This window comes from Sporomusa intestinalis, from assembly GCF_055383785.1.
The window spans coordinates 5,136,005-5,251,347 of sequence record NZ_AP042390.1; the positions used below are offsets into that span (position 1 = coordinate 5,136,005).

At 51.1% G+C, this 115,343-nt stretch carries 98 protein-coding genes (1 of these 98 cut by a window edge); 26 read left to right on the forward strand and 72 right to left on the reverse strand.

Translation table 11 applies throughout. The features are described from left to right. The 4 genes from ACZ481_RS23870 to ACZ481_RS23885 all read right to left on the reverse strand — a co-directional run. Positions 1-812, reverse strand: the 5' portion of a protein-coding gene (locus ACZ481_RS23870) for a DUF3798 domain-containing protein (RefSeq protein ID WP_464767838.1). Its footprint begins 349 nt before the window's first position; 812 of the gene's 1,161 nt are visible here — the first part of the coding sequence; the start codon lies at positions 810-812; its stop codon lies off the left edge, out of view. A gap of 414 nt (positions 813-1,226) precedes the next feature. Continuing rightward, positions 1,227-1,973 (reverse strand): type I methionyl aminopeptidase, encoded by a 747-nt coding sequence (map, locus tag ACZ481_RS23875; protein ID WP_464767839.1) that lies wholly within the window; start codon positions 1,971-1,973, stop codon positions 1,227-1,229. Positions 1,974-2,046: 73 nt separating this feature from the next. After that, positions 2,047-2,376 (reverse strand): GNAT family N-acetyltransferase, encoded by a 330-nt coding sequence (locus tag ACZ481_RS23880; protein WP_464767840.1) that lies wholly within the window; start codon positions 2,374-2,376, stop codon positions 2,047-2,049. Between the two features lie 333 nt (positions 2,377-2,709). After that, positions 2,710-3,768 carry an epoxyqueuosine reductase gene (locus ACZ481_RS23885; protein ID WP_464767841.1) on the reverse strand — a complete coding sequence of 353 codons (1,059 nt, stop codon included), beginning with the start codon at positions 3,766-3,768 and terminating at the stop codon, positions 2,710-2,712. 399 nt (positions 3,769-4,167) lie between these two features. Here ACZ481_RS23885 and ACZ481_RS23890 point away from each other — a divergent pair, with 399 nt between their 5' ends. Then, a complete protein-coding gene (locus ACZ481_RS23890) occupies positions 4,168-4,515 on the forward strand; it encodes a DUF4870 domain-containing protein (protein ID WP_464767842.1) in 348 nt (115 codons plus the stop codon). A 107-nt stretch (positions 4,516-4,622) separates the two neighbouring features. On the opposite strand, the gene ACZ481_RS23895 is transcribed toward ACZ481_RS23890, so the two are convergent. The 3 genes from ACZ481_RS23895 to ACZ481_RS23905 form a co-directional block, all read right to left on the reverse strand. Continuing rightward, entirely contained in the window at positions 4,623-4,745 is a 123-nt protein-coding gene (locus ACZ481_RS23895) for a hypothetical protein (protein ID WP_464767843.1), read from the reverse strand. A 95-nt stretch (positions 4,746-4,840) separates the two neighbouring features. Continuing rightward, positions 4,841-6,127, reverse strand: coding sequence for a sensor histidine kinase (locus tag ACZ481_RS23900; RefSeq protein ID WP_464767844.1), 1,287 nt, complete (start codon positions 6,125-6,127; stop codon positions 4,841-4,843). Between the two features lies 1 nt (position 6,128). Then, complete coding sequence (locus tag ACZ481_RS23905) at positions 6,129-6,803, reverse strand: response regulator transcription factor (protein ID WP_464767845.1); 675 nt, start codon at positions 6,801-6,803, stop codon at positions 6,129-6,131. 58 nt (positions 6,804-6,861) lie between these two features. Here ACZ481_RS23905 and ACZ481_RS23910 point away from each other — a divergent pair, with 58 nt between their 5' ends. Next, entirely contained in the window at positions 6,862-6,990 is a 129-nt protein-coding gene (locus ACZ481_RS23910; RefSeq protein WP_464767846.1) for a hypothetical protein, read from the forward strand. Here ACZ481_RS23910 and ACZ481_RS23915 read toward each other — a convergent pair. The 5 genes from ACZ481_RS23915 to ACZ481_RS23935 all read right to left on the reverse strand — a co-directional run bounded on the left by ACZ481_RS23915 (position 6,987) and on the right by ACZ481_RS23935 (position 10,131). Next, positions 6,987-7,265 carry a hypothetical protein gene (locus ACZ481_RS23915; protein WP_464767847.1) on the reverse strand — a complete coding sequence of 93 codons (279 nt, stop codon included), beginning with the start codon at positions 7,263-7,265 and terminating at the stop codon, positions 6,987-6,989. The genes ACZ481_RS23910 and ACZ481_RS23915 overlap by 4 nt on opposite strands. Positions 7,266-7,397: 132 nt before the next feature. Next, a complete protein-coding gene (locus ACZ481_RS23920) occupies positions 7,398-7,760 on the reverse strand; it encodes a cupin domain-containing protein (RefSeq protein WP_464767848.1) in 363 nt (120 codons plus the stop codon). Between the two features lie 36 nt (positions 7,761-7,796). Beyond that, complete coding sequence (zupT, locus tag ACZ481_RS23925) at positions 7,797-8,597, reverse strand: zinc transporter ZupT (RefSeq protein WP_464767849.1); 801 nt, start codon at positions 8,595-8,597, stop codon at positions 7,797-7,799. Between the two features lie 404 nt (positions 8,598-9,001). Next, the gene (locus tag ACZ481_RS23930) at positions 9,002-9,676 is read right to left on the reverse strand and encodes an IS630 family transposase (RefSeq protein ID WP_464770648.1); all 675 of its coding nucleotides are present in this window, start codon (positions 9,674-9,676) and stop codon (positions 9,002-9,004) included. Next, a complete protein-coding gene (locus ACZ481_RS23935) occupies positions 9,673-10,131 on the reverse strand; it encodes a helix-turn-helix domain-containing protein (RefSeq protein ID WP_464765965.1) in 459 nt (152 codons plus the stop codon). Before ACZ481_RS23935 ends, ACZ481_RS23930 begins: the two co-directional genes overlap by 4 nt. A 248-nt stretch (positions 10,132-10,379) precedes the next feature. Between ACZ481_RS23935 and ACZ481_RS23940 the strand changes: the two genes are divergently transcribed. Then, positions 10,380-12,008 carry an AsmA family protein gene (locus ACZ481_RS23940; RefSeq protein ID WP_464767850.1) on the forward strand — a complete coding sequence of 543 codons (1,629 nt, stop codon included), beginning with the start codon at positions 10,380-10,382 and terminating at the stop codon, positions 12,006-12,008. Positions 12,009-12,147: 139 nt separating this feature from the next. Here ACZ481_RS23940 and ACZ481_RS23945 read toward each other — a convergent pair whose 3' ends face one another. The 7 genes from ACZ481_RS23945 to ACZ481_RS23975 all read right to left on the reverse strand — a co-directional run bounded on the left by ACZ481_RS23945 (position 12,148) and on the right by ACZ481_RS23975 (position 18,615). Further along, the gene (locus tag ACZ481_RS23945) at positions 12,148-13,590 is read right to left on the reverse strand and encodes a four-carbon acid sugar kinase family protein (protein ID WP_464767851.1); all 1,443 of its coding nucleotides are present in this window, start codon (positions 13,588-13,590) and stop codon (positions 12,148-12,150) included. A 16-nt stretch (positions 13,591-13,606) separates the two neighbouring features. Beyond that, positions 13,607-14,410 (reverse strand): beta-keto acid cleavage family enzyme, encoded by an 804-nt coding sequence (locus ACZ481_RS23950; protein WP_464767852.1) that lies wholly within the window; start codon positions 14,408-14,410, stop codon positions 13,607-13,609. Between the two features lie 33 nt (positions 14,411-14,443). Beyond that, complete coding sequence (locus tag ACZ481_RS23955; RefSeq protein WP_464767853.1) at positions 14,444-15,292, reverse strand: class II fructose-bisphosphate aldolase; 849 nt, start codon at positions 15,290-15,292, stop codon at positions 14,444-14,446. A 347-nt stretch (positions 15,293-15,639) separates the two neighbouring features. Continuing rightward, positions 15,640-16,356, reverse strand: coding sequence for a FadR/GntR family transcriptional regulator (locus tag ACZ481_RS23960; RefSeq protein ID WP_464767854.1), 717 nt, complete (start codon positions 16,354-16,356; stop codon positions 15,640-15,642). A 97-nt stretch (positions 16,357-16,453) separates the two neighbouring features. Continuing rightward, positions 16,454-16,861 carry a GlcG/HbpS family heme-binding protein gene (locus tag ACZ481_RS23965; protein ID WP_464767855.1) on the reverse strand — a complete coding sequence of 136 codons (408 nt, stop codon included), beginning with the start codon at positions 16,859-16,861 and terminating at the stop codon, positions 16,454-16,456. Positions 16,862-16,925: 64 nt separating this feature from the next. Further along, on the reverse strand, positions 16,926-17,900 hold the full coding sequence (locus ACZ481_RS23970; RefSeq protein WP_464767856.1) for a bile acid:sodium symporter family protein: 975 nt from the start codon (positions 17,898-17,900) through the stop codon (positions 16,926-16,928). 43 nt (positions 17,901-17,943) lie between these two features. Beyond that, positions 17,944-18,615, reverse strand: coding sequence for an aspartate/glutamate racemase family protein (locus ACZ481_RS23975; RefSeq protein ID WP_464767857.1), 672 nt, complete (start codon positions 18,613-18,615; stop codon positions 17,944-17,946). A gap of 240 nt (positions 18,616-18,855) precedes the next feature. On the opposite strand from ACZ481_RS23975, the gene ACZ481_RS23980 reads away from it, so the two are divergent. Continuing rightward, positions 18,856-19,437 carry a nitroreductase family protein gene (locus tag ACZ481_RS23980; protein WP_464767858.1) on the forward strand — a complete coding sequence of 194 codons (582 nt, stop codon included), beginning with the start codon at positions 18,856-18,858 and terminating at the stop codon, positions 19,435-19,437. Positions 19,438-19,488: 51 nt separating this feature from the next. Here the strand turns inward: ACZ481_RS23980 and ACZ481_RS23985 are convergent, their stop codons facing one another. Both ACZ481_RS23985 and ACZ481_RS23990 read right to left on the reverse strand, forming a co-directional pair. After that, complete coding sequence (locus tag ACZ481_RS23985; RefSeq protein ID WP_464767859.1) at positions 19,489-20,196, reverse strand: L,D-transpeptidase family protein; 708 nt, start codon at positions 20,194-20,196, stop codon at positions 19,489-19,491. Between the two features lie 327 nt (positions 20,197-20,523). Further along, a complete protein-coding gene (locus ACZ481_RS23990; protein WP_464767860.1) occupies positions 20,524-20,826 on the reverse strand; it encodes a helix-turn-helix domain-containing protein in 303 nt (100 codons plus the stop codon). A gap of 140 nt (positions 20,827-20,966) precedes the next feature. Between ACZ481_RS23990 and ACZ481_RS23995 the strand changes: the two genes are divergently transcribed. Beyond that, entirely contained in the window at positions 20,967-21,239 is a 273-nt protein-coding gene (locus tag ACZ481_RS23995) for a helix-turn-helix domain-containing protein (protein ID WP_464767861.1), read from the forward strand. Positions 21,240-21,415: 176 nt separating this feature from the next. Beyond that, positions 21,416-23,101: a methyl-accepting chemotaxis protein gene (locus tag ACZ481_RS24000; RefSeq protein WP_464767862.1), complete on the forward strand. Its 1,686-nt coding sequence runs from the start codon at positions 21,416-21,418 to the stop codon at positions 23,099-23,101. 186 nt (positions 23,102-23,287) lie between these two features. Here ACZ481_RS24000 and ACZ481_RS24005 read toward each other — a convergent pair whose 3' ends face one another. The 6 genes from ACZ481_RS24005 to ACZ481_RS24030 all read right to left on the reverse strand — a co-directional run bounded on the left by ACZ481_RS24005 (position 23,288) and on the right by ACZ481_RS24030 (position 30,433). Further along, positions 23,288-23,935, reverse strand: coding sequence for a DUF1638 domain-containing protein (locus ACZ481_RS24005; protein ID WP_464767863.1), 648 nt, complete (start codon positions 23,933-23,935; stop codon positions 23,288-23,290). A gap of 204 nt (positions 23,936-24,139) precedes the next feature. Then, on the reverse strand, positions 24,140-25,474 hold the full coding sequence (locus tag ACZ481_RS24010; protein ID WP_464767864.1) for an MFS transporter: 1,335 nt from the start codon (positions 25,472-25,474) through the stop codon (positions 24,140-24,142). A gap of 236 nt (positions 25,475-25,710) precedes the next feature. Next, a complete protein-coding gene (gene caiT, locus ACZ481_RS24015; RefSeq protein ID WP_464767865.1) occupies positions 25,711-27,309 on the reverse strand; it encodes an L-carnitine/gamma-butyrobetaine antiporter in 1,599 nt (532 codons plus the stop codon). A 203-nt stretch (positions 27,310-27,512) separates the two neighbouring features. Further along, positions 27,513-28,934, reverse strand: coding sequence for a trimethylamine methyltransferase family protein (locus ACZ481_RS24020; protein ID WP_464767866.1), 1,422 nt, complete (start codon positions 28,932-28,934; stop codon positions 27,513-27,515). Positions 28,935-28,976: 42 nt separating this feature from the next. Then, complete coding sequence (locus ACZ481_RS24025; protein WP_464767867.1) at positions 28,977-29,777, reverse strand: methyltetrahydrofolate cobalamin methyltransferase; 801 nt, start codon at positions 29,775-29,777, stop codon at positions 28,977-28,979. A gap of 17 nt (positions 29,778-29,794) precedes the next feature. Further along, positions 29,795-30,433 carry a corrinoid protein gene (locus ACZ481_RS24030; RefSeq protein WP_464767868.1) on the reverse strand — a complete coding sequence of 213 codons (639 nt, stop codon included), beginning with the start codon at positions 30,431-30,433 and terminating at the stop codon, positions 29,795-29,797. A 507-nt stretch (positions 30,434-30,940) separates the two neighbouring features. Here ACZ481_RS24030 and ACZ481_RS24035 point away from each other — a divergent pair. Then, positions 30,941-32,410 carry a sigma-54 interaction domain-containing protein gene (locus ACZ481_RS24035; protein ID WP_464767869.1) on the forward strand — a complete coding sequence of 490 codons (1,470 nt, stop codon included), beginning with the start codon at positions 30,941-30,943 and terminating at the stop codon, positions 32,408-32,410. Between the two features lie 181 nt (positions 32,411-32,591). On the opposite strand, the gene abc-f is transcribed toward ACZ481_RS24035, so the two are convergent. The 14 genes from abc-f to ACZ481_RS24105 all read right to left on the reverse strand — a co-directional run bounded on the left by abc-f (position 32,592) and on the right by ACZ481_RS24105 (position 47,699). After that, positions 32,592-34,070: a ribosomal protection-like ABC-F family protein gene (abc-f, locus tag ACZ481_RS24040; RefSeq protein WP_464767870.1), complete on the reverse strand. Its 1,479-nt coding sequence runs from the start codon at positions 34,068-34,070 to the stop codon at positions 32,592-32,594. A gap of 313 nt (positions 34,071-34,383) precedes the next feature. Continuing rightward, positions 34,384-35,148: a serine hydrolase gene (locus ACZ481_RS24045; RefSeq protein WP_464767871.1), complete on the reverse strand. Its 765-nt coding sequence runs from the start codon at positions 35,146-35,148 to the stop codon at positions 34,384-34,386. 228 nt (positions 35,149-35,376) lie between these two features. Next, complete coding sequence (locus ACZ481_RS24050) at positions 35,377-36,531, reverse strand: M20 family metallopeptidase (protein ID WP_464767872.1); 1,155 nt, start codon at positions 36,529-36,531, stop codon at positions 35,377-35,379. Next, a complete protein-coding gene (locus tag ACZ481_RS24055; protein WP_464767873.1) occupies positions 36,525-37,253 on the reverse strand; it encodes an ABC transporter ATP-binding protein in 729 nt (242 codons plus the stop codon). The genes ACZ481_RS24050 and ACZ481_RS24055 overlap by 7 nt, the downstream gene beginning before the upstream one ends. Continuing rightward, positions 37,247-38,023: an ABC transporter ATP-binding protein gene (locus tag ACZ481_RS24060; RefSeq protein ID WP_464767874.1), complete on the reverse strand. Its 777-nt coding sequence runs from the start codon at positions 38,021-38,023 to the stop codon at positions 37,247-37,249. The genes ACZ481_RS24055 and ACZ481_RS24060 overlap by 7 nt, the downstream gene beginning before the upstream one ends. Continuing rightward, a complete protein-coding gene (locus tag ACZ481_RS24065; RefSeq protein ID WP_464767875.1) occupies positions 37,962-39,179 on the reverse strand; it encodes a branched-chain amino acid ABC transporter permease in 1,218 nt (405 codons plus the stop codon). The genes ACZ481_RS24060 and ACZ481_RS24065 overlap by 62 nt, the downstream gene beginning before the upstream one ends. 12 nt (positions 39,180-39,191) lie before the next feature. Next, positions 39,192-40,115, reverse strand: coding sequence for a branched-chain amino acid ABC transporter permease (locus tag ACZ481_RS24070; protein WP_464767876.1), 924 nt, complete (start codon positions 40,113-40,115; stop codon positions 39,192-39,194). Positions 40,116-40,143: 28 nt separating this feature from the next. Next, positions 40,144-41,313: a branched-chain amino acid ABC transporter substrate-binding protein gene (locus ACZ481_RS24075; RefSeq protein ID WP_464767877.1), complete on the reverse strand. Its 1,170-nt coding sequence runs from the start codon at positions 41,311-41,313 to the stop codon at positions 40,144-40,146. 233 nt (positions 41,314-41,546) lie between these two features. Further along, the gene (locus tag ACZ481_RS24080) at positions 41,547-43,151 is read right to left on the reverse strand and encodes a PucR family transcriptional regulator (protein WP_464767878.1); all 1,605 of its coding nucleotides are present in this window, start codon (positions 43,149-43,151) and stop codon (positions 41,547-41,549) included. Between the two features lie 133 nt (positions 43,152-43,284). Then, positions 43,285-43,716 (reverse strand): EamA family transporter, encoded by a 432-nt coding sequence (locus tag ACZ481_RS24085; protein WP_464767879.1) that lies wholly within the window; start codon positions 43,714-43,716, stop codon positions 43,285-43,287. A 267-nt stretch (positions 43,717-43,983) separates the two neighbouring features. Beyond that, positions 43,984-44,931 carry a siderophore ABC transporter substrate-binding protein gene (locus ACZ481_RS24090; protein WP_464767880.1) on the reverse strand — a complete coding sequence of 316 codons (948 nt, stop codon included), beginning with the start codon at positions 44,929-44,931 and terminating at the stop codon, positions 43,984-43,986. A gap of 56 nt (positions 44,932-44,987) precedes the next feature. After that, positions 44,988-45,746, reverse strand: a complete 759-nt coding sequence (locus ACZ481_RS24095; RefSeq protein ID WP_464767881.1) for an iron ABC transporter ATP-binding protein — start codon at positions 45,744-45,746, stop codon at positions 44,988-44,990. Beyond that, positions 45,743-46,747, reverse strand: coding sequence for an iron chelate uptake ABC transporter family permease subunit (locus tag ACZ481_RS24100; protein ID WP_464767882.1), 1,005 nt, complete (start codon positions 46,745-46,747; stop codon positions 45,743-45,745). The genes ACZ481_RS24095 and ACZ481_RS24100 overlap by 4 nt, the downstream gene beginning before the upstream one ends. Next, complete coding sequence (locus ACZ481_RS24105; protein ID WP_464767883.1) at positions 46,737-47,699, reverse strand: ABC transporter permease; 963 nt, start codon at positions 47,697-47,699, stop codon at positions 46,737-46,739. Before ACZ481_RS24105 ends, ACZ481_RS24100 begins: the two co-directional genes overlap by 11 nt. A 273-nt stretch (positions 47,700-47,972) precedes the next feature. On the opposite strand from ACZ481_RS24105, the gene ACZ481_RS24110 reads away from it, so the two are divergent. Further along, positions 47,973-48,866 carry a LysR family transcriptional regulator gene (locus ACZ481_RS24110; RefSeq protein WP_464767884.1) on the forward strand — a complete coding sequence of 298 codons (894 nt, stop codon included), beginning with the start codon at positions 47,973-47,975 and terminating at the stop codon, positions 48,864-48,866. A 180-nt stretch (positions 48,867-49,046) separates the two neighbouring features. Here the strand turns inward: ACZ481_RS24110 and ACZ481_RS24115 are convergent, their stop codons facing one another. Continuing rightward, entirely contained in the window at positions 49,047-49,868 is an 822-nt protein-coding gene (locus tag ACZ481_RS24115; RefSeq protein ID WP_464767885.1) for a helix-turn-helix domain-containing protein, read from the reverse strand. Between the two features lie 464 nt (positions 49,869-50,332). Here ACZ481_RS24115 and ACZ481_RS24120 point away from each other — a divergent pair, with 464 nt between their 5' ends. From ACZ481_RS24120 to ACZ481_RS24155, 8 genes are all read left to right on the forward strand, one after another. Further along, on the forward strand, positions 50,333-52,588 hold the full coding sequence (locus ACZ481_RS24120; protein WP_464767886.1) for a TonB-dependent receptor: 2,256 nt from the start codon (positions 50,333-50,335) through the stop codon (positions 52,586-52,588). A gap of 18 nt (positions 52,589-52,606) precedes the next feature. Beyond that, a complete protein-coding gene (locus tag ACZ481_RS24125) occupies positions 52,607-53,578 on the forward strand; it encodes an ABC transporter substrate-binding protein (protein ID WP_464767887.1) in 972 nt (323 codons plus the stop codon). A 217-nt stretch (positions 53,579-53,795) separates the two neighbouring features. Next, the gene (locus tag ACZ481_RS24130) at positions 53,796-54,839 is read left to right on the forward strand and encodes a FecCD family ABC transporter permease (RefSeq protein WP_464767888.1); all 1,044 of its coding nucleotides are present in this window, start codon (positions 53,796-53,798) and stop codon (positions 54,837-54,839) included. Further along, a complete protein-coding gene (locus ACZ481_RS24135; protein WP_464767889.1) occupies positions 54,836-55,876 on the forward strand; it encodes a FecCD family ABC transporter permease in 1,041 nt (346 codons plus the stop codon). Before ACZ481_RS24130 ends, ACZ481_RS24135 begins: the two co-directional genes overlap by 4 nt. A 71-nt stretch (positions 55,877-55,947) precedes the next feature. Next, a complete protein-coding gene (locus ACZ481_RS24140) occupies positions 55,948-56,706 on the forward strand; it encodes an ABC transporter ATP-binding protein (RefSeq protein ID WP_464767890.1) in 759 nt (252 codons plus the stop codon). Next, entirely contained in the window at positions 56,703-57,458 is a 756-nt protein-coding gene (locus tag ACZ481_RS24145; RefSeq protein ID WP_464767891.1) for a nucleotide-binding protein, read from the forward strand. The genes ACZ481_RS24140 and ACZ481_RS24145 overlap by 4 nt, the downstream gene beginning before the upstream one ends. 32 nt (positions 57,459-57,490) lie before the next feature. Continuing rightward, entirely contained in the window at positions 57,491-58,753 is a 1,263-nt protein-coding gene (locus ACZ481_RS24150) for a nitrogenase component 1 (protein WP_464767892.1), read from the forward strand. Then, positions 58,734-59,963: a nitrogenase component 1 gene (locus ACZ481_RS24155; protein WP_464767893.1), complete on the forward strand. Its 1,230-nt coding sequence runs from the start codon at positions 58,734-58,736 to the stop codon at positions 59,961-59,963. Before ACZ481_RS24150 ends, ACZ481_RS24155 begins: the two co-directional genes overlap by 20 nt. A 256-nt stretch (positions 59,964-60,219) precedes the next feature. Here ACZ481_RS24155 and ACZ481_RS24160 read toward each other — a convergent pair whose 3' ends face one another. Further along, positions 60,220-61,260, reverse strand: a complete 1,041-nt coding sequence (locus tag ACZ481_RS24160) for an amidohydrolase family protein (RefSeq protein ID WP_464767894.1) — start codon at positions 61,258-61,260, stop codon at positions 60,220-60,222. A gap of 205 nt (positions 61,261-61,465) precedes the next feature. Between ACZ481_RS24160 and ACZ481_RS24165 the strand changes: the two genes are divergently transcribed. Further along, positions 61,466-61,915: a MarR family winged helix-turn-helix transcriptional regulator gene (locus ACZ481_RS24165; RefSeq protein ID WP_464767895.1), complete on the forward strand. Its 450-nt coding sequence runs from the start codon at positions 61,466-61,468 to the stop codon at positions 61,913-61,915. A gap of 153 nt (positions 61,916-62,068) precedes the next feature. On the opposite strand, the gene ACZ481_RS24170 is transcribed toward ACZ481_RS24165, so the two are convergent. From ACZ481_RS24170 to ACZ481_RS24235, 14 genes are all read right to left on the reverse strand, one after another. After that, positions 62,069-63,358, reverse strand: a complete 1,290-nt coding sequence (locus tag ACZ481_RS24170; RefSeq protein ID WP_464767896.1) for a PHB depolymerase family esterase — start codon at positions 63,356-63,358, stop codon at positions 62,069-62,071. A 239-nt stretch (positions 63,359-63,597) separates the two neighbouring features. Then, the gene (locus tag ACZ481_RS24175; RefSeq protein ID WP_464767897.1) at positions 63,598-64,455 is read right to left on the reverse strand and encodes a thiamine pyrophosphate-dependent enzyme; all 858 of its coding nucleotides are present in this window, start codon (positions 64,453-64,455) and stop codon (positions 63,598-63,600) included. Next, positions 64,452-66,197: a 2-oxoacid:acceptor oxidoreductase subunit alpha gene (locus ACZ481_RS24180; protein WP_464767898.1), complete on the reverse strand. Its 1,746-nt coding sequence runs from the start codon at positions 66,195-66,197 to the stop codon at positions 64,452-64,454. Before ACZ481_RS24180 ends, ACZ481_RS24175 begins: the two co-directional genes overlap by 4 nt. Positions 66,198-66,444: 247 nt before the next feature. After that, positions 66,445-66,786, reverse strand: a complete 342-nt coding sequence (locus ACZ481_RS24185) for an SdpI family protein (protein WP_464767899.1) — start codon at positions 66,784-66,786, stop codon at positions 66,445-66,447. A gap of 179 nt (positions 66,787-66,965) precedes the next feature. Next, positions 66,966-68,474, reverse strand: a complete 1,509-nt coding sequence (hutW, locus tag ACZ481_RS24190) for a heme anaerobic degradation radical SAM methyltransferase ChuW/HutW (RefSeq protein WP_464767900.1) — start codon at positions 68,472-68,474, stop codon at positions 66,966-66,968. Continuing rightward, positions 68,471-68,995 carry a flavodoxin family protein gene (locus tag ACZ481_RS24195; protein ID WP_464767901.1) on the reverse strand — a complete coding sequence of 175 codons (525 nt, stop codon included), beginning with the start codon at positions 68,993-68,995 and terminating at the stop codon, positions 68,471-68,473. The genes hutW and ACZ481_RS24195 overlap by 4 nt, the downstream gene beginning before the upstream one ends. A 40-nt stretch (positions 68,996-69,035) precedes the next feature. After that, complete coding sequence (locus ACZ481_RS24200; protein ID WP_464767902.1) at positions 69,036-70,112, reverse strand: ABC transporter substrate-binding protein; 1,077 nt, start codon at positions 70,110-70,112, stop codon at positions 69,036-69,038. Positions 70,113-70,352: 240 nt separating this feature from the next. Next, positions 70,353-75,086, reverse strand: a complete 4,734-nt coding sequence (locus tag ACZ481_RS24205; protein WP_464770687.1) for a TonB-dependent receptor plug domain-containing protein — start codon at positions 75,084-75,086, stop codon at positions 70,353-70,355. Positions 75,087-75,225: 139 nt separating this feature from the next. Further along, positions 75,226-75,939 (reverse strand): energy transducer TonB, encoded by a 714-nt coding sequence (locus ACZ481_RS24210; protein ID WP_464767903.1) that lies wholly within the window; start codon positions 75,937-75,939, stop codon positions 75,226-75,228. A 4-nt stretch (positions 75,940-75,943) separates the two neighbouring features. After that, positions 75,944-76,354: an ExbD/TolR family protein gene (locus ACZ481_RS24215; RefSeq protein ID WP_464767904.1), complete on the reverse strand. Its 411-nt coding sequence runs from the start codon at positions 76,352-76,354 to the stop codon at positions 75,944-75,946. Next, complete coding sequence (locus ACZ481_RS24220) at positions 76,351-76,989, reverse strand: MotA/TolQ/ExbB proton channel family protein (RefSeq protein WP_464767905.1); 639 nt, start codon at positions 76,987-76,989, stop codon at positions 76,351-76,353. The genes ACZ481_RS24215 and ACZ481_RS24220 overlap by 4 nt, the downstream gene beginning before the upstream one ends. A gap of 263 nt (positions 76,990-77,252) precedes the next feature. Continuing rightward, a complete protein-coding gene (locus ACZ481_RS24225; RefSeq protein ID WP_464767906.1) occupies positions 77,253-82,028 on the reverse strand; it encodes a TonB-dependent receptor plug domain-containing protein in 4,776 nt (1,591 codons plus the stop codon). 91 nt (positions 82,029-82,119) lie between these two features. Beyond that, positions 82,120-82,560 carry an OmpH/Skp family outer membrane protein gene (locus ACZ481_RS24230; RefSeq protein ID WP_464767907.1) on the reverse strand — a complete coding sequence of 147 codons (441 nt, stop codon included), beginning with the start codon at positions 82,558-82,560 and terminating at the stop codon, positions 82,120-82,122. Positions 82,561-82,782: 222 nt separating this feature from the next. Next, on the reverse strand, positions 82,783-87,552 hold the full coding sequence (locus tag ACZ481_RS24235; RefSeq protein WP_464767908.1) for a TonB-dependent receptor plug domain-containing protein: 4,770 nt from the start codon (positions 87,550-87,552) through the stop codon (positions 82,783-82,785). 401 nt (positions 87,553-87,953) lie between these two features. On the opposite strand from ACZ481_RS24235, the gene ACZ481_RS24240 reads away from it, so the two are divergent. Beyond that, positions 87,954-88,313, forward strand: a complete 360-nt coding sequence (locus ACZ481_RS24240) for a YbaN family protein (protein WP_464767909.1) — start codon at positions 87,954-87,956, stop codon at positions 88,311-88,313. Here ACZ481_RS24240 and ACZ481_RS24245 read toward each other — a convergent pair whose 3' ends face one another. Beyond that, positions 88,314-88,700 (reverse strand): winged helix-turn-helix transcriptional regulator, encoded by a 387-nt coding sequence (locus ACZ481_RS24245; RefSeq protein ID WP_464767910.1) that lies wholly within the window; start codon positions 88,698-88,700, stop codon positions 88,314-88,316. 226 nt (positions 88,701-88,926) lie between these two features. Between ACZ481_RS24245 and ACZ481_RS24250 the strand changes: the two genes are divergently transcribed. The 8 genes from ACZ481_RS24250 to ACZ481_RS24285 all read left to right on the forward strand — a co-directional run bounded on the left by ACZ481_RS24250 (position 88,927) and on the right by ACZ481_RS24285 (position 98,261). Beyond that, the gene (locus tag ACZ481_RS24250; RefSeq protein ID WP_464767911.1) at positions 88,927-89,133 is read left to right on the forward strand and encodes a heavy-metal-associated domain-containing protein; all 207 of its coding nucleotides are present in this window, start codon (positions 88,927-88,929) and stop codon (positions 89,131-89,133) included. Positions 89,134-89,285: 152 nt separating this feature from the next. Beyond that, on the forward strand, positions 89,286-91,484 hold the full coding sequence (locus tag ACZ481_RS24255; RefSeq protein WP_464767912.1) for a TonB-dependent siderophore receptor: 2,199 nt from the start codon (positions 89,286-89,288) through the stop codon (positions 91,482-91,484). Between the two features lie 104 nt (positions 91,485-91,588). Further along, positions 91,589-92,272 carry an energy transducer TonB gene (locus ACZ481_RS24260; RefSeq protein ID WP_464767913.1) on the forward strand — a complete coding sequence of 228 codons (684 nt, stop codon included), beginning with the start codon at positions 91,589-91,591 and terminating at the stop codon, positions 92,270-92,272. Positions 92,273-92,305: 33 nt separating this feature from the next. Next, a complete protein-coding gene (locus tag ACZ481_RS24265) occupies positions 92,306-92,932 on the forward strand; it encodes a MotA/TolQ/ExbB proton channel family protein (protein ID WP_464767914.1) in 627 nt (208 codons plus the stop codon). Next, complete coding sequence (locus ACZ481_RS24270) at positions 92,907-93,311, forward strand: ExbD/TolR family protein (RefSeq protein WP_464767915.1); 405 nt, start codon at positions 92,907-92,909, stop codon at positions 93,309-93,311. The genes ACZ481_RS24265 and ACZ481_RS24270 overlap by 26 nt, the downstream gene beginning before the upstream one ends. A 24-nt stretch (positions 93,312-93,335) precedes the next feature. Then, positions 93,336-95,057 carry an ABC transporter ATP-binding protein/permease gene (locus ACZ481_RS24275; protein ID WP_464767916.1) on the forward strand — a complete coding sequence of 574 codons (1,722 nt, stop codon included), beginning with the start codon at positions 93,336-93,338 and terminating at the stop codon, positions 95,055-95,057. Positions 95,058-95,400: 343 nt separating this feature from the next. Continuing rightward, positions 95,401-96,930, forward strand: coding sequence for a nitrogenase component 1 (locus tag ACZ481_RS24280; protein WP_464767917.1), 1,530 nt, complete (start codon positions 95,401-95,403; stop codon positions 96,928-96,930). Further along, on the forward strand, positions 96,930-98,261 hold the full coding sequence (locus ACZ481_RS24285; RefSeq protein WP_464767918.1) for a nitrogenase component 1: 1,332 nt from the start codon (positions 96,930-96,932) through the stop codon (positions 98,259-98,261). Before ACZ481_RS24280 ends, ACZ481_RS24285 begins: the two co-directional genes overlap by 1 nt. A 77-nt stretch (positions 98,262-98,338) precedes the next feature. Here ACZ481_RS24285 and ACZ481_RS24290 read toward each other — a convergent pair whose 3' ends face one another. The 14 genes from ACZ481_RS24290 to ACZ481_RS24355 form a co-directional block, all read right to left on the reverse strand. After that, complete coding sequence (locus tag ACZ481_RS24290; protein WP_464767919.1) at positions 98,339-98,560, reverse strand: KTSC domain-containing protein; 222 nt, start codon at positions 98,558-98,560, stop codon at positions 98,339-98,341. Between the two features lie 143 nt (positions 98,561-98,703). Beyond that, positions 98,704-100,233, reverse strand: a complete 1,530-nt coding sequence (gene ahpF / locus ACZ481_RS24295) for an alkyl hydroperoxide reductase subunit F (protein WP_464767920.1) — start codon at positions 100,231-100,233, stop codon at positions 98,704-98,706. A 12-nt stretch (positions 100,234-100,245) separates the two neighbouring features. Beyond that, positions 100,246-100,809 (reverse strand): alkyl hydroperoxide reductase subunit C, encoded by a 564-nt coding sequence (ahpC, locus tag ACZ481_RS24300; protein ID WP_464767921.1) that lies wholly within the window; start codon positions 100,807-100,809, stop codon positions 100,246-100,248. Between the two features lie 179 nt (positions 100,810-100,988). Beyond that, on the reverse strand, positions 100,989-101,915 hold the full coding sequence (locus ACZ481_RS24305) for a CobW family GTP-binding protein (RefSeq protein WP_464767922.1): 927 nt from the start codon (positions 101,913-101,915) through the stop codon (positions 100,989-100,991). A gap of 110 nt (positions 101,916-102,025) precedes the next feature. Then, positions 102,026-103,087, reverse strand: a complete 1,062-nt coding sequence (locus ACZ481_RS24310) for an NAD(P)-dependent alcohol dehydrogenase (protein ID WP_464767923.1) — start codon at positions 103,085-103,087, stop codon at positions 102,026-102,028. A gap of 425 nt (positions 103,088-103,512) precedes the next feature. Next, on the reverse strand, positions 103,513-104,190 hold the full coding sequence (locus ACZ481_RS24315; protein ID WP_464767924.1) for an ABC transporter ATP-binding protein: 678 nt from the start codon (positions 104,188-104,190) through the stop codon (positions 103,513-103,515). Then, positions 104,171-105,094, reverse strand: a complete 924-nt coding sequence (locus tag ACZ481_RS24320) for an ABC transporter ATP-binding protein (RefSeq protein WP_464767925.1) — start codon at positions 105,092-105,094, stop codon at positions 104,171-104,173. The genes ACZ481_RS24315 and ACZ481_RS24320 overlap by 20 nt, the downstream gene beginning before the upstream one ends. Positions 105,095-105,104: 10 nt before the next feature. Further along, entirely contained in the window at positions 105,105-105,902 is a 798-nt protein-coding gene (locus ACZ481_RS24325; RefSeq protein WP_464767926.1) for an ABC transporter permease, read from the reverse strand. Continuing rightward, positions 105,895-106,869, reverse strand: a complete 975-nt coding sequence (locus ACZ481_RS24330; protein WP_464767927.1) for an ABC transporter permease — start codon at positions 106,867-106,869, stop codon at positions 105,895-105,897. The genes ACZ481_RS24325 and ACZ481_RS24330 overlap by 8 nt, the downstream gene beginning before the upstream one ends. A gap of 13 nt (positions 106,870-106,882) precedes the next feature. Continuing rightward, the gene (locus ACZ481_RS24335) at positions 106,883-108,094 is read right to left on the reverse strand and encodes a nitrogenase component 1 (protein ID WP_464767928.1); all 1,212 of its coding nucleotides are present in this window, start codon (positions 108,092-108,094) and stop codon (positions 106,883-106,885) included. Continuing rightward, positions 108,094-109,551, reverse strand: a complete 1,458-nt coding sequence (locus ACZ481_RS24340) for a nitrogenase component 1 (protein ID WP_464767929.1) — start codon at positions 109,549-109,551, stop codon at positions 108,094-108,096. The genes ACZ481_RS24335 and ACZ481_RS24340 overlap by 1 nt, the downstream gene beginning before the upstream one ends. 38 nt (positions 109,552-109,589) lie before the next feature. Further along, the gene (locus ACZ481_RS24345; protein ID WP_464767930.1) at positions 109,590-111,206 is read right to left on the reverse strand and encodes an ABC transporter substrate-binding protein; all 1,617 of its coding nucleotides are present in this window, start codon (positions 111,204-111,206) and stop codon (positions 109,590-109,592) included. Between the two features lie 177 nt (positions 111,207-111,383). After that, a complete protein-coding gene (locus tag ACZ481_RS24350; RefSeq protein WP_464767931.1) occupies positions 111,384-113,354 on the reverse strand; it encodes a TonB-dependent receptor plug domain-containing protein in 1,971 nt (656 codons plus the stop codon). A 22-nt stretch (positions 113,355-113,376) separates the two neighbouring features. Further along, complete coding sequence (locus tag ACZ481_RS24355; RefSeq protein WP_464767932.1) at positions 113,377-115,284, reverse strand: TonB-dependent receptor plug domain-containing protein; 1,908 nt, start codon at positions 115,282-115,284, stop codon at positions 113,377-113,379. Positions 115,285-115,343: the final 59 nt, after the last annotated feature.

The following is a 115,343-nucleotide window of genomic DNA, read 5'->3' on the forward strand; positions in this document are numbered from 1 at the left end:
CCATGGTACGGGCTGGGACAGCACTGCTGGGCGTCAATGCCGCCGGCATCCAGGGTGGCCTTAATCAGCGGCTCCTGCATAGCGCAATTGGTATTGAAGAAATTGGTGTTTTTGCCATACTCGTTAATTTTGCGCGGGATATCCTCCAGCATAAACTGCTGGGCCCCCGGCACCCCGGCATCCCCCAGCGGGTCAGGCGCGGTGGCGTCAACAAATTTCAAGCCAAGCTTCTCGGCTTCCACCTTCATAATATCCCTTCTTTGGGCCAGCAGGGGGTAGGACATATGGCGCGGGAAAGAATAGTGCACCAGGGTTGTTGCCCCTAATTTCTTCGCCTGGGCGGGAATTGTTTTGCCCATAGCCAGTTCATCCGTATTAAGCACAATATCCGCTTTTTGGGCAACCATATCCGGGTCTTCCCCCGGCACACCGGCAATCAGCAGAATGTCAGGCCTGACTTCTCTTACTTTTTCAAAGGCGGCGGCTGCTCCCGGTACAGCCTGGCACATAATAATCGCTTTACAGTCAGGATCAGCAGCAAAAGCCAGCATATTGGCTATGGTTGTCTCCTGCTCTTTCATAAAATTATCGGGAGTAGTCTTAAACAGGATGACATCTTTCCCATACTTTTTAACCATTTTTTCGGCCGCCCGGTATTCTTCTTCATTTTGAGCAACCGTGTTGGTCATGATCCCGATTTTGATCTTCTTAGCGTCCGCCTTGGCATCGCCTGACGTTGTTGAGCTGCCGCACCCCGTAAACACAACAAGCAACAGCAAGGTGAACAGCAACAAAAAACCCTTCTTCAGCATTGAATCTCCCTCCACCTTCTTGATAATATTAGTAAAAGAAGCTTCCTTCTCTTGACTACCAGCCGCTTCCTGTTCGTTAATTTTTAGCCATATTTACCTAATATTAACATGGTAATATTATCCGGTCAATAATTAAATTTAGAATAGTAAATAAATTGTGAATTTTATATAAATAAATGTCGAATCCGGCGACAATATTCATATCTGTAAATTTTCTTAAACTAACCGGCAATACACTGAGCCGGCCGCTGGTTACGAAAACGGAAACAACACTGAAAACCCGTGGTCAGCCGCGGGTTTTCAGTGTTGTTTCTTATTGCATTATTTCATAACAGTGTTAACAGGCCCTGCTACGGCGACAGCCGCCAGGGCCGCTACCGTTTCGCCGGCAACACAAGCATAAGAAAAATAATTTTATAATTGCGTCAGGATAACCGTTTCTGACTCGAGCACAGCAAGTGTATGCTCATACTGAATGCAAATCGAGTTGTCAACAGTCCGGGCCGTCCAGCCGTCCCTGTCAATTTTCGCCTTCCATTTGCCATTGGTAATCATAGGCTCAATAGCAATTACCATCCCCGGTTTGATAACCGGGCCACGGCCTGGCTGCCCATAATGGGGAATCTGGGGTTCCTCCCACAGACTTTGCCCGATACCATGGCCGCAGAATTCACGGACAACGCCATAGCGGTACTGCTCGGCATACCGTTGAATGACAGCCCCAATATCGCCGATGTGCTTGCCGGGCCGGGCCTGCTCAATCCCCAAATCCAGGCATTTCTTAGTGACCCGCATTAATTGCTCCAGGTCCGGTGTTATCTGGCCGACAGCGTACGACCAAGCCGAGTCGCCATGGTATCCCTGCAGCTTAACGCCGATATCAATTGTAATGACATCGCCGTCTTTCAACGCGGTCTGATCCGGTATCCCATGGCAAATGACGTCATTAATCGATGTGCAGATGCAAGCGGGAAAGCCGTGATGGCCTTTAAAACTGGGAATGCCCCCTGCTGCCAGAATAAATTTTTCGGCAATCTGGTCCAACTCCCTGGTAGTAATCCCTGGTTGAATGGATTTTTCCAGAGCAGCATGGCACTGGGCCACAATCCGGCCGGCCTCTCTCATGATCTGGATTTCTCTGTCTGATTTGAATATGATCATTGCTATTCTCCTTCCAGTGTGACATAAGTTGAGTCAAACCGCCTCACCCGCAGAAGCACTCCTTCTGAAACCCTCATCCCGGTGCGGCCTGATCGGCCAGTAGCATGGACAAAATAGGATAGGGCTTGCCGGCTGCGTCAACCTCGGCGCGGCTGACTACCCTAAAGCCCATATGCCGGTAAAAGCCGACAGCCTGGTGATTTTGCTCATTTACATCTACCTGCTTTACCTTCTGTTCTTTGATTGCATACATAAGCAATATCTTGCCAATGCCTGTGCCCCGTTGAGCGGCATCAATAAACAGCATTTCCAGCTTATCCTTTACTATGCCCATAAAGCCGGTAATCTTCTGGTTGTTGTCCAGATGGCAAAATAAATTCACTTGCGGAAAATACTCCTGCAAAAGTAAGGGTTTATAGAACTGAATATCGGCTTCTGTCAGGAAAGTATGGGTCGCCCGTACTGATGCCTCCCAAACACTGAGCAGTTCTTCATACTGATTAACAGTTGGCTATATGATCATACTATCATTTCCTTTCCGCACCACTGAAAACGGTTCTGCTGCAGTACTTATTACTAGAAATTATAGCACGCGTCTCATAAGAATTCCAGAAACCATGGCAAACGACATTTATTTTGTAATATACACATAATTCCATTCACTGGTGCCGGCGACAAAAAAAACTTCAGCAGAGGATACTATCCGCTGCTGAAGGCAGACTTGGCGGGACCAGGCTCATAGCTCCTGCCGCCTGGTCTCTGCGGGCTGCAGGCAGAGCCGGCTAACAGCCCACTGCGCCATCTCCCTGACCTTCTCATGCCGGTCATGGCACGCCTCATATATATATTCCCGGTATTGTTCCTTATAGGCATTGACCATTGCATTGATCGCATTGGCTTTCCATTTCCAGACATCCTGCCGGGGTATATAAAAAAATTTCGCCTGCATTGTCTGCTCCAGAAATTCATAGTCCATTGTCAGGATCTTTGCCAGTGATATCTGCCCGCCCAATTCGCTCAGGGCAGGAAAGGACTCTGCGGCCTGCCACTTTTGTTTATTCATTGGACAAACATCCTGGCAGGCATCACACCCATACACCCAGCCGCCCATTTCCTCCTGGAATTTTTCGTTAGGCAAATCCCGGCCGGTGAAGGTGGTAAGACAGGAAACGCAATTTGTGAAATTCATAGCATAGGGCTGCGCTAAAGAAGCTGTCGGGCAGGCCTTGATGCACTGACTGCAGTTGGCGGCACACGCTTTCAGGGTCGTCGCTTCCACCGCTTCTAATTCTTTGTCAATCAGCCAGGCTTCCAGATGCACCCATGAGCCTGACTCTGTATAAAAGAAATTGTTTTTGCGGATTAAGCCCAGCCCGGCCTGGGCGGCCGCCCAGCGTAAGGCGGTAACGCCAAATTTCCGCTCCGTTTCGGTCCTAAGCCCCAGTTCCTGCATATAGGCCTCAAACCGCAGACTGTCCTGGTGCTCGCCGGCGTGGCTGTCGATGCGGCTGTCAACTAAATAGTATTTGCCGATCAGGCCTGCCAGGTGTTCGGGTATATGATATTTACCATAATACCGCGCGCAAACGACAATCGATTTTGCCCAGGGATAGGTATCCTCGGGACAGGCAAAACGGTAGAAATTTTTCAGTTGGGGCCGGCTCTCGGGAAAACAGGCGATACGTTCATCCAGCTTGTCTTGATAACCGGCCATAGCCCTGATGGGAATAATGCCGCACTTTTCATAGCCCAGGTTCAAAGCTGCATTTTTTATTTGGGTTGCCAATGCTTCCATTTATTCAACCTCTCCTTTGCCTAATACTAAATATTCACGCCCCGCCTTTGCAGTGGTTCGGGGCAATCGGCCCACATGTGTATATACACATATATGGACAAAAGCCTGCTCCCTTACCTTCCAGTCTTAGCTAGGCCCACAAACAGGCCCGACGACCTTCCGCACAGCCTGCCAATGGTTTATGTGTACATACACGTTTATATTCATTGTACTCTTTTGCCCTGGTTTGGTCAAGATTCGATTGCAAAACTTTATTAGTCCGCCTCGTTATCTGCGTTTATACTTTGCTTATACCGGCACTATACTACACACACAGCTTAGTCATCTGCTATAATAAGGATATACAGACAACTCACATGTAACCCATAAAAAAATGCAACCGGAGAAGGGAGACAGTTGATGAATATTACCGGAGAACAAAAACTGCTGGCTATCCTTGCCCACCTGGCCTATTTATTGGGCGGACTCGGCTTCATTATCGCTCCCCTGGTTATTTTTCTGCTCCGCAAGGAAGACCCCTTTGTCCACCACCACGCCAAACAGGCCTTAGTGGCTCATCTCGCTATATTAGCCGCCTCGGTCATTACCAGCCTCTTATGCATGGTGTTGATCGGCCTGCTGCTGGTACCGGTCATAGGGCTGCTGTGGCTGGTGCTGCTTATCACCTCCATTATCGCCGCTATAAAAGCGGCCGACGGCCAGTTCTACGAATATCCGTTCATTCAAAAGCTTGTCAGCAAACTATAGCAACAGGCTGACAAGGCCGCAAAAAAGAAACCGCTATTTGCCGGTCATTGGCCAATAGCGGTTTTTATGTATTATGGAAAGATGCCGGAGCTTGCAGGGCGGCCGTCTTACCCCTGGGATAACTTCCTTGCTTTAGCCAGTCTGCGCAGGCCCTGATTGCCCCGTAACTTAACGGTTGTGTCTGTGCCCTGCTTCGCTGCCTTCTTCTGCTGGTAAAGCTGTTTTAACATAAATGAACACACTCCTTTCATTTTGCCAAACCATTATGAAAATAGAGTATTCGGCATAAGCTGGAAAAAACCTGCCATAATTTTCAAATTACCGTTTATCGGCCGGCTGCCGCGCCTGCGGCTGTTTTCTTAGGCAGCGGCAACGACACGCTAAAGTCTGTTCCTTTTCCCACTGTACTCCTGACATTGATTTTACCGCCGTGCTTTTCGACAATCCATTTGGCAATAGCCAAACCTAAACCGGTACCGCCGGAATTTCTTGACCGGGACTGATCGCCCCGGAAAAAACGGTCGAATAGGCGCGGAATATGCTCAGGTGCGATCCCCGCGCCTGTGTCGCGTACACTGATCAGGGCCTTCCGGTTGGCGATCCGGCAGATCACCGTGACCTGACCGCCTGCCGGTGTGAATTTGAAAGCATTGTCAAGCAGAATGACGATCAATTGATGCAACCGGTCTTTATCGCCGATTACTTCCACCTGAGGCTCAATGCTGGCTGCCAAACTGACAGCCTTCAGCTCTGTAAACACCTCGAAATGGCTGATTACTTCCGTAACAACATCACTGAGATTAAGCAAACCCAGGCTGAGGTCAGACCGACCGGAATCGGATCTGGCCAAGGTAAGCAGACTTGTTATCAGCTTGGTCATCCGTTTTGCTTCCTGCATGATCGTATTGATGCGGTGACACTCGTCCCTGATGCTCTTGTCCGGATAACGCAGCATGAGTTCGGCATTGCTGTATATCCCTGTCAACGGGGAACGCAATTCATGGGATACGTCGGAAACAAATTGCTGCTGTTTTTCCCAGGCTGCCTGGATGGGAAACATAGCCCGCCTGGCAAGCAGAAACCCGGCGAAAACGATGCCCAGCACACTGATGACACCGCCACTGACAATCAGCCAGAGAAAATTACTGAGCAATTGAATTTCTGAATCGACAATGCCGATTACGATGACAGATTCAATTTGGAAGTCCGCCGCCCGGCCGTAACTATTTTCCTCATAGACATAAGGCCAGCGCATCATCCGGTAGACATGGCCGTCATATTCTTCTGTTTGCAATTCGCCAACCCCGATGGCGGCCGTAATCTCATCAATATTTTTTAATTCCTGTTCACGAAACGGAATTGGATTTAAAGTCCGGCCGTCGGTGCTGCGAATCAGGACAAAAATGCGCGGATCAAAGATCGGGCTCTCTAAGGGCACAACCTGGCCATCGGCTAATCTGAATTCCTTGGCTTGCCAGCGCATGGCTTCATCTATTCTGTCAAAAAGCCGGTAAGACAGATACCCATAGAGGATTGAGGTCGATAAAAAATAGATAATGAAAAAAACAAAAGAATTAAACACCGTCAATTGCGTCAGCGTACGTCGAAACATGTTAACTCTCCTTCAGCATAAAACCAACGCCGCGGACAGTCTGAATTAAATTATCCAAACCATAAGCACTGAGTTTTTTGCGCAGATGATGGATATAGATATCGACAACGCTCAGGGAAGTATCGCAATCCAAGCCCCAAACCCGGTCAAACACCTGATCTCTTGTTACAATCTGTTCTTTATTGAGCATTAAAAATTCCAGGATTTCATATTCCTTATTCGTTAACCCCAGCGGTCCTGCGTCTGTGAAACCGTCCTTCTGCCTGCTATGCAACGATAGGCTGCCATAATGCAGCTGGTCCTCGATAATGAGATTGCCTGTGCGCCGAATAAGCGCTTTGATACGGGCCAGCAATTCCCGCATAGCAAATGGTTTCACCAGATAATCATCGGCGCCGGACTCCAGACCAAGGACGCGGTCGTCAACACTGTCCTTGGCTGTCAGCAGCAGGATCGAAACGGCACAGCCCTTATCGCGCAGTGTTTTGACGATCTCTAAACCGCTGACCCCCGGCAGCATAATGTCCAATACAATTACGTCATGTATTTCCTGTTCTGCTAAATACAGCCCCTCGTCCCCGGTCGCCGCCTGATCCACAAGGTACTCTTCGCCGGTTAAAATGGCTATCGTCGCCTCTCTCAGAACATTGTCATCTTCAATAACAAGTATGCGCATCGTTAGACTCCTTCAGCTGTTATTCCCACCTCTAGTATGCGCCTGTGGCGGCAGAGACATGTTTACTGCCTGGTGCCAAAAGAAAATGGCGGCCCGCTGCGCTGCTTGCTTAGCAGCCAAGCGGGGCTATTATTCCCTGCAGGCAAAAAAAGCCCGGCAGCCGAAGCTGCCGGAAATTATTTGCTAGTTATTACACGTACTGGGGGACTGGCCCTGCTGAACCTCTCTATTTAGGTGCTGTTTATCGTTGTTTTCCTGTGCTCTTGGTTGTTGGCGATGATTTTTTTTGCATTCAGGCGTCACTCCCTGCGCACACTCTTCTAAACAAATGGGGTCCCCGCAGCACTCCGCAAAAAATGGCGGTTCTTCAACTCTTGGCGCGGCGGCCGCCGTGGCGAACAGCCCCAGCTGCATTAACCCCAGCATGGAAAACACCGTGATTCTTTTTAACATACCCTTCATCTGAATACCTCCCTTTTTTATGTATGCCCCAGGGCATGATTACATAATAAAGGCAGTTTCTTAAAATTTCTTTAAACTCCTTAAGGTAAAATTATCCGGAATAAAAAAACGGCCTGCCAAGCTGAGCCTTGTTTAAATTCCTTGAATACGTTTCCCTGCAAACGCATGGATAGTTCTTGTTCCGGCAATACACGTTCCCCATTGCTCTGTTCCCCTGGGAATTACGATTTCATCACCTGGCTTAAGAACAAACTCTCTACCGTTTATAATAACCGTATATTGACCGCAGATACACACCATATACTCATCGAATGCATGGGTGTGTTTCTTGGAAATGCGGTCAGAATAACATGTCCAAAACGCTATTTGACTGCCATCCGCGCCTTCGTAAACATAGCCAGCAATGTCTTTTGTATTTTGTTCTGTGCTGCTTATCTGATTTTTTGGGTTTTTCATGAACTCAGGGAAATCTCGCACCATTACACCCCTTTTCATTACTGTCTATACCTGCCGCCTCGGCAGCTGCCGCCCTTAGAACAGCAACAAGCTCACAGCCATGGCCAGCATGCCCAGCACCAGCCCCAGCATCGACGCGTGCCCCGAGTGCGACTCCCGCGACATCGGCAGCAACTCATCCAGGGAAATATAGACCATGATGCCGGCGACAGCCGCAAAGGATATACCGAATACGCCTTCACTGAAGACTGACCGCAGTATAAAATAGCCGATAATACCGCCGATCGGTTCAGCCAGGCCTGACAGCAGGGCAAAGGTGAAACCGCGCAGTTTGCTACGGGTGGCATAAAAAATCGGCAGCGCTACCGACATCCCTTCGGGAATATTATGAATGGCAATGGCGATAGCCAGGGAAACGCCCAGTGTAGGGTCCTCCAGCGCGCCGATAAACGTCGCCATCCCCTCGGGAAAGTTGTGCATGGCAATGACGAAAGCAGTGAGAAGCCCCATTCGTTTCAGCTTGCCGGCAAGCTCTTCCTGCGCTTCTTCCGGCTGATTAATCTGCATTTCGTGGTAACTGATGCCGGGCGGCACCAGCTTATCCAGCAGCGCCGCCGCCAGCATGCCGGCAAAAAAGCAGCCCACAGCCGCCCAGGGTCCCAGCTCCGGCCCCAGGTCCGCGGTCAGCGCGATCTCCGCCTTGCGCAAAATCTCGACAAATGAGACATAAATCATAACCCCGGCGGAAAACCCCAGACCGACGGACAATAATTTCATATTGTCCTTTTTCGCCACAAACGCAAGCGCACCGCCGGCCCCGGTCGCCAGTCCCGCCAACAGGGTCAGACTGAACGCCAGCCAGACATTTTCGCTCATTCCCCATCCCCCTCATTCCGTATGAATGGATTTTTCGCTATGCCAGGAAATAATTCCTGCCTTAGTACCTCATCTCCCTTAAAACCAAGGATAGTTTGCGCATCTTTTCCCGCCCTGCTTCGTTGTCGTCGCCTTACATATGTCCGATATGTGCGGCTCCTCCGCCTTGCATTGCGAAAAAATCTACGCAAACCATTCCCTCGATTTTAAGAAAGATGAGGTACTAGTGACTTGACCACATTATCTTTTTAGTTTGATGACGGCCAAAATGGCCAATGGCGGCGTCAGCCCCTCCTAGCAGACCCCTTCCAGTATGCGTCGTCGGTGCTTCCTTGCCCTTGGCCATTTTGTCTCGCCCTAAAACTAAATTATAACATGGTCAAGTCACTAGTACATTGACACAATTAGAATTTAGGATACAACCATTTCAGTTTATCTCTCGCATTATCCGTTGTAAAGTGCCATGAAACATTCTTTGCAGAAGCGTTGCGCCGGCTTTGCCAAGCTCCGATTTGTAGCTGCAATTGCCCCATATCAGAAATTCTCCGATTCAAGCACTGTTTTGTCATGGCACTAAGTTCTATTTCTGCAATATTGAGCCAGCTTCCATGCTTTGGAGTGTAATGTATTTCAAGCCGCTTGGCCAGCTTTAACGCAACCTCTGGCGGGAAGGTTTCATAAAGAGAAGAAAGCGAGTGGGTATTTAGGTTATCCATGACCAAACGAATACGTTTTGCCTGAGGATAATGAACTTCCAAAAGTTCTTGAATTTGCAATGCCCAATCTTTTTTTGTCCGGCGTTGGGTTGCCTGAACCTGTCGCCATCCCCCCAGCGGTTCGGTGAATATGAATAGGCAGCAGGTGCCCTCTCGCGTATATTCATAATCTTCTTTGTGGGCTTTTCCAGGACTCATGGAAAGCGGTTTGCGTTTTTCTCCCAACAGCTGATACGGTTGTTCATCCATGCAAATCAACGGAATTTCCTCATCGTAGGGCAAGGCATATACCTCTAAAATATCTTCCATGCGCGCAACAAACTCACCGTTGTACTGGGGTGGAATGCACCACTGCTTTTTCAGGTGAGGCTTAAGTTCAGTTTTTTTAACGTCCGTCTCACGGTTTCCCGGCTGGCTGTAGGGACTATGGAAAGCTCAATAATCTTTTCTGTCAGCAAGCGGACTGTCCAGCGTGAATAGCCTTTCGGTGGTTCTCCGCAGGCAAGCGCTATGATCCGTGCTTCTTTTTCGCCCGTCACTATGGCGGCCCTTGGGGGAGTTTGCGACTTCTTATACTGGAGGGCATATTCTATGCCATGTTGGCAATAATCCCGAACCGTGTGGTACACCGTTACATCACTCACCCCGCATCGCGCAGCTATTTCCGCTTGGGTAGCGGGCTTACCTACGCTTTCATCTAACAGCAGCAGTACATTGGCTCGTTTCTTATATCCTGCTGCTGTCTTTTTACTATTTAGTATTTCGTTGACTAATTTTTTCTCTTTTTCGCTTAACCGTACAACATATTTCTTGTTCATTTCTATACCTCTATCTTTTTTCTCTCTAAGGTATAGTTTAATGCTAATATCTAATTGTGTCTATATACTAGTACTTCATCTCCCACTAGCTTTCCCGACCGGCAGGCGGTCTAACCTGCCGACGGTCCGTGGCATACATTACCTGTGCCGAAAGCTTGTCCAGACACTGCTGACACTTTATAATAGTCTTAAAGAGTCAATGGCAGGCAGGGAATCACTGCCCTGCGCTGAAGCTGGAGGCATGATCTGTGAGCGAAGAGCAGCAAACCGTACTATTAGAACCGCAAAACAAATGGAGCAGGAAAAAAATTGTCCTGGTTATATTGGCAGCATTTTTGCTGGCAGGAGCCCTGCTGTTTCAGCTGGCTGCCGGCAAGGTAAGGACAGCGGTGGAGCAATCGCTGCTGGTAAGCGCGAACGAGGCCGTCAATGGCCGGATCCTGGTGGACGGCATTGATTTATCCATCCTCGGCTCAGTGTCCGCCAGCGATGTCCAGGTGCTGGATGCGGCCGGGGAGCCGCTGGCCCGGATTAAGCGGGTACATATTAGTTATAACTGGAGCGATCTGCTGAAGGGACAGGTGGGGCCGCAGCTGATAAAGGCCGTGACGGTGGAAAAACCGGAGTTGTGGGTTGCCTACCGGCAGGACCGGCTGAACTGGGATAGCTTGTTCAAGGCAACAACAAACGACCAGTCCGATGTAGCCTGGCTGGTAAGAGTTGAGGACGGCAAGCTGCATCTGGCAACCGATTTCTTTAATAAAACCGTGGATCAGCTGGCCGGCGAGATTGATTTCCGCCAGCAGGACCAAGTCCGGCTTACGGCCGCCGGCAAAGTCGACCAGGCCGCGCTGCAGCTGGACGGTCAGTGGGGAACACCGGCTAGCGCTGAGATTACGGTGTCGGCAGCGGGCATGGACCTGACCACCTTAGGGCTGACGGCAGCGGACGATCCGATTCAGGTAGCCGGCGGCAGTTTGGACGAATTAATTGTCAAAATCGGCCAGGATGCCGCGACCGGTGCGGCGCTGCTGAAAACGTTAAGCGGACGCTTTTCCGGCCTGGCCACCACCGGTGCGCTGGCCTTGACCCAGGGCAGCGCCCAGTTCGAAAAGCAGGCGGATACGATTCAGGTGGCTAATGGCCAGGCCCTGTACCAGGGCCAGGCTATTACCGCGGCCGGACAGGTGTTGACGGCATCGTCCGGCGACAAGCTGCTGGATTTTGATGTCCGGCTGCCGGCCGGCGATCCGGCCGTGCTCCTGCCTGGCCTGCAGGCCGGCGGGGTGCTGGCGGCACAGGGCAAAGTCTCCGGTTCCGCTTTCTCACCGGTGTTGTCCGGCAGCTTTACCCTTGGCAGTCTTCAGTTCGGCAATATTATCATCAGCGGCATCAACGGCACTTTTTCCTATGCCCAGCAAATAATAAAACTATTGGCGGCGCAAGGCGCCACACTGGGCGGCTCGGTTACAGCCGGCGGCGAAATTACCCCGGCTACGGAACAGTTTACCCTGTCTCTCGCCGGCAGCGGCCTTGACTCCTCCCAGTTGACGGAAAAAGATGTCAAAGGCCCCTTGTCCTTTACCGGGACGGCCACCGGGTCGGCGGCGGCGGCAACGGTACAGGGCCGTTTCGCTATTGATAACGGCACTGCTTACGGCCTGACATTTCGCACCCTGACCGGCAATTTCCTGAAACAGGGCGCAGCCGAGGCCCAAATCAGCAACCTGGCTATTGAGACTGATTTTGGCGTCTTTTATCCTGAGCAGCTAAACCAGAATCTGGTGGAAAAGCTGCGTGAGCGCAACCTGCCGGCAACCCGGGAGGAAATCAAGGAAAAGGTTACGGAGAAATTATTTGAGAAGATTTTTCGCTAGACCGCCTGTCCCGGTTCCCCTGCCCCCGGCCAGGCAGCTCACTAAACCCCAGGCTGGCGGAAAAAGCGGCCCCATCCCCTGCTGGTGTGATGCGCAGGGTTGAGGCCGCTTTTTTCCGTGCATATTAAATCTTTGCCTGCTATGATTTGGGGGCCAGTAGTATTTCCACAACCTCTTTCAGCGTATTCTCCTCGCCAACATTGCCGGGAAAAACGACATAGGGTAGCTGAGGGAATTTGCTGTCTTCGCCTGTTTGCCAAACCGGTATGCCCGGCTTTATTTGCCCCAGCACGCGGGCTCGCTTTATCTGTAACGCTTTCGTGGCGACGTCGCTTGAGGTAATGCCGCCTTTGGCAACAACAAAGGCCGGTGCTGTCTTCAGCCGGCCAACCAGCGACTGTACGGCGTCCGATATATTAACCGCCCGGGCCAAGGCCTCTTCCTTCGTGTCGTTTTCCAGGGTTAGCAGTTTTCTTTTCGTGTAAACAACGACGGTAAGCCCCTGGGCCAGCAGCTCCTCTTCCCGCTTTACCACTGCCGCAATTTCAGCCTGAAAGCGCTCTTCTGCCAGCACCAGATCGGAATTAAACTCCAGGCACCGGATGCCGGGAAGGGTTTTCAGCACTGCCACCTGGCTGGTGGTTTTCCGGGTGTGGGAGCCCACCACAACGATGCCGCCGTTACCATTACTGCTGACTATCATATCCGGTCTGGTCAAAAGCGGTTTGTCCGCAATCGCGCCCAATTCCTTGACAAAACCGGCCGCCGTGCGAAACAGGAAGTGTTTCCCCCGGCCAATGGCCCGATAAAGGGCCAGGCAAAACACCTTAATATCGCAGGCATCGACAGCATTGACGACTACTTTCCCGAAATCAGTGATACCGGTTAACTTGTCGGCAATCGCCTCAATGCGGAGAGCCCGCAAATCCTGGAGCGAGACCGTTGTCACGCTTTCTTTTTTATAGGCGCCCTGTGACTTTTCCTCAATATATGCGGTCAGATCGGAGGACTGATAGCCAAAGGTTTTGTCACCGGCAAACTCCGTTGCCCCGGCCGGCACAAGCACCTCACCCTCCTGAACATAGTGAATATTGTCAATGGTAAAGCGCCCGCCCTCCTTAAAGTAGGGACAAATAATCTCCCCGTCAACCTTCTGACCGCAATCGTGCTCCCACTGGTCCCGCAAAATCTTCGTTTCCAGCGGGTAATGCCCTCTGAGCGTCGAGTCGCTCCGGCTGACGATTAAATAGCGCCGCTGCTGCTCCCGGGCAACCCGGGCGGCCATCGCCCCGATTTCCCGGTGCGCTTGGCTTGTCTGTTCGGCCGTAAAGCCGCGGGAGTTCGTCAAAATGTAAAACACCTTGTTTGTTTCCCGGAAGCCGCGGCTGAGGCTTTCATAGGACCAGTCGGTATATACGGAAACGTCATGGACAGTCTGCGTCCCGGTCGGATCGTCATCCAGCACAATGATTTTATGCGGGTCATTGGCAACAGCCTGCTCCAGCAGGCTCTGCACATATTGTTCATCCACCGCCGGATAGGACTTTAATATAGCGGCACTGCGCTTCGGCAATTGCTTCATAGTCAGCCCACCCTGTTCATCGGCTGTATATATTAAAATGTTTTCTGGCTTCAGCCGGACTCAGCGGCGCTTTATCCATAGCCTGCAGCAGCCGCACCGTCTTTGCCACTAAAGGAACATTGCTGTCGGCTAGCGTATTGGCGTCCAGGTAGTTGCTGTCTTCAAAGCCGATCCTGACCGTACTGGCCCCCAGGCCCAAAGCGGCGGCGATAAGAGAAAAATCGCGGCGGTTGGCATGGGTGATGCCCCAGAGAGTGCCGGCCGGAATCATCTGCATCATCGCGGCCAGGGCTTGCGGTGTGGCCGGCGCCTCGCCTTTATGGCCCAGAACAATGCTGAACAGCACCGGCTGGCAAAATTCGTACTGCTCCATAAACTCTTGCATGGCGTAAATATGGCCAATTTCAAAGACTTCCACTTCCGGGGTCTTTTTCATCCTTAACAATTCCCGGATGCAATACTCCACATCGTCAAGGGGATTGCAATATACCGCCTTGCCCAAGTTGGTGGAGCCAACATTCAGCGAACAGGCCTCGACCAGCTCCGAATACAAGGGTGCGCAGCGTTCCTGGATCGAAAGGGCTGACACGCCCCCTGTCGACACTTCAATGATGATGTCCGACTCTTGGCGGATCAGCCGCAGTGTTTCTTCCAGCAGACTCATATCGGCTGTCAGCTTCCCCCCGGCGTCGCGCACGTGCAAATGCACCATCGCGGCGCCGGCCTGCCAGCAGCGGACAACCTCGGCGGCAATGTCGGCAGGAACTATATTTTTATCTGTACTCGCCACAGGCGCAACAGAAACCATTACTTTATCCATTTTTCTCCTCCTATAGCCAAGGCCGGCTAGCGGTTAGCTCCTCACCCGCCGGCGAAAAATGGCTATATATTTTTTGACAACGTCTTTTATATAATCTGCCTGGCGCAAAGACAGCTCGGAAAAATGCGGCTGCCTGGCCGCCAGCAGCTCCCTTGTCTTTTCAACCGCATACACAGATAGCTCGGTGTTTACATTAATTTTGGCAATCCCCCGGTCGATACAGCCGGCAATATCCTTGGCCGCCAGCCCGGAACCGCCATGCAATACCAGTGGCACTGGCGCCAGCTTATGAATGCCGGCCAGGATATCCAGCCGCAGCTCCGGTTCCGCTTGGTACAGCCCGTGGACAGTACCAATCGAAACAGCCAGGGCATCCACCCGGGTGGCGGCCACAAACTGCGCAGCCTCCGCCGGTTCCGTATAAGCCGCCACATCGGCTGCCGACCCTTCATGGGATTGTGCGCCGGCAGCCAGGCAGCCCAGTTCGGCCTCCACTGACACGCCGCAGGCATGGGCGGCCCGGCAAACCAATTGGGTATTTTTCACATTCTCCGCCAACGGCAGCGCCGAGCCATCATACATAACCGAGCCAAAACCGGCGCGAATAGCGCGAAACACCGTATCCAGGTCGCTGCAATGATCCAGGTGCAGGCAAACCGGGGTTTCCTGCTCCCCGCCCAGGCTTTCAGCCAGGGCATAGGCCGTTGCCAGCGGCATGTTTTGCAAATACTTGGCGCCAAAAGCCAGAATAACCGGCGTATTGGTCTCCGCCCCCGCCTTGATGATGCCGGCAAAGGTTTCGTAATTGTAGCCGTTAAATGCCCCGACAGCATAGTTGCCCCGGTAGGCATCCCTGAGAATATCCGCTAAATTTACCAGCATAACAATGCCCCTTCAATTGTCGGTTAATGGTGCAATAGCGGGCTAGGTGGTTAGCAGCCCACATCCACAGTGCTTGTCGGCGCAATGCAGCCGCTAGCGTTAGACTGGGCGGGCCCCTAGTACCTCATCTCCCTTAAAACCAAGGATAGTTTGCGCATCTTTTCCCGCACTGCTTCGTTGTCGTCGCCTTACATATGTCCGATATGTGCAGCCCGCGCAAGTAATAAGAGACCCATCACCTACCGGCCTTATGAAAGCAGATCTTACTGAATCAGTTAGCGTCCTCCGCCTTGCATTGCGAAAAAATCTACGCAAACTATTCCCTCGCTTTCAAGAAAGATGAGGTACTAGCAGGTTACTTGCGCCCAATATTGATAATGGTTTTCCACCACTTCATTGATTTTCGCCCGGTCTTTCTCTTTTACTACCCGCAGCATATCCCGGTGCATAAGCAGAAACCGGTCTGTTGCCTTGTCGTTGATAAATTTTTCTATCGCCTTCAGCCTGGATTGTTTGGTGATCTGGTCGACATAAGAACAAATTCCTTCCAGCAGCGCATTCTGCGTAATAGCCACAAGCACCATATGCAAGGCGGTGTCGGCGGCGAATATCGCATTGATGTCCACTTCCGGGGCAGCCAGCGTTTGTTCGAGCTTCTTCATGGCCTGTTCCGCTTTGTGCAACGACTCGGGCTCCATTTTATCGATGGCCAGCTGGAGTATGCCCACGTCGATTACTTTGCGCAATTCCACAATTTGCTTGGCCGAATCTTGCTGTAAAATGATCCCGTATAAGACAGGGTAGAGCATCTTGCTGTCAAAGCCTTGTTTTACAAAGGTTCCTTCAGCCCGCTTGATAGTAAGGACTCCATAAGCTTCCAGGATCTTGATTGCTTCGCGGACAGAATTTCTGCCGACGCCCATGGAGGTGCAAAGCTCGTTTTCCGTCGGGATCTTATCACCCGGCTTCAGTTCTCCGGTAATGATTGCATTGGTAACATTATCAACAATCTGCTCGACGACAGATTTACCGCCTATTTCCCTTAAAAAAGATTCTGTTGCCATGTTGGACCCCCTGCTGATATTTGTTACCAGTATAACATCATACGTCGGCTCAAACAATCATCAGGAGTCTATCATCCATTCCGGGCCTTAATCAGCCTTATAAGCGGGCCGCAGCCGCAGCCACTTTGGCGGCAACCTCACCGTCTTCTTTCAGGCCGCCGATCCCGACTGCGCCGATCACCTGCTGTTTGTCATTATAAAGCGGCACGCCCCCTGGCATCGCCACAAATTTATCATCGGCGAAATAGGCAATATTGAGGTTTTCCTGCTGCAGCCGCCGTAAAAAATCAGCGGTGCTTACCCCCATCCGGGCCGCGGTGTACGCCTTATTGGGGGTGAGGCTGATCGTCAGTAATTTGGCGCCGTCCAGTTTATTGAATAAAACCAAAAATCCATCCTTGTCACAAACGGCCACACTGAACGGCTTCCTGCCATATTCGCCCGCCACGGTCGCTTCGGCATAGTCGGCTATTTTTTTCGCCAACGCCAGGGTAATATTGTCCATTATCATCACTCCTTCTACTTGCGGCAGCTATAAGCGCCGCCACTGCAGCCTGCACTGTGAATGTTTATGAGTGTATAGCCTTTTTCCCCTTGGCTGCGGCCAGTTCTTTTTTTTCTTCCTGTTCGCGCCAATAGCTGGCCAGGATCGGGCCGGTAAGATTATGCACCAGATTAAATATGGCCGCCGGTATAAAGGCTAGCGGCGCCAGATGCGCCAATGCCAGGGCCATCGCCAGCCCGCCGTTTTCCATGCCGATTTCAAAACTCAGCGCTTTGGCTTTGAAGTGGTTCATGCCAACCCCGCGGGCCGCCCAATACCCGGTTGTAAGGCCGAGCACATTATGCAAAACTACGGCAACAACCGCAATCCAGGCGACATTGGCCAGCGAGCCGGCGCTGAGGGCAAACCCGGAGCTGGTAGTAATAAAAATGGCAATAACAGATATAATGGGAATAATCGGCATGATCCTGTCCACAAAGTCGGAGGCCATGCCGCGAATTACGGCCCCCAAGAATACCGGCACCAGAACAATCTTTAATATGTCGAACAGAATAGCCCCGGCATCAACGGGAACAATCGACCCTACCAGGAAAGCAAACATAAAGGGGGTAATAAAAGGCGCAATCACCGTATTGAGGGAAGAAACCGTGATGGAAAGCGCCGTGTCCCCTTTAGCCAGGAAAGTCATAACATTGCTGGCCACGCCGCTGGGGCAGCAGCCCACAAGGATAAGGCCGGCCGCCAGCACCGGCGGCAGATTCAGGACCTTCGTCAGCAAAAAAGCAATCACCGGCATAATCATATAGCGCAGCACAATTCCCCAGAACACATCTTTCGGGCGCGAGAAAACGAGTTTAAAGTCGCCAAGAGATACCGTAAGGCCCATGCTTAGCATGACGGCCATAATACAATAGGGGACATATTTTGCTAACGGTTTAAACGGCCCGGGATTATAGTAGGCGGCAATAACCCCCAGGATAATCCAAACAGAAAAATATTTCGTAATAAACTTCACTATATTTCCCAATTTTTCCAGCATTTCTGTCGCTCCTTTGGATTAAATTACAATCTGACCGGAGTTGTTACAGCAAACCTTTTTTTACTAAAGCCTCTTTAAGCGCCACCGCCCCGAAGCGGGGACTGGACAGCACCGCTTTGCCGCACTGCTGCCGGATATACTCTTCACAATAGGCCATTGAGCCCTGGGCAAATAAAATTACATCAACCTGATTGCAGACTTCCTGCGCATATGTTGTCATCAACGCTTTGAACTGTTCCTGATCAAGACCAAACGCACCGTCAACCAAAACATCAACTAATTCCACATGCCTGTTCATTTCCCTTGCTACCCGGTTGATCGTGTTTTTGGTCGGTGCCAGGGTTGTCGGCAGCGTAGCCATTACCCCGATACGTACTCCCTGCCGTACCGCTTCCCGGCACATATCTTCATCGACCCGCACAATCGGTATGCCCGTATATTTGGCAATAGCCTGCGCGGCATCGGCAACTTCCCCTACCGATGAGCAAACATTGAGGATGGCATCAGCCCCATCGGCCACCGCTTTCATATACATGCCGACAAGCCTGGCGGCCGGCGGCGCCGTAACATACCCGGCCTCCCGCACCTCGGCCAGAATCGATGGGTCCTGATTACTGATGACCTCCGTATCCCCCGGCAGCAATTGCCGCACCTCTTTTTCCACCAATTCAATCAATGCCGGGGTAGTGCTCGTATACACCAAAGCTATTTTCATGGCAACCTCCTTCTTGCAGTACGTATTACATACTACATCCTACGTTATAGGAATATTATCCCACGCCGCCAAGTAAAAGTAAATAGTAAATTCTTATTTTTTATATTATTCTTATTGTTGTCCAGTTTTCCTACTGCCTGCCGCGATTGCCTTTATGCCCTTTTCGCCGCATCAGCCTATGATAGGCAAAGGAATCTCTGCAAATACTATTAGTAAAAAGCAAACAAAGGTGGAAAAAATATGAATGCCGTGTTGGAGAATATCTTGACCCGGAGAAGTGTCCGTGCTTTCAAACAGGAGCAGCTTGCCCCAGAACAGCTGCATACCATTCTCATGGCTGGCAGTTATGCCCCGAACGGGATGGGCCGGCAAAACTGGCGGTTTACGGCGATACAAAGTCCGGCTGTGCTGAAAAAAGTCAATGCGGCAATCGGACAAACGCTGTTATCTATTCCTATCGTGGCGGACACCCATCCCTATATTGTGAGCCTAATCGAAAAGGCTAACACTGCCAATGCTGATTTTTTATATCATGCCCCTACCTTTATCCTTGTCTCGAATCTAAAGGACGACGGAAATTCTATGCCCGATTCGGCGTTGGCCATTGGCAACATGATGCTGGCGGCGCATTCGCTGGGCATTGGCTCCTGTTGGTTAAATCAGCTGCCCGGTCTCACCCATATGCCGCTAATACGGGAATTGCTAACTGCCTTAGGCGTACCTGACAACCATATTGTGTACGGCTCGGTTGTTATGGGGTATGCCGCCGGCGAACCCCAAGCCGCCGCTCCCCGCAAAAATGTAATACATATTATTGACTGAAGGCCCGACCGTCCGGCATGTTGCAGGGAGGCTGCAGCAGTGAGAATTTTTCTAAAACCCCATTAGGCTCAGTGTCTTTTTATCTACCACGCCTGTAGCCTTAAGCCCGTTATCATGCTGAAACCGCTTAACGGCTGTCTCTGTTTCCTTATTGAAGAAACCATCCGCCCTTTCTTCCAAATAGCCAAGATCTCTTAGCTTCACCTGCAGCTTGACAACATCAGGCCCCATCAAGTTCACCTTTAACTGGCGCTGGATGGAAATAGCGTGGCCCTCGATGCGTACCGGCGTACCAACCGGGACCCATTCATACAGTTCCTCAACATCTTTATTCCGCATGCGAATGCACCCATGGCTGGCATAGCAGCCAATGCTCCAGGGCTGATTTGTGCCGTGTATGCCATAACCCCCCCACGGGACGTTAAGGGCGAGGAAACGGGTGCCAAAGATATCACCGGCCCTGTAGGATTTCCAAATGACCACCCATTCGCCAACCGGCGAGGGGGTTTCACTTTTGCCGACCGCGATCCGGTATTGCTTATACACCTTATTGTTTTCATGTATTTCCAATGTGCGGGACGGTATCTTAATCAAGATCGAAATCGGTCCCTGCGGCGCCGCTGTCGGCTGGTTAGGGATGGCGGCCAATTCCCTCTCATCCCATTGATTAAAGGTGATGATCCCTACCATCAGGCTTATGATCAGCACCGTTACCACAGAAAGAATCTTTGGCGGCTTTCTGATAAAAAGGCTTTTCATAAATCACACCCCAAGCTAAAAGTAGTCTAAAAAAACATATGCTGCAGAATACCAAATTACGCAAAGAACTAATCAAATTCGCAATGCATAAATATTGTATTTTGCAAACTAAAGATATAGAAGTAAAAAACAAGGGGACAGGGATTTGTTTCAAAAAAAATCTTGTGCCCCATTGCCTGCGCTCCGCCTTCCCGCCTGCTAATGCCTAAATGTTCACAACACTGGCCCTGTCCCCTATTTGTGCCTGTAAAAACATCGCCAAACAGCTCTTCCTGTCACTTTGCCAAAAGGGAAAGTAACCGGAAGAGCTGTTTGGATGCTAGGATTCTAATGTTTCATACATTCCAAAAATATCTGCAACGCCTGCCGCTGCTCGGTCGTCAAAACTTTGACCGTGTCGAAAAGCCGCTTTAAATCCGGCTCCATCTCCGGCTGAACACTGGAAAAAAAATTGCTTAACGACAGCCCCAGCGCTGTAACGATACGTTCTAATACTTCAAAGGTCGGCGAATTAATTCCGGCTTCAATCCGGCTCAGAGAGCTTTGCGATATACCGGCCTTTTTCGCCAACAGATTAATACTCATATTTTGTTTTTCCCGGTTGCTTTTGATAATTTTACTAATATCCAAGTTATCACCTGCCTAAATAAATTCCAATAATTATGCTTATTTGCATTATACACTAGATTTTTTTAATTAAATATTATGCAAAGATGCATTGACATTCTATGCTCAAAAGCATAAAATAATTATGAATAAACGTATAGGACGTGAGAGCATTGGGACTTGGCCATAACATTTTCCGATTAAGGGAGCAAAAAAAAATGTCGCAGCAAGCCTTGGAACGCGCTGCCAGAGTTCCCCAGTCCTCCATATCCCGCATCGAAAATGGAACGCTCGGCAATCCCGGTATTGAAACAGTCAGGCGGATAGCCGCCGCCCTCGAAGTCACCGTAAACGATTTACTGGAAGATTCGTCTTCCCGCACCCCCCTTCCGGCGGCGCAAGGCCCTGCCGGGCACTACTTATTATGGACAGATTAAGTTTTTATTAAAAGAAGCCAAACAAGCAAATATGCCTGCCAAGCTGAATGACATAAAGTGGGTAAGACCGCGCGAAAAACATGCCATTAAGGCATGTTTTTTGCATAATGGCGATGGCCAGGCATCGCTCTTTGCCGCTCCGCCTTTCAGCTAATTTATACAAGGAGATGGATAAAATGAAACTCACAGGAAAAATGGTAGTCAGCTTTATCGCAGTGGTGCTGGTGGCCTCAATCGGCTTTATCTACATGAACCACGAAATAAACGCCATTGCCGAAACCACCGAGAGCTTCAAAACCACCGACCTGCCGCGCCTGGCTTTAAGCAATGATATTGCCCTCAGGGCTACGGGGCAGGTTGCGGCGATGCGAGGCTATTGGATCAGCCGCGACGAAGGAATGCTGACCGAATATCACCAGTTAAGAGAGCTTAATCTCCAGGCCGAGAACGAACTGATCGAGAAATCAGGCACAGAGGCGGCCAAACAGCTGGCGACCGAACTCAAAACAACCAATGAGCAGTATACGCTGCTGGTGGAAAACAAAGTATTGCCGCTGCTGCAGTCCGGCAACACCGGGGAAGCTACCCGCGTCATGCTGCATGAGGTGACACCGGCTGCCAAAGCCTTGCAAAGCAAAGTGAATGAAGCCAAAGAGTTTCGCAATATGGCGATTGACAAGTCGATTGACAATATCCTCAGTTCAGCCAGGGCGGCCCAGAACGCCTCGGTCATGGCGGCTGTTGTGGCAGGCGTGCTGGGTATTGCCATTGGCTTTTTTACCGCCCGCAGCATAGCCGCCCCCGTCAAGCAGATGGCTCAGGCCGCGGAGAAACTGGCCGCCGGCGATTTAACCATCACCATCCAACCGCAAACCAGAGATGAAGTCGGCCAATTGGCCTTCTCCTTTGCCACCGCCATCAATAACCTGCGCAATCTGGTCCGGCAGGTGTCCGCCAATGCCGAGCAGGTGGCCGCCGCATCCGAAGAATTGACAGCCAGCGCCGACCAGTCCGCCCAGGCGGCCAACCAAATTGCGGTCTCCATCACCGGTGTCGCCCGCGGCGCGGAGGAACAGCTGACCGCCGCCAATGAAACCGCGGCGGTTGTCGAACAGGCTACCGCCAGCCTGCAGCAAATAGCCGCCAGCACCACGCAGGTGACGGCCAACTCCACCGAAGCCGCCAGGCAGGCGGCAGCCGGCGACGAAGCGGTGGCAAAAGCGGTCAGCCAAATGGCGGAGATTGAAAAATCGGTGCAGACTGTTGCGGGAACAGTAGACAAGCTGAGCGCCCAATCCGGGGAGATCGGCACCATTGTTGACACCATTGCCGGCATCGCCGGCCAGACTAATCTTCTGGCCCTTAACGCTGCCATTGAGGCCGCCCGCGCCGGCGATCATGGCCGGGGTTTTGCCGTTGTAGCCGAGGAGGTGCGGAAATTAGCCGAGCAGTCGGAAGAAGCCGCCAAGCAAATTGCTGCCCTGATCAGGGAAATTCAGCAGGATACCGCCCAGGCCGTCACCGCAATGACCCAAGGTTCGCATGAAGTCCGGCTGGGGACTGAAGTGGTCAATATGGCCGGCTCATCGTTCCGCCATATCAATGAGCTGATTAATCAGGTATCCGATCAAGTCAGGGAAATTTCAACCGCAATTGACCAAATGGCGGCCGGCAGCCAGCAGATGGTACATTCCGTGAAGAGGATAGATGATCTCAGCAAGCAGGCCAGCGGTGAAGCCCAGTCCGTTTCCGCGGCCACTGAAGAACAATCAGCTTCCATGCAGGAAGTGGCTTCGGCCAGCCAGTCTCTGGCCAAGCTGGCTGAAGATATGCAGGTAGCTGTCCGGCAATTCAAATTGTAAGCAGCCGGAATCGTACGGCAACGAAACAGGGGGTGCCTTTACCTGCTTGGCAGGTAAAGGCACCCCCTGTTTCGTCAGCGGCAACCGCTCAGGCCGCAGCGCTGCTTTGCCCTATCCGCTAGGAGAGTAAAGCAGTCATTAGCCATCCTTGACCACTGTAATCATGTTTTTCTGTTATAGTCATTGCTACTCCGCTTCCCATATTACCCGGCTGTGAGGCAATACGGTCAAAAACTTGGTCTGCGGCCAGGGACCTGTAGCAAGCCGCCTAAGCCAGGTAAGGTCACCCTGCATAATATCGGCCGGAAGATTATGGCGGCTCAAGCGGTCCGCCATGTCAACCCGGGCCTGGGGCAAATCATAAGCCTCTGTATCAATAAACAGAAATCGTTTATAATTTGCCAGCATCATTCCATAAACGATTGCCGTCTTGCGCTCCCCCATTCGCGCCAACGTGTCGTAGTAACATTTATTAGAGAAGGTAAGCCACCCGGCGGTTAGAAAAAAGGAAGGAATACGAGAGGCTTCGGCAAATTTTTCTCGCGAACCCAATAATAGCGGAATGCAATCGTCCACCCGGGGTACAATCAGCGTAAAATCGTGAGTAACAAGATCTTTAATGGCTCCGCCACACAAACCATATGCCAAGAGTACGCGGCGGACCTCCGGGCCCACAGCGTCCAGCTCTTGCTGGAGCGCAGCCCGCATCTGGTCTGTGGGTCTGTCATGCCAGGCCGCTTCGGTGAAGATCAGGCGGGGCGGTCTCGGCAGCACGCTTACCACCTTTCTTACCTCAGCCTCTAAAGTGCCGCAACTAATTAACACCGTGTCCATAATCTACCTCCCATCACAAAGTATTTATCTAATGCCTCACAGGAACCATGCTCTCCCTTACCCGGACGCCGTTAGGATCCGCTAAGAATGTTAGATCCTATACAAAAAAATTTATAATGTGGCTGCCAACCGGTCATAACACCCCAGTATTGCTCTGACTTTACAGCAGAATTACCAACTTTTCCGCAAGCTTCGCAGTCACGCTTATAAGTCCGAACCGGACGTACTGTCAGCAGAACCTGCTGCCTGCGTTAGCGTTAAGCCTTTCGTTTCCGGCGCCAGGGCTATGCAAATTACCAGTCCCACCAAGGTAATCCCAGCCATAATGAGCATGGTTGTCCCCAGCCCATAAACCTGTAGCCACTGAGGTAAAGAATAGGTGCCCACACAGGCCCCGATACGGCTTACAGCCGTGCCGATGCCCACGGCCGTTGCTCTTATCTCTGTCGGAAATAATTCATTAGGGTACAGCCATTCCAGAATGTTGGGCCCGCCGGAAGCCACGGCATAAATAGCAAATCCGGCTATGATTACCCAGCTTGCGGCATCCGGAAACAGTCCCAAAATTAACATCCCTATGGTCATAAACGCAAAACTCCAGATAATCAGCGGTCGCCGCCCCACTTTATTAATCAACAGTAATGCCTGGAGTATGCCGATAACAAAAAACATGCTAATAGCTATATCCCCCAGCATAGCGTCTTTGCCGCGGGCCAGGCCGAACATTTCCAGGATTACCGGCCCAAAGGTGTAAATGGCAAATAGCGGAACGATTTGACACATCCAAAAACCGCAGACCAATATGCTCCTTTTCCGATACATTGGTTCGAGCAGCCTGCTTAAGCGAGTTGCTACTACGGTTTGGTCTATGGCATCAATGTCAGCATCCGGCCCATACACTAGTTTCATAGCAGCCCGGGCTTCGTCCACCCGGCCCTTGCTTAACAGCCACCGCGGCGATTCCGGCGTACCCCACCGCCCGATAACAAGCAGGATGGCAGGAACAGCCGCACTGCCAAGCATCCATTTCCAGCCGCCAGGCACATCTAACAAGAAGTACCCAAATATATTGGCAGCAGCCGCCCCAATAAACCATGCCAGCATCAGGATTCCCAGCATCCAGCCCCGGTGCTTTCGCGGGGCAAATTCCGCCAACAGTGTAGTCGCTATGGGATAATCGACCCCTACGGCAATACCGATTAGGAACCGCAGAATAACCAGCTCCAGCGGCGTAGTAATAAACATTTGAAGAATTGAGCCTACGGCTAATACGATTAGATCGAGTGTGTACATTACTTTTCGCCCGAAGATGTCAGTTAAATAACCCAAAAGGCCGCCTACAAACAGCCCGGCAAGCGAAGCAGCCCCAATCAGCCCCGCCCAGTAAGCATCAAGCTGAAGATGAGGATTCAATTGGATAAGCGCCGCGCCGATTATGACTAAAATATAGCCGTCTAAAAAGGGGCCGCCGGCGCAATAAAGACACAGTCGCTTCAGGAACGGGGTTAATGGGCTTTCTTCGATCACACGCTTGGACATTAAATACCACTCCCTCTTTCCGGAAACACTTTTTATTGGTACCATGAGACAGCTTTCGGTAAGCACCACCCTGCCGGAATCTTGCGGTGCCTAGCGCTAAAGCAAGCTAACCTTCAGCTGGGGTTTGAACCCCATCTGAAGGTTAGTCGCCCGACTCCCTGGGAAGCCTCCTAAGCTCCTGCTTATTGAAGCCGGGAGTCTTAGAGCAGGTTAGTCTCAGGCTAAATTATCCAGCATCAGCAGGACTCATTCGTATTGCGCGGCTCAACCGCTGCTTCAACAGCCTTGCCGGCCGTAAAATTATGCGTATTTTCATGGGGTTCCGAAGGGGCATCGCTCCAGTCCTTACCGGCCTTCGTGATAAAGCCATATACGATAATCCCAATGATAAACATGGCCGGGAAGGAGCCGGCAACGGCAGCGGCCTGCAGCGGCTTCATCCCTCCCAGGAATATCAGGGTGAGAGAAAGGCCACCCAAAACCATCGCCCAAAATACGCGATTCCATTTGGCCGGTTCCTCACCGGCCCCCAGCCTTGCCGTCGTAACCATGGCGAGCGTATAGGCAATACTGTTAATAACGGTTGCGGTTGAAATAAACAGCAGCACCAGTATCAGGGGCAAGATGATAAAACTGCCAGGCAAGGTGGCAAATATCTCGACAATGGCCCGGGGAACACCATGTGCTTTGATAATTTCCCCTAGATTGAGTACTCCCCTTATCTGTAAGTCGAGCGTATAGCTGCCAAAGATCGCAAAATAGGTATATACACAGGTTACCCCCGAAAGTGTCGCCCCCAGAACAAACTCCCGTACCGTTCTGCCGCGGGATATTCTGGCCAGATACATCCCTGTGCCGATAGCAAAAGCAGTAAACCAGGCAAAGTAGAAAACGGTCCAGCCTTGGGGAAAACCTGAATTCTGAACCGGATCAGTGTATAAGCTCATTCTGAAAAAGTTGTTCAGCATTACGCCCAGACTATCAAAGAAATTGTTGAAAATGAACGCAGTCGGACCAATAACTAAAACAAAGGCCAGTAAACCAAACCCTAGCCAGTTCCTAAAATCGCTTAACCGTCTGATGCCTTTATCCAGTCCGCCATATACGCAAATTGCCACAATAAGCGTCCAGATAACAAGTATTGCCGCATCCAGGCCAAGCGTGTGCGGTATACCTGTAATCTTGGTGACTACCTCACTTAGCAGCGGTGTCCCCAAGCCGATGGAGGTACTAATGCCGGCAATCATGCCAACCATGTAAAAAATGTCAATAACCTTGCCGGCATATCTCCCGCCCCATTCGCCCATGACTGCCTGAAAAGCCGCACTGGGCCGGAACACATCGGTGCCTTGAACAAAAAATATATAGCCGAAGACGACACCGATCCCCACATAGACAGCGTAGCTGCTTGGCCCCCAGTGGAACAACGGGTACGAGGATGCCACGGCCATGGCCTGAGGTGAAAATGGTTCTAAGCCAAAAGGCGGCGAGGATAAATAGAAGTAAAACTCAATGGGAGCCCAATAAACAATAGCTGCCGTAGTGCCTGCGGAAAACAGCATCCCCAGCCAGCTTAAGGTACTAAACTCCGGCTTATCACCACCGAAACGTTTATTGGCAAACTTGCCAAACACAAAATACAGCACGACTGCAAAGTTAGCTAATATGAAGAGTTCATAGGCCCAGCCCAGCGGTCCGGTTAGAAATGCAAATACTTTATTGACGGCAGCAGAGCCTGCTTCGGGATTGGTTATGATGGCTGCACAAATAATACCAACTAACACTAAAGGCGGCCAAAACAATAGTTTATCAATAGAACCATTACCTTTTTTCATTCGCCATTCCCCCTACATATTTCAATACACAAACCATAATTATACCCATTCCCCGCTGCTGAGGGGTAACGCAAAGCAGCGGCATGGTCGGCATAGGATAAACCACCCCGCCTCCGGCCCCCCTCTACAGAAGGGAATGGGTTTGCAAGGCTACTGTTCGGCTTGAGCAATTATAGCGGCCAGCTTTACCGCTAGCAACAATACTACTTTCTTTTTTCGATATAGCGCTTTAAATCAGCGTCAATATCCGCCGGCCATGCTGGTTGTACGTATTCATCTAACATCTTTTTCCAGCGTGCATTAGCCCGTTGCTCAATTGTTAAACCGTCTTGGTTGACTCTGGCTCTATCACTCAGTATTGGTTGATAAAACTCTTTCCGGAAATGAGTGAAGGTATGTTTGTGTGTGATATATTCTCCACGGGGCCCCACCTGTTTAATCGCATCAAATGCCAAAGTATCATCGTTGACAGTAACACCCCGGCCAATCCGTTTTACCATCCCGATAATTTCGTCGTCTATCATTAATTTCTCGAAAGATACACAATTATAAGTATCCAAAATACCGGCAGCGTGGAGAATGAAGTTGCCGCCGGCCATTTGCGCCATCAGCAAGGTCAGCATGGACTCATAACCTGTTTGGCTGTCGACCTGTTTACTGTCGGAGAGAGTACCGCTTATCCGGCAGGGAAGCTTATAATATTTTGCCAGTTGTCCATTAATCAGGGAGAAGAGAGCGCCTTCAGGGGCGCCAATGGATAGGTTGCCAAAACGCATATCTGTACTGGAACCGGAAGCGGAGTAGACAATCGGCGTGCCGGCATTTACTACTTGAGCCAGAACAATCCCCGCTAAAATTTCCGCATTTTGCACAGCGATGCTCCCGGCAATAGTTGCCGGCGAGGTAGCTCCGGCCAGGCAGAGCGAGTTGACCAGTTGAGGCTGGCGGTGTTCGGCATACGCTATGATAGCACCGGCCATTTTGTCGTCATAGCTAAGTGGCGTCAACGTGCAGGGAATAGAAATAATTACGTTCTTATCTTTGAGGACGTCCAGGCCGCCATGGGCAATTGCCGCCATTTCTATGCTTTCTTTAGCGGCTTCATAGCCCAAGACACTGCCCATCAGCGGTTTGTCACTGTACTTAAGTGTGTGGTAAACCATTTCCATATGACGGGTATCGACATCAATATCGCCGGGTTCACAGGAGATGTGGCTTTGAATGTCGATATTGTTCATCCTGTGGCATAGCTTTACCAGTTTGATAAAATCATCCAAGGTGCCAGGCCGCCGGCCTTTGTCGATATCTAAGACGAAAGGCGAACCATAAGGGCCCACAAAGGCCGTCTGTTCTGTATTAAGTTCAACGTTTTTTTCCGGGTTGCGGCCGTGCAGGGTAAAAGAGGAGGGAACATGTTTCAATTCCCGTTCCACCATGCCTTGGGGAAAATAGACTGTTTCTCCCTCAACCTTAGCGCCGCCTTTGGCCAAAATTTCCCTAGCCGGCGCATAACTAAAGATGACGCCAACTTCCTCCATGATTTTAAGCGAGGTTTCATGGATTTTCTCAATATCTTCCGGACGAACTGTCTGATATCTCTGCATGGGTTTTATTTCCTCCTTCATAAATAGCTTCCCCCTTGCCAAGGGAAGCTTGCTATAATTGGGTTACTCTTCATAAAGTCCTTTGCGATAAGCTTTTAAATAGCCCATGCAGTAATCATCTTTGCCTAACAGGGTCGTGCCGGCATAGATAACTCCCATCATGCTCTTATCGGTAGGATTCAAAATATAGCCGTCCATCCCTAATGCCATAGTCTGAGCAACAAATAACCGATTAAGCACCTTCCTGTTAGGCAGCCCGTAGGAAACATTGCTCAAGCCGCACATAAAGTGGACTTTGGGATAGTTTTGCTTAATTAGTTTAATGGTATCGAGAACCTCGAGCCCCGCTGACTGAACGCTGCTGACCGGTTTTACCAAAGGATCAAAATAGATATCGTCATCGTTAATCCCGGCCGCAGTCAATTTACCGTACAGGCTATCCACCACCCGCATGCGGTCGGCCGCCGTATCGGGCATACCATGATCATCCATGCACAGGGCAACTATCTTGGCTTTATACTTCAGTACCAAGGGCAGGATTGCTTCAAACCTTGGACCTTCGTCGGTAATGGAGTTAATCATTGGCGTACCGTATTTGGCCAGGGACAAGCCTGCTATGAGTGCCTGCGGGTTCGGGCTGTCAATACAGAGCGGCGCCTGTACGGCTTCCTGAATGGTAGTTACCAGCCATTCCATATATTCCACTTCATTAAAAACCTTATTGCCGCAATTGACGTCAATATAGTTAGCGCCTGCCGCCACCTGCTCCCGCGCTATTTGCTGAATATATTGGGCATTTTTCCCCTCAACCGCTTCGCTGACAGCCTTCCGGCTCGTATTAATCAATTCTCCTACGATTAGCACAATGCGTAACCCCCATATTACTTATTAACTACTAACTCAGCAGCCATTTCTTTGCAAGCAACGGCATCAACGCAATAACCGTCGGCACCAATTTTATCGGCAAACTCCGGATATAAGGGAGCGCCGCCAACCAGCACTTTCACTTTATCTCGCAGGCCGGCTTCATTAATCGCATCAATGGTATCCTGCATGGCCATCATCGTAGTTGTGAGCAGCGCGCACATGCCGACAATCCGGGGCTTATGTTCTTTGATCGCCGCCACAAAAGTCTCAGGCGCAACGTCTACGCCCAGGTCCACCACATTGAAGCCGCCGCTTTCCAGCAGCATGACTACCAGATTTTTGCCGATATCATGCAAATCGCCCTTTACCGTTCCCATGACAAAGGTGGACACATTGGCTGAATCTTCCGCCGACAATAGCGGCTTGACAATGGTTAACCCTTCAGATAAGGCTTTGGCCGACATCATAACCTCAGGAATAAACATTTCTCCTGCCTTGAACTTGGGCGCAACGATGTCCATGCCTGCCAGCAAGCCCTGGCTGACAATCTCTAGCGGCTTCACGCCGGAGGCTATCATACCCTGGGTAATCGTCCTGACCTCAGAATCATCGCCCTGATACACCGCTTCAGCTAACTTTGCGAAATTACTCATACAATACCTACCTCCAAAAAAGTTTGTTATACGTATGACACAATAAGCACTGTAAAAAAGCTCATCCCGATAAAATCCCGCTTCCACGCAGGCTATTGTGCCGTTGTCTTTAACTATTGCACAATTTATGCCATTTTTTTGATAGGTTATAAAAAGCAGCATGAAAAATATAAACTATTTAAAAAATTTCCTGTTTTATTTAATACACTGGCATAATAACAGCATTTTCGGGGCGTTTTAACTGGTGAGCCTGGTTGCCTGTTTAAGAAATTCCGTTAAACCCACATAATGAGTACCGGCTCCACCTGCTGACTGAAAAGATTCCTTTCACTTAAATGCAGAAAAGTTGCAGGCAAGACCATTATTTTTCTGAATATTTTAAATAAATAAGCCTTTACAAGCACCAAGAAAGGATATACAATATTCTGAAAGATTTCTTTTCAGTTGACAGGAATATTTTCAAATACTGTAAAAACGTTCTTGCAATATCAGAGGGGGGCTGTTTTGATGGCAAAGAAAGCTTATGACGATTTACAATTTGAGAACCGTCTATTGCATTCCATTATTGATATGGTATCAGATGGAGTCTATGCCGTGAGCGTGGATGGAACTATTCTTATCTGCAATAAAGCTCATAAAAAAATTGATGGGACAACCCATAACCATGTGGTGGGAAGGAAAGATGTTGACATATATTTCTTGGAGCTTGAAAACTTCCAACGCTATGCGGTAACAAAAAACCCCGAACCTTTGTTGGATCAGTACATGACTTATACAACAATCACCGGCAAAAAAGTCGATATTGTCTATAATTCATACCCATTTTTTCAGAACGGAAATTTATCTGCCGTTATCTCTATCGGCCGGGATAAGCCCTCAATAAACGAATTAATTACAACGGTGTTACATTCTTTTAACAGTAAAAAATCTAACCGAATCACGAACGGCACCCTCTACACATTTGAAGATATGATCGGCAACAGTGCCGCCATCCAAAGAACCCTGAAACAAGCCCGCAAGGTAGCGCAGAACCAGTCTACTGTTATGATCGTGGGCGAAACGGGCACAGGCAAAGAGCTGGTTGCCCAAGGCATCCACAATGCGAGTGCCTACAGTTCTCGCCCCTTTATTGCTGTAAACTGCGCCGCGATACCGGAAACGCTGATGGAGAGCCTGATGATGGGGACTGTAAAGGGGGCATTTTCCGGAGCATTAGACACACCCGGTTTTTTTGAGCAGGCCGAGAATGGAACTTTATTTTTGGATGAGATAAATTCGTTGTCTATTCCTTTACAAGCGAAATTATTACGCTTGCTGCAGGATAAGAAAATACGACGTCTGGGCGATAATAAAGAACGCAAGATTTCCTGCCGGATAATCAGCGCAACCAACCAGGACTTATTTATTATGGCCCGCAACGGCTCTTTCCGCGAAGATCTTTTATACCGTTTGACACCCGTTATTTTGGATATTCCCTCCTTACGTGAGCGTACGGAAGACATACCTATACTGACCAGGGAGTTTGTAGCCCGGTTCAATGATTCCCTAACCATGAATATAAAATTTATAGCGCAAGATTTGATGTACTTATTGTCAAATTATCATTGGCCGGGAAATGTTCGCGAGTTAGAGCATGTGATTGAAAGTGCTATGAGTATGGCCGAAAACACCGAAGCAGTATTATCTAATGAACATCTACCCAATTTTTTAAAGAAAAGACTTATTGGCGATCAAGAAACTACTGGCTTAAGTAATGCAGCAACAGCTAAAAAGCCCCTGCCTGAGCTTATATGCCAATACGAGAAACAAACCATTGAAAATGCATTAATGCTAAATAATGGTAATGTCAGCCGGAGCGCCGTTCACTTAGGCGTTTCCAGACAAGACTTACATTATCGCCTCCGTCGGCTTGGAATCAAATCTGTTGTTTTTAAAGCGCAAGCGATCAGCAATACAATTACTCCCCCGCTAACGTAGCGCCGCCTGGCTTTATGGATGGTTTTCCTTCGCTTTCCAGTCCCTAAATAAGAAAAGACTTGGCTTGTGCCAAATCTCTCAGGACGCTTGCAGAAGCTTTAGTCGTTCTTACTTATGATCAGGATATACTTTCTGATCATGTAAAAAAACACGGGATCCAATCCCGTGTTTTATCATAACCTCACAGTTCTACCGTCTTTGTTGCAATATTTTTGCAAAATGCCGTGTCATGCTCCACAAAGAGGAGGGTGGGCGCATATTCAAGCAGCAATTCTTCTATTTGTATGCGGGAAATAACATCGATAAAATTAAGCGGTTCATCCCAGATATGCAAATGCGCCTTTTCACACAGGCTTTTTGCCAGCAGCACTTTTTTCTTTTGCCCGCCGCTAAAGGCGGCCATATCCTTGTCAAATTGTACTCTGGAAAAATCAAGTTTTCTTAGAATAGCCTTAAACAGGCTTTCCTCAATCGCCTGCTCGCGGGCATAGTCGGTTAGGTTGCCGCTAAGATAAGAAGTATCCTGCGAAACATAGGCTATTTTGAGCTGGCTTGCTTTGCGGAAAGTGCCTGTGTAGGTGATATCTTCGCCGCATATCAGTTTAATAAGGCTCGACTTGCCTGATCCGTTTTTACCGCACAGTGCCAGTCTGTCGCCCTGCTCAATAGTAAAACTTACGCCTTCACAAGCTGTCTTGTCACCATAGAGCACAGCTACATTATCAAGCTCGATAAGCCGGTCTGCATGAAAACCAAGCTGGGAAATCTTTAACCGCTCAGCGCTCTCGATGTTTTTGAGCAGCTTGGCCTTATCCGCAAGCGCCGCCTGTTGTCTTGCCTCAATTGCCTTGGAACGCTTCATCATCTTTTCCGCCTTGTGGCCTATATACCCCCTATCAGGTCGTAAGCCCGAATTCCTTGTGCCCTTTTTTGTTTTTTCCACTTTATCCGACCAATCGGATGTACGCTTGGCGGCAGAAGACAAGCGGGCAATATCCTGGCGGAGCTTTTCATTTTCCGCAAGCTCAAAACTGTCCTGCTTTTTTTTATTGTCCCACCAGGACGAAAAAGTCCCTTGTTGAATTTCAATATTGGTTTTGTTAATGGCAAGGATATGATCAATACAGTTATCCAGAAAGGCTCTGTCATGAGATACCAAAATAAAGCCCCGTTTAGTTTGCAGATAATCGCTGACAACTTTTCTCGCCGCCCTATCCAGGTGGTTGGTCGGCTCGTCAATCAGCAGGAAACTATTCTCTTTCAGAAACAGGGTTGCCAGCAGCACTTTTGTCTGCTCTCCGCTGGAAAGGGTAGCAAAAGGACGATATAAAACGTCCTCTGCAACCTCAAGCAAAGACAGCTCGCGCCTAACCTGCCAGGTAAGACAGTCCGGACAAATCGTCTCAATTACAGCAATAGTGTCGCTTTCGGGATTGGTTACCGAGAAGGGAAAGTAGGCAAAGTTTACTTTGGCCGCAATCGTCCCGCTGTACTCATGCTTGCCAAGCAGCAAATTGAGAAAGGTAGTTTTGCCTCTGCCATTGCGGCCTGTAAAGCCTAATTTCCAAGCTGTATCAATTTGAAAGCTTACATTGTCAAATATATTATCATAACTGCCGTCATAGCCAAAGGTCAGTTTTGTCACGCTTATTAAAGACATAGTTAGTCCCTCCTGTACAAAAAATGAGCTGCAAGAAAGTTAATTCTTGCAGCTCATGAAATACAGCAAAGCCAAGCCCGCTGACCGGGCGCGACGAAGTATATTCTGTGAGTGAAAAGAATTGTAACTTTCTTGCCTAAGCATACCAAAAACAAGCAGCGTTCCGCTCGGTAATTTGGTTATGTTATGTCCTAGCAAGAAAAATTACATTTCTTCAACTCCAATCACATTAATTATCAATACTATACCATTTCGCAGCTTACATTTCAACGCGCAAAACCTGGCAACCGGGGACAGATGATTGGCTCACTCGCTATTTTCTCCGCAAGGCATTATAAATCTTTGCCGATTGACTGGCAATAAAATTGCTGGCATAAGCATGATCCGCAGTCGCTGTGAAAAAGCTGATCAGGATTGGATCATGGCCATCCTGGATTACCCCCACATCGCAAAGTATTGCATCCAGCTCACCCACCTTATGAAAGACAGGGGTCTGCATGTAGCGCGGGATTTCGTCATTATAAATCGTATTAGCCAGTTCGTTTTTCAGCTGTTCGTTTTTGCTTTTGTTCAGATATTTGCCTGTATAGATTCTTTCGAACACTTTCCCCATTTCGTAGGGTGTGGTTATGCTATGATATTGGTATTTCCGGAAGGCATCTTCACTATGTATTTTGGTCTTGCGCAGTCTCAGATCCCTGACAGTCTTAGCAAGGACATCTTTGTGGCCCCTATCCATCTCAGCCAGCAATTGCTGAAAGGCGTTATTATCACTAACCGTCATCATCCGCTCTATTTGCCGGTCATATTGGCCGGCCTTAGCCGGTGTGGCCTGAGGATACAAGTACTTATAGGTCGCTAAAGCAACTACTAATTTGCTGGTGGAAGCCGTGGGAAATATGTCATCCGCGTTAAATTTGATCGTCCGGCCAGTACGCAAATTTTTGGCAAAGACCCCGACCCGGCCTTCAAAGTTTTTTAAATCATTTTGGATTTCCCGTTCAAGCGGGGAAGCTGCCAGTACAGGGGCCGTAAAAGCCGCCAGCAGAACCAACAGTAACGCAATTTTTTTCAGCATGGGAACCACCTCATCACAATCCATTTTCTACCTAAATTAGTATAGAATAAAATTATGACGAAATTATGACAGCCACCCAGCAGTAAGAACGCAATGGCTATGTCTGCCAGGCCTGTCCAGCTGAATACCGCCATGTTGCTATCTGTAGCCGCAGGATTTCCTTCATAAATAAAAGGGCTGACATCCGTCAACCCTTCTTGTTTTCTCCCGCTGTTACCGCCTTTATATTTACCGGGCAAAATTTGCGTAGAAATTAATGGCCTCCAGGTACTTTGTCACGGAAATATATTCGTTAGGCTGATGCGCCTGGGCATCGTCACCAGGTCCGTAAAAAATAACGGGCAGGGTTAATCCTTGCAGCAAGGTGGAGGCATCTGTATAGAAATTTACGCCGCGCAGGCCGACAGGGGTGCTGGAAATGCGTCCGGCCCAGGTCAGAGCTTTATCAATGATGGGATGTCCTGCCGGGCAGGCAACCGGCTTGCGGTAGTTTACTATGTTAAGTTCGGCCGCCAGTTCCGGATAGGCCGGCCGAAGCTCCTGGATAACAGACTGCACCATAGCCGTTACGTCACTGGCCGTCTGTCCGGGAATGAGCCTGAAATCAATGGTGCAGGTGCAGTTATCGGAAACTACATTGGTTGCCACCCCGCCCTGAATTTTGTTGACGCTAAAAGTAGGCAGACCCAGCCAGTCATTCGGCTGAACGGGGAAGGAGCGCTGATATAAACTGGACACGATGGCATTCATATGAACAACGGCATTAATACCAAGATGCGGCATAGAGCCGTGAGCAGTGCGGCCTTTTGTAACAATCTCCAGCCAGACTGCCCCCTTATGGGCGACGATAACATCGCCGTTGGAAGGCTCGCCGACAACGACAGCACCAATACCGTTCATGCCGCCGCCATCACAAAACGCCTGCGCCCCGCAGCAATCAACCTCCTCGCCGGCCGTTGCCAGGAGAACCATATCCTGACTGGGAGTAATATCCTGTTGTTTTAGCCAGCTTAAAGCAAAAATCATGGCCGCCAGGCCGCCCTTCATATCGGACGCGCCCCGGCCGTAAATAAGATCTCCGGCCTGAACGGCGGCGAAGGGCGGGTAATCCCAGGCCAGATCGCCGGGAGGAACAGTATCCAGGTGCCCTGTGTACAATAGGGCTGGCTGACTGGCCGTCCCTTTCAGCCTGGCAATAAGATTGGCCCGCCCGTTCCCGAAATCAACTACCTGGCTGGCAACGCCCTTTTGCTCCAGCCAGGCTGCCAGCCATAGGGCCAGTTGATATTCCCCGCCCGGTGGGTTGGTCGTGTTGATGCGGAGCATTGACTTGAGCAACTCAACGGCTTCGCCGGCACTTTCCGCGGTTACTGCATTTAGCATGCTGATTCTCCTCTGCTGTGTTGTTTCAAATACACTTCCGCAATTTTTTGTTTTGCCTGGGGATCGGCCTCGCTACATTCCATAACAACCGTACCCTTTTGCAGCAGATACGCCTGATGCGCCATTTCCAGTGCCTTGAAACCGTTTTGTTCAATTAACAGCACGGTAATGCCTTCCTGGTTAATCTGACCGATGGTTTTAAATATTTCATTGACCAGCCGCGGCGCTAAGCCAAGTGACGGCTCATCCAGCAGCATTATTTTCGGATAGCTCATTAAGGCCCGGGCCATAGCCAGCATCTGCTGCTCGCCCCCGCTCATGGTGCCGGCATGCTGCCGCCGTCTTTCGGCCAAGCGGGGAAACAGCGCCAGCACCCTTGCCAGCCCTTGCCGGATTTTCTGCTTGTCGGTGATATTGCAGGCGCCGATGAGCAGGTTTTCCTCCACCGTCATTTTCGGAAATACGCGTCGCCCCTCCGGAACAACCGCCAGGCCGTGCTTGACGATTTCATCGGTGGGTAAAGAGTTAAGCCGCTGGCCGAGGAAGGTTATCTCGCCGGCCAAAGGCTGCACCAGCCCCAGGATGGTGCGGATTACAGTCGTTTTGCCGGCGCCATTGCTGCCCAGAAGGCAGGTAATCGAACCCTGAGGCACAGTCAGCGACACATTTCTCAGTACCGGAATGGCGCCATAGGCTGTCGAAACCTTGGTCAGTCTCAGCATGCCGTCACCTCCTGGCCAAGGTAGGCCCGCAGCACTTCCTCATGACGGGCCACAGCATCAAATGAACCGCAGGCAATGCAGCGGCCATAATTTAGCACCATGACCTGATCGACCAGACCTTTAATAAAATCCATGTCATGTTCAACCACAATAATGGCTAACTGCGGCAGGGTATTCTTCACTGTCTGCAAATCCAGCATTAGGGTTTGAGTTTCGACAGCATCCATCCCGGCGGAAGGTTCATCAAGCAGCAAAATTTGGGGATTTGACGCCAGAGCCCGGCAAATTTCTAACCGCCGGCGGTCGGCATAGGGTAAATCTTTGGCCAGCTTGTGTGCCTGGCTGGTCAGCAGGGTGCCAAAGATACTTAAAACCTCCACAGCTTGTTGTACAACCTTGTCACCGGCGCAGCCGCCCTTGGCCAGGGCCGAACCGAGGCCTGGCAGCTTGCGCACCTCGGCAATCCCCATCATAACATTTTCAACGACATTGAGATTCCAAAACAGCCGTCCATTCTGGAAGGTCCTGGCCAGCCCCAGTTTGAAAACCTGGTCAGGCCGCAAACCGTGGCAGGGCGCGCCATTGACAGCGATACTGCCGCTGGTCGGCGCATAGATACCTGACAGCAAATTAAATAATGTCGTTTTACCCGAGCCATTGGGCCCGATCACCCCTAGTGTCTCCCCCGCCCCCAGAGTCAGGTTTACCTTATCGACCGCAACCAGTCCGCCGAAGCGAATTGTCAGGTCTTTGACATTCAGCAGTTCCATGTTCTCCCTCCTGATGCTGTGTTTTTGGGTTGAAGATACGGTGTTTAAATGGCAATACGCCTTCAGGCATAAAGCGCAGGCAGGCAACGATAACAAGTCCGTAAAACAGCAGGCGGAAATCTTCAAAGGCTCTAAACTTCTCAGGAAAAACCGTCAGGAATATTGCCCCGAGAATAGCTCCCGGTATTGAATCCAGGCCGCCGAATATGATCATGCTTAATACCAGCGTTGACTGTTGAAACCCGAAATTTTCCGGCGCAATAAAATTAATCATGCCAGCATATACGCCGCCGACAATGCCGCCGAAAAAAGCACCGGCCGCAAAGGCCAGCAGCTTGAACAGCGTCAGGTTAAGGCCATAGCACTGGGCCGCCAGCTGATCTTCGCGCATGGCATTTAAGGACAGCCCGAAAAAAGAATGGCTTAATTTGTATATGGCCCAGACTGAAAGCGCGAGAATCACTAAATTGAGGTAATAAAAATTGGCCTGGAAGGGAAACTGAATAAAACCCAGCTGCAGTGGCGATCCGAGGTCATGGCCCAGGATCGACGGCGACGGAATGTTGATTAATCCGTTGGTGCCGCCGGTCAGTTCTTCCATGTTCAGCAGCAGTTCCTGAATAATCAGCCCAAAAGCAATGGTAACAAGGGCCAGATAGTGGCCCTTTACCCTGAGTGCAGGCAGTCCCAGCAGGATGCCGAACAAACTGGCGATAAGGCCGGCCAGCAGCAGCGCCGGCCAGAAAGACAGACCGGCTTTCAGCGTAAGGATGCCGACTACATAGGCGCCGATGGCAACAAAGGCTGCATATCCCAGGCACACCAGCCCGGCTCGGCCTGTCATAAAGTTCAGGCCCAGGGCCATGACCGCATACAACAGCGCCAGGTTCATCACCTGCAGCCAGTAGGAATTTCCGGCCAGCAGAAAGGGGAAGGTCAACGCGAGGCCAAAGGCCATAACCGTGGCTTGTCCAAGGTTATGCCGGAAGTCCTCTTTCAGACGGTCCCAGGCGGGGCGCCGGTACCGAAGAAGGCCGGTAAAGGCCAGGGCCGCCCCGCAAACATAAGCAATAACGACAACCGGGTTTTCAATATTGACAAAGCCAAGAAAAAGCAGATAAACAATGATTTCTGTCAGCAGAATTTTTAGTGACATCCCCTGTTCCTCCTAAACCTTTTCATAAGCGCGTTCACCAAAAATTCCCGCCGGCCTGAACACCAGAAACAGAATAACCATCACAAAGCTGATGCTTTCCTGAAAACGGGACCCGTCCGGAATCAGAGCAACTGCTAAAATTTCCAAGAAGCCCAGCAGCAGCCCCCCGGCAACAGCTCCGTAAACATTGCCTAAACCGCCGACTACGGCGGCGGCAAAGCCTTTAATCCCGATAACAAAGCCCATGTTAAACTTAACGATGCCGTAGGCCATGCCGTTCATGAGGCCTGCGACCGCGCCGAGGGCTGATCCCAGGGCAAAGGTAATGAGGAATATTTTGTTGACCTTAATCCCCATCATCATAGCGGCTTCCCGGTCCTGGGCAGTGGCCCTGATATACCGGCCAAACGCTGTTTTTTCGATCAGCAGGTACAAGCCGGTAATGAGCCCGCCGGCCAGCAGTACAGTTAAAATTACGTCAGGCTTGATGAAAACGCCGCCCAGGGCCAGGCCCGGCATATTAATTAGAAGGGGAAAGGGCTGAGGATTGCGGCCGTTGGGGAAGAACAGCATAATCGATTCCCGCATAACGATGGATGCGCCCAGTGTAATCAGCAATGTCATGATCTCCGGCGCATTGCGCAGCGGCTTAATAATGACTTTCTCCATGGCCATCCCCACTGCCGCGCCGGCTGCCAGCACCGCCAGGAAAACCAGGGCAAAAAAGAGTATCGAACCGGACAGCAAGCCTGTTGCCAGCAAAACCTCGCTGGCTACCAGGGCGCAGAAGGCTCCCAGCATAAATACTTCGCCATGGGCAAAGTTAACAACCTCAATGACGCCAAAAAACAAAGTAAAGCCAACAGCAATCAGCGCATACATAAAGCCCAGACTCAGGCCGTTTAACAGTTGTTGTATGATAAGTTCGCCGGACAAAAGCATCACTCCATTCGCCAGGGTTTGCTTAATTTTTCTGGATCTGTTTATCTTTTACTTTCAGGGTCGAGCGGTAATAGGGGACCCATTTGCCCTCTTCGCTGATATAGGTGGTAATAATCTGGAGGCGGGTCTGCCCTTGTTCATCAAACGTGGTCTCGCCCAGTATCCCCTGGAAATTTGTTATGCCGCGGATCGCGCCGGCAAGCTTGGCGCGGTCAGGGCCAACCTGCTCCAGGCCTTTAATAATGATGTTGGCTGCATCATAAGCAAAGGGGGCGTAGGCCTCGTGCGGTTCCGCATATTTGGCCGCGGCGTAAGCCTTGATGAAATCTTGGCCGCCCGGCAAATCCTCAAGCGGTTTGCCGATACCGTGGGCGAGCGTGCCGTCAGCGGCAGGTCCGGCAATCTTGTTAAACGTATCGGAGAGAATCCCTGAATCGCTCATAAAAATAGCCGTCATTTTCAATTCCGTCATTTGCCGTTTAATAAGCGCGGCTTCGGTGGCAACCCCGCCGAAAAACACCATGTCGGGATTCTTGCTTTTAATTGTCGTCAGCAGAGCGGAAAAATCCTGCTGCCCAACCGAAATGCCGTCAAAAGCAACTACTTCGCCGCCATTATTCTTGACTGAGGCAATAAATTGTTCGGCATTGGTTTTCCCGTAGTCTGTCTTATCATGAATGACGGCAAAGGTTTTCAGGCCCCAGTCTTTTGCAGCCACATTGCCGGCCACTTCATTCTGGATATCGGCGGCTGTTATCACCCGGGTTATTTCTTTAAAGCCGTCTTTGGTAATGTTGGGGTGAATGGCGGCGGCAATAACGGCCGGCAAGCCGTTTTTGTGAAATACCGGCACCGTGGCCAGAGCCGCGCCGCTGTTGAAATGGGCCACAACGCCAACAATATTAGGATCTGAGGTCAGCTTATTGGCGGCGTTAACGGCAGTTGTCGGATCACCGGCATCGTCGACGGCCACAAGCTCAAGCTTATAAGGCAGCTTGCCTGTGGCATTGGCCTGATTAATTGCCAATTCGACCGAGTTTTTCATGCCTACACCAATAGCAGAATTGCCGCCGGTCAGAGGACCAACAAAACCTATTTTGGCGACTTTGTTTGTGCTGCCGCCACAGCCGGCCAGCACACCGGCCAGCACAAACAAGACAAGTGTCAGACTGATAAACCGTTTTTTCATCATTTCTTTCTCTCCTTCAAAACAATTAATACCATGCCACTGCCAGCTTTGCCGGCGCACACCTCCCGGTTAAAAAGAATAAGTGCCGATACGGAAACAGTTCCGATCGACACTTCATCGTGCAGCCCAAAGTATTCTATTACATGGTATGCTTTTATTCTATAGCATGAAGGAAAATAATCCATTGTCTCTATAGTACAAATAAATAATGAAATTAATGTCCTTTATAGACAAAGCTACTCATCAGACATACGAATGAGTTTTATCGCCAGTGACATGGCAAAGCGTTGTTCACTGTCGTCCAAATTGCTGTTGAGAATATCGGCAATCTTTTTATACCGGTATTTGATGGTATTATAATGAATATACAATTTTTCCGCAGTTTTTCTTAGATTCCAGTCACAGTCATGAATACAAACCAGGGTCGGCAAGAATTCAGTGCCGTATTTTTCATCATACTGCCTCAGCCTGCCAATGGTCAGATCACAAAACTCTCCGGCTTCGTCGGTATTATATAAAGCTGCCAGCAGTTTATACACACCGATGGTTTTGTAAAATACCGTTTGACTTTGCTTATAGAGCAGCCGGCCAATCCGGGCGGCCGTTTTTGCCTCCTGATAACTCAAATGGACGTCCATTACGGATTTTCTGTGATTGCCGATACCAACCGTAACAAAATAATGATGATTTGTTTGCACATTTGTTTCCATTTCCCGGCAAACGGCCGCTAACTGTGCGTGGAAGGCGTTCAGCTGTACAGTCGGGGTCTCAATGAGAAAAACGATACTCTCACTCAGGCTGGCAAAAATCAGCGGCGCAAAATTATGCTTTATTATTTGCTTGCAGGTTTCAAAGATCTGGCCGCGCACCATCTCCAGCGACTCGATAGTCTGGGAGTCGCCGGCTTCGAGATAGCTTTCCTTAAAACCGTGAATTTCGACCAGAACGGCCGTCAGGCCTTTTGTAAAATCCCAGCCGTACAAGCCGGCCCGGTTTGTCACTTCATCACGGTATTTAATATTGTTCATAATCAGATCCTGAATAAATTCATTTTTATAGCGATACTCAATCTCCAGATTCGATATTTTTTTCTGCACATTAAGTTTTAGCACTGTGCCGGCATGCTCGACAGCAATGTCGTCGCAGTCATCGGCGCTGTCGTCTTGTTCCGGCCGGCAATAAATCAGATATCCGTAAACCCTGTTATCAATCCGTATCGGATAGCTCCTGTACTGGAGCAAAAGGTCTTCCAGCGCCGTGTTTGCCATGCGGTCCCTGAATTGTGGCGTTTGGGCGGAAATATAATTTTTTCTGAAGTAAAGGTCGAAATAAGCGACGTCCCGGTCCAGGATTGCTCCCAGGGTGTTGATAATCTGCTCTGTTTCACCGCCGCTCAAGACAAGGTTAGTGAAAGAGCGGTGGATATTTTCCGATAGCTGCAGCCGGCGGGCCTGGTCATTGACAATTTGGGTCAGGACAGGATGAATGACATCAATAAAGGCAAGATTTACCGGCATATATACGATCGGAAAGGCCAGCTCCTCGGCTAACGCCAGGACCTCTGCCGGCAAAGTGTCAATAAACCTTGTTATTTTGACAAACAAGGCCGCGGCCTGGGCCTGATTAATGTTTTTGATTACATCCAGAAATTTCAACGTATCGTCCTTCATAATATAACCGGTTGTCATGAGGATTTCTCCGCCCCTGAGCCAATTGTGAATATCCGGGGCATCCATGACGGAAACAGACGTCACCATACGGTCCAGGCCGTTTTTCCCCGCCAAAACCTCGAACTTCGCAAATGCCGGCGTTGACAATAACGCTTTCACTGTAATGGCCATTGTTTCACCCTCTCACCAAACCTGCCTTTTTTCCCGCCAATTATGTTCTCCTAAAACAATTACCCTAAATAAAAAAAAATCCTGCCAAATCCGGACAAAATTTGACAGATTAATCTTGCCGCCTGGCGGCAGCTTAACTGATTGACACAATCAGCGCGCCAATGGCAATAAGGCCGACGCCGATAGCATTTAAAAGATTTATTTTTTCGCCGAGTATGACGACAGCCAGCACAGTGGCAATCACGACGCTGAGCTTATCAATCGGCGCCACCTGGCAAACCTTGCCGAATTTTAAAGCCCAGAAATAAAACAGCCAGGACAGGGCACCGGCCAGCCCGCTCAAAGCAATATACAGCAGCCCTCTTTTGTCGGCAATAATCGCGGGGATTTGCTGGATATTGCCCTGGGCAACGACAACCGTCAGCAAAAAGACAGCCATGATTATCGCCCGTACCGCCGTAGCGGCATTCGGGTCGGCCGACTGTAAGCCAAGCTTGCCGAAAATCCCGACTAAGGAAGCGCTGAATGCCGATAGCAGTCCAAATATCAGCCATAAATGGTCCATGAGTTCCTCCTCACATAAAATTTATAGTATAAGCGGACAAATTAATGCCTGGACAACGACCATGGTATATAAACCGGCTGCCGCTAATGCTTCCCGGCAGGCGGGCAATAAAGGCGCCTACTGCCGTTATGGCAGTAGGCGCAAGTAAGCACAGTCTATTTTGCGTGCCGCCAACCCCGATATGTACCTGCGCCAGCGCAGGCCCAGCCTGTTCCTCACCGCCCTGATGCAGACAAAACCGCAATGGCGGCAGCGACAATCGTTACATTACATGCCCAGCACCGCAGCAATTTCCTCTATCATCATGGCAGAAGACTGCAGCCCGTTGCCGGTCGCATACCAGGTAGTCGGGTCAAGAAAGACAATCTTGCCGTTCTTGGCCGCCTTGGTTGCCTGAACCAGGGCATTATCCAGGGTAGTGGCCGCTTTGTGCGTGCCGCCGACAACAACGGTCCTGTCAACAACAAAGATCATATCAGGATTCTTTTCTTCAAAATACTCGAAACCGATCTTCGCCCCGTGGATGCCCACGTTAAGCGCAGGGTCGACAGGTTTGAGGCCCAATACATTATGAATCAGCCCAAAACGGGAACCGGCGCCGAAGGCGCTGATATTGCCGTCATTGGTCAGAACAATCAGCGCCTTGCTGTCGTTCTTCTCGCCCACTGCCCTGACCTCGGCAATCCGGGCGCTGATTTTAGCCAAAGCGGCCTGTGCTTCCGCCTTTTTGCCGAAAATTTCGCCGATCATCAGATTGTTCCGGGAAAGGTCCTCCATATATTTGGCGCTGTCAATACTTCCCATAACAATTGTGGGCGCAATTTTTTTCATTTCATCATACACTTTTTGTTGCCGGGCGCCCAGAATAATCAAGTCCGGCTTAAAGTTGTTGATTTTTTCCAAATCCTTGGCGTAAAAATCTCCCGCATCAGTATAGGCATCGCCCTTATACTTGGCAAGGAAAGGCGGAATATTGGACTTGGGCAAAGCAAGCGCCGGCGCCGCCCCCAAGGCATCGATCGTATCCAGCGCGCCAAAATCAAACAGAACAACCCGCTGCGGGTTGAGAGGAACCTCCGATTCGCCCAGAATATGCGTTACTTTAATGGTAGTCGCGGCCGGTGCCGCTGGCGGAGCGGAGACGGATGACCCGCAGCCGGCCAAAGCCATGGCCAGCATAACCGCCGCCAGCAAAGAAGCCAATTGTTTTTTCATAAAAACCTCCTTCAGATTGTTTTCTATTTTTCCATCCTTAGGGACGGGAAAAATCATCAGGTATAATAGATGCAGATACTGTTGCCCTTTATCTGGTTGATGTCAATATGCATATCGTAAATTTCCGCCAGCACCTCGGAATTGATGATATGGGCGACCGGCCCGCTTTTAACCAGCCGGCCGTGCTTGAGAGCCACAATATTATCGGCATAGCAGGAAACAAAATTGATATCGTGAATGACGATAATAACTGTCTTATCCATCTCATCCACCAGCTTGCGCAAAATCTTCATGATTTGCACGGAGTGCTTCATATCCAGATTATTGAGCGGCTCATCCAGGAAAATGTATTTTGTGTCCTGGGCAATCACCATGGCAATATAGGCCATCTGCCGCTGACCGCCGCTCAGTTCGTCCAGAAAGCTGTCCTGAATAGCCGCAATGCCCATATAGTCAAGGGCCTGGTTGATTTTTACGTGATCTTCATCAGTCAGCTTGCCCCGGGAATAAGGATACCGGCCGAAGCTTACCAGCTCCCGGATGGTCAGCCGCAAGCTCAGGTGATTGGACTGGCGCAGGATAGAGATTCGCCGGGCCAGCTGCTCGTGGCTCCACTGCTGCAGCTCAGTGCCGTCAATATAGATTTTTCCCCCGTTCATTTTCAGCAGACGGCTGACCATGGAGATCAAGGTGCTTTTGCCCGCCCCGTTACTGCCGATAAAGGCAGTAAGCTTGCCTTCTTCCAGTGTTGCCGAAACCTGGTCGACCACTGTTTTGCCGCCATATTTTTTCAATGCCTTTTTAATCTCAATCATCGCTTGCTCTCCCTCAACAACAGAACGATAAAGCATGTCCCTCCGACAAAATTCAAAATGACGCCAATCGTAGTTACTGTCTGTAATATTCGTTCCACAACAAACTGTCCCAAAGCCAGCGCAATCACGCCAATCAAAACGGCGCCCAGAATCATGTCCCGGTGCCGGAACGTTTTAAGCAGCTCTCTGGCTAGACTGACTAACAGAATCCCTAAAAAAGTAATGGGGCCGACCAGCGCCGTAGCTACCGATACCATTACGGCAATCAGCAGCAGGGTACGCCGTACCAGGCGGTTATAGTTGACACCCAGGCTGATCGCCGTGTCCCTGCCAAGCCCCAATACGTCAAAACGCGGCAAATCACGCCGGGAGAATACAAGGACACCCGCAGTGATGACAGCGGAAATCAACAGCAACTCTTCATTGATGATTTTGAAGCTCGCAAACATGGTATCCTGTAAAACCGCAAATTCATTAGGGTCGATCAGCATTTGCAGAAAGGAGGCAATGCCGCTGAAAAAAATCCCCATGATGATCCCAATCAAAACCAGGACATACACATTGCGGTTTTCGCCATCAAAAATAAACTGATAAAGAATGCCTGAGGCAAACATCATAGCGCCGGCGGACAGCAGGAAATGCAGCGTACCGTCCATTGTGGTAAGCTGATGCGCGCCAAACAAAAAGACCACCAGCGACTGAATGAACAGATACAGCGAATCAAGCCCCATAACGCTGGGTGTTAGAATGCGGTTTTCCGTGATCGTTTGGAATACTACCGACGAATAGCCGGTACATATTGCTATCAGAACCATAGCGGCAAGGGCCTTGACCCGGCGGGGAAAATTAAAAGCAGCGTTATCCGCATTCAAGCCCTGAAACAGGAACAGGCCCACGGCGGCGGCGGCAAGGAACGCCAGCAGCAGCAGGATCGTCTGCGCCCGTTTGTCCCGGGACACCTGCAACCTGCCGGCGGCTCTATATAGCATGTTAAACCGCATGCTTGCTCCTCCTTAAAATCATCCACAGGAAAATGGCGCTGCCGATCACGCTCACAATCATGCCAATGGGAATTTCATAGGGAAATAGCAACACCCTCCCCAAAATATCGCAAATCAATACAAAATTTGCGCCAATAAGCGCTGTGTCCAGCAGGCTGTTTTTCAAATTATCCCCTTTGGCCATGCTGACGATATTGGGTACAATCAGGTCAAGGAATGGCAGGGCACCGACAGTCACAGTGACAACGGAAATAATCATTGACACGATAACAAGGCCAACGGCAACGACCTGCTCGTACTTAAGGCCGAGATTCCGGGAAAAATCCCCGCCCATGCCGGCAATAGTGAACTTGTCGGCAAAGAGATACCCGATAATTAAAAAGGGAATGCCGACATACAGCAGTTCGTACCGCCCCATGATAATCAGGGAGAAATCCCCCTGCAGCCAGGAGGTCATATTCTGCACCAAATCGTACTGATAGGCAAAATAGGTGGAAATCGCCGAGACCACGCTCCCCAGCATCAGCCCGATAAGGGGAATGAGAATGGCATTCTTTACCTTGATCCTGGCCAGCAGACCGATAAACAAGAAGGAGCCGGCCAAAGAAAAGGCAAACGCTACCGCCATCTTCGTAAAGTGGGTTTCACTGCCAAAAAATAAAATGGCAACCAGGATTCCCAGCCGGGTCCACTGCACAGTCCCCGCGGTGGTGGGGGAAACAAATTTGTTCTTGGTAATCGTCTGCATAATCAGCCCCGCAATGCCGATGCTGCTGCCCACGACAATAATACTGATCAGCCGCGGCACCCGGCTGATCAGGATGACATATACATCCCGGCTGCTAAGCTGCAGCAAATCTATATTCTTAACCCCGATCAGAATGGACAGGGCCGATAGTAAGACCAGCAGCAAAACCATAAACGGCCTTGTCAGATAAAAATGCTTGTTCATAGATTTCCAATACCTTGTCCCTTCTCACTTCCAAATTAATCGGCCAACACCTTGCACTAGTTCAAGCAGACGGCGCTGGCCACATTGATCCCACCTCTCTACAAACTACCTAACCAGTAAACGCAATTTATCTATCGGTTGTTCTATCGCAGTCAATATGATAACGATTATCAATATCATTCATTAATTATACATTAAATATTTGATAAATAATAGTACATATTTTATAATGTTATTATAATAGAATGTATATTAATCAAAAAGGAGAAGCGCATGGATTTATTGCAGTTGAAATATTTTCAGACAGTGGCCAAGCTGGAACACATGACCAAGGCGGCCCAGGCACTACAAATTGCCCAGCCCGCTCTGAGTGTGACAATCGCCCGGCTGGAAGATGATGTGGGCGTTCCTTTATTCAACCGCACCGGACGCAATATTGTGTTGAATAAATACGGAAAAGTTTTGTTAAAGAGAGTAAACCAGGCACTGAATGAACTGGAGGCCGGACGCCAGGAGATTGCCGATCTGTCCGGCAGCGAATTTGGCTATGTGTCTGTTGCGTCCACCTTTATGGGCAAAAAATTTTGCGATCATTTAGCTGCCTTTGCCCGGCTTTATCCCAACGTAAATTTTCATCTTACGCAGACAACAGATGAGAATGCCAAATTGAGATTACTGGAAAGCGGCGAGGTTGACTTTACTTATATTATTAAGAACATGGAACAGCCAGGCATAGCCTGTGTCCCCTTGATGGAAAAAGACATTTTTCTGGCTGTACCACCGGTTCACCGTTTGGCTGACCGTTGTACTGTGTCGCTGCAGGAATTAGCCGAAGAATCTTTTATTACCCTGAAAGCCGATCATAGTATCCAGGAAACCTGCCACGCCCTGTGCCGGAAAAGAGGGTTTAACCCGAATGTCGTCTGTACCTGTGATACCTCGCAGGGAGTGATTAATTTAGTAGCTGCCGGGTTTGGCGTAGCCTTTTTCCCGTCGCCGAACAGGAAAAAAGCACATTTGCCGTTTGTTTTAATAAAAGTTGAGGATTTTGATTACAAAAGCTTTCTTTATCTTGCCTGGAAGGAAAAGCGCTACTTTTCCCAAGCGGCAATTCATTTTCGCGACTATGTTATTCAGCAAAGCCGGCGAATAAACCAGCAGCTATGAAAACCGGTAAAGAAAACACGGCTTGCGCCGAGCCTTAGCGCAAGCGGAAGCCGATGTTGCCCTTATCCAGGGAAAGTTAACAAAGCCGTATGGAAACAAATGTTTCCATACGGCTTTTTACTTTTCGTTCTCCCCCATTGCCTTTGCCCTGCAGTCAGGCCTGGTTAAGGAGCCGGAAGCTTAAGGGCGGCAGCTGGCCGGTCGCAGCGTACTGGGACAAAAGCCTGTACGCTTTTTGAATAACTTGCTGAAATAATAGGGGTCCGAGTAACCTACGCAAGCGGAAATATCCGTGATGGAGCAGGCGGTGGTATACAACAGCTCCCGGGCGCGCCGCACCCGGTGCTCAATCAAATATTCAAGCGGCGCCATACCGGTATGCTTCTGAAACAGGTAGGCGAACTGTTTGCTGTTTAAGCCATACTTTCTGGCCAATTTAGCCACAGTGAGCGGTTCCATGTAATGATGCTTAATATATTCTACGGCCTGCTCCACCAATTCCCGTCCCGGTTCGTTGTGGCGGCTGCCGGCGCAGGTCAGGCTTTCATCCAGAATACTCAGGAACAGCGACTGGGCCTGCAACGCCGACAGATTGCCCGGCGTTATGCAGACCTCATACAGGCGCTGCAGCAAATCATGAATGCGCGGACTGTAGCCTGTATCAATCTGATAATGGGAAAATGCCTGGGGAAACTCGTTTTTGGCACTGTTGTCCACCTGATAATGGATGACCATATAATTCCATTCAGCGCTCCCCACGACTTCTTTGTCCATTGATATATTGGGACCGCCGTGAAAAATTTTCCCCGGCTCCATCGCATAGGGCACACCGTCAAAAAACATTTTCGCCCGCCCCCTGAGGGGAAAAATCAAACCCGAGACCGGCGGCGTAAATACGCCAAAGCATCTCCCCCCCGGCGGCACCACCGCTTTGACCACATCAACGATTTGGAATCGAATGCGGGTAAAATTTCCCGCCAGTTGATTAATATCCACGTGCATTTTTGTCCCTCCCCGCTCACCTGTGGTCCTCTTGGCTATACACATCTATTGGTAGGCGGTAACACCTACAGAATGTATTATAAATAATGGCCTGATAATAAATGATAATTAATATCATTTATTATAACTATAGTAATTTTAGTAGTGGATGTCAAACCCTTTGGCCACTGGAATGAGGCTGTTTTGGCAATATCTCCATTTACTCAAACTTTTTACCTGGATTTTCGCTGTTTATTTAGGCCTTTTACTGGGAATCTCTCCATTCACGCTACCTTTTTAATTTGCTATTCTATAAGTACTAGCTTATTTGATATTGATACTCACTTTCACAGTTACACAGGCATTAATAAAAGTAGCCCCTGATTCTTTTGTGCATAACGGTTTGGCAGCGAACTGACCTGACGGCCTCTAGCGCAAAGCAGCTATGCAGACAATGTATTTCCATCCGCAAAGGAGTTGACAGTATGAAAAAAAAATTGTCCCCAGCCAGAAAACGCTTCTTGTACGCCCTGGTCGGCAGCAGCCTGTTCTGGCACACGCCGGCAATTATCTATGCCGAAGATACGCCGGAAATCGTCCCCGCCGCCGGCCAGACCGATACCCAAGCGGCCGCCAAGCCAACTGCCAAGCAGCGTGAATTTACGCTGGCGGGGATTGAAGTAACTGCCAGCCGGCAAACACTTTCACCGGCCTACGCCGGCGGGCAGGTAGCCCGCGGCGCCAATCTCGGGGTACTCGGCAACAGGGATTTTATGAACACGCCCTTTAGCGTCACCAGCTACACCGCCCGGACCATCGCAGACCAGCAGGCCAACACGATTTTCGACGTTCTTATCAATGATCCGTCAGTCCGCTTCGCCAGTCCCACGGGACAGGTTGCCGAATACTACAGGATCCGCGGCATGGAAGTCGATATGGAAGATCTTTATTTTAACGGCATGCCGGGCTTGGCGCCGTACTACCGCGTTCCCGTTGAATTTTTGGAACGGGTGGATGTCCTCAAAGGCCCCGGCTCTCTGCTTTACGGCGGTGTGAACGCCTCGGTGGGCGGCGCCATCAACCTGGTACCCAAACGCGCCGGCGAGGAGGACATCACGAATTTTACCACCAGCTATATCTCAGAATCTCATTTTGGCGGCCATCTTGACATGAGCCGTCGTTTCGGGAAAAATAAGGAGTGGGGAATTCGTTTCAACGGGGTATACGCCGATGGCGACACCGAGACCGACGGCCAGTCCCGTGAGCGGCTGCTGGGCGCGCTGGGCGTGGATTACCGCCACGAACGCTGGCGGCTGTCGCTGGATGCCTATGGTAACCAGGATTATTATGACAACGGCCTCGTTTCCATGTATCGATTGGCAACCAAGGTAAAGGCGCCCCATGGTTCGACCAATCTGTTTAAAGGGACGACGGGCGCAGTCCGGAATAACGGGATTTTGTTTAAAGGCGAATACGACTTACAAGACAATCTGACTGCTTACGCCGGCTTCGGCAAAACCGCCGCCCGGGCCACCGGCTTAGTCAATGGCAATCATATTTGGGCTGTGCAGGCCGATGGAAGCGCCTATCCCCGCAACGTGTACAAACAATACTTCTGGACCGATGCCACTTCAGCCGAACTCGGGCTGCGGGGAACTTACCGGACCGGTGAGGTCAAACATCAACTGGTGTTAGGTTCTACTTTTTTAGACTATGACTATTCGGCTGCGACCAAGTCCGCGATTTCAGGCCAGCCGCTGACTGAGTTTCCCATCAATATCTATGATGGCTCCCACTCTCTTGCCCACTATTTCAACAAACTGGAATGGCCGAGCAAGGGCAGCAAGACGGATACCACGGAGCTAGCCAGTTTTCTGTTGTCCGACACGCTTTCCTTTAACGATGACAAGGTACAACTCACTTTAGGCCTGCGCCGGCAAAGTGTAAAAACGGTAAGTTATAGCCAAAGCGCCGGCAATGCCAAATATGATGAGGATAAAACATTGCCGCTGGTCGGCTTTGTGGTCAAGCCCTGGGGCAATGCGGTTTCCCTTTACGGCAATTACATCGAGGCGCTTACCCCCGGCGACCGGGTCCCAAATTGGGATTATTATTATACAAATTCCAACCAGCTGTTGGCGCCCTACGTGAGTAGGCAAAAAGAAATCGGCCTCAAATGGGACGGAGGCAGATTTGCCAATACGCTGTCCCTGTTTCAAATCAACCGCCCCAATCTCACCAATACTCCGGATGGTACGGGAAAATACACTAGAGATTATGGCGGCCTGCAAGAAAGCCGGGGTGTTGAATGGAGCTCTTTCGGCGAACTGGCGGAAAATCTGCGTTTCCTGGGCGGCATGACTTATACTCACGGCAAATTGAAAAAGACGGATAATGGTACAAACGATGGCAATACCCCGTTCGGCGTCCCCAAATGGACGCTAAATGCCGGTCTGGAGTGGGATACGCCGTGGAATAAGGATCTGACGCTGTCGCTGCGGGCCGTGTACACCGACGCCCAGTATATTAACAATACCAATACCATCAAACTGCCGAGTTGGGTGCGTTATGACGTCGGTGCCCGCTACAAAACGATGATTAACACTGTCCCTGTCACCTACCGGCTCAGTGTGGAAAACGTGTTCGATAAAGAATACTGGGCAGGCGCTTTCAGTATGGAGCATTTTGCCACCCTGGGCGGCCCCCGCACCGTTAAGCTGTCGGCAACCATGCAACTTTAACAACACCGGAGGAACAGCATGAAAAGATTAATGGGGCTGATCGTCTCACTCGCGCTGTTGACAGGCCTGCTAACCGGCTGCGCCGGCACTCCAGCGGCAACGGCGCCAGGCAAGCCGGCGGCACAACGCGCTGAGCCGGCGATGCAAGCCGCGTGGCCGCGGACGATTACAGACGTAGCCGGAAATAAAGTGATTTTACAAGCGCCGCCGCAAAGAATAGCAATTCTTCATTCCTTGTATCTGGAATACTTCTTTGCCCTGGGAACACCGCCAATTGCGTCTATGGGTGCTTCGAGGGGCAATGCCATGAAGGCGTTGGCGGAATGGGAGACCCTTAAACCCTATGCAGGCACAGCCGCCATCATGGACTTAGGCAGTGCCCGCGAGTTGAACCTGGAGGCAATTTTAGCAGCAAATCCGGATGTCATTGTTACTTTTAAAGGTCAGGGGCATTTAGCCGAAATTTACGACCAGCTGGCGCAGATTGCGCCTGTCATTCAAGTTGATTTTAACGCTTCCTGGCAGGACCAGACCCTGGCCTGCGCTGAAATTGTCGGGAAAGAAGCCTTTGCCCGGGGTTTCATTGCCGAAACGGAGACAATCATTGCCGCCGCCAGAGATAAGTTGAGTAAACACCACAACAAAACGATTGCCCTGTTCCGCACCGATGGGAAATCATTTATCTCCCGCGGCAACAAGGAGTATTACGAAACTTTCGGAATTGCCAGGCCCCGGGGCTATCCGGATGATTATCAAACCTTATCCCTGGAGGCTGTCGCTGAGATGAATCCCGATTATATTGTTTTTCAGGATTCCACGCAAGCTGCGCAGACATTTGTGCAAGCGCAGGCCGCCTCCTCCGTCTGGCTGTCCTTGACGGCGGTAAAAAATGGACAGGTTATCTATTTTGACGATTCCCTCAATACCTTTGGACCTCTTGCCATGCGGGCCGCGGCTGACAAACTGGTACAGATATTTTCAGAGGAATAATGAAAAAACGGACACAGACTGTTTCATAGCCTGTGCCTGTTTTTTCTCGTTAAAAACGCTTTATCATTGACGAAAAGAGGCAAAATCCGGCTATGATTAGACGACACGGTTTTACAGCTCCCGCAAGGGCCAGTTTTTCCGGATTTTTGCGCGATGCCGTGGACATGCCGGAACTACTCCCGACACAAGCCGGGGCTAAGCGGAAGGGATCATCGGCATGAAACAGACATCCAAACCGGCCCCGACGGCTCAAATCAGTACAAAAGGCCGCCCGTGGACAGCGTGGCTCATCCTCGTAACAGGACCGGGGCTGCTGGCCCTGCTCATGGCGTTTTCCATCACGGCAGGGGCGGCGGAAATTCCGCTGTCTGCGGTATGGGAGGCCCTGTTTCATTTTGACGCAAAAAATACCCGGCATTTGATTATTGTTGATCTCCGCCTGCCCCGCGTTATTGCCAGCGCCCTGGCTGGCGCGGCGCTGGCCGTAGCAGGCGCCATCATGCAGGGCACAACCCGCAATCCCCTCGCTGATTCAGGATTAATGGGCCTGAACGCCGGCGCCGGTTTTGCCCTGGCCATTTGCTTTGCCTTCTTTCCCCACCTGGGCTATATGCAAATTATCCTGTTTTCCTTTTTGGGCGCGGCTCTGGGCGCAGCGCTGGTGGGCGGCATCGCTGCCCTGCGCCGCGGCGGCGCTACCCCAATGCGGCTGGTATTGGCGGGAGCCGCGGTCAGCGCGCTGCTGGCGGCGCTCAGCCAGGGCATCGCCCTGTATTTCAATGTCGCCCAGAACATGATGTTCTGGACGGCCGGCGGCGTGGCCGGCTCCAACTGGGAGCAAATCAAAATTATGGCGCCCTGGATACTCGGCGCGCTGTTGGGAGCCCTCGCCCTGGCCCGCTCCGTCTCCCTGCTGAGCCTGGGCCAGGATGTAGCCAAGGGCCTGGGACTGAATACGATGGTGAATCAGGTGCTGTGCTTGCTGGCCGTACTGATACTGGCGGGCGCCTCCGTTTCCGTCGTGGGTGCCGTTGGCTTTGTGGGCCTGATCATCCCTCATCTGGCGCGGTATTTTGTGGGTGTCGATTACTGCTGGGTTATCCCGGCCTCGGCGGTGTTGGGCGCACTGCTTCTGGTACTGGCCGATTTGGGCGCCCGGACGCTCAACCCGCCTTTTGAAACCCCTATCGGCGCACTGATCGGGCTAATCGGCGTTCCTTTCTTTTTATATCTTGCCCGCAAGCAAAGGATGGGACTATGATGACAAACCAGCCGCAAGCAAACCAAACCTATAAAAGAAGAATTGCTGTGCGCCACAGGGCCGTGATTGCCGGCTGCTCGGTACTGCTCATACTTTCTTTCCTCATCAGCATGAACACCGGTTACACAAAACTGGCGCCGCTGGATACGCTGCGCACGCTGTTCGGCGGCGGCACGGCCAGGGAAAACCTGATTTTGTTCGATTTCCGGCTGCCCCGGATTGTTATTTCCATCCTGGTGGGGGCAGGACTGGCACTGTCCGGCTGCATCATCCAGGGCGTCGCCAAAAACGCGCTGGCCGACCCGGGCCTGCTTGGCATTAACGCCGGCGCAGGCCTGATGGTCATCCTGTATGTGCTGTTCTTCGGGACCCAATCCTTGCTGTCGGTATTCACGCTGCCGTTTCTGGCATTGTTTGGCGCCGGCGCAACGGCGGTGATCATCTATGTGCTGGCCTTCAGGAAAGAAGAAGGCGTAGCGCCCCTGCGCCTGATTTTAACCGGGGTGGCAGTACAGGCCGGTATTTCCTCCCTGACCACCGTGCTGGTAGTCAAACTGGCTGACACACAGTTTGACTTTGTCGCAACCTGGCAGGCAGGCAGTATCTGGGCAAGCAACTGGAAATTCGTGCTAGCCCTGCTGCCTTGGCTGCTGCTCCTCATTCCCTATGTGTTGTTCAAGTCCCGCGTGCTGGATGTGCTGAATTTGGGAGACGATGTGGCCCATAGTCTGGGCGCGGCAGTGGAGCGGGAACGGCGCAGGCTGCTTGCCGCGGCGGTCGCGCTGGCCGCCGCCTGCGTGGCAGTCAGCGGCAGCATCAGCTTTGTGGGGCTGATCGCCCCCCATCTGGCGCGCCGGCTGGTAGGCCCGAGGCATGGGATTTTGCTGCCCACCTGTGCGCTGACAGGAGCGGTACTGGTTGCGGCGGCAGATACCGCAGCCCGGATTATCCTGCAGCCGTCGGAAATTCCCACCGGCATCATGGTGGCCATTATCGGCGCACCGTACTTCCTCTATCTGTTGATGAAAAGCCGCTAACGAAAGGATGATCCAAGCTGAACAGCATTGCAACAGAGAATTTGTCCGTCGCTTACGAGGATAACCTGATAGTGGCTGGTTTGAATATGCAGGTCCCACAGGGGAAAATTACAACCATCATCGGTCCAAACGGCTGCGGCAAGTCCACGGTGTTAAAGGCCGTGGGGCGCATTCTGAAACCGAAAAACGGCGTGGTATATCTGAATGGGAACGATATCCGTCACTTAACGACCAGGGAAGTAGCCAAAAAAATGGCCATTCTGCCGCAGTCGCCCCAGGCCCCGGCCGGTTTGACGGTGGGCGAGCTGGTGGCCTACGGCCGCTTTCCCTACCAGCGGGGCTTAGGCAAACTAACCCTTGAGGACAAAAAAATCATCGCCTGGGCGCTGGCGGCCACAAGGCTTGCAGAGCTGGAAACCACGGCGGTGGACACCCTTTCCGGCGGACAGCGCCAGCGGGTCTGGATCGCCATGGCCCTTGCGCAGCAAACCGATTTGATTCTGCTGGATGAGCCGACTACCTATCTCGATTTGTCCTACCAGTTAGAAGTGCTGGAGCTGCTCTACCGTCTGAACCGGGAACAGGGCTGCACCATTGTGATGGTGCTCCATGACCTAAACCTTGCCGCCCGCTTTGCCGACTACATGGTGGCCATCCGCTGCGGGAGCATTGTCCGCCACGGTTCGCCGGAGGAAGTAATGACCGCAGAGGTATTGCGGGATACGTTCCGCATCGACGCCCGGATCATTACGGAACCCCGCACCGGTCGGCCCACCTGCATTGCTTACGACCTGATTAAAGATCCCTACTTGAAAGAAGGTGCCAGATGAAAAAGATTGCAATTTACGGCAAGGGCGGTATCGGCAAATCAACCACCGTATCCAATGTGGCGGCAGCCATGGCGGCGCTGGGGCTGACCGTGCTGCAAGTCGGCTGCGACCCTAAGGCCGACTCCACCCGCACCCTGACCGGCGGGGAAAACATTCCCACCGTGCTCGATACCCTGCGGCGAAACGGCGACGCAGCGCTGGACGACCTTGTGGTCAAAAGCAGCACCGGCGTGCTGTGTGTCGAGTCGGGCGGGCCGGTTCCCGGCGTGGGCTGTGCCGGCCGCGGCATCATCACGGCTTTTGAAAAGCTGGAGGAGCTGGATGCCTACGAAGTGTACAAACCGGACGTGGTGCTGTACGACGTGCTGGGCGACGTGGTCTGCGGCGGCTTTGCCATGCCCATCCGGGGCGGCTATGCCGACGAGGTGTGCATTGTCACCTCCGGCGAGATGATGGCCCTTTACGCCGCAGCCAATATTGCCCACGCCGTCAAGAGCTTTGGCAAGCGCGGCTACGCCTCGCTGCGGGGGCTGATCCTCAACGCCAAAAACTTTGCGGGCGAACAGGAGCTGGTGGACAAGGCGGCGGCGGAGATCCAAACGCCGGTCATTTACCGGCTGCCCCGCGATCCGTTTGTGCAGCAGGCCGAGGCGCAGGGCAAAACGGTGGTGGAGGCTTTCCCGGCCTGCCCGATGGCGGCCCATTATCAGTCGCTTGCCAAGCTGCTGCTGGAAGGAGGCGAAGCGCGATAAACGGGCTGAAACACTTGAAGCGCCTGTCGGCAGTGAAGTCCAATACAGGCATAAAATTCCTGACGCCCGCTGTTTCCCCCGGCAACCACTGCCCGATGCGCATCGCGTCGGTAAATGTGAAAAATATCAGGGGCTTGTCTTCTTTACTGGTGGGAATGCCGGAATGCACCACCCACTCGCGGCTGTTCAACCCCCGGCCGGAGGGACCGCAGGGCGAGTTGCACTGGCTGTATGTGCTGGAGGCGCAGGAGGTGGTGTTCGGCTGCCGAAACGGGCTGATTGCCGCCCTCCGGACAATGGACAAAGCCGGGGCCAAGGCCATTCTGCTGATTGTCACCTGCGTGCCGGAGCTGATTGGAGAGGACATTCAGGCAATTGTCAGGGAAGTGCAGCCGGAATTGTCCGCGCCCGTCACCTTCGTGCTGCTGGGCCAGTTCAAAAACATCAGCTATCCGCCCGGTTCGTGGAAAACAATGGCGGCGCTGGGCACACTGATGGCGGCAAAAACACCGGACGCCAGCCGTGTCAACGTGCTAGGCCGCGCCCCGGGGGAAGAACATATCCCTTTGCCGTCCCTGCTGCCGGCGCTTGCCGGACAAGGCCTAAAGCTGCGCTATCTGGCGCCGGGCGCGGCCCTGGAGGATTTCCAAAACGCACCGGACGCGGCCCTGAACTTGGTGGTTTCTCCCTTCATGCAGCCGCTGGCCGCCAGAATGGAGCGCGAATTCGGCGTGCCCTATATCGCCCTGCATACTCTATATGCTGTGGCAAGCATCGACAAGGCTTATGCGGCCCTGGCGGAACATTTCGGCCTGGCCTGGGGCGATGCCTTTGCCCAGGAACGGCAGGAGGCCCTGGCCTGGCAAAACCAGGCGGCGGCGAGGCTCAAAGGCCTCCGGTATGTATTCTGTCCCCGCATTGACATTCCCCTGCCGCTGGCCGTCTATCTTACCGGGCTTGGCATGGAACCGCTGCTGTTGCATTTGGAGGAATATTATCCGGAGGACGGGGACTATGCCCGGGAGCTTAACGCCCTGGGCCATAATCCCTGGGTCTGTCGGATGGTGAATGACCAAGCCGATGTGCCGGTTTTGAAAAAGCTGGCGCCGGATTTATGCTTTGGTTACCTGCCTGCTGCCAACCAGTCCATTCCCTGCGTACCGGAGCTGCTTGATTTTTACGGGCAAGTGGGCTATGGCCGGACCAGCCACCTGTTAAAAAGAATCTTAGGCGTAATGAATGAAAGGGACGCCGCCGGCAAAGGAGGGACCGCCTATGGGTCTGCATCGTTTTAAGCCGCTGCCTTCGGGCCGCATGGGTATTCTGTGGACACTTGCCACCATTCGTGACGCCGCCCTGGTGGAATTTGGCTGTATGGGCCATATGCTTTACAGCGGCGTATCGCTCAAGCGCGCCGGCGTCCATGACGCCTGCCGGCTCTACTCCACGCACATCGACGAAACGGATATCGCCCTCGGCAGTACCGAGCGGCTTAACCATACCCTCGACCATGTGATAAAACGCGATCAGCCGCGGGTAATTTTCCTTTTGCCCTCGTCGATTCCCGAGGTAATCGGAACAGATCTTCCCGCTCTCTGTGAGGAATTGCAGCCCGAATACCCTGACGTCCGCCTGCTGCCCTTCGGCTACGGCGGATTTAATGTCACCCAGCACCGCGGCGTACAGGAAGCGCTGCTGCTGCTGGCCCAAACGCTGCCGGTGGAAGTGCAGCCGACACCACAGCCGACGTTTAATATCATTGGCTCCTGTGCTGATCTGTTCCACTTTCAGGCCGACGCGCTCGAGCTGGTCCGGATACTGGAGGGCACATTCGGCCTCAAGCCGCTGTGCGTGCTGACCTCGGCTGCGTCTGTTGCCGACATTGAGCAGATGGGCGGCGCCCATATTAACCTTGTCATCCGGCGCGAGGGCGAACCTGCGGCCAGACATTTGCAGCAGCGCTTCGGGACCCCTTATCTTGTAGGGCGCCCCTACGGCCTTGACGGAACCAGGCGGTGGCTGGAGGAAATCGCGCAACTGGCCGGCCTGACGGCCAATGCCGCTTTCCTCAGGGCCGAGCACGCGATCTGCCGGCAGCAGCTTGCAGCCGTTATGCCGTCCTTCGCGCACATGGTTAGAGCACACCCGGCTGAAACCGCCTTGTCTTTAGGCGGGCACGCCGATGTGGTCAAAGGCATTCTTGCTTTTGGCTGCGGCGAGCTTGCCTTTGCCCAAGGAACCTGCTGGTGCGACTGCCCCGAGATGGCCAGCGGGGATATCCCCTATTTGGCGGAAAACGAGTGGGCGCAGGTCGTCCAGGAACACAAGCAGGGTATACTTATGGCCAGCGGCGAAGCGCTGGCCTGGGCAGGCCGCAATACGGAACTGCAAATTTCCAACCCGGACATAAAATGGCGCCTGCCCCCTTATGAACCGCCCTTGCTGGGCTTCCGCGGCGCTGTGCAGCTGGCAAATCTGTGGATCAACGCGAATATTGAGGATTGATGGCAGGGGTGTGGCGGAGCTTTCGCAGCCAATACCACCAATGGACTTGTGAAAAATAAAAGAGATGGTTTTACCCGGTAACAAGGAGTAAGACCATCTTTTTTATTTCCTTCCAGGCAACTTGCCGCCCTGGTTATGTCTTTTTAACAAAAATGCGGATGTTAAAGAAGCGGATACATAGTGCAATATGACAATACAGCCAGGAGGCTTATTACGGCAGGCCTCCTGGCTAACAGGTCATAAAATGAAGATAAGTCTATTTAATATTGAACAGCCGTTGGGCATTTCCACCAAGAACCAAAGCTTTTTCCTGGCCGCTAATGCGTAAAGACCGAATTACGTCTGCCCCCTTGATCAGCCACTCTCTTCTGACCGGATAGGAAGAACCAAACAGTACATGGTCGGCCCCCAGCACCTTGATTGCGCACTCCAGCTGTTCCTTACCCCAGGGCGCGGCATGGGACATATCAAAATACAGATTATTTTGCAGATACCCGCTAAGCTTATCGGCATCGGTTTTAAAACGTTCCATTACTTCACCGGTTGTGGATACGCTGGGCAAAAGGATGTTGGCAAAGGCATAAAATGCTCCGCCCAGCATCGTGTGAATCAGCTTAAGATCAGGGAATTCCTCGAACAGGCCGCTAAACAGCTCCCGGCCTACCGCTGTCCCCTGATCGATACAACGCCCATAGAACCGGCGCAGATTGGTATAGCTGGTAATGGATTCATAATCCACCGGCAGGGGCGTGTGATGGACGACAACCGGTAATTTTAATTGATTTAGAATTTTAAAATAAGGCTTAAATATTTCATCATCTAAGTATAGTTTTCCATAATGGCAGGCAAGCTGCACGCCAACCATGCCAAGTTCCTTTATGCATCTTTCCAATTCATAGATGCATTCTTTGCTGGCCCAGGGCGGCAGAACAGCATTAGCCAAAAATTTGCCGTTGCTGCGTTTAGTCATGTCCGCCAGTCCGTCATTAATGCTTCTGCACATCTCGATCGGAAGCCATTCCTGCCAAACCGGTATTCGCAGCAGGGCCTTATCGATCCCGCCGTCAGCCATATCCTGCAATTTCACGTCCAAAGTGTATTGGCCTTCAGCATAATTCAGGTTTTCGCAGCCTTTGGGTTTTTCGAGGACAATTTGCCGTTTGCTTGTACCAGGTACTACCCCCAGGTAGGCATTTTCGCCGAAAGTCCGCGGGACGCACTCCAGAAAGCCATTGAGTATTTTTTCATTTGTAAAAAGGTCTTCAGGCAGATAATGCATATTACAATCAATAATCACTAAGCAACACCTCCGTTAATTAATAACCCCAGGCACATAGTTGCATATGCAACTATATACTACCGCATTTTAGTTGTTAATGCAACTATTTTTAGATTAAAATTGGCTTTACCAGCAAAGCGATTATTAATATAATGTAAATTAGTTGCAGCGGTAACCTTTGGGGCCAACCATAAAGCGGGCTTCAGTGATGGAGGAAGATATTTTGCAAAAAGACAGATTTGGCAAACATATTTCATTGATTTATAGATACAGTCAAATATTTTTTAATGCCCAGTTAAAAAAATACCATCTGGGCAGCGGCCAGTATATTTTCCTTGTTAACTTGTTTGAGAATAACGGCATCAGCCAAGAACAGCTGGCAGATATAGTAAAGATAGATAAGGCAACCACAGCGAGGGCTGTTGCCAAACTGGTAGAGGAAAAGTATGTTATCCGCAAGATAAGCAGGAATGATAAACGGGCTTACAAGCTGTATACTACCGACAAGGCAGCGGCTATTAAAGACATATTGTTTGGGCTTTTAGACTCTTGGAATACCATCATGCTGGATCAGTTTGATAGCGGGGAAAGGAAAACCCTGTTTACATTAATTGAAAAAGTTGGCGATAATATTCTGCACCATGCCCATCGATTTGAACAAGACCCTGACTAGAAACAGGTGCTGCCTAACTTTTGTTGAAAATGGTAGAACTCCTGTCAAAGCCCTCGGGCCTGACAGGAGTTCTCTGTATGTTTAGCCGTACGTGCTACGATTTCTTTCTGAGTTAAAAGGTGCAGGCGAGAAAAAATGCAGCGCATTTTTGTATTACTGGGACGCTTTTGCCTGTGTGAACAGCCAATCTCTCAGGCCTTCGACAGTATAGGCTATTCTCCATGTATTTATATGATTGCTGCCGGCATCGTCTGCCTGGCCTGCTGGAACTACCGTTCCTTTTTTCAGCACCGTATATTTGATATTATTGCCTTCCCCGGTCATCTTGCTTACCTCAGCTGCAAATTCCGCGGCATTGGCCTGGCCGCTCCATATGGCTTTGCTGACCTTCGCTCCTGCCGCCTCCATTTTCGCTATACTGGCATTCATACCGGGATAAGCTTTTTGATCCCCTTCAGCAACGACAATCCACATATTTTTTTTAGCCAGGACAGTCATGGCCTGCGGGTCCCATTGACCGGCTACGAGCAGTGGCGCGGCAAACAAGTCGGGGTATTTTATCATCATGGCGATGGCCATCATACAGCCCCCTGATTGGCCGGTAACATATAATCTGTTTTTATTAAGTTTATACTGACTGACTATCGAGTTTATTAAATCTACGGTAATATCCAGATAGGCTGTTGCTTCAAACTTATCATTGACAATTTGGTCAGAATACTGGGGGGCAAGTACAAAGCACTCCCGTTTTGCCTGTTCCGAAGGGGTTGCCCAGATTACGCCGCCCAGGCCTTGGACCAGTGTTGTGTCTGTTACGTCGCTGGTTGACCCCGCGTCATGAATAAATGTTACCAGCGGATAGGATTTATTTTCATCGTAATTTTTCGGTATAAATAAATTATACTTCAAGGTTTTCCCGGTTTTAGGATCTTCATATTCAAGCTGTTTAAAATCGTCCACGACCAGGTTGATTACTTTATTATTTTCCAGCACATCGGGATGAGGCGCATAACTTTCGCCCGCTGCAGTTATGAGATTGCCAGTCTGTTGGACAGAAATCCTGACCTCCTTTCTTGTCCTTGTCCGGTCTCGTTGAACAAATATCGGCGCATTTTTATCTTCTTCGGCAAACTCGAGGATGACATACCGGCCGTTTTTGCCTTGCAGCGCCTTTGCTGCCGACTCATTGGCATATATCTTTGTTATCCTCCTGCCCGCGACCGAGAAAGAGTCTGCTGTCAGCTTTGCATTGTCAAGCTCTTTATCATATTCGATGGCTGCGGCAATTAACTTTTGCCCGTCCCCAAACACTTCGGTGATGGCCGTTACCGATTTAATATGTAAACCATCCGGCGTCGCTTGCTTTTTCGGCGCAAATGCACAGGCATTCAGTATCATGGTAAGCATTATGAATACCGCCAGCGTTGACAATGTTCTTTTCATTTGTATTTTTCCCCTTTACTATTCCGCCAGGAAATAGACTGCTTTCTGACATTATTTTAACACTAATTGTTACATAAAATACTAAAAATCACCGGGTACATACGGTGGTGCTAGCGAATGATGGCCAATAAATAAATCCAGGTTGCTGCACGCTAAGCAAACAACCTGGATTATCCATTAGCAAAAATTTTTTTTTCGCGCAATCCCTGGCCGGCTTGGGCGCCGAATTCGCCGTTTGTTTACGCCAGCTCCTCCATCAGGCTGCTGATGTCGGTGCCGGTCAGCGGCTGCGCCGTCAGGGGACCGTCTTTAAGCTGCGGCAGCGAGTCGGCAAAGGTAGGCCGTTCCTCCCGCAAGAACACGCCAACAGGAATTTCCTCGCCCCATACCCCGGCCAGCGCCTTCGCCTGCTCACGGTCTGACGGATCATGATCGCCGGCAATGGTGCGGACCCGCTGCTGATACCAGGCATAGGTATTAACAGCGTTAAAGGATACGCAGGGCTGCAGGATATCGACCACAGCAAAACCCCGGTGGCGGATCGCCTGGACCAGCATGTCGGTCAGATGATTCATATTGCCAGTGTAGGCGCGGGCGACAAAGCTGGCGCCCAGGCTGATCGCCATGTCGACGATATTGACCGGCCGCTCGACATTGCCCAGTGGCGGCGGCGTGAACTTAGTGAACATGCCCGGCTCGCTGGTCGGTGATGTTTGTCCCTTGGTCAGTCCGTACACCTGATTATTATGAATAAAATAACTAATATCCAGGTTGCGCCTGGCTGTATGAACAAAATGGCCCATCCCCAGGCCCATGCCGTCGCCGTCGCCGCCTTCGGTAATAACGGTCAGGCCGTGATTGGCCAGCTTGACGCCGGTAGCCACCGGCAGAGTGCGGCCGTGCAGGGTTTCGATACGGTAGCAGTTAATATACTGGCCGATTTTGCTGGAGCAGCCGATACCATTAACCAGAACGGTCTGCTCAAGATCCAGTTCCAGCACGGCAAACGCTTTTTTCAGGGAATTAATAATGCCAAAGTTGCCGCAGCCCGGACACCAGGTGGGAACATAGTCAAGATTAGCATCATAGGCACTCATGCCAACACCTCCTTGATTTTCAGCAATATCTGCGACGGCGTAAAAGCCCGCGAATCATATTTCAGATAGCGGTTGGCGAGATGAAGGCCGGTATGCATGCGTACCAGCCCGCCGAGCTGAGCCGTTTTATTGCCTTCCACCAGCAGCGTTTGCCGGCTGCGGCCGAGGATCTCCGCCACTGCCGCTGCCGGGAAGGGCGACAAATAGATGATTTGCAGGACATTGACGCTGAGGCCGGCCGCTTGTGCCAGGGCCATCGCTGCCAGGGCCGCGCCTTTGGTTGAGCCCCAGACGACCAGCGTCAGATCGGCCGTCTCCGGCCCGTACAGCCTGACAGCCTCCAGTTCGGCCAGAATATGGGGCTCCTTGTCAAACAGCTTGTCAAGGGCCTTAACGGTGACTTCCGGTTCCCTGCCGGCATACTCGCGGTTGCCGGAACTATAGAAGCCGTCCTCGCCATGGGTGTAGCTGGTGGCGATATGGCGGCCGCCGCCTGTTCCCGGCAGGGCGCGGGCCGACACGCCGTCAGCAGTAAATTCATAACGTTTGTAAGGCTGATGCGCCGCCAGCCAGTCTGGGTCGGCCAGCTTGCCGCGTTCGATCGCCAGTCCCGCCGTGTTAAAGAAAGGGTGGGTCGCCGCCGAATCGGCCAGATATTTATCGGTCAGGATAATGACCGGCAATTGATATTTCTCCGCCAGATTAAAAGCCCGGAAGGTTTCAAAAAAGCACTCTTCGATGTCGCCGGGAGCAACCACGATTCGCAAAAACTCGCCCTGCGACGCATTCAGGACAAACGCCAGGTCGGCCTGCGCCGTGCGCGTCGGCTGGCCGGTACTGGGGCCGCCCCGCTGGGCGTTGACCATTACCAGCGGCACTTCCGCCAGCGCGGCAAAGCCAAGGGCCTCCACCATCAACGAGAAGCCGCCGCCGCTGGTGGCGCCGATCGCCCGCGCACCGGCAAAGCCGGCGCCGATCAGCATGTTGATGGCCGCGATTTCATCCTCTGCCTGCTTAAATATCAGCCCGAAAGCCGGGCCGTGGTCGGCAAGATAGGTCAGCACGCTGGAGCCGGGCGTCATCGGATAGCCGGCGGCAAACTTGCAGCCTGCTTGCAACGCGCCCATGGCGATCGCGTCATTGCCGTTGATCAGCATCCGCCTGGCCGGCGGCTCAGAAAACGGTAGGGGAAACACGGCGGCAGCGGCCTGCTGCGCGGCCAGCGCATAGGTTGCCTGCAGCAAAAGCCGGTTCTTCTCAAACACCTCCGGTTTAAATTCGCCGGCCAGCACCGCTTCAATCAGGTCAGCGGGAAAGCCGCTGAGTGCGCAAAATGCCCCCAGCATCGCACTGTTGGACATAATTTTGGCTACATCGCCGCTGCCCTTTTGCAGCAGAGGCAGCTGGTAAACCCGCACGCCAGCGGCCAGTTGGCTGCTGTCGATAGTGAGCGAGGCGTCGGCGATCAGCAAACCGCCCGGCCGCACACGGCAGTAATTTTGTTCCAGCCCCGCTTGCGACAGCACAGCCAGGCAATCAAGCAACTCTTCATGGGCCTGCAGCGGCGCAGCCGCCAGGCGGACCAGGCAGGTGTTCAGGCCGCCTTTAATCAGCGACGGATACTCATTGACAACAAAAGCCCACAGGTTATTACGCCCGGCCGCCTTGGCCACAGTCGAGCCTGCGCTCATGACCCCGTAGCCGGCTTCGCCGGCAAACAGGCAGGTGAAATCGCTTTTCAAAAATATCCCTCCTTATATTGCCAAATAACCAAGTCTTGTCTCTGATAATAGTTTCGGCATAGTGGGGAAAAATCCTGTTGCCAAAACCACGCAGCATTGGGCAACAGGAAAAAGGGATTCCAGCCACAGCCCACTGCTAAAGGGCGCACGAAGATTGCGAAGTTTTGCTTGTTCCGCATCCCCACAGCAGCAAAAAAAGCACCAGGTTTACAGAGTGCCCTGTACCTGGCGCGCATTTGTTCCGAACCTATTTATTATTATATTTTTGGATTAAATATCGTTCTGTCACATAAATACTTAACATTGTGCCGACGATAAAAACCAGAAAATTTATGCCATAAATGAGTGGATGATTTTGCTGCCCATAGGCAGTTAAGGTTCCGCCAACACCCAATAATACATTTACTGCCCCGGCGATGCCAAGGAATTTACCAAAGGTACGGTTGGCGTATACCCAGGTTTCCTCACTCGCCATAGACCGGGCTGTCCGGTAACCCCAAAAAAAGTTTTTCTTTATTCTTACATAATAAGAAAACAATCCTAAAACTATCCATAAAATACCGATTGCAGTCATTACTGACGGCGGCATTTTCCTCCCCTCCCTGCATAGCCAATTTTGCCGTGGATTAGGCTGCGAAAACAGCCGGCTTTATCTGGCAGAGGAAATACCAGGGACTGCCTTTTGGCCTCCCTGGCATCCTGAGATATGGGTAAACGGTTCACGTTAGCATGCTGACGGTCCGGCGGCAGGGAGCGTTAGCAAGCGCATTAACAGGAGGAATTACCGGACGCTAGTTTTTTCCGGCCTGGTATCGGATTCAGCTCCATTGCCGGATGCCCTGGCGCCATAACCTTGGTTCCCGGCGGCCGCGCCTTTCCGTCCTGCGCCGCGACTCCCTGCACGGCGATGCTGTGTTCCTGGGTTACGATCGCCTGCACGCATTCCAATGTAGTCTGGGCAATATTTACCTGCCAGAACTGGCCGGCCACGGTCAAGCGGTAGATGACGCCGTCGTAATCCACAAGCCCTCTTTGTTCCCACAGATCATAGAGCCATTGCAACTCAGCCAGCCGTTCATCGGCCTTGATCAGCGGCTGTAAATCCAGGAACCCCCGCTCCAGCTGGTCCAATATGCTGTTAATCACTGACTGCAGCGGCCCTTGCGCGATCAGGACCATGAAAGGCTTAAGCCCGCCCATGACCATGTTTTCATAAGGTTGCAGCGCCCGGTGCAGCATGGTCGTATAACCGCCGGCATTGCCGCCGGCGCCGCAGCCAAACGGGAATATGACGCCCCCCCGTTTCGCCAGCGTATTATACAGGCTGCGTTCCCGGTTATTTCGCTGCCAATGGCAAACGCTAAGCCGGGAAAAATTCCGCTTCGCTACGAATTCCTGGGCAAAAGCAAACATCCGCGCCTGTTGGGCGGTGCTGGCCGCCGGGGACATTGTCCCGGCCAGGATCCGCTGATCCAAATCACTGCCTTCAAATACGTTAAGTTGGTATAAATCCATGCCGTCGACCGCCGAATCAGCCAATATCCGCAAATCCTCCTCCCAGACCGTAAGGTCCTGATCAGGCAGACCATAGATCAGATCGACGATGACAGAACATTGTTGATAAGCCTTTAACGCGGCCAACCGCCGGAGTACCGTTTCCTGGTCGTCGACTCTTCCCAGCTGGCGGCGAATCTGCGTATGAAACGACTGCACGCCCAGGGACACCCGATTTACACCGTTTTCCAGCCAGACATCCATCTTGGCCGGTATCAGGTCATGACAGCGTCCTTCCAGCGTCAGTTCATAGTCGTTGGCCAGGGGCAGACAGCGCTGGATAGCCTGCAGCAGCCGCCGGGCATTGTGAGGCGACAACGAGGTAGGCGTACCGCCGCCGATAAAAACGGCATGTACCGGGCCCGCTTGCAGATAGGGCTGACCGGCGTCGGCCTCCAGTTCCCGGATCAGGCAATCGATATAGCGGTCTTCCGCCGCCTGATTGGCTGCATTTTGAAAAAACCCGCAGTACAGGCATTTTGTCTGGCAAAAAGGTATATGAATATAGGCTGACCTTTCTGTTTTTTCAGCCGGCGGCCGTTCCATAACCTGGTGCCAGATCGCCTGCGCTTGACCGGCCGGCACGGGACAGCCCTGCAACCCCGCATGGACTACCCGCTTCTGAGAAAAAGCGCCTGTCAGCGGGTCGGCCTTCTCATACCCCAGCTGGAGCGCTTGTTCTGCCGCCGAGAGTGTCTGAAATAGGTCTTGCAGTTTCATCATCGCCGGTTCTCCAGCCGTTTAACGGTCTCGGTTGCGAACGCTTTCGCCGCCGCCAGATCAGCTTCATCCGGATGCTTGCTCGCTTCCTTATGCAATGCTTCCCGTTTTTCATCCACCGCATGGGGATGGCCGGCAGGAAACATTTTTTTCATTTGCTCGATCAACTGCGGGTCAACTTTTCCCTGACAGATAAAGCTATGCACCGGCGGCTGGCCGCCGGGGCGCAGCGCCGCTGCGTTGCGCAGGCTGTCGGCCGCATGCTCCGACCGGGGATCTGCCCCTAATGTCGCAAACAGGGCAACACGTGGATGTTCCAGGCGCCGCAGCAGTTGCTGCGCCTCGGGATCGGCCGAGCCCCGGTCAACCCAGAACCCGGCAAACACGCAATCATAAGCATTTAAATCAGCCGGCGCTTCCCCAACTGGCAGACAGGGAGTTGCCACCGGCAGAACGCTGCTGATGGCCTCCGCTATTTTTTTGGTATTCCCTGTCCGTGATGAATACAAAACAATATATTGCATATAAAATCATTCCTTTCCTCTTGTGCTATAATCATCCATTCTATTTTCTATAAAGAAAACCTGCCAGGACGCTCAAAGCTTGCTCAATCTGCGCGCCGGGATTGACGGCGAACAGAGAATAAGGGAGCTGATATACTCGGTTTTGCCGGACGGCGTCCAGCCTTTGCCACAGGGGATTTTGCAGTACCTGCAGCCCTTTATTCGCCATCTCGCCAAAGCGGTGGTCAATGAATAAAATGACATCAGGCTGAACGGCAGCAATGGCTTGGAAATCCAGCGGCGCATAGGCTAATTTTTTCTCCATCGGCGCCAGCAGATCAGACATGTTCACTCCCCCCAGCCGTTTCACCATGTCACCGATAAAGCTTGTGGAAAGCGCTGCATATAGTCCGTCGTCGATCGCCCAGACGATAAGCACCCTGGGCGAAGGCCGCCCGCCGGCCTGTTCGATCAGCCGCCACCGCTGTTTTTCGATAGCAGTGATTTTTTTATCGGCAAGTTCCTCGTTGCCGTTTAGCTCTCCGTAAAAATGCAAAGCTTCCAGGACATCGGCATAACGGTCATAGGTCTGCAAAATGGTCGGGATACCTTTTCTTTCCAGCACAACTGCCAGCGACTGATGGGCCGGAAAAGCCATGCCGATGACTAAATCCGGTTTTATCGCCATAATGCGTTCTAAATTAGGGTTGGGCGGCAGGCCTACTGTGGGAATTTTTTTAATTTCATCCTTCAGCCTGGCCGGCACCATACCGCCGGTGCCCCTGCCGACCGGCCTGCCGCCGGTTGCCACGTACAGCCCCAGGTTGGATGAATTTAAAGTAATGACACGCTGCGGCCGGTCCGGAATGGCCACAAGCCGCCCGGCACTGTCGGTCACCATGCGCGCCCGGGTGCAACCCAGCCTGACCAACCGGTTGCGCGGCACACTGCGTTCACTGATCCAGCCGTCGCCGTTGCGTTGCAAAACCTGAATAGCGGCGCATTTAGGGCATTTAATCTCGATTTTTTCCACTGCGCCGCGAAACAGCATGCAATTGCAGAAAGCGCACCGGACAGGGCGCAATTCCGTCTGCGGCTCATGCCATGAGTCCTGCACAATCCTATCATAGCCAAGCATCCAGTCCACACTCCTTTGTTTTGCCTGAGAAAAAAAGAAAAACTCCGAGCGTGATATATTTACGCAACGGAGCTCCTAGCTCTCTTTTAAACCTTGCGCTCACCTGATTTAGATTATCAGGCAGTGCATTACTATTTTTAAAGTTAGTACTTTTTTCTAATATTTATTATACAATCACTGAGAATCATTGTCAATAGTTATTTAAACAGACTGGGCTTATCTGTTTAAACGGCCGCCTCCTTAAAACTTGCGCGTCAATTGCACTCTCGTATAATCTCCCAGTTTGAAATTTTCTGAGCCATACAGCGTATCCCGTTTTCCCGTGCCTTTCGCGTCAAAGGTATAGAACGCTTCCAGTAGGAAGTCTTTGGCCGGGACATAGCCGGCTCCCAGCGTAAAGCTGCGGATACCGTCCAGATAGCGGTCCGGTACCCCTTCGGTGCCGTTGCCGCCAAAGAACGAACCATGCTCAAAGTGCTTGTAATCGGCAAAGGCATTCCAGCTGCCCGGCTGATCCGTATCGCTGCGGCCGATATCCACCCGGGCTACCCAGAACCGCGGCGTGCCGCCCGCTTGGCGTCCGGCCAGCGCAAAGTCCGATGTGCCTGCGGTATGGTTATACAGCGTTTTGCCATTCATAAACCGGCCAAAATCCGTCAGGTTCCGCCCCAGGTCATAGGAGAAAGTGATTTGCTCATTGAGCTTCCATTTGGCGCCCACGCCGACGACATTGGCCAGCTGATCAAAGTCATATACGTCATTCGTATCGCCATTGGCCACCGCTATGCCGTGCTGCTTATCATTGACCGAACGCAAATACCAGGCCTGAAGACCCAGATTAGCGCCGAGCTGCTGTTTGGCCTGGACAAAGGCGGCCTTATGGATCGCCGGGATCCGGTCCTGCACTAAGACGGTTCCCGACACCCGAATCACTTTTCCCTCAAGCTGTTCCAGCAACTCCAGCGGCAGGGAGCTGCGGTCTTCCGGCCCCCAGGTCACCACATTCGCCATGTTAGAAATAATATTACGAACCGTCACTCCTACATCGGCCCCCATAATTCGTCCCTCCGGGAACCCGCCTATTGATGGTGAGTAGTTTACCCTGGTCCATAACTGCTTAAAAGTATTCTGGCTGTCCCATAAGGAAGTAATGGCCTTGGCCTTCGCTTCGTCTTTCGTAAGTACCGTAAAAGCACTTGCGTCGAATTCATCCACAGGAATAGCCCAGTCACGAACAGCCAGTTCCCGGAAAACTTCATCGCCGGTGTATTCGCCGTAGCCTAAGAAGGTAGTGGTAAAATTATAATAGCCTTCTGACAGAAAAACCGAATTATTGAAACCGATCCATTCTCTGGTTACCCCGCTTGCTTCCAAAGACGGTTCGATCTTGTCCCATGTCCCTGCCGCAGCCGCTTCCAAGGCTTCCTGATCAAAAAAGTCGGCATAGGAAACCCTCTCTGTCGTCCTAAATGAATTATTCCCAGAGGGATTTACCATGACAATATACTCGCCTAACTTTTCTCCTGTCCCCTCAGCCGTAACGGTAACTTTCTGCCAGGCAAACGTATTGATAGAAGGGTTCATCTGCATAGAGGTAATTGTGTCATAGGCAGCCGGGTCGTCTTGCTTGATGACTTCCAAATACTGATTGATAATCTGCTGCTGTTCCTCCAGGCTGGCTGCCTGAGCCAGCTTCTGGTACAGTCCCTGATAGCCGTCTACGCTGACCACCTTATCTTTGTAAGGGGCGCCCTCCTCGGGATAGTCGTTTGTGTCATATCCCAGCCATTCCGTTCTGGTGGGCGCCCGGAAAAAGACTTGATGGGTCGCATGGGTATAAGCCGAATCCGTTATCCCGGTGCTATGGCTGAAATCGCCGTAGCCGATCCGCACCTGGGTCTGCTTGTTCGTCCACACGGCCCGGCCGCCGTCATATTCCTGGTCAAACCAGTAGCCCGTAACCCCCAGCGCCTCCGTCAGGCGGCCGGCCGTAAAGTCCCACTTCTTCACATTCCGCGTGACTTCCGCTTTTTCCAGCCGCTGCTCGTTCAGGCCTTTGGAGCCGGAGACATCATAGGCGGTATCCACGCCGCTCATGCCGCCGGCGCTGCCGAGGACGGTGACATTCGTTTTATCGCCGATACGGGCGTCAATACCGACCCGCAGCCGCTGCTCAAAGCCGTGATCCGCTTTTTCAAAGATATTTTTTTCCGCGTCGCCCACACTGGCGGCCGCCGTTTCTCGCGCTGCCGGTTTATTCTTGCCGGTATTGGCGTTCCAGCGGGCCTGATAGTCGCCGATCAGCTCTACGCCTTCTTTTTTATTGGCGTCAAATGGTTTCTCGATAAACCAGTTCTCCGCTGCCGGCGTTGCTGCCGGTGCGTCGGTTGCGGCGCTGTCTGTTTGGCTGTCCTCTTCCTTCTTACTGCCCGCAGCAGCGCCAAACTTCATATTCAGGCCAATTTTATAGACCCGTTCCTGGAAGGCCCGGTCGTCATCGCGATGATTAAACAGGTTGTCGATGCCGAAGTAGGCCAGCGAATCTTTCGACAAGTCTTTTTGGATCAATAAATTCCAAAGGCCGAAGGTTTTCTTTTCATAGGTCTGTTTGCCCCCTTCGGCAAAATTATACTTCAGGTCGCCATTTTCGTCATACTCCAGGTAATTGCCGTTATTGGCCACGCTGTTGCTGTCGAGCATATTGATGTAATAATTGCCCCACAGGGAAGAGCGCCAGCCGCCCTTCCGGTTTTCATAGGTGACGCCGATATCGACCTTGTGCTGCGGCTTGTCTAAGAGCCGGCGCGGCATATCGGGATCGCTTTTATTCAGGGCGTAGAGATAGGTATAGCCCAGTTTTCCGGTCCAGTGCTCGTCAAACTTCTGCGACACTTCAGCTTCGGCGCCGGTGATTTCCGCCTTGCCGATATTCTTGAAGCTGTAGATCATATCCGGCGGCATAAGCCATTTCCAGCCTTCAGAATCGGTGGGTCCAAAATCCATTAAATAGCCGGTGAAATACGTTGACATATAATCATCGATACGATTGTGGAAGACATTGAAGCGAGCCGACGTATTCCTGTTTTCCCCCTCAATCCCGATATCGAAATTCACCGACTTTTCCGGTTTCAGATCAGGATTGCCGACCCAGTAATAACCCAGCTTCCCTTTAAAAATATCAACCGGCATGCCCGCATACATTTCCCAGTTGTAATAGAGCTCGCCCATGCCCGGTTCCGTATAACCGGTGCCGATGTTGGCTTTAAAGCGGCGGTTGGCATTCCCGTTGATATTATGCGTCAGCCCCATGTTGAAAGTAGCGTTCGTGCCGAACAGGTTGCTGTGGTCGACGCGGAAAATAGGGGCGAGGATCGTATCGGCGTCCACCTGCCAGGTATCCTGCAGGAAAAAGTGCTGCTTTTTGATTTCCGCCCGGCCTACCTGCTGGCGATTCTGCCGGCTGTTGTATTCTTCCTGAAACGTCTTCCCGTTATAAGTGGCGTCCCGATACCAATCGGCGTAATAATGGTTAATTGCGGAGGCATTGCTAAGAGTAAGCGATGGATTTTCCGCTTTCAGCTGCAGGGCAAACGCGTCCCGCCTGGCCACTACTTCCGCCGGGGCGCCTGTTGCATACGCAGTGTATTTTAGGAAATCCTGGTACGTAAAAGGGGGAATGATATTTTCTCCATTGTCGTCACGGGCGCCGTACCATTCATAGTCCTGGTCATAGTACGGTACGCCGGCTTCATTTCGCACCAGCTCGTAATCATGCACGTTGGAGGAGGGCGCCCCGGTTCCCCCTTTGGTATAGAGGTTCTTGTCATAATCCCAGGGGTCGATGTAGCGCGTATAGGTATCCGGCGCGCTTTTCAGCCGGCTTCCTTCGCCGGTTTCCTTGATATAACCAAAACCATAAGTCAAAAGGTGCCTGTCATTGACCTGCGTATTGGCCGACGCTTTGAGGTTCCATTGCTTATGCTCGATATCATCGATATAGTTTAAGGTGTTCTTCCCTTCGTATTGCGAATTGCTGTACCTGGAGGACAGCGTGAGGTCGTCCTCATTCAGCTTCGCGTAGTCCAGGCCGATTTTCCAATCCGTATTGCCGCCGTTATTCCCGCTGTACGACAGCCGGTACGTATTCCGGTCCATCTCCCGTTTAAAATGCTGCTGCGGCTCCATGCCGGAGTCCGAATGCTTGACATACCGTTCCAGATCCTCATTCAGCCGCTCGACATTGAATTCGAGCTTGTTCCGGTCATCGATCTCATAGCTGCCGATCAAGCCGATATTCTTGATATCGCCATAGTAGCGCAGGGAGTTCCGGACATTCTCGCCGCCGCCCAGTCCGCCGAAATACGTAGTCCCATAGACCGGCATGATCTCCCGCTTGCTGCCATATAATCCTACCCGGAATTTTCCTACTTCGCCGGTATCGGCGCGCAGGAAGATATTCTGATAGGGAAATATATCCCCGTCGCCGCTGATTCGCCGTCCTTCGGCATTGACCTGCAAGCCCGGTTTAGACGCTGCCTTGCGAGTAATGATATTGACGACCCCGCCAATCGCGTCGGCGCCATACTTCGCTGATGCCGCGCCCCGGATGATTTCGATGCGTTCCACATTCTCCGTCCCCAGCCGCATGACCTCGTCGGCCGCGCCCTGGTATTTAGCCAAGTCGCCCATGACCGGCTGGCCATCCACTAAGATCAGCGTATGCCGCGGTTCGGCGCCCCGGATGGAAATGCCGACCCGTCCCATCGCGTCTACCGTCCGGGTTACACCGGTTTCATCGAAGATGATATCTTCGACGCTTTTGGCCTGTTTGCGCTCAATATCCTCCTTGGTGATGATGGTGGTGCTTTGGGATTCGTATTTGGCTTCCTCCCTGGCGGCATCCGCCTCGACGACGATATCCCGTGTTTTGGCGGTATCCTCAGCCGCCAGCGCCCCGCTCCACAGGGCAAACATATTGGCTGTCAACAAGGCGGCGACCGCGCAGCGGGCCCGGCTTTTTTTATTCAAGGTTATCCCTCCCTGGTTCCTTAAACTGTTTCCTTCGTGTCCGGCCATGCAGGCTGGCAGCCGGCGGACATAGCTCATAATTGAATTACTTTAACACAAAATGGACGGTGGTGGTAAAGCTTACCGGCGCTTTGAGCGCATTGGGATAGGGGCATACGGCGCGTATGGCCTGCAGGGCGGCCTGTTCCAGCAGGCGGGCGGCCGAACCGACGGTACTGGCGCTGACCAGATTGCCGTCCGCATCCAGTGTGACCGCTACCGTAACCGTTCCCTGGATATTGCGTTTTACCGCCATATAAGGATACTGCTTGTTGGCGTCAACCGCGTTGGCGAAGCCGTTGAAATCAAAAGGACCGCTGCCGGGGCCGGCGACGCCGCTGCTGCCGCTGCCCGCACCGTAACCGCTGCCTTCACCATAACCGCGCCCGTCACCCGCCCCGTCGCCGTCGCCCGCACCGCTGCCGGCACCGCTGCTGCCGGCAATGCTGGTTTTGGCTGTGGCCGCCGGCGACGCCACCGGGGCGGAGGCGGGTACGGCAATGCTTTCCGGCGCTAGGGGCGCCGGTTCCGGCGGCGTCTCCGGCTCCGGCTCCGGCTGGGCTTCGGCCGGTTGCGGCGTGCCGCCGCCCGCCTGACCGCTGCCCTGCACAAAGTCGGTCATATCCAGATCAATGACATATTCCGCTTCCGGCCGGTGCACCATATTGCCGCTGAAGACCAGCCCGAAGCAAATGGCCACAGCCACATGAAACAGCACCGAACACAGGAAAGCCCGCCGCCAGCTGCAATATTCTGTCATGACATCACCTTGCTTTCTTCTCCGCGGCAATACCCAGTTTTTTTACGCCGGCCGCTTTAAGCATGTCCATAACCGCTACCACCTGGCCGTGAGCGGTTGCTTTATCGGCCTGCAGGATGACTGCCAATTGCGGACTGGCCGCTGTTCGGGCCTGTAGTTGCGCGGCTGCGTCCTCAAGCGACACAAATTGGCCGTCCAGGGCGATGCGGCCGGCCGCATCAACGCTGATAATCACCGGCAGCTGGGACGGCACCTCCGCCCGCGTTGCCTGGGGCAGTTGCACGGCCAGCGCCCGTTGGGTGGTCGTTTGCAAGCTGTTCATCATAAAAAAGACCAGCAGAAAAAAGATAATATCAATCATGGGAATGATCATAAAGGACGGTGTGGAAATACCGCGGACATTTCTGAATTTCATGCCGCTTCCCTCCGCTTGTGTTCTAATACGGAGAAGCACAGATCCTCCGTGGCGGTCAGGACCGTATCGAATTGATGGGAAAAGAAAGTATGGATGACAAATGCCAGTATGGCCACGCACAGGCCGGCCGCCGTCGCGACCAGCGCTTCCCCGACCCCGCCGCTGATGGCCGCCGCGCCGCCGCCGGAGCCGTCCATGACGCTGAAGGAGCCGATCATGCCGATAACGGTGCCGAGCAAGCCGAGCAACGGGGCAACGGTAACGATCGCGCTCAGGTAGTCAAGATGCTTTTTCAGGCCCGTTACCTCCACCGCCATCCGTTCTTCAAACGCTGCCTTTACCGCTATTGTGCCAGCCTGGGGGTATCTGGCCTGCAGCAGGCCGGCTTTCACCGTCCGGCTCATGACCGTATCGAAGGCATCGCAGACGGCAATGGCCCTGTCCCAGTCCCAGTCCCCGGCCGCCAGCGTAGCGCGGATCTGCGCTCGCAGCCCGTCGCCATTGCGCCGGTGGCGGCGGTAGTAATACGCCCGCTCGGCGGCGATCATTACCGCCAGCAACGAACAAATTAACAGGGGATACATGACAAAACCGCCTTTGTGAAATACATGCAGCAAATAAATAAATCCGTCCACTGTTTACACCTCTGTTATATTGATTGGGAAACGCAAAACAGCAATCCACTAACAAAATTTAACAGCTGGCAAAAAGAAAAGCTCCGCGCGTAATCAATTTACGCCACGGAGCTCCCAGCTCTCTTTTTTTAAACGCTGCCCGCCTGATTTTAGTCATCAGGCAGGTAATACGCTACTATTTTTAATTTCGTGCTGTTCTACTGTTGATTATACCTCTCAGTGATAATCATTGTCAATAACTATTTAAATAAATGGCCGTCTTGCTAGAACTTGCGCGTCAATTGCACCCTCGTATAATCGCCCAGTTTGAAATTTTCGGCGCCATACAGCGTATCCCGTTTTCCCGTCCCTTTCGCGTCAAAGGTATAGAACGCTTCCAGCAGGAAGTCTTTGGCCGGTACATAGCCGGCGCCGACCGTAAAGCTCTTGATGCCGTCCAGGTAGCGGTCCGGCACGCCTTCGGTGCCGTTGCCGCCAAAGAACGAACCATGCTCAAAGTGCTTGTAATCGGCAAAGGCGTTCCAGCTGCCCGGCTTGTCCGTGTCGCTGCGGCCGATATCCACCCGGGCTACCCAGAACCGCGGCGTGCCGCCCGCTTGTCGTCCGGCCAGCGCAAAGTCCGACGTGCCCGCCGTATGGCTATAGCGCGTGCTGCCGTTGATGAAGCGGCCAAAATCGGTCAGGTTCTGGCCCCAGTCATAGGCGAAGGTGATTTGCTCATTGAGCTTCCATTTGGCCCCCACGCCGACGACATTGGCCAGCTGGTCAAAGGCATATACGTCATTGGTATCGCCGTTGGCGACCGCGATGCTGTGCTGCTTATCATTGACCGACCGCAGATACCAGGCCTGAATGCCCAGATGATCGCCAAGCTGCTGTCTCGCCTGGACAAACGCGGCTTTATGGATCGCCGGGATCCGGTCCTGCACCAGGACGGTGCCTGCTGTCGGCAGCAGTTCTCCCAGCTGTTCCAGTAAGATTAACGGCAGGGTGCTGTCATCCTCCGGCTTCCAGTTTTGCCCGATAGTTGCTATTAGATTCTTAAGTACAGAACTTACCTGCCCCTTCAGGTAATAGCCCGTTTGCGCTGACGCGCCACCTGCCGATGTACGTTTCCAGCTTTGTGCATTATTCAAACTGGTATTTTTATCCCACAAAGAAGTTACGGCTTTTTGTTCGGCCTCGCCTTTGGTAAACCAGTTGAAATCCCCGCTGTTTACCTGATCCTGTGACATAACAAAATTTTCATCTGTTCCCATTCGCTGAAAAACTTGGTTCCCTGTATACTCTGCATAACCTAAAAATTCACTTGCAAATGTATATTTGCCTTGCGGCAATAAGAAGGAATCGGTTGCACCAATATTTACCGTTTTTGTGCCATTAGCCTCTAAGGAAGGCGAAATTCGATCCCAAACCGTTTGTGCCGCTGCTTCTAATTTTTCTTGATCGAAGTAATCCTCAAAATAAAGCTGTTCTGTCCTATTGCCCTGCTTCGTACTCATAGACGGAGATACCATCGCAATATACTCCCCAATTGCTGCGCCGGTTGCAAAATCTGTGACGGTAATCTTTTTCCAGGCAAAGGTATTGATTGATCCGTAGGAAAAAGCGGAGGTAATCTTCGTATACGCAGCAGGATCATTCTGCCTGACTACTTCTAAATACTCATTCACAAGCTGCCGCTGCTCTGCCGGGCTGCTGGCCTGAGCCAGCTTCTGCACCAGACCCTGATAGCCTTCTACTGTTACTGTCTTATCACTATAAATGCCGTCATAAGGTAGATCCGCCAAGGAGTTATTATACCCTAACCATTCGCTCTTTGTCGGTGGCCGGAAGAAGGCCTGATGTGTCGCATGGGTATAGGCCGAATCGGTAATTCCCGTGCTATGGCTGAAATCACCATACCCGAACCGCACCTGGGTCTTCTTATTCGTCCACACAGCCCGGCCGCCGTCGTATTCCTGGCCGAACCAGTAACCCGTAACCCCCAGCGGTTCGGTCAGCCGGCCGGCCGTGAAGTCCCATTTTTTCACATGCTGGGTAACTTCTGCTTTTTCCAGCCGCTGCTCGTTCAGGCCTTTGGAGTCGGCTAGATCATACGCTGTATCTACACCGCTCATGCCGGCTGCACTGCCCAGGATGGTGACATTCGTGTTATCGCCAATGCGGGCGTCAATACCGACACGCAGGCGCTGTTCAAAACCATGTCCTGCTTTTTCAAAAATATTCTTGGCGGCGTCGCCCACACTGGAGGTTGTCGTTACCCGCGCTTCCGGTTTGTCCTTGCCCGTATAGGCGTTCCAGCGGGCCTGATAGTCGCCGATCAGTTCTACGCCTGCTTGTTTATTTTCGTCAAACGGTTTGCTGATAAACCAGTTCTCGGCGATCGTCGTGTCTGCTGCCTCGCTGTCTGTTGGTTGGCCCTCTTGCCGCTTGCTGTCTTTATCGGCGCCAAACCTCATGTTCAGGCCAAGTTTATAGACCCGTTCCTGGAAGGCCCGGTCGTCATCGCGATGATTAAACAGGTTATCGATACCGAAGTAGGCCATCGAATCTTTCGACAAATCTTTTTGGAGCAAAAAATTCCAGAGACCGAAGGTTTTCTTGTCATAAGTCTGTTTGCCGCCTGCGGCGAAGTTATATTTCACTTCTCCGTTCTCATAGGTCAGGTAATTGCCGTTATTGGCAATACTGTTGCTGTCGAGCATATTGATATAATAATTGCCCCACAGGGAAGAGCGCCAGCCGCCCTTCCGGTTTTCATAGGTGACGCCGATATCGACCTTATGCTGCGGCTTATCTAAGAGTTGCCGCGGCATATCGGGATCGCTTTTATTCAGGGCATAGAGATAGGTATAGCCCAGCTTCCCGGTCCAGTGCCGGTCAAACTTATGCTGCAATTCCGCTTCCGCACCGGTGATTTGCGCTTTGCCGATATTCCGGAAGCTGTAGATCATATCCGGCGGCACAAGCCATTTCCATGCAGTTTCCGTTGGATGGAAATCCATCAAATAGCCGGTGAAGTAGGTTGTCATGTAATTATCGATCCGATTGTGGAATAGATTGAGTCTGGCCGACGTATTCTTGTGTTCGCCTTCAATCCCGATATCAAAGTTGAGGGATTTCTCCGGCTTTAGATCCGGGTTGCCGATAAAATAATAGCCCAGTCTGCCTTCTCCCAAACCTACAGGCGCCCCGGCATACATTTCCCAGTTGTAATAGAGCTCGCCCATGCCCGGTTCCGTATAGCCTGTGCCAATGTTGGCCTTGAACCGCCGGTGGGCATTGCCGTTGATATTATGCGTCAGCCCCAGATTGAAGGTCGCATTCGTGCCAAATAAATCACTGTGGTCCATGCGCAGGATTGGCGACAGGATCGTATTTTGATTGAGCTGCCACGTATCCTGAACAAAAAAGTTTTGTTTCTTGATTTCCGCCTTCCCGACCCGCTGCCGGTTCTGTCTGTCGCCGAATTCCTCTTGGAATTTTTTCCCCAAAAAGGTAACGTCTCGCCAATTTTCAGCATAATAATGCCATATTATTAATGAGGCAGGCAAACTAGTTGTAAACTCTGGATTTTCTGCCAGTAATTGGTTTTGCAACTCCTCGTATCTGGCCTTTACATCAGCTGGAGCCCCAGAGGCATAGAAACCGTATTTGATATAATCCTCATAGGTATAGGCCGGTATGATGTTATTTCCATTTTCATCACGCGCGCCATACCATTCATACTCCTGGTCATAGTACGGTACGCCGTCTTTATTGCGCACCAGCTCGTAATCATGCACTTCGGAGGAGGGCGCCCCCGTTCCGCCTTTGGTATACAGGTTCTTGTCATAATCCCAGGGGTCGATGTAGCGCGTATAGGTGTCCGGCGCATTTTTCAGCCGGCTTCCTTTCCCCTTTTCCTTGGTATAGCCAAAACCATAGGTCAGTAAATGGCTGTCATTTAGCTGCGTATTCGCCGACAGCTTGATATCCAGCTGGTCATGGTTGATATCGTCGATGTAGTTTAAGGTATTCTTGCCTTCATATTTCGATTCGCCAAAGGTCGTTGTCAGCGTGAGGTCGTCTTCCGTCAGCTTCGCGTAGTTGACATCCACCTGCCAGTCCGTATCGCCGCCATTGTTCCCGCTGTACGCCAGCCGGTACGTATTGCGGTCCATGGTCCGCTTGAAATGCTGCTGCGGTTCCATGCCCGAGTCCGAATGCTTGACATACCGTTCCAGGTCTTCATTGATCCGGTCGATGTTGAATTCGAGCTTGTTCCGGTCATCAATCTCATAGCTGCCGATCAGGCCGATATTCTTGATATCGCCGTAGTAGCGCAGGGAGTTCCGCACATTCTCGCCGCTTGCCAGTCCCCCGAAAGTCTCCGTCCCATAGACCGGCATGATATCCCGCTTGCTGCCGTATAACCCAATCCGGAATTTCCCGATTTCGCCGCTGTCGGCTCTTAAAAAGATATTCTGATACGGAAAGATATCCCCGTCTCCCTTGGCTCTCCGGCCTTCGGCATTGACCTGCAGCAAGGGCTCGTTAGCGGCTTTGCGGGTGATAATATTGACTACCCCGCCGATCGCATCGGCGCCATATTTCGCTGATGCCGCGCCCCGGATGATTTCGATGCGTTCCACATTCTCCGTCCCCAGCCGCATGACTTCATCGCTGGCCCCGTAGTATTTGGCAAAATCGCCCATGACCGGCTGGCCATCCACTAAGATCAGCGTATGCCGCGGTTCGGCGCCGCGGATGGAAACGCCGACCCGGCCCATGGCGTCTACAGTCCGCGTTACGCCGGTTTCATCGAAGATAATGTCTTCGACGCTTTTGGCCTGTTTGCGTTCAATATCCTCCTTGGTGATGATGGTGGTGCTTTGGGATTCGTATTTGGCTTCCTCCCTGGCGGCATCCGCCTCGACAACAATATCCCGGGTTTTGGCGGTATCCTCGGCCGCCAGCGCCCCGCTCCACAGGGCAAACAGATTGGCTGTCAACAAGGCGGCGACCGCGCAGCGGGCCCGGCGTTTTTTATTCAAGGTTATCCCCCCTCTAGTCATCAAACTCTTTTTCTTTATCCGGTCATTCCGGGTAGCGGCCTGTCCCTATACTTTCTCCCCTCTCTTTAACTTACTTTTCCCCTAGTTTTTTTAACACCTCATCCGTAATATCCTGACCGCCATAGACAGTGGAAGTCTTATTGATAACAATAGTTAATCTTTTGGCATCGGCTACTGCTTTGACAGCGGCATTGACTTTATCTCGTATGGCGTTTAAAAGCTCCATTTCCCTTTGTTGAAGCTCCCTCGCCAACTGTTGAGAGTAAGCTTTTTTTTCATCCTCATTCATAGTCGCCGACTTAGCATTAAAATCATCTTGCGCTTGTTTTACAGCTTCTTCGTAAGCTGCATTCGCTTGCTCCATATCAGGATGCTGATTAATTAATTGCTGATAGTTGACTACTCCGATTGGCGATGATGCCGCATAGACAGCATGCGTATTTGTAAAAACAAGTCCTGCAAATACTATAAACGCTAATAGAATGATGGTTTTAAATTGTTTGTTAAACATAAAATTCTCCTCTTAATCCTATATTAATTTAAAAACGCGGTTGCCGTCTCAGGCGCCTGGTTTTTTGATGCTTACGTCTAATCCTGGTCTGTCACTGCCACCGTCGGCGCTTTCACCTACCCATTCGCCCAACAATTTATTCAGTTCGCCTCTGCGGCGGTCGCCAAACCAACATATGTTTCGTAACTAACCAGGATCGCAGATCTGTTTAAAACCCGCTTCTTAGAACCGGCGCGTCAATTGCACCCTCGTATAATCCCCCAGTTTGAAATTTTCGGCGCCATACAGCGTATCCCGTTTTCCCGTCCCTTTCGCGTCAAAGGTATAGAACGCTTCCAGCAGGAAGTCTTTGGCCGGTACATAGCCGGCGCCGACCGTAAAGCTCTTGATGCCGTCCAGGTAGCGGTCCGGCACGCCTTCGGTGCCGTTGCCGCCAAAGAACGAACCATGCTCAAAGTGCTTGTAATCGGCAAAGGCGTTCCAGCTGCCCGGCTTGTCCGTGTCGCTGCGGCCGATATCCACCCGGGCTACCCAGAACCGCGGCGTTCCGCCCGCTTGTCGTCCGGCCAGCGCAAAGTCCGACGTGCCCGCCGTATGGCTATAGCGCGTGTTGCCGTTCATGAAGCGGCCAAAATCGGTCAGGTTTTGTCCCCAGTCATAGGCGAAGGTGATTTGCTCATTGAGCTTCCACTTTGCCCCCACGCCGACGACATTGGCCAGCCGGTCAAAGGCATATACGTCATTGGTATCACCGTTGGCGACCGCGATGCTGTGCTGCTTATCATTGACCGAGCGCAGATACCAGGCCTGAATGCCCAGATGGTCGCCAAGCTGCTGTCTCGCCTGGACAAACGCGGCTTTATGGATCGCCGGGATCCGGTCCTGCACCAGGACGGTGCCTGCTGTCGGCAGCAGTTCGCCCAGCTGTTCCAATAACTGCAGAGGCAGAGAACTGTCGTCCTCCGGCTGCCACACGTCCGTTCTTTGATATCCTGCCAGTTGATTTAAAATAAGATAACCCAATCTTCCTATGGAAGGGCCAACGGCGGACCCACTGACACCGACACCACTGTTGGGAGAGGTTCGTTTCCACGAGCCTACCTGTTTCCAGGAATTCTCGGTATCCCAGAAGGATGTAATGGCCATGACTTTCGCTTCTTCCTTCGTAAGGGGGATAAAATCGCTCTCACTGACTTGATCCATGGGGATGCCTACAGAGTGCAGCACCTGATCGCCCGTGTACTTGCCATAGCCCAGGAAGGTGCTTTCTAAAGTATACCACCCGTTAGACAGCAGAAACGAATCGCTCACATAGGTTCTCACTGTATCATTTGTTTCCAACCCTGCTTCGATTTGATTCCAGATATTTTCCGCAGTCTGTTCCAATACTTCCTGATTAAACAAGTCTGCATAGGGAATTTTCGTTGCTTGAGAAGTAGAAATATTCCCACTTACCCGGGCAATGTATTCGCCCACCAGTTCTCCCGCTTCATTTGTAACAGTAACTTTTTTCCAGGCAAAAGTGTCGACGCTATTAAAAAGGTAGTCCTTAGAGGTAATGGCAGCGTACGCTGCCGGATCATCCTGTTTGACAACCTCCAGGTATTGCGTGATAAGCTGCTGCTGCTCCTCCGGGCTGGACGTCTGGAGCAGTTTCTGGTACAGTCCCTGATAGCCGTCCACAGTAACGCTCTTATCAGTGAAAACGCCGTCCCAGGTTTCCGGGTAGGAACCATTGTAGCCCAGCCATTCCGCCTTCGTCGGCGCCCGGAAGAAGACCTGCCGCGTCGCATGGGTATAAGCCGAATCGGTAATGCCGGTGCTATGACTGAAATCACCGTACCCGAACCGCACCTGGGTCTTCTTATTCGTCCACACAGCCCGGCCGCCGTCGTATTCCTGGCCGAACCAGTAACCCGTAACCCCCAGCGGTTCGGTCAGCCGACCGGCCGAAAAGTCCCATTTTTTCACATTCTGGGTGACTTCCGCTTTTTCCAGCCGCTGCTCGTTCAGGCCTTGGGAGCCGGCTAGATCATACGCCGTATCCACACCGCTCATGCCGCCGGCGCTGCCCAGAATGGTGACATTCGTGTTATCGCCAATGCGGGCGTCAATACCGACACGCAGCCGCTGCTCAAAGCCATGCCCCGCTTTTTCCAGGATATTCTTTTCGGCGTCGCCCACGCTGGAGGTCGCCGTTACCCTCGCTTCCGGCTTATTCTTGCCGCTATAGGCGTTCCAGCGGGCCTGATAGTCGCCGATCAGCTCCACGCCTTCCGGTTTAGTTTCGTCAAACGGCCGGTCGATAAACCAGTTCTCCCCTGCCTGCGTTTCCTGGAGTGCGCCGGCTGCGACGCTGTCTGTTTGCGGCTCCGCGGCTGCCTTCTTGCTGTCTTTATCAGTGCCGAACTTCATATTGAACCCGGCCTTATAGACCCGTTCCTGGAAGGCCCGGTCGTCATCGCGGTGATTAAACAGGTTATCGATGCCGAAGTAGGCCACGGCGTCCTTGGACAGCTCCTTTTGCACAATGAAGTTCCACAGGCCAAAGGTTTTCTTGTCGTAGGTCTGTTTGCCCCCTTCGGCAAAGTTGTATTTTACATTACCTTCACTGTCATAGGTCAGGTAATTGCCGTTATTGGCCACGCTGTTGCTGTCCAGCATATTGATATAATAATTGCCCCACAGGGAGGAGCGCCAGCCGCCCTTCCGGTTTTCATAGGTGACGCCGATATCCACCTTGTGCTGCGGCTTATCTAAGAGCTGCCGCGGCATATCGGGATCGCTTTTATTCAGGGCATGGAGATAGGTATAGCCCAGCTTCCCGGTCCAGTGCTCGTCAAACTTCTGTGACACCTCGGCTTCCGCGCCGGTGATTTGGGCCTTGCCGATATTCCGGAAGCTGTAGATCATATCCGGCGGCGTTACCCATTTCCAACCCGTTTCGCTGGGATAAAAATCCATCAAATAGCCGGTAAAGTAGGTTGTCATGTAATTATCGATGCGATTGTGGAATACATTGAGCCGGGCCGCCGTGTTCCGGTGTTCGCCTTCCATCCCGATATCGAAGTTGAGGGATTTTTCCGGCTTGAGGTCCGGGTTGCCGAGAAAATAATAGCCCAGCCGGCCTACGCCGAATCCGGCCGGCATGCCGGCATACATTTCCCAGTTGTAGTAGAGCTCGCCCATGCCCGGTTCCGTATAACCGGTGCCAATATTGGCCTTGAACCGCCGGTGGGCATTGCCGTTGATCTGATGCGTCAGCCCCATATTAAAGGTCGCGTTCGTGCCGAACAGGTCGCTGTGATCGACGCGCAGGATCGGCGACAGGATTGTATCGTCATTGAGCTGCCACGTATCCTGAAGGAAAAAGTTCTCTTTCCTGATTTCGGCCTTCCCTACCGTCTGCCGGTTCGTTCTGGCGTTAAATTCCTCTTTAAACGCTTTTCCATTGTAGGTTACAACTCCCGTATAATACCTTTGTACGGCTAAACTGGTAGAGCCTAAGGATGGGTTTTCCGCTTTAAGTTGCGCCTCAAACTTCAAGTAATTTTCTTTTACGTCATCCGGCATATTGCGTGTGTTATAACTGGAACCGCCGTATTTTATAAAGTCTTCATAGGTATAGGCCGGTATGATGTTTTTTCCATTTTCATCGCGCAGACCATACCATTCATAGTCCTGGTCATAGTAGGGTACGCCGTCTTCATTCTGCACCATCTCGTAATCATGCACGTTGGAGGAGGGCGCCCCCGTGCCGCCTTTGGTATACAGGTTCTTGTCATAGTCCCAGGGGTCGATATAGCGCGTATAGGTGTCTGGCGCATTTTTTAAGCGGCTGCCTTCGCCCTTTTCCCGCGTATAGCCGAAGCCATAGGTCAGTAAATGCTCGTCATTGACCTGCGTATTCGCCGACAGCTTGATATCCAGCTGGTCATGGTTGATATCGTCGATGTAGTTTAACGTATTCTTGCCTTCATATTTCGATTCGCCAAAGGTAGAGGTCAGCGTGAGGTCGTCTTCCGTCAGCTTCGCATAGTTGACATCCACCTGCCAGTCCGTATTGCCGCCATTGTTCCCGCTGTACGCCAGCCGGTAGGTATTGCGGTCCATGGTCCGTTTGAACTGCTGCCGCGGCTCCATGCCGGAGTCCGAATGCTTGACATACCGTTCCAGATCCTCATTGATCCGGTCAATGTTGAATTCAAGCTTGTTTCGGTCATCGATCTCATAGCTGCCGATCAGGCCGATATTCTTGATATCGCCGTAGTAGCGCAGGGAGTTCCGGAAATTCTCGCCACTGCCCAGTCCGCCGTAAGACGTAGTCCCATAGACCGGCATGATATCCCGCTTGCTGCCGTATAACCCGATCCGGAATTTCCCGATCTCGCCGCTGTCGGCTCTTAAAAAGATATTCTGATACGGAAAGATATCCCCGTCTCCCTTGGCTCTCCGGCCTTCGGCATTGACCTGCAGCAAAGGCTCGTTAGCGGCTTTGCGGGTGATAATATTGACTACCCCGCCGATCGCATCGGCGCCATATTTCGCTGATGCCGCGCCCCGGATGATTTCGATGCGTTCCACATTCTCCGTCCCCAGCCGCATGACTTCGTCAGCCGCGCCCTGGTATTTGGCAAAGTCGCCCATGACCGGCTGGCCGTCCACTAAGATCAGCGTATGCCGCGGCTCGGCGCCCCGGATGGAAATGCCGACCCGGCCCATGGCGTCAACGGTCCGGGTTACGCCGGTTTCATCGAAAATGATGTCTTCGACGCTTTTGGCCTGTTTGCGCTCAATATCCTCCTTGGTGATGATGGTGGTGCTCTGGGAGGAGTATTTGGCTTCCTCCTTGGCGGCATCCGCTTCGACGACGATATCCCGGGTTTTGGCGGTGTCCTCGGCCGCCAGTGTCACGCCCCCGCTCCACAGGGCAAACAGATTGGCTGTCAACAAGGCGGCGACCGCGCAGCGGGCCCGGCTTTTTTTATTCATGGTGATTCCTCCTTTTCTTTGTTGTCTGGTCCTTCTCCGGTAGCAGTCGCAAGCCATTCCAGGCAAAAGGAATGGCCACAAGCCGCCTGCCAGTCCACACTCCTCTGTTTTGCTAAGAAAAAAAGAAAAACTCCGCGCGTAATCTAGTTACGCCACGGAGCTTCCAGCTCTCTTATTAGACTCTGCCCTCACCTGATTTAGTTTATCAGGCAGGCAGAGCATTGCTCTTTCTGAATTAGTGCTTTTTCTTAACGCTTATTATACCCGCAGTGAGAATCATTGTCAACAGGTATTTACATTGAGAGTATTGACATGCTTGCCGTTAATCAGTTAGTATAATTAATGATAATTGTTATCAATAAACAATTCGGTTATATTATGCCGCGACAGGGAGGACACGAGTGAAAACTGTCTATGTTGGCTTAGGGCTGTTGTTTCTGGGTCTGGGAGCAGTCGGCGTCATGATCCCTTTGCTGCCTACGGTCCCGTTTTTGCTGCTGGCATCGTTTTGCTTTGCCAAGGGATCCCGCCGGTTTTACGCCTGGTTTACCTCAACAGCCATATATCGCAACCACTTGCAGGAACTTGAGCAGAATTGGTCAATGCCGCTAAAGTCAAAGATCTGCGTCCTTACCTGTTCTACGCTCATGATGAGCTTCCCCTTTTTTATCATCGACAACAGGCTTGTGCACTTATTCCTTCTCATCCTGCTGGCTGTCAAATACTATATTTTCCTTGTTAAGATCAAGACAACCAGATAGTTACACAACAAGAGGTTTTTTTTCAGCCGGGTTGCTTGCTCCCGGCTTATTGTCGTGTTCGTTATAAAATTGGATCCATTGCAATACCTGATCTAAAACAGGAATGAAGTTTCTCCCGATTTCAGTTAATGAATACTCCACCTTGGGTGGTATTTCTTTATAGATTTCTCTATGTACGATTCCATCGCGCTCAAGTTCTCTTAGCTGCTGGGTAAGGATCCCTTGGGAAATATCGGGCAACAATCGATTCAGTTCATTAAATCGTTTCGTTCCATCGCTTAAAAACAGCAAAATGACAAATTTCCATTTGCCGGCAATTAATTTCTGGGCCAACAGCATCTGCTTAACGGTGACCGGACACAGGCCTCTGATGGTTGTTCTGGACATACGAAAAAATCCTCCCGGTACTTTTTATATTAGTATATCATATAATTATTGGTACTTGTGAAATAATCGAGAATACTATATTATTCTAATAACACCGGATTATATAATTACTTATGTTTTATGCGCGAAAAGAATTGAGCTGATTAGTAAAAGCTAAAGGCTAAGTTTGTCGTCATACGATAACTTAGCCTTTGGCTTTTTTGTTCAGAGAAGGGAGGTGGTTTAAATGGGTGAGCGAAAAACCGTAGTGCAAATTGAAGGCATGGCCTGCAACGGCTGCAGGGGGAAAGTCGCAACAAGACTGGCCGCAATTCCCGGGGTGACGCATGTCACTGTCGAGCTGGCAGCAAAACAGGCAACCATCATTGGCTCGGCTGAGCCGGCTGTGGTTGTAAAGGCCATAGAAGAACTTGGTTTTACGGCGGTTGTGTGAACTGAAGGAGAATCAACGCGCTGTTTGCTTAACAGGTGGTGGCGTTTGCTGTCGCCTGCAGACAGAGGACAAGGCTGCCGGACAAAGCAAGAAGAATCGTAGGCGGTAAAAAACCGGGCTGTGTTTATTGTTGTATGGAAAGGGGTAGAAAAATGACGCGCAAACAAGCGAAACTGTTGCTTTATGGTACGCTAACCATCGCTTTGTCACTTGGGCCGCAAGGGCTGGCCTGGGCCGAGGAGGAGGCGGCGCTGCAGGCTGAACATCAGGTTGATGAGACTGAGCCGGTGCCGATGACTGAAGTGGAAGTTGAGGAAAAAAGAAAGCAAGAACTGGCCATTGGTCAGCCGCCTGACGCGGAAGGGTTAACCAATTATGTGGTCACCCGCAGTTCCACCGGCAGCAAAACCGAGGCGGAAACGAAGGATATCCCCCAGACGATTACCGCAATCGGGCAGAAAGTCATTGCGGAGCAGCACGCCCATACAGTGGCCGCAGTACTGTCAAATGTCGCCGGTGTGAATACGGGTACTGCGGTGTGGAATCCCCATGACAATTTAAATCCGTCCTTTTCCATCCGCGGTTTTGAGGCCAATAACTATTATTATGACGGTTTGTACGATCCGTTAGGTGTAGGCGGCTGGACCGGCAACCTGGATCGCGTGGAAGTGCTGAAGGGGCCCAGCTCCTTGTTTTTTGGCGAGTTGCAGCCCGGCGGGGTTATTAATTATATTACCAAAAAACCTTTAACGGAGGAAACGTACTCCATCGGGCTGGAGTATGGCTCCTGGGGCAGCCGAAGCGTAAATTTGGATGCATCCGTGCCGCTTACCCAGGATGGCAAATGGTTGTCGCGGACGATCATTTCGACAGACCGCCTGGCGCAATTCCAAAAAGATGTCAACAATAAGCATTTCAATGGCAGTCTGATTGTGCAGGGCCAGCCGCGCAGCGATACTGTTTATACGTTCCAGGCCCAGTATAATCATTACGATATTGCCGGCGGCTATACCGGCAGTTTGCCCGTTATCGGCACCATTGCCGCGCCGTACAGCCTCGTCCCCTATGACGCAAATTATTATGATCCCGGCCAGCGTCATTATTTTATCGGGCGGGCGCTCAATGCCAGGGTGGATCACCAGTTGAATGATATTTGGAAAATTACTTCGGCGCTGCGCTACAGCAGCACCCACAACGACCGGCGTTACATCGGCGATGAAAGCTGGGTTAACGGCGATTATACAAGCGGGAAAATAGCATCTTATTATAGCTGGAATATTATCAAAGCCGACGCTTATGCGTGGGATACAACCGCCAGTGCCAAGCTTACGGCCGGAGGCATAGATCACCAGGTGGCCCTGGGGTATGAATGGTCCCGGTACAAGCAAACCTGGCCCATATCGGCCGACGCCGAGCTAACCCCGGTCGATTACCTCAAGCCGGTATTTGATCCGCGGCCGGCTGTGGAAGCAAGCCCCTGGCGCTCAACGTCCAGGTACCGCCATAGCGTCTATGTGTCGGATACGGCCGCTGTTTCCAACCGGCTGAAGGTGGCGGGCGGAATCAGCCATTCATCCTATTCTGAAACCGTTGATGCCAGTGGCGGCAGGGCATCGGCCACGACCTACCGGATCGGCTCGACTTATGAGTCGGCGCCCGGGCTGACCTGGTTTATTGGCTATGGTACATCCTTTGATTATAACGCGTCACGAAACATCAGCGTTGGCGGACAAATCACCGGCGTGCAAACCTTTCAGCCGAAAAAAGGCCGCCAGCTTGAAGGCGGCGTCAAATACAATATTAGCGATCAGGCCAGTTTGACCTTGTCCCGTTACAACATCCAACAGACAAACATCATTGTCAATCTGGGAACTACTGCCAATACGGATTACCAGTTGATTGGCGAACAGGAGAGCCGGGGCTATGAACTGGATCTTAGCTACCAGCTTAAACCTGGCTGGAATCTGCTGGCGGCCTATGCGAAAAATGATTCAATCGTGACCAAAGATCCGCAGCGTCCGACCTGGGTTGGCAAGCAGTTCGTGGCCGTACCCAGGCAAACCTTCAAACTGTGGTCAACCTACGAAATACAGGCCGGTGCCTGGAAAGGCCTGGGCTTCGGCGGCGGGATAACCCATGTGAGCAAACGGCCTTTCAACACGCTTAACACCATCTGGGTTCCCGGGTATAACGTGATCGATGCGGTTGTCTATTATAAACCCGCTGCCTGGAAATATTCGCTGAATGTGTACAACCTGACCAATAGAAAATATTATCCCGCCCAAACCGGCGTGTCGGTATATGCAGGTACGCCCCGCAGCTTTACCTTAAGAGCGGAGCGGTCTTTTTGATCTTATCACGGCAGATGCGGGGGGCGGTACTCCGCTCCCTGTGATTGCCGTATCCACAGGCGACGGTCATAATCAGAAAATCTTGTAGGATGGAGCAGAATACAATGGGAAAGCATCCATATGTTAAGGCGACCGGTATTTCTTTACTAATACATATAGTGCTGTTGGCCTGCCTTCCAATCGTGATCAAACCCTATACTCCGGTGGCGGCTGTTGCTCCTATTGCCGTTGAATTTATACCGGCAACGGTGGCAGATACCGGTAATACCTTGCAGCAATTCAGTTCGGCCGCTGCGGGGCCAGCAACGCAGCGAGAGGAAACAAAACAAGTGATCGGGGAACGCGAAAATAAGCAACCGCGCACCAAAACACTGCCTGACCGGCAGCCGTCGGCGCAGCTCAGTGAGACAACAGGCGCGGGCGCTGTGGTTTCCTTGCCTGAGGGCGGCGGCAGCGAAGACGTTGCGGATGATAACGCGGGCCAGCAGGATGACAAGCAGTCTGTAAGCAGGACCCAGGCCAGTCTCGTTTCCGGCTCCCGGCCTGCTTACCCGCGTGACGCCTGGCAGGCTGGCTGGGAGGGAGTGGTCGTTGTGCGGGTACTGGTCGGCGCAGACGGTTCCGCTGTAAGCACCTCAATTCGTCACAGCAGCGGCTATGCCTCACTGGATACGGCCGCTGCGCAGGCGGTGGAAAAATGGCGATTTTCACCCGCGCGCAGAGGAGAAGCCGCAGTCGAGAGTTTTCACGATGTAAAAGTAAGATTCAGGCTTGCCGATGGCAAATAAACCGACGGCACACACACAGGGAGGATGAAGAAAATGTTGGAAATACTGATCATGGGCGGCTGGGTTATGGTTCCGCTGGGGCTTTGCTCGCTTGCGGCCGTATCCGTCATTGTGGAGAGACTTTTATATTTTAGCAAAATCGATGCGGCCCAGCAGGCGGAAGAGGTGGTTCGGCTCGCCGGCCAAGGGAAGCTGGATGACGCGCAGCTGCTGGCCAAAGGAGGAAAAGTCCCGCTGTTAAGAGTGTTGGCGGCCGGGATGGAGAACCGTCTGACGGCAGCCAATGCTATGGAAGCGGCGGCAATGATTGAAATTGCCACAATGAAACGGGGCTTGCCGGTGCTGGACACCATTATCACCCTTTCGCCGCTGCTGGGTTTGCTGGGTACGATTATCGGCATGATCAGTTCCTTCCAGGTAATGGCAATAGGCGGAATGGGCCAACCCCATGCGGTTACCGGCGGGGTGGCGGAGGCTTTGATAGCCACCGCGACCGGAATCGGCGTCGCCGTCGTTAGTTTAATTCCTTACAACTATTTTTTGGCCAAGGTTGAGGCGGAGACTGAGGTCATTGAGTATCAGGCAACCAAGCTGGAGATAGCGCTGGGGAGGTTGCCAGGCGGGAGTGAGAAATATGAAGATAGCAAGAAATTCGCCTAAAAAAGCCCGGATTGAAATTATTCCGATGATTGATACCATGTTTTTTTTGCTGGTTTTTTTTATGATTGCCACATTATCAATGACCGTGCAAAGTAGCCTGCCGGTCAATCTTCCCCAGGCCGGCGCCATGAAAACGGACAGTCCGCAGGTACTCACCATTACCCTGACTAAAGACAACCGGCTTTTTTATGAACAAGACCCCGTCGCCTCACCGGCAGACGCCGCCCTGCGCCTCGCGCAGCAACATAACAACCAGCCGGTATCGGTTATTATTAATGCCGACCGCAGTGTGGAGCATGGGCGTGTCATTGAGTTGATGGCTGCTATCCGGCAAACGGGTATCACCAAGATAGCCGTTGCCGTTAACCCCGCTAATTAAAAGCATGGCAAAGGTGGACAAAGTATGTTGAATTTTTTCCGGCAGGCTTGGAAGATTTCCCGGGGGTTCTGGACATCGGAGGAGAAATGGTCTGCCCGCCTCCTGGCGGCATCTGTTATTGCTCTGCAGATACTGAACGTATATGTGCTGGTCAAATATAATGTCTGGCAAAATCAGTTTTACAACACGATTCAGGAGCTGGACAGGGCGAAATTTTTTCATCTTTTTCTTTATTGGCCGGTATTTACACTCATTTTTCTTGTCGTTGATGTCAACAAGCTTTATTTGCAGCAAATGCTGGAGGTCAGATGGCGAACCTGGCTGACCAATCATTATCTGCAGGCATGGCTGAGCAAGCGTACGTATTATTTGCTGCAAATGTTAGATTATGACACAGATAATCCTGATCAGCGGATCAGCGAAGACGTGCGTCTGTTTGTCTCTTATGTGCTGGAATTATCGTTTGGCTTATTCAAATCCAGCCTTACCCTCGCTTCCTTTATCGTTGTTTTGTGGAATTTGTCCGGAATCATCGATTTGACTGTCGGCCCGTATGGGGTCAGCATCCCGGGCTATATGGTATGGGTGGCGATTATTTATGCCGTAGCCGGTTCATGGCTGACAGCAGTCGTTGGCAACTCGCTGATCAAGCTGAATTTTGTGCAGCAGCGCTATGAGGCTGATTTCCGTTTTAGTTTAATCCGGTTGCGGGAAAACGGTGAGGGCATCGCCTTTTACAACGGCGAGCAGCGGGAGCGGGTAAACTTTTTAAACCGCTTTCAGTTGATTGTTGAAAACTTTCGGGCCCTCATGTCCGGCCAGAGAAGACTATCTTATGTGACTTTATTGCACTGGCGACTTTCTTTTTTGCTGCCTTATCTTATCTCCGTACCACGCATCTTTGAGGGAAAAATGCAATTGGGAGGCCTGTTTCAGACAGCCACGGCTTTTACGCAGGTAGAACAGTCTTTGTCTTTTTTCATCGACAAGTTTTATTCCATGCACGAAGCCTCGCTGGCGCAGCTGCAGGCGGTGATGAAGCGGCTGAGCAGTTTTGCAGAGCATATAGACAATATACACGCAACGGCAAGTGACAATTCCATTGCGATTACTGCTGCACCCGGTCGGCTGCTGGGTGTGGCCTGCTTGAATGTTAAGCTGCCCACCGGCGAGTTATTGTTAAAAAACCTGGAACTGCAGGTACAGCCTGGGGACAGGTTACTGATTACGGGCGCATCGGGGAGCGGAAAAAGCACTTTGATGAAAACGCTTGCCGGCATCTGGCCCTTTGGTCAGGGCAATATCCAGATGCCGGCCGGGGAAAGCATGCTGTTTTTGCCGCAAAAGCCTTATTTGCCGTTAGGTACCTTGCGGGAAATACTTGCTTATCCCGCAGCGGCCGATTTGTTTACCGCGGAAAAGCTCAGGGAAATTATGACAATGTGCAAACTGGGGGAATTTATTGATTGTCTCCATGAAGACGGTAATTGGTCCCACATTCTTTCGCTGGGCGAACAGCAGCGCATCGCCTTTGCCAGAGCCATCCTGCAGCGTCCGCAATGGCTGTTCTTGGACGAGGCTACATCGGCCCTGGATGAAGAGACCGAAATGACGATGCACCGCTTATTGCATGAACAACTGCCCGGAGCGACAATCATCAGCGTGGGGCACCGCAGCACACTTATGGAGTATCACCACAGAACCCTGAATATTACAGAAGCCGGCAGTTGGAAGCTTTCTGCCTGAGGTTGAGAATGAGGGCAACGAGACAGAGGAAAAAAACCAAATTTTAAAAAAACACTTGCATTTCTTACCGCGCTGGGTAATAATAAAAGAAAAATTTATACTGATGTGCTGATTAGCCAAAAGACTGAAGGCCAAAAGATATTTCGTATTTAGAAATATTCTTTTGGTTTTTTTATTGTTAAAAATATTAGAACACTGTCTATAAAAAAATTTCTTTGTTTATGAATCGAGATAATAAAGAAATTTATGTTTATAGACGACTGGATGAAATGAGCGGCACACTATAAATTGAAAATTTGCGGCAAAGGCGGAATGCCGCATTACAGAAAGGAGTGGCAAGTCAATGAGCACAGAGAATAAATTAATTCAGGATATTGATTTACGGGAAAAAACGTGCCTGAACCGGGAACAAAGGGCCAGCGGCATCAATATTTTTTATGGGAAAGCTACTGAATTGCTTAATAAGGCGAAGGATGGCAGCCTGAAAAACTGCGAAAGAAAGTTCCAGCAAACCTCCGGCTGCTTGCTAAACTTTTACTTAGCGGTCAGAGTTACCTCCATCCGGGATGCGGTAACGATCTTCCATGCCCCGGTCGGCTGCTCGTCCTCGGCCCTGGGGTACCGCGAGCTATTTCGCAGCATCCCGCCGGCCCTGGGGCGCCCGGCACAGTTTGATTTACACTGGCTGACGACCAGCCTTACCGAAAAAGATGTCGTGTATGGGGCAGGCGACAAGCTGCGCAATGCCATATTCGAGGCCGAAAGCCGTTATGCACCGAGAGCTATTTTTATTTTGACCTCCTGCGCTTCCGGGATTATCGGCGAAGACATTGAAGGCGTTGTCAGTGAAGCACAGGCGGCAGTGAAAGCCCGGCTTGTGCCGGTTCATTGTGAAGGCGTGCGCTCGCGCCTGGTGCAAACAGGCTATGATGCCTTATGGCATGCCGTTCTGAAATATTTGGTAAAAAAACCGGCCAAGAAGCAAGCTGATTTGGTTAATGTAGCCAGTATGCTGTCCTACACATGGCAGGATCGTTTAGAAATCAAGCGACTATTAAATAAAGTCGGCCTGCGGCCAAACTTCATCCCGGAATTTGCCACGGTCGAGCAATTTGAACAGCTGGCGGAAGCGGCTGTTACCGCACCGCTATGTCCCACCTACACTGATTATCTGTCACGGGGCCTGGAACAGGAGTATGGCATCCCCTATTTCCTGTATCCCTCGCCGATGGGGATTGCCAGCACCGACGAATGGCTGCGTCAGATTGCCAGACACACCGGCAAAGAAGAGGAAATCGAAGCATTAATCGCGGAGGAACACAAGGTCTGGGTCCCCAAATTACAGGCGATACAGCAGGAATTCAGCAAGCTCAAAAACGGCGCCAAACCCCAGGTGCTGGGAGCTCTGGGGCAGGGGCGGCTGCTGGCGCAAATGCCCTATTTTGATGAGTTGGGCCTCGAGTCGGCGGCGGCCATCTGCCAGGATTTTGACAACCTTGTGCTGGCCGAAGTCGAAGACCTTATTGCGAAAATCGGCGATTTCGACATTCTGGTAAATACCTTCCAGGCTTCAGAACAGGCCCATATTACCAGGCGTAAAGATCCTGATATTACCCTGACCTGCCCGTTCCAGGGCAATGCATATAAACGCGGCAAGGATGTAACCCGCATTCATGCCCTGCGGGGCGATCCCATGCCCTGGAGCCGGCAAAGCGGGTATGCCGGAGCGATTGCCTGCGGCAACTTCCTGCTGCAGTCGACTAAAACGCGGTCTTTCCAGAATACAATGCTGGCCAAAACGCAGGATACGTACCGCGATTGGTGGTATAAGCAGCCTGATCCGCTTTACTATTCTTATAAGGCAGGTGTATAGTGTTGGCAGTTGAGGAAAAAAACAGCGGCACTTCCGCGCTGGAAGCCCCCAGATATTCATGCGCTTTGGGCGGAGCCCATTCCGCCGCCTTAGCATTATACAGGACAGTGCCGATTCTCCACTCAGGCGCCGGCTGTGGGCTGGGCCAGTTATTCGGCCAGCATTATGCGGGCGGTCAGAATTCGGGCGGACCGCAGGGGACAACCAATACTCCCTGCTCTTCTTTGATTGAAGAACATGTCATTTTTGGCGGGGAAACGAAGCTCCGTGATTTAATCGCATCGACAATTGAATTGATGGAAGGAAATTTTTATACCGTAATTTCCGGTTGCGTCCCCTCGCTCATTGGTGATGATGTGGATTCGGTCGTACGGGAGTTTAAGGAACAGGTGCCGATTGTCCATGTAAAGGCCGCCGGCTTTTCCGGCAATTCCTACCATGGCTATGAAGCATTTTTTGAAGCAATCATCGACCAGCTGCTAAAACCACGGCCTAAAGCAACAGGGCTGGTAAATATTTTTGGTGTTGTACCCTATCAGCATGTATTCTGGAAAGGCGATTTGAAAGCCATTAAACAGACCTTAGCGGCCGTTGGCTTACAGGCTAATATTATTTTTACTGAATTTAATGGCCTGGAAAATGTGCAAAAAATTCCGGCTGCTGAACTTAATCTGGTTTTATCCCCCTGGCATGGACATAGAATTGCAGAAATGCTGCAAGAAAAGTTCGGAACTCCTTTCCTGGCCTTTCCCAGCGTACCGGTAGGCCCTAAGCAGACGAGTAAACTTTTGCGGGCCCTGGCGCAAAAACTGAAACTGGCTGACAACGTTGTGGAAGCCTATATCGCCGGCGAGGAAAAACTTGCTTATCGCTTTACCGAGTATTTGGGTGACGCCTTGATTTTGGGCTTCCCCCATGCCTATTATGCAGTGGTTGCCGACAGTGCCAGCGCGATTGGGATTACTCAGTATTTGACCAATGAGGTCGGCTACCTGCCGGATATTGTTATTATTACCGACGACCCGCCGGCAGAGAAGCGGCCTGTCATTTTGGCAGAGTTAAGCGCGGGGTTGGAGAGTGCCGTAAAACCGGACATTGTTTTTGAAGTGGATTCTCATCGAATCAGGCAAAAGCTGAAAAACCGCAGTTTTTTAGTTTTATTTGCCAGCTCACTGGAAAAGCATATCGCCGGCGAAGAGTTTTCCGCCGTACATTTAAGCATTGCCTTCCCGGTGCTGGACAGGTTAATTATGGAGCGAAGCTATGCCGGTTTCCGGGGCGGCCTGGCGCTGATGGAGGATTATGTAAGCAAATATGTGGGGCCGTTATAAGAACCGCACTCAAGCTATGGGCTGTCGCCTAAAAGCGTCCATCTAAAGCTGTTTATCTCCAGATCCTCCTTACTCATTCAGACCCGGGCATACCGAAAGCAGCCCCTGATATTGGCATTAAAATATTGCCCGGCTGACTCACCTGCAACTACCTGCTTAACAAAATTTTCATAAATAATGTTAGGCACATTAAAATACCGGTAAACAGAACCGCTTGTAAACTCAATTTCGAGCATCTGAGTTTCTGAATGATAACGAAATCTCGCAACTGTTGTTGAACTCGCAATGATCCAACCCATGGCAGCTACTCCTTTTACTTTCAGACCTCTCATTCAACTGGACGGACCTATACTGGCATTGTAGTCTTCCCGGTTACGCACTGCCCCATACCGCCTCATCCGCCGAAAAAGACGCAAAGGCTAGCTGCCTTTGCGTCTTTAAATCAATTCCGTATTAAGTAGTCAAATGCTCCCAGGGCTGCATTTGCGCCAGACCCCATAGCAATAATAATCTGCTTGTAAGGAGTGGTTGTGCAGTCACCTGCAGCAAATACCCCCGGTACATTGGTCGCTCCCTGGCTGTCTACAATAATCTCGCCAAAGCGATTGCAGGCGATTGTATCCCGCAGCCAATCGGTATTCGGAATCAGGCCGATCAGGATAAATACCCCCTCCAGTTCCAGGTGATAGTTTTCGCCTGTACCGCGGTCCGTATAGGAAAGGCCATCGACCTTTTCCCGGCCGGTGATTTCCTTTGTTTGCACATTTTTCAACACCGTCACATTCGGCAAGCTGTACAGGCGCTGCTGCAGAACAGTATCGGCTTTCAGCTCCGGCATAAATTCGAGCACAGTCACATGCTCCACAATGCCGGCCAAATCAATCGCCGCTTCAACCCCGGAGTTGCCGCCGCCGATAACGGCCACCCGCTTGCCTTTAAACAAGGGGCCATCGCAATGCGGGCAGTAGGCCACCCCTTTATTCTTAAACTCGGTTTCTCCCGGTACGCCAATATTGCGCCAGCGGGCTCCTGTAGCCAGAATGACGGCTTTACTTTTTAGGACGGCGCCGTTTTCCATTTCAAGTTCAACCAGTTCTTTCCTCGCCAAACGCCGGCCGCGCTGGAGCTTCATCGCATCAATCCGGTATTCCTGCATGTGTTCCTCAAGATTTGCCGCCAGCTTAGGGCCTTCGGTATATTTTATACTGATAAAGTTTTCAATGCCCAGGGTATCTTTAACCTGGCCGCCGAACCGTTCGGCGACAATACCGGTGCGGATTCCTTTCCTGGCCGCATAAATAGCGGCGCTGGCTCCAGCCGGGCCGCCGCCCACAACCAGAATATCAAAAGGCTCTTTTTCCGCCAATTCGGCCACATCGGCACCATCACTGAATTTGGCGAGTATTTCCTCGACTTCCATACGGCCGCTGCCAAAAAATTCACCATTAAGATAAACCGCCGGCACCGCCATAACCTGTTTCGCCTGCACTTCCGCCTGAAAAACAGCACCATCCACCATGGTATGCGTAATATCCGGATTAAGAACACTCATAAGATTCAAAGCCTGGACAACCTCTGGGCAATTATGGCAGGTCAAGCTGATATAAGATTCAAAATGATACTTGCCTGTAAGCCCTTTAATCTGATCGATTACCCTTTGTTCAACCTTCGGCGCTCTGCCGCTGACCTGCAGCAAAGCCAGCACCAAAGAGGTAAACTCATGCCCTAGCGGAATGCCGGCAAATGTTATGCCTGTGTCTTCGCCCGGGCGATTAATACTGAAACTGGGCGTCCTTGGCAGCTCTGTTCTCTCGATTGTGATCAGTGGCGACATGGCGGCTATTTCATCCACCAGGGCAATCAGGTCTCTGGATACATCATCGCTGCCTGCACTCACTTTAATCAGCACACCGGCTTCCAGCAACTGAAGATATTGAGCTAATTGGGTTTTTATATCCTGGTCTAACACCATTTCAGCCACCTATTAAATCTTTCCGACAAGATCCAGGCTGGGCTTAAGCGTTCTGGTACCTTCCTGCCATTTGGCAGGGCAGACTTCGTTAGGGTTTTTCCTGACATACTGGGCTGCTTTAATCTTGTTAATCAAAGTGCTGGCATCACGACCGATGCCGCCGGCATTGATCTCGACTGCCTGCACAATGCCGTCGGGGTCGATGATGAATGTCCCGCGGTCAGCAAGGCCTGCTTCTTCAATCAGCACTTCAAAATTTCTGGCCAGGGTATGCGAAGGATCGCCAATCATTATGTAGGTTATTTTTTTGATCGTTTCCGAACTGTCATGCCAGGCTTTATGGGTAAAATGAGTGTCTGTGGAAACAGAATATACTTCCACATTCAGTTCTCTTAAAGCGGCATATTGATTTTGCAAATCCTCAAGCTCTGTGGGGCATACGAATGTAAAATCCGCCGGATAGAAGCATACTACGCTCCATTTCCCTTTGAAATTGTCTTCTGTAACCTCAATAAACTTTCCATTGTGATAAGCCTGCGCCTTAAACGGTTTTACTTCAGTTCCAATTAACGACATAATCCATTACCTCCAAATGTAAATTTTCTTTTATATAATTATTGTTCGGATAAACTAGTTTATGCAAACAATAATTATTATCTCTTGATTTATATTATCCATTATATTTTATTGGTTGTCAATAGGTTTATGCAAATTTTGTAAATGAAAATCAGGCTATGGGCGTTGCATTGCGGTGATCAATCGGGAAGAGGGCGGTCCACCGCTAAACACGGCAAAGCCTCCCGCAGCCAGTGCCGGCGCAAATTTTCGCCTATGAAAACGCAGCTTGCCCGTTCCGCCGGTTCACTGTCCATACCGGTAATAGCGTAGGTTCGGCCAACAACATCAAAACGCAACACCGCACTGCCGCACGGCAGGAAGCCCTTAGCCCGCGCAATTTTGCCGAATACACCGAACACGACCGCCTCTAAAAACGCAACCAATTTGGCCGGTGAATCCAAAGAAACCGCTGTTAACGCAACAGATTCCAAGCCCCTAATATCTGTGGTTTTTTCCTGGTACACCTGCGCGGGATCCAGAAAATCCGCTAATAAGGAACTCCACCAGGCTTTGGGCTGACTGGCATAATGGGAAAGTATCAGCTCGGCGTTCCTATTCCGCCTGCGGATTTCCTGCTCTAACCGCTGCAGCTCCCGGGAATCGGCCTGCTCCATTTTCGTGACCACAATCCGGGAGGCCACCGCCAATTGATCGGTATAAAGCTCGCCGTAATCTTGCCGATACTCATCAAAGGTATTACCGTCTACCAGCGTAATCGGCTTGAGCAAAACAATCCTTTCATATTGAATTTTTTTGAGGTTGGCCAGGATATTGCTCAGCTTGGCTACTCCGGTCGGCTCCACGACCAGATATTCGGGGTCAAGAGCATTGGCGATGGTGAGGACGGCGGTGGCGAAATCCTGCTTCATCGTGCAGCAGACGCACCCTTCTGTCAGTTCATAGACATTTAGGTTAGTGGCTGAGCGCAGCAGGGCCATGTCAATATTTTCCTGGCCATAATCGTTCTCCAGCACGACAAAGCGATGGCTGGTTTTTTCGGCCAGCATCTTAATAAAGGTGGTTTTTCCTGCTCCTAAAAAACCTGAAACGATCAGTATTTTCATGTAAGTTTCCTTTCCCTGTTACTATGCGCCTCCTGCCCTGGCGGAAATAACAACAAAACAGCCGGCACTTGAAGAAAATTCCAAAGTACCGGCTGTTATGTTTTCAGGGTTCAGTCTGTCAGCTTGACCACAGGTTTAATCAAATCCGCCGGCTTGTCCCGCATCAGGAACAGGGCCTCCTCTACATGCTCCCAGCCCGCAAAGACGTGGCTGGAAAGCAGGGAAACATCCAGCCGGCCGGCGGCAACGAGCGCGCCCAGTTTCTCCATCCGCAGGCGTCCGCCGGGCATCAACCCGCCGTTGATCTGCTTATGCCCCATGCCGACACCCCATTCTACGCGGGGAATATTGACATAGCTGCCGGAACCGAGATAATTGACATTGCCGATTTTGCCGCCGGGCTTTAAACTCTTTATCGCCGAATCAAAGGTCTCAACGCCGCCGCCGGCAATCACGATCTTATCAACGCCTTTCCCGTTTGTCAGCGCCAGCACCTGTTCTTCAATGGTTCCGTCTTTGTAGCTGATAAACCTGGATGCCCCATATTCTTTAGCCGCCGCAATGCAGTTCGGCCGGGTGCCGACCGCGATGATTTCGGCCGCGCCGCGCAAGGATGCCGCCGCCACCGCCATCAGTCCGACCGGGCCAATGCCGATTACCAGCACCGTGTCGCCGAACTGGACGTCCGCCAGTTCTACGCCGTGGAAGCCCGTAGGCACCATATCGGACAACATGCAGGCATCGACAACATTAATTTTTGCCGGCAGATGCGCCAGATTGCCGTCAGCGTCGTTCACATGGAAGTACTCAGAAAAAACGCCGTCCTTAAAGTTAGAGAATTTCCAGCCGGCCAGCATGCCGCCGGAATGCATCGAATAACCGGCCTGCGCCTCCAGGGAGTTCCAGTCAGGTGTGATTGCCGGCACCAAAACCCGGTCGCCAGGCTTAAAATCACGTACCAGCGAGCCGACTTCTGTAATTTCAGCGCAACACTCATGGCCTAAAATCATGTTATGCCTTTCGCCGATTGCCCCTTCCCAAAGGGTATGTATATCGGAAGTACATATGGCAACCGCCAGGGGTTTGCAGATCGCATCCAGGGGCCCGCATTGAGGAACATCTTTCTCAATCCAACCAGATTCACCGATTTTTAACATGGCATAGCCTTTCATGATTACCTCCTCCAAAAAATAACTTTTATTGCCAAATTTACTAGTATTTAATTCCATTATAGCAATAATGATAATTATTATCAATATCGAATCTTGAAAACACGGGGGATTCTTTCAGTAAAGTAATCTTATAATACATCCAAAACAAGCATAGCAAATATACTACTCCGTTTAATATTGCCCTTTAATACAATATTAAATTCAGGCTGTCAAGTACATTCTTTCCCCTATTGTCTTTACTTGATGCTCCGTTAAAAAAGTATACTCCCGGTTTTTTTCCACAAAAAGCGAAAAATCCTCTCCGCCTAAAAAAAAGCCCGCTACATGTATAATGCAAGCAGCCCGGGTGCGTCCACCCTCATCTTTGGCAATAATACATCGCTTGCTAAAAACAGCGTTATGAAAGCAGGGAAGGAATACGAATGTCAGCCGGGAGAAATCGCCCCTTTCTCAATGCGATATATTTTGGAGCAGATTTTCTCCGCCAGCTTCCAATCATGGGTAATAACCAGATAAGCCGTTCCGTATTTTCGCTGGTTCTCAAGTAAAAGCTTTATCATCTGCGCCTGGGAAATCACATCCAGCATACTGGTCGTTTCATCTAAGATCAGGAGGCTGGGCTGCAAAGTCAAAACCCGGGCCAGACAGGCACGCTGGATTTCCCCGCCGCTTAACTGGCTTGGGTATTTCTCGATGTGTTCTGCGTACAGGCCGTATTGGCGCAGATTAGCCAGCAGGCTTTGTCTGCTGAACGGCAAATGATATATCGTATACGGCTCTTTCAGACTAGCCCCTAATTTCATTTTCGGATCAAATGCCGTTTCCGGATGCTGGAATACCATTTGAATCCGGCGGCGAACCGAAGAGGCAAACGGCATCTTTATCTGCCCACCTTCGAACTCGACCTGACCTTGGGACGTCCTGATCAAACCGCCCACAACTTTGGCAATTGTCGATTTGCCGCTGCCGCTTTCACCGACAAGGCCAACGGTTTGGCCGGCATCGATTTCAAGATTAACGCCGGCAATAACGTCCCGGTAGCAAGGTATTATTTTATTGCCTGTATTGTAACGGACGGCCACGTCAATCAGCCGTATCAGCATAGCGCCAGCACCTTACTTTCTGTGTCCCGCGGTAAAAAAACGGCGGTTCCTGGTTGCACTGTTCCGTACGGTGTAAGCAGCGGGCGGCAAAGACACAGCCCCCCCGGCATAGTTCTGCCCGGGGCGGTGCGAACCCGTCCAAAACCTGCAGCCCATTTTCCGGCAAAGCGGCGATGAGCGCCTGCGAATAAGGATGCAGCGGGCAGGTAAAGAAATCCTGTTGGGTTCCATATTCTAACACAGTGGCTGCATAAAGAACCACGATTTGGCTTGCCAATCCTTGCGCAAACAGCAAATCGTGCGTCACGCACAGCAGCGTGATATCCGGCATTTCCTGAAAAATTTGCATGACTTCCGCCACTCTGTTTTTATCCAAGCCCTTAGTTGGCTCGTCCGCCAAAACCAGCTGCGCCCCCCGGGCTGTCCCGCTTGCGATTAACACCCGTTGTTTCATGCCGCCGCTCAGCATATGCGGATATTGTCTGCTGACTTTTTCTTCGTTGCCGATGCTAAATCGTTTCAACAGCCTGATGGCAAACGCTTGCCTGTCTGCTTCGTTGGCCAAAGGAATGCCTTCTGTCAATTGGTTCCCGATCCGCATCACCGGATTCAGCCCATTCCCGCCGCCCTGCGGGATATAGGCGATCTCCCGGCCGCGAATCTTCTCTAATTCCGGCCGGGGCAAGGTTAATAAATTCTGCCTATTCCACATAACCCGGCCTGAGATTTGTGCCGTTGCCGGCAAAAGCCCCAGGATTGCCAGGAGGACCATACTCTTCCCGCTGCCGGATTCCCCGAGCAGGATTGTTTTTTCGCCCCGCTTTACTACTAAGTCAAAGCCGCGGACAACCTCGAGGCTGCTTTGCCCTGTGAATTTAACGTTTATATTGTGGATATTCAGCATGTTAAACTCCCTACTCCGCTGCTTCCTTGTAAAAATCGCAAATCAGCATAAATCCCAGCGCACATAAAAAGATACAAAGCACCGGCGGCATATACCACCACCAAAAATTGTTCAACACGCCATCCCGGAAGAAGGCATAATGCAAAATACTGCCCCAGCTCTTTTGTTCGACAACACCAATCCCTAAAAAACTAAGCCCCGCTTCGGTCATCATGGCCGTGATAACAGCCAGGCAGCCTTTCATCATCACTAAATCTTTGATATTCGGCAGCACATGGAATACCAGGATTTTCAAATCACTTAACCCCAGTACCTGTTCCATTTGAATGTAGGGCAATTCCCGGATTTTTAAGACTTGGGAGCGGACAATCCGGGCAAAGGAAGCCCAGGAGGTAATGCAGATGACGAGAATAATATTTGCTAGGCCGGCATCGATAAAAGCAATCAACAACAAAATCAGCGGCAGCGTCGGAATCACGATGACGATATTGCAGATTCCCATAAGCAAACTATCGGTTTTTCCGCCATAATAACCGGCGATAAGGCCCAGGCTTGTGCCAATAACCATAATAATAGCCGCAGAAACAACGCCAATAATTAATGATACCCGGCTGCCGTAAATCAACTCACTTAAAATATCTTCGCCGATGTCATTGGTGCCGAGCCAATGGCTGAACGACGGCTTTAAAAACGCTTTCCCCATTGCATTGGGGTCATACGGGGCCAGCCATGGTGCAAATATTGCCAACAACATAAAAAAAATTAAAATGCCAAGTCCGGTGAAAAATAACTGTTTCCGCTTATCCATGGGCAGAATTTCCTCTCACGCGCGGGTCGAAAAGAACATACAGCAAATCAGCCAGCAAACTAAAAGCCATGATGCACACACTCAGCAGAATAAAGCTGCCTTGCAAAACCGGAATATCTTTCGTCATTACGGCTTGGTAGATCAAGGTTCCCATTCCGTTCCAGGAAAAAACCACCTCCAGCAGCATCGTCCCTGCCGCCGCATGGCCAAATTGCAGACAAACAACGGTAATATACGGCAGTACGGCATTGGGCAAGCCATGAGAATAGATAACCTCTTTTTCGGAAAGCCCCTTGCCGTAGGCAGTCAGGATATACTCTTCATTTTTAATACCCTCAATCGAGCTTTTGACAATAAAAAAATTGTAGACTGTACGGTACAAAATCAAAACACTGACCGGTAAGATCATATGCCACAGGATATCGGCCATGTTGCCCATGCCGGTAGTCAAGCCCGAACGCATGCCGCCTACCGGGAAAAATCCGCTCTGGAACGAAAAAACAACCAGCAGGATAATGGCGACACAATAGGTCGGTACAGTATAAATCAGCATAGAAAGAACGGAGAAAACCATATTTATTTTGCTGTTTTTCTTCCAGCCCGCATAGGCTCCGGCCGCCAAACCCAATATGCCGGAGATAATAATTGCCGGCACGATCAGGATCAGTGTCCTTTGTAAATGGCTTGCAACAAGAGAAAACACGCTTTGTTTGCTGACAAAGGAAGCGCCAAAATGTAAGGTTGCAATATTGCCAAGGTAAGCCAGATATTGTTCTGCCAGGGGTTTTGTCAAACCGTAAGCATCTTTTACAGCTTCCAAGGTGTCCGGATAGCTGTAAAGCAAGTAATAATAATCTTCTTCGCCTAACAGGTGGACCAGCGGCTCCCCCGGCATGTAATGGATCAGCAGGAAATTGATTGTTATGACAATACCAAGGATAAAAGCATATTCAATTATTTTCTGCAAAATATACTTAAATCTAAAAATTGTCTTTCGTCCCTTCCTGGAGTAATGGCGTATAAACGCCATTGGTTTTATATTCGGCCGCCAAAACCAGATTAATCAGATCTTCCAGCAATGCTGCCGTACCCTGCAAGCCCACGTAGGGCACGCCGCTTACATCCACTTTATCAAAAACCGGATAGCTGTAACGGAACAGGGGAATTTTCAGTTCTTCACTTAGTTCTCTCGCAAAAGAAGAGCCAAAAATCAATACACTGTTGCTTTGTCGAATTTTGTTATAAATGTCATGGCCATCCTGAGCCGAATGTTCAGCCGCCACAGCAATATCCATGCCAATTTCCTCTGCCAGAAATTTTTGCAGACCGCTTACATGCGCGCTGTCGCCCAGCACTGCTGCCGGCAGGCCGTACAGGGTTTGCAAATAGTGGGTCGTCCGTTTCAGAACAGGTTGGATCCCGGCCTGCAAGCCGGCAATTTCAGCCGAAAAATCAATGTTCATTGCCAGCTCGATCTGCCGCAAAAAATCCGTACAGCCGGCGATTCCGTAGGGATAATCCACAACCGCATAGGGAATCTCAAACGTGTTTTTCATGTATTCTGCCAGTTTTATGCCCCTTTGGAATACCAGATTCAACGCCGCTTTGGGCGCCTGCAATAAATTGTTATAGGGATCGCAGCCAACTACGGTATTTACCGTTACCTTGTTGCCCAGCAAGCCGCACATTGCCGCGATATCGGCCTCGGCTTTAAAATCCTGGATAGAAAGTCCCAGTAAATTGACGCTATCGGGCAATTTGTTTTGCTTTTTCAGCTGCTGCCCCAATGTCAGCAGCGCATTTTCAAACCCCTCCCCGTCGCCGCTGGCAAAGCCCGGCGAATCCAACACAACAACCGGCTTTGTCAAGGGCACGGACGCAATGATTCCCCGGACATCATCGCCGATTATATGAGGGACACAGCCGCTGATAACAATGATTACCGCTGCCGCCGGATACAATTGTTCGCTATTCAGTAACGCCCGGCGCAGGCTTTTTTCGCCGCCGTAAATGACATCCTCATCATATACGACACTGCTTGCCTGATGGATTCTATCCATATGCTTGGTAATGTGGTAAGTCATTGTCCCCCAGCTGCAGCCGATAACGGAGTGAAAAAGCAGTACAGCGTCCGCAATCCCGGCACAGGCGCGATAAGCGCCTAACAACTGACAGCTTGCCATTGGTTTCATTATGATCTCGTCCTCCCCATTCTCAGCCACAGCTCCCGCGACGCCAGGCAGTCTTTGTCTGCCAACAGCGGATAGTAATCATGGCTGAACAGCAGCCGTGATAATAACAAATTATTTTTTGGTTTCCTGGTTTGCATTTTATGGGCCAAATTCTCCAGGACGGTTACATACGCTGCATAATCCAGCGGCCGATAATCGTGAACAGCAGGCACCAGGGCCGCGCCCTTGCCCTCAAAGCGGGGATTATTCGTACCGACAATACAATCGGCCTGTGCAAAAATAGAATACAGTTCCCCATCGCTGGGATTAACGAAAAGCTCCGCCTTGGACGCCGTTTCCGCCAATGCCTTATCAACATTCGCGAACATTTTCGCCATCACCGCCGTATCGATTCCCAGCTCACGACGGTACGAGTCCGGTAAAATCAAGCAGATGGCTGAAAGCGGCATGTAATAGCTTTGCTCATAAAGACGAATCAGTTCCGGCAGCTGGCTAAGGGACGGTGCTACCAGGGCATAACGAAATTGCCCCAGGTACTCTTTCGCCCTGGCCAGCCTCGGCTGAATCGCCTGCCACTCTTGCCGCAATATTTTTGCCAGCGCTTTTTCCCGGCCAAACTGCTGCGCAATCAATACATAAAAATCACGGATGCCTTCGATGCCAGGCCAGTCCTCCAAACTGGGAAAATGCAAATAGGGCGTGCCGAAATGCTGCTGCATGCGCTGCGCCCACCGCAGCCGGCGCACAATATTCAATTCCGCCCGGGGCGCTGTTGCAATTTGTTGGACTGTCGCCGTCGGTAACAAGCAATTGACTTTAATGTTGATTTGTTCCAGCTTCGTGCCTACCATGCGCAATCTTTCCGCCCCGCCGTAGCCCCAGCCAAAGCTCTCAATATTGACGGTTCCCGGTACAACTTTCTGCGGTTCCATAACCTGCTCGGTTAAAGCATTCATAACCTCGATAAAACCGCAGCCCTGGTACTGCACTTTGCTTGCGGCCTTTGTGCCGCCGGCATTCTCCACCCGCTCCTGCAGCCGTTGTATCGAACAACTTTTATGGGGGTGGGAAAACGCTTCCGACTGCACATAAATCAATTTGGCCTTGGTGTTGGCCTGTTCCTGTTTGACAATACCGGCCAGGTCATCATTCGTAATGGCCGACACACAGGAGGAAATGACGGCAATCAAAGCCGGCTGGTTTACACTATCCGCCTTTTTAATTTCAGCCCTCAGCTTTTCTTCCCCGCCGAAGATAATATCGCGGCTCTCTACATTCGTAACTTCCAGCTTATAGTTCGGGGCAAACCGGGTCCGCGCCGATGTCCGGTAGTGAAAGCCGCAGCCCCGCGGCGCATGCAGGATTGGCTGGGCCTTTTGAATTTCGGCTATCGCCGCGATACTGCCGGCAATCTTGCCGTTGACCCCATAACGGTGCAGGACCGCGATCGGTTTCATTCCCAAAAAATTACAATCCCGGTAATAATCTTTGATTGTTATCGCCCCTGTTTCGGTCTGATAGTAAGCCAGGTCTTGCTGTTAATAACGCCCCAGCTTGGATAATTGATCCACCCCTCAAATTTATCGGTTCGATAAGGATAAAACACTTTTTCCCAGCCAAGTGACACGCCCGGCAATAAACCGGCTTGGATATGCTGAAGATTTTTTACCGCTGTAATATAATCCGCCTCATCCCTGGCCTCTAACATGGCCATGAAAGCGGCGGCATATTCTGCGTCCGGGCAGGTTCCCCAATGGAAGCCAAAGGCGGGCGACACCATGTAGTATGCGGCTGTATGAAAACGCGCAACGCCCGGGGTATTGTAGCCGACATAAATCTCGTAATCCTGATTTTGCCTGATACGGCCCTGCCAGGCCTTTTTATTTCTGGCAGCCACATAATCGATGTGCGAGCGCAGGCCTGCTGCCTGCAAATTTTTCCTGATAATCTCGGCCAAGCGCAAATTAATTTCTTTTTTTGCATTACAATTTGGCGTAATTAAGAGATCAATCTTTTCTCCCGTAGGGCTTTCCCGATAACCATCCCGGTCGATATCAGCATAGCCGGCCTGATCCAATTGCCGATTCGCCAAAGTAACATCCTGGCTCAGCCTGGGGAGCTGCGGCTCAAAGCCGATATTCCCCGGGGAAATAATGCCCCGCCCGGCGATCTCCCCGTACTTCCCGGCTATGGTTTGGGCCATCAGGGCATAATCCAGGGCACTGGTAATAGCCTGCCGCAATACTAAATTACTGGTATTTTTGCTGTTAAAGCCATATGTCAGCAGATAATTGCCTGTATTGACGCTTTCGCCCAGATCGATATTTTCTGTTCCCTGCAGCCAGCTGATGATGGTTGGCCGTATGGGCGAACTATAGTCATAAATAGCATCCACCTGGCCGCTTTTCAGCGCCGCTACCAACGATTCCTGGGTAGCAAACGAATGAACCTCAACCTTAGGGATCGGGGCCTTTCCCCGAAAATAAGCGGGAAAGGCCTCATAATAAGACACCCGTGCCGTTTCGTCATAGCGCACAAAGCGATAGGGGCCGCAGCCAATAACAGCATCCTGGCCTTGGTATTGTGCCGGGTTTTCTACTCTTTCCCAGATATGCTTCGGGTACACTTGGAAAAATGCAGCATATTCCCGTAAAAAGCCATAGGCAATTGGCCGGTTTAGCACAATACGGACCCTGTTGCCAGTCAACAGTTCGACAGATTCAATATATCTGCTGCTGAGCGTATTTTTTTTCTTTAAAAACGCAAAGGTAAACAATAAATCCTCACCGGTAACCGGCAAACCGTCATGCCACTTTGCATTCGTTGGGTAAGTAAAAATAATTTCTTTATTGTCTTTGACTTCCCATTTGCGCATAAAATCCGGCTGCAACGCAAAGTTTTCATCCAAATTCACGAACAGGGCTTGTACAAAGGCATTATATCCCATGCGCCCAAAGGCACCCTCCTGTGAATTTATACTAAATACATCCTGGGGCATCGTTGTCCCAATCCGCAGAACGTCCCTGGTTTCCTGTTTATGTTTCTGATGTAACTGACCAGGCAAGACAACAAATAGAATCAGCAGCAACAATCCGGCAAATATTTTTTTCATCAGCATGATCCTTTTACCGCGCTGGTTGGGGGAAGCACAAGCACCAAAGGGGAGAGAGCGGTTGGCAACTGAGCACCGGCGCAATCGCCAACCAAAATCAGGCTATCCCAACGCAAAAATTCCGTTTTCATCCCGTTTCTCTCCTACTGCCTGCATAAAGAAATTACAGTTACGTTATCAGAATTTGCATTCCATACCGAGCATATAGCTGCGTCCCGGTGACGGCATATACACCCTGTTATCAGCCAATACGGCACTGTATAAGGTGATCGGCATATAATAGAGATCAAACAGATTATTGACTTTTAAAAATACGGTTGTATCCTTGTTCACACGATAATTTGTGCTTGCATTCCAGAGCCAATAGCTTTCTTCGGGAATAAATTTTACATTGTTTGTTTGAAACGTGCTTGTCGGCACAACCTCAAACCGGCCCACACCCTGAATGCCGATATCGTATTTATCCCGTTTGTACGTCATGCTGATATTTGCCTGCCGTTTGGCATAGCGGACAATGGTGCTTTCCTCCTCCGGATTCATTTTGGCAAAGCCGACGCTGCCATAGAGATTGCGAGCCAATTGCGTATTGTAGCTGATTTCAAAGCCTGTCGTGCTAATAGTCCCGGGAATGTTCCAATAGTAGGAAGGATTTGACGTTGACCCCTGTGAGTAGGCGGCGATGGCATCTGTCTGGCTTCTTTTGTATATATCAGCCTGCAGATTTGATTTTTTATTGATTTGCCAATTCATGCCGATTTCATCGGTGCGGCCGCTTGTCGGCTTTAAATTGGGATTGCCATAATACCCGCCGCCATTTTGCACATTGCCGAAGATCTCCGTCACCGTCGGTGTCTGATAAAAGCCGTTGGAGGCGAGATATAGATTTACGCTGTCATCGGCCGCATAGCCCAGATTATAGCTGGCAATCGTTTTGGCATCAAAATCACTTGGTTGCGTGTGCCGCACGCCGGCCGTAAATTTTAATTTGTCAGCCAGCTGCAGCTCATCCTGCAAATAGATGGCCTTTTCCGCCAGCACCGCAGTACCGGCGTCGTACCGCGTGTACTCCAGGCCCGCCGCCAGGCGGTTGCTGTCATTAAGCTGCTTATAGTAACGGTCACTTATATTCCAGGCGCTATAATTAACAATTTCATTAGTGGTTGCATACTTATAGCCCTGTCCGGGATCATTGGCATTGTTCCAGCCGGAAATATAGCTGCCTGTGCGCCAACTGTCCACCCTGCCGTGATAGGCGGCAAACTGGTTGCTTTCCGTCTGGTCGTCATTACGATAATCAATAATATAAGTCAAGGCAGTTAAATTAAGATGGCCGTTCCAGGGAAAAACAGCATCGCCGTAAATCCTGGCATACTCCATATCCTGCCGGTGACGCTGGTACTTTATCAGGATATCGGTATTGTCGTTCGCTTTATAACCGTATTTCAACTCGATATCGTTGGCATCCAGGTCCCGGGGATTGGCGTTGCCATTCCCGTCAGTAAAATCACCGCTGTTTTTCTTTTGCCAGTGGACAGACCAGTAGCTTCTCTGGCCGTCTGTTCCTTGTGTCCCCAGATTATAAACCTGATAGCCGTTATCGCCGGTAGTGTATTTCAGCGTGGACTCTGCCGCCGGCGCTGTGATTTTTCCCGGCCGTTTGGTAATGATATTAATGACCCCGCCGACCGCATCAGCGCCGTACAGTACGGAAGCCGAGCCACGCAACACCTCTATCCGTTCGATATCAGTCATATTATAATTGACTGCATTGGCCTTATAAGAGGTCCCGATATTTTGACGAACTCCGTCTACAAGCACAACCACCTTATTGGAGCCCCGCAATGCCGGCGCCGTCTCGCCCGATATCTCATAGCCGATGCCATCGCCATACAGCGGTGTATTAAAGCCCGGTACGTGTTCCATAATTTCGTACAAGCTTTTATAATGATTTCTTTCAATTTCCTCGCCGGTAATAACTACCATGCCGGCATTGCTTTTTGCCAGCTCCACCGGCGTTCCCGTTGCGGTAACAACCACTTGCTCCAGGGTAAACTCCGCTGCCGGCGCTGCATAGCCACCGGCCGACAAGGCCAGTGCCACTAAGCCGGTCAATACAACAAGCCGTTTTTTCCTTAACTGTAAATACATCCTTCTGCGCCTCCTGCCACCTCTAAAATGAATATTCAACACCTAATAGGAAATTACGCCCTTTGGCACTGACATCAGCCATCACCCCGGTTGTAGAATTATACCAGCTGACAGGCATGTAGTATTCATTAAACAAGTTGTTGACCTTTGCGAATACCTTCGTATCTTGGCTGGCCTGATAATTGGCACTTAGATTCCAAACCCAGAAAGTCTCTTCCGGTAAAAATTTTACACCGGCGGGAATAGATGACGGCCGGCAAATATCATAACGTCCGATCCCTTTCAGGCCAACGTCGTATCTGGCTTGTCTGTAGGCAACCCCTAGTGTGACAATATCAGCCGGAGTCGAAACAACAATGGGATTATGTCCGGACCACATTCTGAAATAACCCAAATCAACAGACAGATTTTTGTCAAATTTCTTCGCCATATTGAATTCAAAGCCATTATAAATATTTTCGTTCGCAGTATTAATATATTGTCTCATGCCATCGGCAACATTTTTATAGGTAAAGCCATTGGTTTCATTACGCCGGAACACATCAACAGTAATTTGCGTGTTCTTATCAACAGTAAAGTTAAAACCAATTTCATTCGTTTTGCCGGAAGCCGGCTTTAAATCATAATTAGGAATATACAAGTAATTTCCAAAAACTTGTCCTTCCGAGGGCGGGACATAGAAGTCCGCCGAGTTGGCAAATAAATTCAAGCGGCTGTTGACCTTATAGCCTAGATTAAAGCTTTTGGACGTATTATACTCATACTCTTTCGGCATTGTCCGGCGTACACCGGCCGTAAATTTTAATTTTTTATTGATCTGGAATTCGTCCTGCAAATAAACAGCGCTTTCACTCAGGCGGCTGGAGCCAACTGCTTTATAGGTGCTGTAGTCATAGCCTGTGCTGATGCGGTGCCTTGCATCAAGCTGCCGAAAATAACGGTTGCTGACCGCCACTTTTGTTACATCCGTATCATCGGTCTGGGATTTGCCGCCCGGCAACAGGCCGTCACAATGGCGCTCACTGTCCATGCGGCCACGGATGATGGAAAACTGGTTGCCTTCCGTCAATTCTTTGTTTTTATAATCAACAATCATCGTTAGGGCGCTAAGATCATGGAACCCGTACAGCGGTGCATCGTAATCGCCATAACCTTCCGTATAATTGATATCATGGCTGTTTGCATAATACTTAAAAATCACATCGGTAAATTCGTTTACACTATAGCCGTATTTGAAATTAATGTCCTGTACGTCTAAATCTGTGGCATGACTTTTACCGTGACCGTCTTTATAATTACCCTGATTTTTTTTCGCGGCACTGATATACCAGAAACTGTTCCCTTCCGCGCCCTGATTGCTGACGCGAAACGCGTGGTAGCCATAACTGCCGGCTGTATAACTAGCTGTCGTCTCCGGCTTTGTCTGCTGGCGGGTGGTAATAATGTTAATAACGCCGCCAACGGCGTTAGCACCGTAAATCGTGGAAGCAGAACCCTTATACACTTCAATCCTTTCGATATCTTTCATGTCAAATTCCGAAGCACCGCCGCGAAAGGCCGGATTCATCCCCTGATTTACCCCGTCAATTAACACAATGGCGGCAGCGCCACGAATCGTCGGTGCCGAATAACCCGACAGTTCATAGCCAACACCCGTACCATACATGCGGGTATTCACACCTGGGACATTTTCCAGGACATCATAAATTGTCCGGTAATGATTTTTTTCGATATCCTGTTTTGTTATTACCGTAATATCCGAATAGTTATCGGCAGCACTTACCGGCGTTGCCGTTGCGGTAACCACTATGCCAGCTAAATGAAAGGTTTCGGCAGCCTCCTGGGCGGCTTCGGCATTTGTGCTGCTTACTGCATTGCAAGTGAGTAGTGAAAGTAAAATCATTTTCCTAAGGCTATATTTATAACGCACTAAACACACCCCTTAAAATTGCCCAATTCACTTATGACTTTTTTGCAATCAATAATCTG

Bases quoted from the DNA above. Each gene is read 5' to 3' on its own strand.
- map (WP_464767839.1), bottom strand. From the start codon at position 1,973: ATGATCATATTCAAATCAGACAGAGAAATCCAGATCATGAGAGAGGCC.
- ACZ481_RS23885 (WP_464767841.1), bottom strand. From the start codon at position 3,768: ATGGAAGCATTGGCAACCCAAATAAAAAATGCAGCTTTGAACCTGGGC.
- ACZ481_RS23890 (WP_464767842.1), top strand. From the start codon at position 4,168: ATGAATATTACCGGAGAACAAAAACTGCTGGCTATCCTTGCCCACCTG.
- ACZ481_RS23895 (WP_464767843.1), bottom strand. From the start codon at position 4,745: ATGTTAAAACAGCTTTACCAGCAGAAGAAGGCAGCGAAGCAGGGCACA.
- ACZ481_RS23900 (WP_464767844.1), bottom strand. From the start codon at position 6,127: ATGTTTCGACGTACGCTGACGCAATTGACGGTGTTTAATTCTTTTGTT.
- ACZ481_RS23905 (WP_464767845.1), bottom strand. From the start codon at position 6,803: ATGCGCATACTTGTTATTGAAGATGACAATGTTCTGAGAGAGGCGACG.
- ACZ481_RS23910 (WP_464767846.1), top strand. From the start codon at position 6,862: ATGTTTACTGCCTGGTGCCAAAAGAAAATGGCGGCCCGCTGCGCTGCT.
- ACZ481_RS23915 (WP_464767847.1), bottom strand. From the start codon at position 7,265: ATGAAGGGTATGTTAAAAAGAATCACGGTGTTTTCCATGCTGGGGTTA.
- ACZ481_RS23920 (WP_464767848.1), bottom strand. From the start codon at position 7,760: ATGAAAAGGGGTGTAATGGTGCGAGATTTCCCTGAGTTCATGAAAAAC.
- zupT (WP_464767849.1), bottom strand. From the start codon at position 8,597: ATGAGCGAAAATGTCTGGCTGGCGTTCAGTCTGACCCTGTTGGCGGGA.
- ACZ481_RS23935 (WP_464765965.1), bottom strand. From the start codon at position 10,131: ATGAACAAGAAATATGTTGTACGGTTAAGCGAAAAAGAGAAAAAATTA.
- ACZ481_RS23945 (WP_464767851.1), bottom strand. From the start codon at position 13,590: ATGAAGCAATTGCCGAAGCGCAGTGCCGCTATATTAAAGTCCTATCCG.
- ACZ481_RS23950 (WP_464767852.1), bottom strand. From the start codon at position 14,410: ATGGATAAAGTAATGGTTTCTGTTGCGCCTGTGGCGAGTACAGATAAA.
- ACZ481_RS23955 (WP_464767853.1), bottom strand. From the start codon at position 15,292: ATGCTGGTAAATTTAGCGGATATTCTCAGGGATGCCTACCGGGGCAAC.
- ACZ481_RS23960 (WP_464767854.1), bottom strand. From the start codon at position 16,356: ATGGCAACAGAATCTTTTTTAAGGGAAATAGGCGGTAAATCTGTCGTC.
- ACZ481_RS23965 (WP_464767855.1), bottom strand. From the start codon at position 16,861: ATGGACAATATTACCCTGGCGTTGGCGAAAAAAATAGCCGACTATGCC.
- ACZ481_RS23970 (WP_464767856.1), bottom strand. From the start codon at position 17,900: ATGCTGGAAAAATTGGGAAATATAGTGAAGTTTATTACGAAATATTTT.
- ACZ481_RS23975 (WP_464767857.1), bottom strand. From the start codon at position 18,615: ATGAAAATAGCTTTGGTGTATACGAGCACTACCCCGGCATTGATTGAA.
- ACZ481_RS23980 (WP_464767858.1), top strand. From the start codon at position 18,856: ATGAATGCCGTGTTGGAGAATATCTTGACCCGGAGAAGTGTCCGTGCT.
- ACZ481_RS23985 (WP_464767859.1), bottom strand. From the start codon at position 20,196: ATGAAAAGCCTTTTTATCAGAAAGCCGCCAAAGATTCTTTCTGTGGTA.
- ACZ481_RS24000 (WP_464767862.1), top strand. From the start codon at position 21,416: ATGAAACTCACAGGAAAAATGGTAGTCAGCTTTATCGCAGTGGTGCTG.
- ACZ481_RS24005 (WP_464767863.1), bottom strand. From the start codon at position 23,935: ATGGACACGGTGTTAATTAGTTGCGGCACTTTAGAGGCTGAGGTAAGA.
- ACZ481_RS24010 (WP_464767864.1), bottom strand. From the start codon at position 25,474: ATGTCCAAGCGTGTGATCGAAGAAAGCCCATTAACCCCGTTCCTGAAG.
- caiT (WP_464767865.1), bottom strand. From the start codon at position 27,309: ATGAAAAAAGGTAATGGTTCTATTGATAAACTATTGTTTTGGCCGCCT.
- ACZ481_RS24020 (WP_464767866.1), bottom strand. From the start codon at position 28,934: ATGAAGGAGGAAATAAAACCCATGCAGAGATATCAGACAGTTCGTCCG.
- ACZ481_RS24030 (WP_464767868.1), bottom strand. From the start codon at position 30,433: ATGAGTAATTTCGCAAAGTTAGCTGAAGCGGTGTATCAGGGCGATGAT.
- ACZ481_RS24035 (WP_464767869.1), top strand. From the start codon at position 30,941: ATGGCAAAGAAAGCTTATGACGATTTACAATTTGAGAACCGTCTATTG.
- abc-f (WP_464767870.1), bottom strand. From the start codon at position 34,070: ATGTCTTTAATAAGCGTGACAAAACTGACCTTTGGCTATGACGGCAGT.
- ACZ481_RS24045 (WP_464767871.1), bottom strand. From the start codon at position 35,148: ATGCTGAAAAAAATTGCGTTACTGTTGGTTCTGCTGGCGGCTTTTACG.
- ACZ481_RS24050 (WP_464767872.1), bottom strand. From the start codon at position 36,531: ATGCTAAATGCAGTAACCGCGGAAAGTGCCGGCGAAGCCGTTGAGTTG.
- ACZ481_RS24055 (WP_464767873.1), bottom strand. From the start codon at position 37,253: ATGCTGAGACTGACCAAGGTTTCGACAGCCTATGGCGCCATTCCGGTA.
- ACZ481_RS24060 (WP_464767874.1), bottom strand. From the start codon at position 38,023: ATGGAACTGCTGAATGTCAAAGACCTGACAATTCGCTTCGGCGGACTG.
- ACZ481_RS24065 (WP_464767875.1), bottom strand. From the start codon at position 39,179: ATGTCACTAAAAATTCTGCTGACAGAAATCATTGTTTATCTGCTTTTT.
- ACZ481_RS24075 (WP_464767877.1), bottom strand. From the start codon at position 41,313: ATGATGAAAAAACGGTTTATCAGTCTGACACTTGTCTTGTTTGTGCTG.
- ACZ481_RS24080 (WP_464767878.1), bottom strand. From the start codon at position 43,151: ATGGCCATTACAGTGAAAGCGTTATTGTCAACGCCGGCATTTGCGAAG.
- ACZ481_RS24085 (WP_464767879.1), bottom strand. From the start codon at position 43,716: ATGGACCATTTATGGCTGATATTTGGACTGCTATCGGCATTCAGCGCT.
- ACZ481_RS24090 (WP_464767880.1), bottom strand. From the start codon at position 44,931: ATGAAAAAACAATTGGCTTCTTTGCTGGCGGCGGTTATGCTGGCCATG.
- ACZ481_RS24095 (WP_464767881.1), bottom strand. From the start codon at position 45,746: ATGATTGAGATTAAAAAGGCATTGAAAAAATATGGCGGCAAAACAGTG.
- ACZ481_RS24100 (WP_464767882.1), bottom strand. From the start codon at position 46,747: ATGCGGTTTAACATGCTATATAGAGCCGCCGGCAGGTTGCAGGTGTCC.
- ACZ481_RS24105 (WP_464767883.1), bottom strand. From the start codon at position 47,699: ATGAACAAGCATTTTTATCTGACAAGGCCGTTTATGGTTTTGCTGCTG.
- ACZ481_RS24110 (WP_464767884.1), top strand. From the start codon at position 47,973: ATGGATTTATTGCAGTTGAAATATTTTCAGACAGTGGCCAAGCTGGAA.
- ACZ481_RS24115 (WP_464767885.1), bottom strand. From the start codon at position 49,868: ATGCACGTGGATATTAATCAACTGGCGGGAAATTTTACCCGCATTCGA.
- ACZ481_RS24120 (WP_464767886.1), top strand. From the start codon at position 50,333: ATGAAAAAAAAATTGTCCCCAGCCAGAAAACGCTTCTTGTACGCCCTG.
- ACZ481_RS24125 (WP_464767887.1), top strand. From the start codon at position 52,607: ATGAAAAGATTAATGGGGCTGATCGTCTCACTCGCGCTGTTGACAGGC.
- ACZ481_RS24130 (WP_464767888.1), top strand. From the start codon at position 53,796: ATGAAACAGACATCCAAACCGGCCCCGACGGCTCAAATCAGTACAAAA.
- ACZ481_RS24135 (WP_464767889.1), top strand. From the start codon at position 54,836: ATGATGACAAACCAGCCGCAAGCAAACCAAACCTATAAAAGAAGAATT.
- ACZ481_RS24145 (WP_464767891.1), top strand. From the start codon at position 56,703: ATGAAAAAGATTGCAATTTACGGCAAGGGCGGTATCGGCAAATCAACC.
- ACZ481_RS24155 (WP_464767893.1), top strand. From the start codon at position 58,734: ATGGGTCTGCATCGTTTTAAGCCGCTGCCTTCGGGCCGCATGGGTATT.
- ACZ481_RS24170 (WP_464767896.1), bottom strand. From the start codon at position 63,358: ATGAAAAGAACATTGTCAACGCTGGCGGTATTCATAATGCTTACCATG.
- ACZ481_RS24175 (WP_464767897.1), bottom strand. From the start codon at position 64,455: ATGAGTGCCTATGATGCTAATCTTGACTATGTTCCCACCTGGTGTCCG.
- ACZ481_RS24185 (WP_464767899.1), bottom strand. From the start codon at position 66,786: ATGCCGCCGTCAGTAATGACTGCAATCGGTATTTTATGGATAGTTTTA.
- hutW (WP_464767900.1), bottom strand. From the start codon at position 68,474: ATGATGAAACTGCAAGACCTATTTCAGACACTCTCGGCGGCAGAACAA.
- ACZ481_RS24195 (WP_464767901.1), bottom strand. From the start codon at position 68,995: ATGCAATATATTGTTTTGTATTCATCACGGACAGGGAATACCAAAAAA.
- ACZ481_RS24200 (WP_464767902.1), bottom strand. From the start codon at position 70,112: ATGCTTGGCTATGATAGGATTGTGCAGGACTCATGGCATGAGCCGCAG.
- ACZ481_RS24205 (WP_464770687.1), bottom strand. From the start codon at position 75,086: ATGTTTGCCCTGTGGAGCGGGGCGCTGGCGGCTGAGGATACCGCCAAA.
- ACZ481_RS24210 (WP_464767903.1), bottom strand. From the start codon at position 75,939: ATGACAGAATATTGCAGCTGGCGGCGGGCTTTCCTGTGTTCGGTGCTG.
- ACZ481_RS24215 (WP_464767904.1), bottom strand. From the start codon at position 76,354: ATGAAATTCAGAAATGTCCGCGGTATTTCCACACCGTCCTTTATGATC.
- ACZ481_RS24230 (WP_464767907.1), bottom strand. From the start codon at position 82,560: ATGTTTAACAAACAATTTAAAACCATCATTCTATTAGCGTTTATAGTA.
- ACZ481_RS24235 (WP_464767908.1), bottom strand. From the start codon at position 87,552: ATGAATAAAAAAAGCCGGGCCCGCTGCGCGGTCGCCGCCTTGTTGACA.
- ACZ481_RS24245 (WP_464767910.1), bottom strand. From the start codon at position 88,700: ATGTCCAGAACAACCATCAGAGGCCTGTGTCCGGTCACCGTTAAGCAG.
- ACZ481_RS24250 (WP_464767911.1), top strand. From the start codon at position 88,927: ATGGGTGAGCGAAAAACCGTAGTGCAAATTGAAGGCATGGCCTGCAAC.
- ACZ481_RS24255 (WP_464767912.1), top strand. From the start codon at position 89,286: ATGACGCGCAAACAAGCGAAACTGTTGCTTTATGGTACGCTAACCATC.
- ACZ481_RS24260 (WP_464767913.1), top strand. From the start codon at position 91,589: ATGGGAAAGCATCCATATGTTAAGGCGACCGGTATTTCTTTACTAATA.
- ACZ481_RS24265 (WP_464767914.1), top strand. From the start codon at position 92,306: ATGTTGGAAATACTGATCATGGGCGGCTGGGTTATGGTTCCGCTGGGG.
- ACZ481_RS24270 (WP_464767915.1), top strand. From the start codon at position 92,907: ATGAAGATAGCAAGAAATTCGCCTAAAAAAGCCCGGATTGAAATTATT.
- ACZ481_RS24275 (WP_464767916.1), top strand. From the start codon at position 93,336: ATGTTGAATTTTTTCCGGCAGGCTTGGAAGATTTCCCGGGGGTTCTGG.
- ACZ481_RS24280 (WP_464767917.1), top strand. From the start codon at position 95,401: ATGAGCACAGAGAATAAATTAATTCAGGATATTGATTTACGGGAAAAA.
- ACZ481_RS24290 (WP_464767919.1), bottom strand. From the start codon at position 98,560: ATGGGTTGGATCATTGCGAGTTCAACAACAGTTGCGAGATTTCGTTAT.
- ahpF (WP_464767920.1), bottom strand. From the start codon at position 100,233: ATGGTGTTAGACCAGGATATAAAAACCCAATTAGCTCAATATCTTCAG.
- ahpC (WP_464767921.1), bottom strand. From the start codon at position 100,809: ATGTCGTTAATTGGAACTGAAGTAAAACCGTTTAAGGCGCAGGCTTAT.
- ACZ481_RS24305 (WP_464767922.1), bottom strand. From the start codon at position 101,915: ATGAAAATACTGATCGTTTCAGGTTTTTTAGGAGCAGGAAAAACCACC.
- ACZ481_RS24310 (WP_464767923.1), bottom strand. From the start codon at position 103,087: ATGAAAGGCTATGCCATGTTAAAAATCGGTGAATCTGGTTGGATTGAG.
- ACZ481_RS24315 (WP_464767924.1), bottom strand. From the start codon at position 104,190: ATGCTGATACGGCTGATTGACGTGGCCGTCCGTTACAATACAGGCAAT.
- ACZ481_RS24320 (WP_464767925.1), bottom strand. From the start codon at position 105,094: ATGCTGAATATCCACAATATAAACGTTAAATTCACAGGGCAAAGCAGC.
- ACZ481_RS24325 (WP_464767926.1), bottom strand. From the start codon at position 105,902: ATGGATAAGCGGAAACAGTTATTTTTCACCGGACTTGGCATTTTAATT.
- ACZ481_RS24335 (WP_464767928.1), bottom strand. From the start codon at position 108,094: ATGAAACCAATGGCAAGCTGTCAGTTGTTAGGCGCTTATCGCGCCTGT.
- ACZ481_RS24340 (WP_464767929.1), bottom strand. From the start codon at position 109,551: ATGAAACCGATCGCGGTCCTGCACCGTTATGGGGTCAACGGCAAGATT.
- ACZ481_RS24345 (WP_464767930.1), bottom strand. From the start codon at position 111,206: ATGAAAAAAATATTTGCCGGATTGTTGCTGCTGATTCTATTTGTTGTC.
- ACZ481_RS24350 (WP_464767931.1), bottom strand. From the start codon at position 113,354: ATGTATTTACAGTTAAGGAAAAAACGGCTTGTTGTATTGACCGGCTTA.